This is a genomic window from Teredinibacter franksiae (assembly GCF_014218805.1).
Lineage (GTDB): Bacteria > Pseudomonadota > Gammaproteobacteria > Pseudomonadales > Cellvibrionaceae > Teredinibacter > Teredinibacter franksiae.
Genome location: NZ_JACJUV010000001.1, coordinates 4,042,375 through 4,157,717, shown reverse-complemented (window position 1 = coordinate 4,157,717; position 115,343 = coordinate 4,042,375). Strand labels below are relative to the sequence as shown.

The 115,343-nt window shown below is 47.8% G+C and carries 117 protein-coding genes, 2 tRNA genes, 1 other RNA gene, 2 pseudogenes and 1 riboswitch (1 of these 123 running past the window's edge); of the genes and pseudogenes, 59 read left to right on the top strand and 63 right to left on the bottom strand.

Annotated elements, in window-relative coordinates:
- Nucleotides 1-562 carry the final stretch of a CHAD domain-containing protein gene (locus H5336_RS17490; RefSeq protein WP_185235507.1) on the top strand. It extends 953 nt beyond the left edge of the window, so only the last 562 of its 1,515 coding nucleotides appear in the window; its start codon lies beyond the left edge, outside the window; its stop codon occupies nt 560-562.
- A gap of 86 nt (nt 563-648) precedes the next feature.
- Nucleotides 649-1,113, top strand: coding sequence for a CYTH domain-containing protein (locus tag H5336_RS17485; protein WP_185235506.1), 465 nt, complete (start codon nt 649-651; stop codon nt 1,111-1,113).
- Between the two features lie 21 nt (nt 1,114-1,134).
- Here the strand turns inward: H5336_RS17485 and H5336_RS17480 are convergent, their stop codons facing one another.
- Genes H5336_RS17480 through H5336_RS17450 form a run of 7 tightly spaced genes read right to left on the bottom strand, consistent with a single transcriptional unit; the run spans nt 1,135 to nt 8,528 of the window.
- Nucleotides 1,135-1,551, bottom strand: a complete 417-nt coding sequence (locus H5336_RS17480; RefSeq protein WP_185235505.1) for a type IV pilin protein — start codon at nt 1,549-1,551, stop codon at nt 1,135-1,137.
- 9 nt (nt 1,552-1,560) lie between these two features.
- Nucleotides 1,561-1,866: a hypothetical protein gene (locus tag H5336_RS17475; protein ID WP_185235504.1), complete on the bottom strand. Its 306-nt coding sequence runs from the start codon at nt 1,864-1,866 to the stop codon at nt 1,561-1,563.
- Between the two features lie 5 nt (nt 1,867-1,871).
- Nucleotides 1,872-5,684: a pilus assembly protein gene (locus tag H5336_RS17470; RefSeq protein WP_185235503.1), complete on the bottom strand. Its 3,813-nt coding sequence runs from the start codon at nt 5,682-5,684 to the stop codon at nt 1,872-1,874.
- Nucleotides 5,685-5,731: 47 nt separating this feature from the next.
- The gene (locus tag H5336_RS17465; RefSeq protein WP_246439126.1) at nt 5,732-6,268 is read right to left on the bottom strand and encodes a pilus assembly PilX family protein; all 537 of its coding nucleotides are present in this window, start codon (nt 6,266-6,268) and stop codon (nt 5,732-5,734) included.
- Complete coding sequence (locus H5336_RS17460) at nt 6,268-7,401, bottom strand: PilW family protein (protein ID WP_185235502.1); 1,134 nt, start codon at nt 7,399-7,401, stop codon at nt 6,268-6,270. Before H5336_RS17460 ends, H5336_RS17465 begins: the two co-directional genes overlap by 1 nt.
- Before the next feature lie 18 nt (nt 7,402-7,419).
- The gene (gene pilV, locus H5336_RS17455; protein WP_246439125.1) at nt 7,420-7,941 is read right to left on the bottom strand and encodes a type IV pilus modification protein PilV; all 522 of its coding nucleotides are present in this window, start codon (nt 7,939-7,941) and stop codon (nt 7,420-7,422) included.
- Nucleotides 7,932-8,528, bottom strand: a complete 597-nt coding sequence (locus H5336_RS17450) for a GspH/FimT family pseudopilin (RefSeq protein WP_185235501.1) — start codon at nt 8,526-8,528, stop codon at nt 7,932-7,934. The genes pilV (H5336_RS17455) and H5336_RS17450 overlap by 10 nt, the downstream gene beginning before the upstream one ends.
- An 805-nt stretch (nt 8,529-9,333) precedes the next feature.
- Here H5336_RS17450 and H5336_RS17445 point away from each other — a divergent pair.
- From H5336_RS17445 to H5336_RS17410, 8 genes are all read left to right on the top strand, one after another.
- Nucleotides 9,334-9,861, top strand: coding sequence for a GspH/FimT family pseudopilin (locus tag H5336_RS17445; RefSeq protein WP_313557767.1), 528 nt, complete (start codon nt 9,334-9,336; stop codon nt 9,859-9,861).
- Nucleotides 9,852-10,424 (top strand): type IV pilus modification protein PilV, encoded by a 573-nt coding sequence (gene pilV / locus H5336_RS17440; RefSeq protein WP_185235499.1) that lies wholly within the window; start codon nt 9,852-9,854, stop codon nt 10,422-10,424. Before H5336_RS17445 ends, pilV (H5336_RS17440) begins: the two co-directional genes overlap by 10 nt.
- Before the next feature lies 1 nt (nt 10,425).
- On the top strand, nt 10,426-11,424 hold the full coding sequence (locus H5336_RS17435) for a PilW family protein (RefSeq protein ID WP_185235498.1): 999 nt from the start codon (nt 10,426-10,428) through the stop codon (nt 11,422-11,424).
- 6 nt (nt 11,425-11,430) lie between these two features.
- On the top strand, nt 11,431-11,589 hold the full coding sequence (locus tag H5336_RS17430; protein ID WP_185235497.1) for a pilus assembly PilX family protein: 159 nt from the start codon (nt 11,431-11,433) through the stop codon (nt 11,587-11,589).
- Between the two features lie 159 nt (nt 11,590-11,748).
- Complete coding sequence (locus tag H5336_RS17425; protein ID WP_185235496.1) at nt 11,749-11,967, top strand: hypothetical protein; 219 nt, start codon at nt 11,749-11,751, stop codon at nt 11,965-11,967.
- A gap of 27 nt (nt 11,968-11,994) precedes the next feature.
- Entirely contained in the window at nt 11,995-15,144 is a 3,150-nt protein-coding gene (locus H5336_RS17420) for a pilus assembly protein (RefSeq protein ID WP_185235495.1), read from the top strand.
- A gap of 23 nt (nt 15,145-15,167) precedes the next feature.
- Nucleotides 15,168-15,602: a type IV pilin protein gene (locus tag H5336_RS17415; protein ID WP_185235494.1), complete on the top strand. Its 435-nt coding sequence runs from the start codon at nt 15,168-15,170 to the stop codon at nt 15,600-15,602.
- A 652-nt stretch (nt 15,603-16,254) separates the two neighbouring features.
- A complete protein-coding gene (locus H5336_RS17410; protein WP_185235493.1) occupies nt 16,255-17,466 on the top strand; it encodes an alginate export family protein in 1,212 nt (403 codons plus the stop codon).
- Nucleotides 17,467-17,573: 107 nt separating this feature from the next.
- On the opposite strand, the gene H5336_RS17405 is transcribed toward H5336_RS17410, so the two are convergent.
- The 3 genes from H5336_RS17405 to H5336_RS17395 are packed head-to-tail and all read right to left on the bottom strand — an operon-like array spanning nt 17,574 to nt 21,086.
- Nucleotides 17,574-18,746, bottom strand: coding sequence for an ABC transporter permease (locus H5336_RS17405; protein ID WP_185235492.1), 1,173 nt, complete (start codon nt 18,744-18,746; stop codon nt 17,574-17,576).
- Complete coding sequence (locus H5336_RS17400) at nt 18,743-19,504, bottom strand: ABC transporter ATP-binding protein (RefSeq protein WP_185235491.1); 762 nt, start codon at nt 19,502-19,504, stop codon at nt 18,743-18,745. Before H5336_RS17400 ends, H5336_RS17405 begins: the two co-directional genes overlap by 4 nt.
- Before the next feature lie 31 nt (nt 19,505-19,535).
- Nucleotides 19,536-21,086, bottom strand: coding sequence for an alpha/beta hydrolase (locus H5336_RS17395; protein WP_185235490.1), 1,551 nt, complete (start codon nt 21,084-21,086; stop codon nt 19,536-19,538).
- A gap of 114 nt (nt 21,087-21,200) precedes the next feature.
- Nucleotides 21,201-21,393, top strand: a riboswitch (molybdenum cofactor riboswitch).
- Between H5336_RS17395 and moaA the strand changes: the two genes are divergently transcribed.
- Nucleotides 21,383-22,369 carry a GTP 3',8-cyclase MoaA gene (gene moaA, locus H5336_RS17390; protein ID WP_185235489.1) on the top strand — a complete coding sequence of 329 codons (987 nt, stop codon included), beginning with the start codon at nt 21,383-21,385 and terminating at the stop codon, nt 22,367-22,369. Its footprint overlaps the riboswitch before it by 11 nt.
- 335 nt (nt 22,370-22,704) lie before the next feature.
- Here moaA and H5336_RS17385 read toward each other — a convergent pair whose 3' ends face one another.
- From H5336_RS17385 to pomA, 4 genes are all read right to left on the bottom strand, one after another.
- A complete protein-coding gene (locus H5336_RS17385) occupies nt 22,705-23,277 on the bottom strand; it encodes an HNH endonuclease (protein WP_185235488.1) in 573 nt (190 codons plus the stop codon).
- 1,117 nt (nt 23,278-24,394) lie between these two features.
- The gene (locus H5336_RS17380) at nt 24,395-24,964 is read right to left on the bottom strand and encodes a PilZ domain-containing protein (protein ID WP_185235487.1); all 570 of its coding nucleotides are present in this window, start codon (nt 24,962-24,964) and stop codon (nt 24,395-24,397) included.
- Nucleotides 24,964-25,953: a flagellar motor protein MotB gene (locus H5336_RS17375; protein ID WP_185235486.1), complete on the bottom strand. Its 990-nt coding sequence runs from the start codon at nt 25,951-25,953 to the stop codon at nt 24,964-24,966. Before H5336_RS17375 ends, H5336_RS17380 begins: the two co-directional genes overlap by 1 nt.
- A 23-nt stretch (nt 25,954-25,976) precedes the next feature.
- Nucleotides 25,977-26,741: a flagellar motor protein PomA gene (gene pomA, locus H5336_RS17370; RefSeq protein WP_185235485.1), complete on the bottom strand. Its 765-nt coding sequence runs from the start codon at nt 26,739-26,741 to the stop codon at nt 25,977-25,979.
- A gap of 244 nt (nt 26,742-26,985) precedes the next feature.
- Between pomA and H5336_RS17365 the strand changes: the two genes are divergently transcribed.
- The 7 genes from H5336_RS17365 (at nt 26,986) to tatC (ending at nt 30,543) form a co-directional block, all read left to right on the top strand.
- On the top strand, nt 26,986-27,234 hold the full coding sequence (locus tag H5336_RS17365) for an exodeoxyribonuclease VII small subunit (RefSeq protein ID WP_185235484.1): 249 nt from the start codon (nt 26,986-26,988) through the stop codon (nt 27,232-27,234).
- Nucleotides 27,235-28,134 carry a polyprenyl synthetase family protein gene (locus H5336_RS17360; RefSeq protein WP_185235483.1) on the top strand — a complete coding sequence of 300 codons (900 nt, stop codon included), beginning with the start codon at nt 27,235-27,237 and terminating at the stop codon, nt 28,132-28,134.
- A gap of 67 nt (nt 28,135-28,201) precedes the next feature.
- Nucleotides 28,202-28,594 carry a phosphoribosyl-AMP cyclohydrolase gene (gene hisI / locus H5336_RS17355; RefSeq protein WP_185235482.1) on the top strand — a complete coding sequence of 131 codons (393 nt, stop codon included), beginning with the start codon at nt 28,202-28,204 and terminating at the stop codon, nt 28,592-28,594.
- A complete protein-coding gene (locus H5336_RS17350; protein WP_185235481.1) occupies nt 28,591-28,929 on the top strand; it encodes a phosphoribosyl-ATP diphosphatase in 339 nt (112 codons plus the stop codon). The genes hisI and H5336_RS17350 overlap by 4 nt, the downstream gene beginning before the upstream one ends.
- Nucleotides 28,930-28,962: 33 nt before the next feature.
- Nucleotides 28,963-29,211 carry a Sec-independent protein translocase subunit TatA gene (gene tatA / locus H5336_RS17345; RefSeq protein WP_185235480.1) on the top strand — a complete coding sequence of 83 codons (249 nt, stop codon included), beginning with the start codon at nt 28,963-28,965 and terminating at the stop codon, nt 29,209-29,211.
- Nucleotides 29,212-29,245: 34 nt separating this feature from the next.
- Nucleotides 29,246-29,764 carry a Sec-independent protein translocase protein TatB gene (tatB, locus tag H5336_RS17340; RefSeq protein WP_185235479.1) on the top strand — a complete coding sequence of 173 codons (519 nt, stop codon included), beginning with the start codon at nt 29,246-29,248 and terminating at the stop codon, nt 29,762-29,764.
- Nucleotides 29,761-30,543, top strand: coding sequence for a twin-arginine translocase subunit TatC (gene tatC / locus H5336_RS17335; protein WP_185235478.1), 783 nt, complete (start codon nt 29,761-29,763; stop codon nt 30,541-30,543). Before tatB ends, tatC begins: the two co-directional genes overlap by 4 nt.
- Before the next feature lie 23 nt (nt 30,544-30,566).
- Here tatC and H5336_RS17330 read toward each other — a convergent pair whose 3' ends face one another.
- Nucleotides 30,567-31,151 (bottom strand): DNA-3-methyladenine glycosylase I, encoded by a 585-nt coding sequence (locus tag H5336_RS17330; protein ID WP_185235477.1) that lies wholly within the window; start codon nt 31,149-31,151, stop codon nt 30,567-30,569.
- A gap of 133 nt (nt 31,152-31,284) precedes the next feature.
- Between H5336_RS17330 and pip the strand changes: the two genes are divergently transcribed.
- Nucleotides 31,285-32,256 carry a prolyl aminopeptidase gene (gene pip, locus H5336_RS17325; protein ID WP_185235476.1) on the top strand — a complete coding sequence of 324 codons (972 nt, stop codon included), beginning with the start codon at nt 31,285-31,287 and terminating at the stop codon, nt 32,254-32,256.
- 57 nt (nt 32,257-32,313) lie between these two features.
- On the opposite strand, the gene H5336_RS17320 is transcribed toward pip, so the two are convergent.
- From H5336_RS17320 to H5336_RS17305, 4 genes are all read right to left on the bottom strand, one after another.
- On the bottom strand, nt 32,314-33,603 hold the full coding sequence (locus tag H5336_RS17320; protein WP_185235475.1) for an ATP-binding protein: 1,290 nt from the start codon (nt 33,601-33,603) through the stop codon (nt 32,314-32,316).
- Nucleotides 33,604-33,644: 41 nt separating this feature from the next.
- Entirely contained in the window at nt 33,645-34,337 is a 693-nt protein-coding gene (locus H5336_RS17315; protein WP_185235474.1) for a response regulator, read from the bottom strand.
- Entirely contained in the window at nt 34,337-34,690 is a 354-nt protein-coding gene (locus H5336_RS17310; protein WP_313557764.1) for a DUF3019 domain-containing protein, read from the bottom strand. The genes H5336_RS17315 and H5336_RS17310 overlap by 1 nt, the downstream gene beginning before the upstream one ends.
- A gap of 112 nt (nt 34,691-34,802) precedes the next feature.
- Nucleotides 34,803-35,720, bottom strand: coding sequence for a MipA/OmpV family protein (locus H5336_RS17305; RefSeq protein ID WP_221628084.1), 918 nt, complete (start codon nt 35,718-35,720; stop codon nt 34,803-34,805).
- A gap of 373 nt (nt 35,721-36,093) precedes the next feature.
- Between H5336_RS17305 and dtd the strand changes: the two genes are divergently transcribed.
- The 5 genes from dtd (at nt 36,094) to H5336_RS17280 (ending at nt 39,342) form a co-directional block, all read left to right on the top strand.
- On the top strand, nt 36,094-36,531 hold the full coding sequence (gene dtd, locus H5336_RS17300) for a D-aminoacyl-tRNA deacylase (protein ID WP_185235472.1): 438 nt from the start codon (nt 36,094-36,096) through the stop codon (nt 36,529-36,531).
- A gap of 174 nt (nt 36,532-36,705) precedes the next feature.
- Complete coding sequence (locus tag H5336_RS17295) at nt 36,706-36,930, top strand: hypothetical protein (RefSeq protein WP_185235471.1); 225 nt, start codon at nt 36,706-36,708, stop codon at nt 36,928-36,930.
- Nucleotides 36,931-36,949: 19 nt separating this feature from the next.
- Nucleotides 36,950-37,678: a 5-oxoprolinase subunit PxpA gene (pxpA, locus tag H5336_RS17290; protein WP_185235470.1), complete on the top strand. Its 729-nt coding sequence runs from the start codon at nt 36,950-36,952 to the stop codon at nt 37,676-37,678.
- Between the two features lie 12 nt (nt 37,679-37,690).
- Nucleotides 37,691-38,416 (top strand): 5-oxoprolinase subunit B family protein, encoded by a 726-nt coding sequence (locus tag H5336_RS17285; RefSeq protein ID WP_185235469.1) that lies wholly within the window; start codon nt 37,691-37,693, stop codon nt 38,414-38,416.
- Entirely contained in the window at nt 38,413-39,342 is a 930-nt protein-coding gene (locus H5336_RS17280) for a 5-oxoprolinase subunit C family protein (protein ID WP_185235468.1), read from the top strand. The genes H5336_RS17285 and H5336_RS17280 overlap by 4 nt, the downstream gene beginning before the upstream one ends.
- A 1-nt stretch (nt 39,343) precedes the next feature.
- On the opposite strand, the gene H5336_RS17275 is transcribed toward H5336_RS17280, so the two are convergent.
- Both H5336_RS17275 and H5336_RS17270 read right to left on the bottom strand, forming a co-directional pair.
- Nucleotides 39,344-41,578 carry a bifunctional diguanylate cyclase/phosphodiesterase gene (locus H5336_RS17275; RefSeq protein ID WP_185235467.1) on the bottom strand — a complete coding sequence of 745 codons (2,235 nt, stop codon included), beginning with the start codon at nt 41,576-41,578 and terminating at the stop codon, nt 39,344-39,346.
- Nucleotides 41,571-43,208: a sensor histidine kinase gene (locus H5336_RS17270; RefSeq protein WP_185235466.1), complete on the bottom strand. Its 1,638-nt coding sequence runs from the start codon at nt 43,206-43,208 to the stop codon at nt 41,571-41,573. The genes H5336_RS17275 and H5336_RS17270 overlap by 8 nt, the downstream gene beginning before the upstream one ends.
- Nucleotides 43,209-43,497: 289 nt before the next feature.
- Here H5336_RS17270 and H5336_RS17265 point away from each other — a divergent pair, with 289 nt between their 5' ends.
- Both H5336_RS17265 and H5336_RS17260 read left to right on the top strand, forming a co-directional pair.
- Nucleotides 43,498-44,256, top strand: a complete 759-nt coding sequence (locus H5336_RS17265; protein ID WP_185235465.1) for a GDSL-type esterase/lipase family protein — start codon at nt 43,498-43,500, stop codon at nt 44,254-44,256.
- Between the two features lie 2 nt (nt 44,257-44,258).
- Complete coding sequence (locus H5336_RS17260; RefSeq protein WP_185235464.1) at nt 44,259-45,416, top strand: GDSL-type esterase/lipase family protein; 1,158 nt, start codon at nt 44,259-44,261, stop codon at nt 45,414-45,416.
- A gap of 17 nt (nt 45,417-45,433) precedes the next feature.
- Here H5336_RS17260 and H5336_RS17255 read toward each other — a convergent pair whose 3' ends face one another.
- Nucleotides 45,434-47,617: a beta-glucosidase family protein gene (locus H5336_RS17255; RefSeq protein ID WP_185235463.1), complete on the bottom strand. Its 2,184-nt coding sequence runs from the start codon at nt 47,615-47,617 to the stop codon at nt 45,434-45,436.
- A gap of 93 nt (nt 47,618-47,710) precedes the next feature.
- Here H5336_RS17255 and H5336_RS17250 point away from each other — a divergent pair, with 93 nt between their 5' ends.
- Nucleotides 47,711-47,989 carry a glutaredoxin family protein gene (locus H5336_RS17250; protein ID WP_185235462.1) on the top strand — a complete coding sequence of 93 codons (279 nt, stop codon included), beginning with the start codon at nt 47,711-47,713 and terminating at the stop codon, nt 47,987-47,989.
- 23 nt (nt 47,990-48,012) lie between these two features.
- Here the strand turns inward: H5336_RS17250 and H5336_RS17245 are convergent, their stop codons facing one another.
- Together H5336_RS17245 and H5336_RS17240 are read right to left on the bottom strand one after the other, a co-directional pair.
- Entirely contained in the window at nt 48,013-48,846 is an 834-nt protein-coding gene (locus H5336_RS17245; RefSeq protein WP_246439123.1) for a mechanosensitive ion channel family protein, read from the bottom strand.
- Complete coding sequence (locus tag H5336_RS17240; RefSeq protein ID WP_185235461.1) at nt 48,846-49,541, bottom strand: YceH family protein; 696 nt, start codon at nt 49,539-49,541, stop codon at nt 48,846-48,848. Before H5336_RS17240 ends, H5336_RS17245 begins: the two co-directional genes overlap by 1 nt.
- A gap of 66 nt (nt 49,542-49,607) precedes the next feature.
- Between H5336_RS17240 and H5336_RS17235 the strand changes: the two genes are divergently transcribed.
- Nucleotides 49,608-50,597 carry a Gfo/Idh/MocA family protein gene (locus tag H5336_RS17235; RefSeq protein WP_185235460.1) on the top strand — a complete coding sequence of 330 codons (990 nt, stop codon included), beginning with the start codon at nt 49,608-49,610 and terminating at the stop codon, nt 50,595-50,597.
- Between the two features lie 11 nt (nt 50,598-50,608).
- On the opposite strand, the gene H5336_RS17230 is transcribed toward H5336_RS17235, so the two are convergent.
- The 16 genes from H5336_RS17230 to rlmE form a co-directional block, all read right to left on the bottom strand.
- Nucleotides 50,609-51,400 carry a MipA/OmpV family protein gene (locus H5336_RS17230; RefSeq protein ID WP_185235459.1) on the bottom strand — a complete coding sequence of 264 codons (792 nt, stop codon included), beginning with the start codon at nt 51,398-51,400 and terminating at the stop codon, nt 50,609-50,611.
- A 68-nt stretch (nt 51,401-51,468) separates the two neighbouring features.
- Nucleotides 51,469-53,595: a polyribonucleotide nucleotidyltransferase gene (pnp, locus tag H5336_RS17225; protein ID WP_185235458.1), complete on the bottom strand. Its 2,127-nt coding sequence runs from the start codon at nt 53,593-53,595 to the stop codon at nt 51,469-51,471.
- A 252-nt stretch (nt 53,596-53,847) separates the two neighbouring features.
- Nucleotides 53,848-54,117 carry a 30S ribosomal protein S15 gene (gene rpsO, locus H5336_RS17220; protein ID WP_185235457.1) on the bottom strand — a complete coding sequence of 90 codons (270 nt, stop codon included), beginning with the start codon at nt 54,115-54,117 and terminating at the stop codon, nt 53,848-53,850.
- Between the two features lie 127 nt (nt 54,118-54,244).
- Nucleotides 54,245-55,183: a tRNA pseudouridine(55) synthase TruB gene (truB, locus tag H5336_RS17215; protein ID WP_185235456.1), complete on the bottom strand. Its 939-nt coding sequence runs from the start codon at nt 55,181-55,183 to the stop codon at nt 54,245-54,247.
- 3 nt (nt 55,184-55,186) lie between these two features.
- Nucleotides 55,187-55,585, bottom strand: coding sequence for a 30S ribosome-binding factor RbfA (rbfA, locus tag H5336_RS17210; RefSeq protein ID WP_185235455.1), 399 nt, complete (start codon nt 55,583-55,585; stop codon nt 55,187-55,189).
- Nucleotides 55,586-55,620: 35 nt separating this feature from the next.
- Nucleotides 55,621-58,329, bottom strand: a complete 2,709-nt coding sequence (infB, locus tag H5336_RS17205) for a translation initiation factor IF-2 (protein ID WP_185235454.1) — start codon at nt 58,327-58,329, stop codon at nt 55,621-55,623.
- 58 nt (nt 58,330-58,387) lie between these two features.
- Nucleotides 58,388-59,881, bottom strand: coding sequence for a transcription termination factor NusA (gene nusA, locus H5336_RS17200; RefSeq protein ID WP_185235453.1), 1,494 nt, complete (start codon nt 59,879-59,881; stop codon nt 58,388-58,390).
- Between the two features lie 79 nt (nt 59,882-59,960).
- A complete protein-coding gene (rimP, locus tag H5336_RS17195; RefSeq protein WP_185235452.1) occupies nt 59,961-60,422 on the bottom strand; it encodes a ribosome maturation factor RimP in 462 nt (153 codons plus the stop codon).
- 593 nt (nt 60,423-61,015) lie between these two features.
- A tRNA-Met gene (locus H5336_RS17190) sits at nt 61,016-61,092 on the bottom strand.
- Nucleotides 61,093-61,579: 487 nt separating this feature from the next.
- A tRNA-Leu gene (locus tag H5336_RS17185) sits at nt 61,580-61,664 on the bottom strand.
- 117 nt (nt 61,665-61,781) lie between these two features.
- Nucleotides 61,782-62,204, bottom strand: coding sequence for a preprotein translocase subunit SecG (gene secG, locus H5336_RS17180; protein ID WP_185235451.1), 423 nt, complete (start codon nt 62,202-62,204; stop codon nt 61,782-61,784).
- A gap of 20 nt (nt 62,205-62,224) precedes the next feature.
- Entirely contained in the window at nt 62,225-62,965 is a 741-nt protein-coding gene (gene tpiA, locus H5336_RS17175; RefSeq protein WP_185235450.1) for a triose-phosphate isomerase, read from the bottom strand.
- 133 nt (nt 62,966-63,098) lie between these two features.
- Nucleotides 63,099-64,442 carry a phosphoglucosamine mutase gene (gene glmM / locus H5336_RS17170; protein ID WP_185235449.1) on the bottom strand — a complete coding sequence of 448 codons (1,344 nt, stop codon included), beginning with the start codon at nt 64,440-64,442 and terminating at the stop codon, nt 63,099-63,101.
- A complete protein-coding gene (gene folP, locus H5336_RS17165) occupies nt 64,432-65,313 on the bottom strand; it encodes a dihydropteroate synthase (RefSeq protein ID WP_185235813.1) in 882 nt (293 codons plus the stop codon). Before folP ends, glmM begins: the two co-directional genes overlap by 11 nt.
- A 119-nt stretch (nt 65,314-65,432) precedes the next feature.
- Nucleotides 65,433-67,349 (bottom strand): ATP-dependent zinc metalloprotease FtsH, encoded by a 1,917-nt coding sequence (gene ftsH, locus H5336_RS17160; protein WP_446697312.1) that lies wholly within the window; start codon nt 67,347-67,349, stop codon nt 65,433-65,435.
- A gap of 102 nt (nt 67,350-67,451) precedes the next feature.
- On the bottom strand, nt 67,452-68,072 hold the full coding sequence (gene rlmE, locus H5336_RS17155; protein ID WP_185235448.1) for a 23S rRNA (uridine(2552)-2'-O)-methyltransferase RlmE: 621 nt from the start codon (nt 68,070-68,072) through the stop codon (nt 67,452-67,454).
- 203 nt (nt 68,073-68,275) lie between these two features.
- Between rlmE and H5336_RS17150 the strand changes: the two genes are divergently transcribed.
- From H5336_RS17150 to H5336_RS17135, 4 genes are read left to right on the top strand one after another with little or no spacing between them, the layout of a single operon-like run.
- Nucleotides 68,276-68,575: a YhbY family RNA-binding protein gene (locus H5336_RS17150; RefSeq protein ID WP_185235447.1), complete on the top strand. Its 300-nt coding sequence runs from the start codon at nt 68,276-68,278 to the stop codon at nt 68,573-68,575.
- A gap of 60 nt (nt 68,576-68,635) precedes the next feature.
- On the top strand, nt 68,636-70,063 hold the full coding sequence (locus tag H5336_RS17145) for an ATP-binding protein (RefSeq protein ID WP_246439122.1): 1,428 nt from the start codon (nt 68,636-68,638) through the stop codon (nt 70,061-70,063).
- 10 nt (nt 70,064-70,073) lie between these two features.
- Nucleotides 70,074-70,766, top strand: a complete 693-nt coding sequence (locus H5336_RS17140) for a response regulator (protein ID WP_185235446.1) — start codon at nt 70,074-70,076, stop codon at nt 70,764-70,766.
- Nucleotides 70,763-71,179, top strand: coding sequence for a hypothetical protein (locus H5336_RS17135; protein ID WP_185235445.1), 417 nt, complete (start codon nt 70,763-70,765; stop codon nt 71,177-71,179). Before H5336_RS17140 ends, H5336_RS17135 begins: the two co-directional genes overlap by 4 nt.
- 132 nt (nt 71,180-71,311) lie before the next feature.
- Here H5336_RS17135 and greA read toward each other — a convergent pair whose 3' ends face one another.
- From greA to carA, 3 genes are all read right to left on the bottom strand, one after another.
- A complete protein-coding gene (gene greA / locus H5336_RS17130; protein WP_185235444.1) occupies nt 71,312-71,788 on the bottom strand; it encodes a transcription elongation factor GreA in 477 nt (158 codons plus the stop codon).
- 21 nt (nt 71,789-71,809) lie between these two features.
- A complete protein-coding gene (gene carB / locus H5336_RS17125; protein WP_185235443.1) occupies nt 71,810-75,034 on the bottom strand; it encodes a carbamoyl-phosphate synthase large subunit in 3,225 nt (1,074 codons plus the stop codon).
- A 62-nt stretch (nt 75,035-75,096) separates the two neighbouring features.
- Nucleotides 75,097-76,266, bottom strand: a complete 1,170-nt coding sequence (carA, locus tag H5336_RS17120; RefSeq protein WP_376766552.1) for a glutamine-hydrolyzing carbamoyl-phosphate synthase small subunit — start codon at nt 76,264-76,266, stop codon at nt 75,097-75,099.
- A gap of 578 nt (nt 76,267-76,844) precedes the next feature.
- On the opposite strand from carA, the gene H5336_RS17115 reads away from it, so the two are divergent.
- Genes H5336_RS17115 through H5336_RS17100 form a run of 4 tightly spaced genes read left to right on the top strand, consistent with a single transcriptional unit; the run spans nt 76,845 to nt 79,135 of the window.
- The gene (locus H5336_RS17115; protein ID WP_185235442.1) at nt 76,845-77,819 is read left to right on the top strand and encodes a CsgG/HfaB family protein; all 975 of its coding nucleotides are present in this window, start codon (nt 76,845-76,847) and stop codon (nt 77,817-77,819) included.
- The gene (locus H5336_RS17110) at nt 77,816-78,148 is read left to right on the top strand and encodes a hypothetical protein (RefSeq protein WP_185235441.1); all 333 of its coding nucleotides are present in this window, start codon (nt 77,816-77,818) and stop codon (nt 78,146-78,148) included. The genes H5336_RS17115 and H5336_RS17110 overlap by 4 nt, the downstream gene beginning before the upstream one ends.
- Nucleotides 78,141-78,497, top strand: coding sequence for a DUF4810 domain-containing protein (locus H5336_RS17105; RefSeq protein ID WP_185235440.1), 357 nt, complete (start codon nt 78,141-78,143; stop codon nt 78,495-78,497). The genes H5336_RS17110 and H5336_RS17105 overlap by 8 nt, the downstream gene beginning before the upstream one ends.
- Nucleotides 78,497-79,135 carry a DUF799 domain-containing protein gene (locus tag H5336_RS17100; protein ID WP_185235439.1) on the top strand — a complete coding sequence of 213 codons (639 nt, stop codon included), beginning with the start codon at nt 78,497-78,499 and terminating at the stop codon, nt 79,133-79,135. Before H5336_RS17105 ends, H5336_RS17100 begins: the two co-directional genes overlap by 1 nt.
- 79 nt (nt 79,136-79,214) lie before the next feature.
- On the opposite strand, the gene dapB is transcribed toward H5336_RS17100, so the two are convergent.
- From dapB to grpE, 4 genes are all read right to left on the bottom strand, one after another.
- Nucleotides 79,215-80,021: a 4-hydroxy-tetrahydrodipicolinate reductase gene (gene dapB / locus H5336_RS17095; RefSeq protein ID WP_185235438.1), complete on the bottom strand. Its 807-nt coding sequence runs from the start codon at nt 80,019-80,021 to the stop codon at nt 79,215-79,217.
- A gap of 189 nt (nt 80,022-80,210) precedes the next feature.
- On the bottom strand, nt 80,211-81,341 hold the full coding sequence (gene dnaJ, locus H5336_RS17090; protein ID WP_185235437.1) for a molecular chaperone DnaJ: 1,131 nt from the start codon (nt 81,339-81,341) through the stop codon (nt 80,211-80,213).
- A gap of 84 nt (nt 81,342-81,425) precedes the next feature.
- Nucleotides 81,426-83,348, bottom strand: coding sequence for a molecular chaperone DnaK (gene dnaK / locus H5336_RS17085; protein WP_185235436.1), 1,923 nt, complete (start codon nt 83,346-83,348; stop codon nt 81,426-81,428).
- 146 nt (nt 83,349-83,494) lie between these two features.
- A complete protein-coding gene (gene grpE, locus H5336_RS17080; protein WP_376766551.1) occupies nt 83,495-84,097 on the bottom strand; it encodes a nucleotide exchange factor GrpE in 603 nt (200 codons plus the stop codon).
- 174 nt (nt 84,098-84,271) lie between these two features.
- On the opposite strand from grpE, the gene recN reads away from it, so the two are divergent.
- Complete coding sequence (gene recN / locus H5336_RS17075; protein ID WP_185235434.1) at nt 84,272-85,927, top strand: DNA repair protein RecN; 1,656 nt, start codon at nt 84,272-84,274, stop codon at nt 85,925-85,927.
- Nucleotides 85,928-86,558: 631 nt separating this feature from the next.
- On the opposite strand, the gene fur is transcribed toward recN, so the two are convergent.
- Complete coding sequence (fur, locus tag H5336_RS17070; protein ID WP_185235433.1) at nt 86,559-86,966, bottom strand: ferric iron uptake transcriptional regulator; 408 nt, start codon at nt 86,964-86,966, stop codon at nt 86,559-86,561.
- An 80-nt stretch (nt 86,967-87,046) separates the two neighbouring features.
- On the opposite strand from fur, the gene H5336_RS17065 reads away from it, so the two are divergent.
- On the top strand, nt 87,047-87,481 hold the full coding sequence (locus H5336_RS17065; RefSeq protein ID WP_185235432.1) for an outer membrane protein assembly factor BamE: 435 nt from the start codon (nt 87,047-87,049) through the stop codon (nt 87,479-87,481).
- Between the two features lie 22 nt (nt 87,482-87,503).
- Here the strand turns inward: H5336_RS17065 and H5336_RS17060 are convergent, their stop codons facing one another.
- Genes H5336_RS17060 through H5336_RS17050 form a run of 3 tightly spaced genes read right to left on the bottom strand, consistent with a single transcriptional unit; the run spans nt 87,504 to nt 89,633 of the window.
- A complete protein-coding gene (locus H5336_RS17060) occupies nt 87,504-87,827 on the bottom strand; it encodes an RnfH family protein (protein ID WP_185235431.1) in 324 nt (107 codons plus the stop codon).
- Nucleotides 87,824-88,264: a type II toxin-antitoxin system RatA family toxin gene (locus H5336_RS17055; RefSeq protein WP_185235430.1), complete on the bottom strand. Its 441-nt coding sequence runs from the start codon at nt 88,262-88,264 to the stop codon at nt 87,824-87,826. Before H5336_RS17055 ends, H5336_RS17060 begins: the two co-directional genes overlap by 4 nt.
- A 4-nt stretch (nt 88,265-88,268) precedes the next feature.
- A complete protein-coding gene (locus H5336_RS17050; protein WP_185235429.1) occupies nt 88,269-89,633 on the bottom strand; it encodes a sodium-dependent transporter in 1,365 nt (454 codons plus the stop codon).
- A gap of 150 nt (nt 89,634-89,783) precedes the next feature.
- On the opposite strand from H5336_RS17050, the gene smpB reads away from it, so the two are divergent.
- Both smpB and nrtS read left to right on the top strand, forming a co-directional pair.
- A complete protein-coding gene (gene smpB, locus H5336_RS17045; RefSeq protein WP_185235428.1) occupies nt 89,784-90,260 on the top strand; it encodes an SsrA-binding protein SmpB in 477 nt (158 codons plus the stop codon).
- Nucleotides 90,257-90,466, top strand: coding sequence for a nitrate/nitrite transporter NrtS (gene nrtS, locus H5336_RS17040; protein ID WP_185235427.1), 210 nt, complete (start codon nt 90,257-90,259; stop codon nt 90,464-90,466). The genes smpB and nrtS overlap by 4 nt, the downstream gene beginning before the upstream one ends.
- A 41-nt stretch (nt 90,467-90,507) precedes the next feature.
- Here nrtS and H5336_RS17035 read toward each other — a convergent pair whose 3' ends face one another.
- Nucleotides 90,508-91,185: a DUF2306 domain-containing protein gene (locus H5336_RS17035; RefSeq protein WP_185235426.1), complete on the bottom strand. Its 678-nt coding sequence runs from the start codon at nt 91,183-91,185 to the stop codon at nt 90,508-90,510.
- 131 nt (nt 91,186-91,316) lie between these two features.
- Here H5336_RS17035 and H5336_RS17030 point away from each other — a divergent pair, with 131 nt between their 5' ends.
- From H5336_RS17030 to H5336_RS23890, 6 genes and pseudogenes are all read left to right on the top strand, one after another.
- Nucleotides 91,317-92,507, top strand: a complete 1,191-nt coding sequence (locus H5336_RS17030; RefSeq protein WP_185235425.1) for a helix-turn-helix domain-containing protein — start codon at nt 91,317-91,319, stop codon at nt 92,505-92,507.
- 82 nt (nt 92,508-92,589) lie between these two features.
- Nucleotides 92,590-92,981: a transfer-messenger RNA gene (gene ssrA / locus H5336_RS17025) on the top strand.
- 551 nt (nt 92,982-93,532) lie between these two features.
- Nucleotides 93,533-93,835, top strand: a complete 303-nt coding sequence (locus H5336_RS17020) for a type II toxin-antitoxin system HigB family toxin (RefSeq protein WP_185235424.1) — start codon at nt 93,533-93,535, stop codon at nt 93,833-93,835.
- Nucleotides 93,836-93,852: 17 nt separating this feature from the next.
- Nucleotides 93,853-94,224 (top strand): helix-turn-helix domain-containing protein, encoded by a 372-nt coding sequence (locus H5336_RS17015; RefSeq protein ID WP_185235423.1) that lies wholly within the window; start codon nt 93,853-93,855, stop codon nt 94,222-94,224.
- Nucleotides 94,214-94,753, top strand: a pseudogene (locus H5336_RS23895) (TOTE conflict system archaeo-eukaryotic primase domain-containing protein). Before H5336_RS17015 ends, H5336_RS23895 begins: the two are co-directional and overlap by 11 nt.
- A 31-nt stretch (nt 94,754-94,784) precedes the next feature.
- Nucleotides 94,785-95,168 (top strand): TOTE conflict system archaeo-eukaryotic primase domain-containing protein, encoded by a 384-nt coding sequence (locus H5336_RS23890; protein WP_376766550.1) that lies wholly within the window; start codon nt 94,785-94,787, stop codon nt 95,166-95,168.
- Nucleotides 95,169-95,425: 257 nt separating this feature from the next.
- Here H5336_RS23890 and H5336_RS17005 read toward each other — a convergent pair whose 3' ends face one another.
- The 6 genes from H5336_RS17005 to H5336_RS16980 form a co-directional block, all read right to left on the bottom strand.
- The gene (locus H5336_RS17005; protein WP_185235422.1) at nt 95,426-95,659 is read right to left on the bottom strand and encodes a hypothetical protein; all 234 of its coding nucleotides are present in this window, start codon (nt 95,657-95,659) and stop codon (nt 95,426-95,428) included.
- Nucleotides 95,656-96,033: a Tse2 family ADP-ribosyltransferase toxin gene (locus H5336_RS17000; protein ID WP_185235421.1), complete on the bottom strand. Its 378-nt coding sequence runs from the start codon at nt 96,031-96,033 to the stop codon at nt 95,656-95,658. The genes H5336_RS17005 and H5336_RS17000 overlap by 4 nt, the downstream gene beginning before the upstream one ends.
- A 158-nt stretch (nt 96,034-96,191) precedes the next feature.
- On the bottom strand, nt 96,192-96,764 hold the full coding sequence (locus H5336_RS16995) for a hypothetical protein (protein ID WP_221628081.1): 573 nt from the start codon (nt 96,762-96,764) through the stop codon (nt 96,192-96,194).
- Nucleotides 96,765-96,797: 33 nt separating this feature from the next.
- On the bottom strand, nt 96,798-97,547 hold the full coding sequence (locus H5336_RS16990; protein WP_185235420.1) for a hypothetical protein: 750 nt from the start codon (nt 97,545-97,547) through the stop codon (nt 96,798-96,800).
- On the bottom strand, nt 97,544-98,176 hold the full coding sequence (locus H5336_RS16985; protein ID WP_185235419.1) for a lysozyme family protein: 633 nt from the start codon (nt 98,174-98,176) through the stop codon (nt 97,544-97,546). The genes H5336_RS16990 and H5336_RS16985 overlap by 4 nt, the downstream gene beginning before the upstream one ends.
- A 154-nt stretch (nt 98,177-98,330) precedes the next feature.
- A complete protein-coding gene (locus H5336_RS16980) occupies nt 98,331-99,053 on the bottom strand; it encodes a DUF5655 domain-containing protein (protein WP_185235418.1) in 723 nt (240 codons plus the stop codon).
- 780 nt (nt 99,054-99,833) lie between these two features.
- Here H5336_RS16980 and H5336_RS16975 point away from each other — a divergent pair.
- From H5336_RS16975 to H5336_RS16945, 7 genes and pseudogenes are all read left to right on the top strand, one after another.
- On the top strand, nt 99,834-100,811 hold the full coding sequence (locus tag H5336_RS16975) for a hypothetical protein (RefSeq protein ID WP_185235417.1): 978 nt from the start codon (nt 99,834-99,836) through the stop codon (nt 100,809-100,811).
- 212 nt (nt 100,812-101,023) lie between these two features.
- Complete coding sequence (locus H5336_RS16970; protein ID WP_185235416.1) at nt 101,024-101,383, top strand: helix-turn-helix domain-containing protein; 360 nt, start codon at nt 101,024-101,026, stop codon at nt 101,381-101,383.
- Nucleotides 101,384-101,389: 6 nt separating this feature from the next.
- Complete coding sequence (locus tag H5336_RS16965) at nt 101,390-102,016, top strand: IS30 family transposase (RefSeq protein WP_313557761.1); 627 nt, start codon at nt 101,390-101,392, stop codon at nt 102,014-102,016.
- A 653-nt stretch (nt 102,017-102,669) separates the two neighbouring features.
- The gene (locus tag H5336_RS16960) at nt 102,670-103,725 is read left to right on the top strand and encodes a hypothetical protein (RefSeq protein WP_185235414.1); all 1,056 of its coding nucleotides are present in this window, start codon (nt 102,670-102,672) and stop codon (nt 103,723-103,725) included.
- 914 nt (nt 103,726-104,639) lie between these two features.
- Nucleotides 104,640-104,792 (top strand): annotated as a pseudogene (locus H5336_RS16955) (IS4-like element ISCARN115 family transposase); the annotation flags it as partial.
- Nucleotides 104,791-105,543, top strand: a complete 753-nt coding sequence (locus tag H5336_RS16950; RefSeq protein WP_185235413.1) for a M48 family metallopeptidase — start codon at nt 104,791-104,793, stop codon at nt 105,541-105,543. The pseudogene H5336_RS16955 and the gene H5336_RS16950, both read left to right, overlap by 2 nt.
- A 3-nt stretch (nt 105,544-105,546) precedes the next feature.
- Nucleotides 105,547-106,806 (top strand): PDDEXK-like family protein, encoded by a 1,260-nt coding sequence (locus H5336_RS16945; protein WP_185235412.1) that lies wholly within the window; start codon nt 105,547-105,549, stop codon nt 106,804-106,806.
- A gap of 156 nt (nt 106,807-106,962) precedes the next feature.
- Here the strand turns inward: H5336_RS16945 and H5336_RS16940 are convergent, their stop codons facing one another.
- Together H5336_RS16940 and H5336_RS16935 are read right to left on the bottom strand one after the other, a co-directional pair.
- Entirely contained in the window at nt 106,963-107,139 is a 177-nt protein-coding gene (locus tag H5336_RS16940) for a hypothetical protein (RefSeq protein ID WP_185235411.1), read from the bottom strand.
- Nucleotides 107,140-107,244: 105 nt separating this feature from the next.
- Nucleotides 107,245-107,886, bottom strand: coding sequence for a recombinase family protein (locus H5336_RS16935; RefSeq protein WP_185235410.1), 642 nt, complete (start codon nt 107,884-107,886; stop codon nt 107,245-107,247).
- An 87-nt stretch (nt 107,887-107,973) separates the two neighbouring features.
- Here H5336_RS16935 and H5336_RS16930 point away from each other — a divergent pair, with 87 nt between their 5' ends.
- The 5 genes from H5336_RS16930 to H5336_RS16910 all read left to right on the top strand — a co-directional run bounded on the left by H5336_RS16930 (nt 107,974) and on the right by H5336_RS16910 (nt 110,989).
- Entirely contained in the window at nt 107,974-108,231 is a 258-nt protein-coding gene (locus H5336_RS16930; RefSeq protein ID WP_185235409.1) for a type II toxin-antitoxin system ParD family antitoxin, read from the top strand.
- A 5-nt stretch (nt 108,232-108,236) separates the two neighbouring features.
- Nucleotides 108,237-108,536: a type II toxin-antitoxin system RelE/ParE family toxin gene (locus tag H5336_RS16925; protein WP_185235408.1), complete on the top strand. Its 300-nt coding sequence runs from the start codon at nt 108,237-108,239 to the stop codon at nt 108,534-108,536.
- A gap of 383 nt (nt 108,537-108,919) precedes the next feature.
- On the top strand, nt 108,920-109,378 hold the full coding sequence (locus H5336_RS16920) for a thiol-disulfide oxidoreductase DCC family protein (RefSeq protein ID WP_185235407.1): 459 nt from the start codon (nt 108,920-108,922) through the stop codon (nt 109,376-109,378).
- Nucleotides 109,379-109,829: 451 nt separating this feature from the next.
- Nucleotides 109,830-110,624, top strand: coding sequence for a DUF6402 family protein (locus H5336_RS16915; protein WP_185235406.1), 795 nt, complete (start codon nt 109,830-109,832; stop codon nt 110,622-110,624).
- 8 nt (nt 110,625-110,632) lie between these two features.
- A complete protein-coding gene (locus H5336_RS16910) occupies nt 110,633-110,989 on the top strand; it encodes a hypothetical protein (protein ID WP_185235405.1) in 357 nt (118 codons plus the stop codon).
- 202 nt (nt 110,990-111,191) lie between these two features.
- Here H5336_RS16910 and H5336_RS16905 read toward each other — a convergent pair whose 3' ends face one another.
- On the bottom strand, nt 111,192-112,259 hold the full coding sequence (locus H5336_RS16905) for a GGDEF domain-containing protein (protein ID WP_185235404.1): 1,068 nt from the start codon (nt 112,257-112,259) through the stop codon (nt 111,192-111,194).
- 540 nt (nt 112,260-112,799) lie between these two features.
- Complete coding sequence (locus tag H5336_RS16900) at nt 112,800-113,141, bottom strand: RCC1 domain-containing protein (RefSeq protein ID WP_185235403.1); 342 nt, start codon at nt 113,139-113,141, stop codon at nt 112,800-112,802.
- 226 nt (nt 113,142-113,367) lie between these two features.
- Between H5336_RS16900 and H5336_RS16895 the strand changes: the two genes are divergently transcribed.
- The gene (locus H5336_RS16895) at nt 113,368-113,799 is read left to right on the top strand and encodes an alpha/beta hydrolase (protein ID WP_185235809.1); all 432 of its coding nucleotides are present in this window, start codon (nt 113,368-113,370) and stop codon (nt 113,797-113,799) included.
- A gap of 171 nt (nt 113,800-113,970) precedes the next feature.
- Here the strand turns inward: H5336_RS16895 and H5336_RS16890 are convergent, their stop codons facing one another.
- The gene (locus H5336_RS16890; RefSeq protein WP_185235402.1) at nt 113,971-114,918 is read right to left on the bottom strand and encodes an alpha/beta hydrolase family protein; all 948 of its coding nucleotides are present in this window, start codon (nt 114,916-114,918) and stop codon (nt 113,971-113,973) included.
- Nucleotides 114,919-115,343 lie beyond the last annotated feature (425 nt).

The window sequence follows — 115,343 nt, the reverse complement described above, 5'->3', positions numbered from 1 at the left end:
GGCAAGAGCTTCCGCCTTAAGCACCGTAATTGATTTTTTCCAATCTGATCGCTGCACAACCTCTGTAAACGAGCTAAAAAAGCTATTACAACAGCCCCCGTCATACCAGAGGTCCGCAGCCGTTAAGCCTATAGTCACACTATCAAAGAAACGACTACTTAAACGCTATAAACGCATATGTGAATTGGGTGTAGCTGTCAACAACACCACACCCGATGAAAAAATACATAAACTTCGTATTGAATGCAAAAAACTCCGCTATCTAATGGAGTTTTTTACCGAGCTATTCGAAGAAAAACCCATTGAGCAGCTTAAAAAATCGCTAAAATCGCTACAAACCATTCTTGGGGATTTTAATGATTACTCAGTACAAAAAACTTTCCTCGTTGAACAATTACAGAAGCACGATAACATCAACTCAAATACCCAGGCAGCTATAGACTGCTTATTGTGCGCACTCGACGAAAAACAACGCAATGAAAGAACAAAAATATACTCAGCGTTTGCAAAATTTGGCAGTGCCAATACGGCCAAAAAATTCATCGACCTTTTTGCTACATAAACAGATTAGCCAGTAATAGCAACTTGAAATCATCTATTTTCATTAGGCTCACCACAAAAAAGGCCTACACCGCAGAGAGCATAGACATGAAGGAAATAGAGCGAAAATTTTTAGTGCCGTCCTTCCCCTGTGACGAACTAGCAACACTAACTCCCGAACGTTTGTTTCAGGGCTACTTATCTTTAAACGAAACCAGCGAATTACGCCTGCGGAAAAGAGATGATGCCTTTTACTTAACACGGAAGCAGGGAAGTGGCCTTGAACGAGAAGAAACGGAAGAGCCTATCAGTGAAGCTGTATTTAGCTTGTTGTGGCCATTAACAAAAGGCCAACGCGTCGAAAAGCGGCGTTATGTATTTACCATTCAGCAGTATCGGTATGAGTTGGATATCTACGAAGGAAAACTTACTGGCTTAACAGTATTAGAAGTGGAATTTGAAAGCCGCGATGCCGCTCGCCTATTTACGCCCCCCCACTATTGCAGCCAAGAGGTCACCGAAGACAAGCGCTTTAAAAACGCCTGTCTGGCAACACTCGGCAAACCCGACTAGCTGAGGTAAAAAGGTAAAAGCCTATTGCCAACACTCACCACCAAGAGGAGTGGACCCACGACCGCCAAGGCTATCAATAGTGATAGTTAGGCATTCATCATCGTCGGTCTGGCTTCCCTGCGCTGTAGCGGTAGCAATAAAACAAGAAGCATTTCCACAGGCGCCCTGTGCAACCGATACTACATAATAGCCGTGCTCACTTGTAGTCGTTGCGGCTACCGGCGCAAAGGGCACCGCATTAGTGGAATAGGCATTAGTTTGTGAATAAAGTACTTCCTGATTTTGTGCTACCTGCAGCAATAACTCTAAACCTTCTGCCCGATGGCTTTTCAGTGCGCTATCGCGATAGGCCGGTATCGCGATAGCACTCAAAATTCCGACAACAGCTACCACAATCATTAACTCAATTAAATTAAAACCCTTCTGATTTATTGTCATATCACCCCCTTAATGATTGAGATACTGCGCTGCTTCTTCCTCAGAAATAAGCAACTTAATCGCTCTAATTTTTTTTTGCCCTGTAGCTTGATAATCGAGTGCATACTCAACCGGATGACCTTCACGTAAGGCGTAAACACTTATAAGCTTCCCAGATACGATTATTTTCGTATCTCCTGAAAAACGATATTCTTCACCATCGATGACAATTCTTTGCCCAACAACATAAATATCATCAACTTTCCCAGAGAAAAACTCTTGGGCTATAGCGCTCCCAGATACTATCAAAAGCAAAACAGTAAAAAATAACTTCATAACCTTTACTCCAATTCACGCCAAGATTGACGACCAACATTCTCTGCACCGGTACTTTCTGAGAAGTTTGTAATAACACCAGTAGAACCACTTAGATACTTCACCTCGCGGTTAACATCCCGCAGAATGCCCGGCGTTGTAATAATTCCTTCCTGTGACTGCACTCCCGACGTTGGCACATCAGGAATACCATCCGCAGAATAGGTGTAATCTAATTCACTGAAAATACCATCATTATTCAAATCAAATGGAGCCTCATCTAAACGGCTGCCATCAGCAGCATCCAGCTCCATTAACCAGCTAGTTCCCCCTGGAGTACAAGGTGTATCACTGGGAAGGTTCGTAGGGAAGATTATTCGACCATTGCGTAATATGGCATCAGAAACCTGACGTTCACCGTTGTTATCTACTGGTGACAAATTCCTGTTAACTAAATCAATTTTCCAGCCTTCATGGCTAGACCAGTCCGGATCGTTATCACTTGTAACACGTAATCGGAATGCATTCCCAGAGAAGGTCGCGCTAAACTCGTGATCTATAGTTTGCAAAAGCAATTCGCTAGACAACACAGGTAATCCAGAGGCAGAAGATTCATGTTTATCCCATATACCATAGAAGCTTTGGTCAGGCTCACCAACAGAATTATTGTCACTTTTCTCAATATACTTTCCTGTGCCAAAATAAACCATAACACCATCCCCTTCCTGGTGCAGACCAACAGAGGGGCGGGTAGTAATTGACTGCCCGCTCGCAGCAGTAAACAATGGCTTTTTGTCTGCGCCATTTACCCATGCGACATCCCAGCTTACAGGGTTAGAGCTAGTGACATCGAACTTCCACATATTCCCGTAGAGGTCTCCAGCGTAAACGTAGTCGACAACATAATCGTTGTTTACATCCACCAGAGCCGGTGTCGCCAATCCATTCGGCGTTGCAACCGAACCTACACCTGTGTCAATCTTCTTAATTAATGCACCTGTACCAACATCAACTATATAGAGAACCGCATGACCGGTAGTGCTCGCATTACCGTCTGCTTCAGTATTGTTATAACCATTCCCGAAAATGGCCACCCATCTGCCGTCCTCCATTTTAGCAATTGACGGTTCACTGAACGTGTAGCCTAAATCCGCATCATCCGAGTCGTCAAACTCCCACAGGAACAGGGAGTCTGCATTACTCTCATCAAACTGCGCTGGATTGGTAACATCTAGAGCAAATATTGACTGCCCACCTTGACCAAGGGCACCGGCTAAGACGGTATGCCAACTACCGGAATAAAATGCATCAACAATAGTCGGTGCGCCATTCACAAAAAATTTGTGGCTATAAGCTGGATTTGTAAGTAAGTGTAGGTTTTTAAATACCGCCGAAGGCACGTAAGAAATCAGCTCTTGTCCATTTTCTGCGTTAAACCCATGCAACATTCCACCGTTGGAGCCAACATACACCACAGGAGTACGATTTAGATACGTCGAACGAAATGCTGCGTAGCTCGCGGTTTCCAAAGAGTCAGGATAATAAAAGCTGGGCTTGGCAACATATTTCGGATTAGAGTCGACAATATCGCCTAAAACAGAAGAGCGAGGGCGAAACTCGCCATTAGACACACCCTCATTACTTCTGTCTCCACGAATATAGTTCACCAATGCCTGGCCATACTCCTGGTTTTCCGTAATCTCAGACGTGTCAGCAGTGGTTAAATCATTTGGAGAATCAGCAAGTAATGCTGGAAGCTGGCCACTCGAAATTTCAGATACGGTTGGAGACAAATAGCTCGAAGGAAAACGAAACTTTACTCCACGACGGCCATTATTGGTAATAACGGTTCTCTGAGAGTCAAAATCTTGGCCATCAAGAAGTGCTCCCGCCTGCCAGTTTGGGTTTTCCACATCTACGCTGTCGTCGTCGCTCAAGGCGAATGAGAAAAGCCTACCCGACCAATCACCACTGTTAAATTGAGCTTGATAGACCGCTGTAGCCGCAGAAATTTGTCCGGTACTTGTGGCAACGGAAGCTGATGCCGCATCTCGACTGGATATCTCACTGAGAGCGGATGTCAAACTACTAACCACTTCTTGTGGCGTTTGCGCAGAAACATACTCACCAGCACTATTAAAGGCCGCGTGCCAAAGATCGTCAATTTTACCTTGATCATTGCCAAAGGGGCTATTTCCCCAAGTATCATTAACGTCTAATACCGGGTTTGGCCAACCGTCGCCATCACTGTCTACTAGTGAACCTGAAACACCGAAGGCCACGGGAAAAGTCACCATATGTTGATATTCCGCTGGATCAGCAATATTAGGCACAACGTTATCAGTTAGGTCACTGAGATCATTGTCATAATAGAACCGAGCCACATCCGCTACAGTGATACTGAGACCATCTCCATCTTTATCTAAGACCAAGGTATCCACCCCGCCCTCTGTCTGAATATGATCACCTCCAGTCCACGAAGGTGCATCGTTATTCCAATACCCGTCGGTAAACAAAACGGTGAAATTCTGTTGGCAGCTCTGAATTATAGGGTCGGCTACATCTATAGAATATTCAGCGTTGAGATTCCCCGAAAAATATGAACCGGCCTTGTCCAGCCCTTTCCTCAAAGGCGTACCACGCTGACGCCACTCATGGCTATATAAATCGTTTAAAAGCACCTGATTATAACCACTGTACTTCGTTACTGTGGAAGGTGGAACCTCATCAAATAGAGTACTCGAATCATTAATAAGTGTTTGCCCAAAACGGAAGCCTGGTGAACTACTCACAACTGCACCAACAGCCCCCTTCACCACGAAGGACCGGCGGCGAGCATAAGAGTACCAATTTGCAATATTTTGCTGAATTTCTGCAACTGTTCTCGCAGGCACAACCGTGGTATTCGGGTCGGTCGCGGCTCCACTAAATGAACCAGAGGTAACAACATTCTCTGTAATGGAGCCGGTATCAACATCCTGAACCCATTTAATTTCCTGCCAGTCGACGCTACTTTCATTCACGGTGTATTTATAATAATTGTCCCAATAGTCCACCACCCCATCGCCATCGTCAAACGCTTTCCTGTTAATGTTGCTACCCCTGCGGGGGTAGCTGGCTAAAGTGGTATCAATTCCGTGAGAATCGACCCAAACGTAATAAACGAAACCAGACAAATTTCGGGTTTCATCATAACCGTCTGTCTCCGATTTCGCTGACTGCACAGGCCGCGCTACTTGTAAGTTTGACTCAACCTGAGACGCAACCGCTGAAATTTCGGGCTGGGGGTTACTGCGCGCAGAAGTAAAACTTGCAGACTGCAAACTCGTTCCAGCCCACGCAGAATAACTCGTTCTTGGGTCGAAATAAATAACGTTAAAATCTGACGAACCACCCCGCCAATCGTAGCTAAAAGCATCGTCGATACCACAACTCTGAACATCACTGATCCAGCCAGTACAGTTGGTATCGTATGCGTTATCCGACTCATCATAAATATAGGCAAAGTTGGACCAAATAGCTCTGCCACGGCGGTCATTAGTACCGCTGTAAACACTCCAAAGACCATCGGTATGTTGAGAGTCGTTACAATCCGAATTACCGCTATCCCCCGCAGCATCACGATCATACTGACATGCTAGGTAATAGGGTTTTGTCATAACCTCCCAATCCATAGATCCAGAGTCGTCCATCTGAAAGAACACATTTGGATCTGTGCTAATCCCCAAAAATAAGGGTTCGTCCGCAAGATTCAGCTCTGCTGCCTGGGCTCCGGTCATTGAAAACATCAAAACAACAACGACAAGTTTTCTCGACAAAAATTTAAATACATTTTTCATTACACACCTTCCGCACTAAAAACTCGTGAGCGCTAAATACAAACTGATTAATCGAAGCGTTTAATAAACGTTGAGCGCAAATGCACCCGCGTATTCCCGCCACCACCATACCCTCTGGAGGTTAACTGGTAGTAATACTTGCCCTGCTTGGTTTCGCCAGCGCCAATAATGAGGTTTTCTCCTTTTTGCACAAAGGCGCGCTCTTCTACAATGTAACGTGGAGGCGCATGCTGAAGACTGTTCCCATCAATACCAACGGTATTACCAGCCCACCACGTGACATTATTCGTTCGCCACCACTTATCCGTTCCCGGTGTACCTAACGCCCAAATGCTATCAGCTCCCTGAGCTGTGGGCGTTCTGTATTCCACTAGAGAATCCAGCCAATCTTCACCACTGACTAACGCCGACTCGGCAGCCTCAAAGGCAATGTGTTTATCCCGCTGATTACCGCTCATTTTCTCTTCCACAAGAGAAATACGCACGGCAGAACCACCGACAACCAGAAGTACAAACAAAAAGACCAATGTTACGGCAAGTGTTACACCCTGCTGTTGTTTGTATGTGGGTAAAAAGTTCATCATTAACTTCCTAGAGTTCGGTTGCGCAACGATATAGTGCGAGAAAAAACTCGGCGTAGCCGATTATCTGAGGCACTAGGGTTTCCCTCCAAGCCATTATAAGTAACACCGTTAAATACATAGGGCAGCACGCCTTGCGATAAATTGTCGTTAACACTCTGCATGAGCAGGCTAATGCGTACGCTCACAACATTCTCCCAGACTTGAACGTTATCAGCGGTAACATAAGTATCCGCACTTCGGAAGTTATCGTCGTCAAGATTTTCTCCGTAGAGTATTTGCATGCTCTCAACGCCCTCAACCACCTCCTCCAAATTTCCGACAACAGCGCCAGTCGAATTCAGTTCGGCTCGAAACAGTGAGGGTGGGTTAGTCGCCAAATCGTTATGCTTACTGACCACATAAACCGTTCCGCGGAGTGTTGTGAGAGTGGGCGTTTGCGCAGCGGTTGATTTCAACGAGATACTATTGTTGTTACCCGGGCTGCAAGAATTACCAAGGGAGATACGTTTTTGAGTGCCCGTAACAGTCACATCACATGCCTGAACAATATCAACACTTTGGCAATCGCTCAGCATCAGGATTGCATCGTCATCAACTTCATTAGTGTCATCTACGGTCAAAATATTGGGTGTTCCAGCAATGATAGAATTCACTACCATATCGGTTTCACCTACCCCCCAAATACGTAATATATCGGAATTCGGAATGACTGTGATTTGATCAAGGATATTGCCACCCGTTGTTGCCCAACTACCGTTATCTGACTCAACAACAGCTGTTGTCGATAAAACATTAACAATGGTTTGGCCGGGCCCAGTGGCAGCCGCTTCCCACCCCTGTATACCCACTTCGGGCTGAAAAGAGGCTGGAAACGTGTTAGCTAGAGTATTATTCATTTCTTCATTACTACTAAAACAACCGGTAAACGCAGACATACGTAAATCCTGCTCCAAAATTTCCAGCGCAACCCGACCAGAATCCTGTAAGTGTGCATAGGCCGTCAGCCTGCGGGAACTTTGTAGTTGATCGAGGTAAACCACCACGCAACCACTCAAAATCACACTGCCTATCGCCATAGACACAAGCAGTTCAACAAGGGTTACACCGCGTACTTTTTTAATTGCTGTTTTCATCTTCTAGCGGCTCCAGTGTTACAGACCAAATGGGATAACATATTGTTGATCAACCTCACCATCTTTAGGAATTGCATCCCACCAAATTTTTACCACTAACTGATTACCAATGCCATCACAGGCCGGGTCTGCAGCGTCTTCACCATCATCCGGCGAGGAATCAAGACATACTGTTCCCTGCCCTACAGGTAATACTTGAACCAACTCAGCCTGCCATTCAAAACTGTCGTGACTCGCAAGAGCCGCAGCGCTACAACCATTAGTGCTTTGACACGCTACAGTAAAAGAAGGCTCTGGACGATCGTAATTACCCGCTTGAAAACCCGCCGTATTGGCTCGTACACGGCTGGTCATATCTTGCGCCAGCGACACGGCCTGCGTTCTTATATAGGCAGCGTGGCTATTATCCACACCACGTTTTTGAATATTCATAATGCCCAACAAGCCCGCAGCCAAGACGAGAAACGAAATCAGAATTTCAATCATCGAAAAGCCTGCATTTTTACGTACAGAAGCCAGTGAAAAATAGTTCATGGGCATGATAAGTTCCCCCCGCCTTCACCGCCGTTATGAATACCGTCACTATCGGTATCCCGTGAGTAACGAACAAGACCACCAACATTCACTACAATGGACCGTGCGTATCGCGCATTATCATCATCTGCACTGCAAAACCTAAACTCTGAGACCAAATCTTTTACACCCTTACCACTAAAAGTAACGGCATTATCAAGTGTGAGCACAACGCGCCTACCCAATGATGCACCCATACGAACGACCTCTTCTCCAGCATCCAGCACTGCGTCTTCATCGGTATCATAAAAAACCAACCAACCGTCATCCCAAGAGCCGTTATTGCAAGCACGCGGTGTAATACCTTCATCGCTGGCACACAGCGACACCGATTCACTGCGGGTAACGGCCGCACTTCGTGCATACGCCAAATCAGTTGCTAAGTCCGTAGTGCCGGCTCGTATAGAAGCTTTTGTCGTAGTATCTTCAAACGATGGAGCTGCCATCATCACCAGAAGCGATAGAATAGCGATAACGGCCATTAGCTCTAGCAATGTAAATCCGGCAACTCGAACCCCTTGCACCGGGTTTTGGTGTCTAAATACTTGTTTCATTTTGATGCCTGTTTTCAGCATTTAATTAAATTTTCTTCTTGTTATTACCCTAGCAACTCCTCCGTAAGGTTACTATCGTCAAACAGACAGGCGGGCGATATTCAGCCTGTATGGATTTGGGAATAAAAAGGATTGAAGCGCTACTGAAAAGGGTGCCGTGGTATATAACTTTAAGCAATAACATGGCGACGAGTGGTATATAAAAAGGGAGGATTAGATGACATCACTACACACATAAAACTATTCAATTCGCCATTCACCGGCTGAACCTTCGTCTACATTTTCATCAAATTGGCGCAGCTTTTAGCGCCAACAAAAAACTTTCTCACTCCGCGCCGCATTACAAGAACTTAATTTGCCGTTACGCATAAACATGTCGAATTTCGACCAATAAATTAGATTTTGAGGCCCACGTCTCAATTTAAGCTAATTCCTTGTTAACCTGAACTACACTAATACCCATAACTCATACATTCAGGTTATTAGGCCGGTTAAAAATCAGTCGGATTTAGACTGTATTTTTATTAAGCCGTTCAAGTAATTAGCATTACGGTATAACACCAGTGGTGTGGCAATTAAAACAACGGAAACAATTCCCGCCACGCCTCATTTCAACCCTTTAAACGGCTCAGCACTCACTTGACATACACCCCACAATTTGAGCGGATTTCCGGATGGAATCATTAACGTGTAAATGGACCGTTTTTGTTATAACCACGCTGTTTTTTTTCCATTTATCAACCCAAACACCACCACTCATCCTGCGGTGTGTATCTGCAACCCCGGGCGTGCTAAAAATTAACGTATAAAATCTGAAATTGAAAACGGCTTTACGCTAATTGAAACGCTGATAGTGATGGTGATAATCGGCATTCTTGCCGGTATAGCTTCACCGTCCATGCGAACACTGATTGAACGCAACCGCACCGACGCACAAATACGCGGGCTCTTTGAGTCTATTGTTGCCGCCAGAAGTGAATCCATTACCCGCAACCAAGCAACTACACTCTGTAAAAGCAGTGACCAGGAATCCTGCACAGCGTCGGGTAACTGGGAGCAAGGCTGGCTGGTGTACGTCGACTCAAATGGAAATGCTGCACTAGATAGCACAGAGGACGTAATACGCAGCCATAAAGCGCTGGAAACCAACTATACATTGCGCGCGGTATCTCCCCTTACGAATACGGTCAGTTTTCGCGCAAACGGCACTACTACCGATTCCGGTAGTTTGCGCCTCTGCCCCCCCTCCAATGACACCACTCTCGGCTATACCATTGAGCTCAACATAACAGGCAGAGCCCGCCTCAGTAAGGAGGTATCTGAATGCCCGTAACCATTCGTGCACAGCAAGCCGGTATCGGCCTTATTGAAGTGCTAATTGCCATGCTTATTGTCTCCATTGGCTCCATTGGCCTGTTATCTATGCAGGTATCAGGTAAACGTATTGGCTACGACGCCTTACAGCGCTCTACAGCCACGACACTGATGCGAGACATCGTTGAGCGCATGCGAACCAACCCCGCAGCTGTAGCCAATTATGCTGCCAATGTCGGTGGTTACAGCATTGCCAGCGAACCAAGCCCTAACTGTGTTACCGCTGTTTGTAGCCCCATCCAAATGGCTGCCCACGACCTTTGGGAGTGGGAGCAGGCGCTTGAAGGTGCTGCGGAAATAATCGAAGACAACGCCCAACAGCGTTTTGTTGGTGGCTTGGTATCTCCACGCGCATGCATCACCCATGCGAACGGAATAGTCACCGTCACCATTGCCTGGAGAGGTTATCAATCTACCAGCAACCCCACCGGCCCTACCTGTGGCTCAGGTGCCGATCTTTACGGCGATAACGATGACCAACGTCAAATTGTTTCCATTACGACTTATATTGAGGAAATTTAGAGTGAAAGGGCAACGCCGTCGCTACCGAACATTCCGCAACCAGCAGGGCTTTACGCTTGTCGAATTAATGATTGCTCTGGCACTCGGCCTAGTGATTTCAGGTGTTTCTATAAAAATGTATTTAGAAAGCCGACGCAGCTATATACAAGACGAGGAAATGGCACGCCTTCAGGAAAACGCACGCTTCGCTATAGACTTCCTAAAACGCGAAATCAGCCTGAGTGGTTTTTTGGCCGGTATTAATGATGCCAGTGGTTTAAACGCCGCAACGATAACAACGGACTGTAACGCCGCCGGCACAGACTGGGTGCTAGACCTCAACTCCGCCATCGAGTTAATTAACAACGCACCTAATGGCGGTACGCTAATGACTTTAAACGGCACAGAATTAAGCTGTATTAATGCTGATGAGGTTGTCGATGGAACCGATATTATTTCTCTCAAACGCACATCGGACACAGCAACACTCAATAACGGTGTACTTCAAGCGACGCCATCATTAAATACTTGGTACTTAAAAAAATTCGACTACACCTCGTATTCGTGGAGCTATTTAACAGGCGGCATAACCGCAGCGGAAAGTACACCAAACTCTACCTACGATTACTGGCGCTACTTTACCAATATCTATTACATTCGCGACTACTCAGTATCCGAAGGTGACGAAATTCCAACACTCTGTGTTTCCATGCTGGAAGGCTCAGAAATAATAAATAGATGCCTCATAGAAGGCATTGAAGATATTCAGATTGAAATCGGTATCGATAACGATGGCGATAACGTGGTTGATCAATACAAAAACGCGCCATCAGCCACCGACTTTGATAACGCGCTTTCCGTACGCCTACACATTCTTGCACGAAGCATTTCACCGGTATCGGGCTATACCAACCGAAAGAAATTCAGGCTAGGCGTTAAAAACATCGATGCTTTTAACGATAGCTACCTACGTAAAGTTTTTTCCACAACGATTAAATTACGTAATACCGATCTCGGATAAACAGCCATGAACAACAAATGTATACAACGACTCAACAACAAGCAAACAGGCGCAGTACTTATTTTCGCCATGGCTATTTTACTGCTCACGGGCATTATTGCTTCGGCCGTTATGCGAACCGGTATTCTAGAAGTAAAAATGGTGAGCAATTCCCAATTTAAATAAGAAGCCTTCCAGAAAACAGATGCTGTTATAAATGCGGTTGCTGCGAATCAAAACAATTTTGTTGTCGCCGGCGATATAGGTTTTAAAGTCTGTGCTGCCGGCAGCACAGAGGTTAGCTGCAATGCACGCACTATCGCACTGCCAGCGGAAGTCATTAATGTGCCGACAGGTGTTGATTTAAACTACCACTCCGTTCGCATGGGACCACTTATCAGCCCCCTGCCGGTGCGCTTGTCGGCCGACCAAGCCTCCAGCGCCTCGGGTTTTAACATTGCAATATTCGAAGTGACCGCAGAATTTGATGGAAGAGAAGAAGGCCTTGGTCATCATCAAGTCGTACAGGGCGTAGGAATTAAAGTTGCGTCTTCAGCGCAGTAAACGAGTTATAGAGGTTCAGTTATGAGAATGCCCAGATTTAAAGACTCACGATTTTACAAAGCGCTTGCATTGGCGACTTTTCTCTGTTCACCGATACCCCAGGTACTCGCCGACGATACCGATATATACCTCAACAAAAACGTCGCCGGCGCCGCCCCTTACCTGATGCTAAAACTCGATTACCGACCCGACATGAGCGCCACCTTTTGTGGTTCAGGAACAGGCAACGGTTCTTGCACCGCATCACTTTCCGCTCACGCGGAACTTCTGGCGTCACTACAATCATTTACCGGGGTAAACGGTGCAGCCAACAATATTCATGCAACCCTTGCGGTTTTAAACGTAGTTTTCAATAAATTTGAAGGTATTAACGTTGGTCTAATGGTCCCCAATAATTCTGACGGCGGAACCATATTACGCGGCTACAAGTTGTTTGAAGCCGGTGATGCCAATGGTGCCAATGGTGCCAATGGTGCCAAAGCTGAACTCATTGCCATATTGGATTCAATGCCACTACCTAAAAGTGGTAACCAGTTCCATGACACCGCACCAAAAGAAACCCACTACGAGTGGTACAGCTACGTTAATGGCCTAGCCGTATTAAATGGTGACCAAACGAGCGACAACTTTGACGGCACCGCTTCCCCCAACTACGACCCTAATATTATCGACAACAGTATACCCGGCAAGCCGATGTACAAATCGCCCTTCGCCGGTACCCCGAGTAATTTTGAGTGCACCAATTTATACGAAGTTTACGCCACGTCGGGCAATACCAGCGGTGCCGACAATGATTTGGATACGCAAATCGGTGCAGTGATGAACGGCGCATCCAGTTACGAAGAAATGGTCAGCTACATGACTAACAACGACGTACTCCCCTTCATACCCGGTGATCAAACCCTGAAAACTTGGTACATTCAAATGGGCAGCTCGGCAGCGAAAGCTGACAATTGGGCAATAGCCGCGGACACTAACGACCAATATATGAACATAGGCGGTAAGAGCGCCGATTTGTTTGATGTGCAAACCAAACTGGAATCGGCATTTGTTGAAGCCCTGAGTGTAAGCACCACCTTCGTAGCAGCTTCCATTCCCGTTAACGTATTCAATCGTATACAAATACTCGATGACTTCTATATCGCACTGTTTGAAGCCAATGCAACTGCGCGCTGGAATGGCAACCTTAAAAAACTTCGACTACATGACAGTGACCTAGACGGCATACCCGATCAAATTGTCGACGCTCTGGGTCAAGAAGCGTTCAATAGTACCGATGGCCGCATAAAGTACGAGGCACTCACCTACTGGACAGATGCCAACGCGCTTCCTCCAGCCGACCCTGCCGACAATGAAGTCTCAGAACGCGATGGTCGCGCGGTTAATCGCGGAGGGGCAGGCCAAATGATACCCGGCTTTCTCAGTGGCTCCATAGGCGATACCACAACAACCGGCACCCGCCAGCTTTACCTAGAGCCCACTTCCGGCTCAGCACTAGAAGCCTTCGATGCATCCAACGCTAACGCTAGCAGCTGGCAAGCGGAGCTAGGTGCAGCAAGTACGGCAGAAGCATTGGAGGTGATCAAATGGGCGCGAGGGCAAGATGCCGACGACGAAGACGGTGACAGCGATAAATCCGAAGCGCGCAGCTGGCTGTTAGGCGACGCCATACATTCCCGGCCACTCACCATTAACTATGGCGCAACGGCAGGCTACACAGAAGCGAACCCCAATATCCGATTATTTATGGGCACAAATGATGGCTTTTTCCATGTATTTGAAAACACTACTAGCGGAGGCACACAGTCGGGAAAAGAAGTATTCGGGTTCATTCCTCGAGAGGTAATGGCCAATTTTAAAACCCTTAAAGACAATGTCACTTCGGATCACTTGTACGGAGTGGACGGCGAACCCGTTGCATTAGTAAAAGACCTAGACGCCGACGGCACCATTGAAGCAGGCGATACTGTTAACGTGTATGTCGGTATGCGTCGCGGAGGTAAAAGTATTTACGCCATGGACGCCAGCGATCCAACGGCCGCACCTAGCTACATAGGTAAACTCAGCAACACCATGAGCGATTACGCTGAAATGGGCTATACCTTCTCGACACCTCGTGTCAGCAAAGTGCGCTTTGGCGGCATTACGTACGATACACTCATCTTTGCAGGTGGCTACGACACCAACAAAGATGCGACCGCTACCGATGAAGACGGCAGCCGTGGCGCCGACACCGAAGGCAATGCCATTTTTATCGTTAATGCGCTCGACGGCACACTTATATGGAAAGCCGTCTACGGTGCTAGCACCGCCGCTATCAATAACGGCCGCTACGAACACGCCAGCCTACAGTACAGCATACCCTCTACAGCAACGACTTTGGACAGCAACAGAAACGGCATTGTTGACCGCGTCTATGTGGGCGACACCGGCGGCCAGGTGTGGAGGGTTGACCTTCCAGAGGGAGATTCCGCCGATACCAACCATCGCCTTAACCATTGGGATATTTCCGTATTGGCCGACCTCAGCGACGCAGCAGACAGTGAAGATGTTCGCTTTTTTCACGCACCGGACGTCATCCAAACAAAAGATGACAATGGTTTTTACGATGCCGTAGTCATTGCCTCCGGCGACCGCGCAAACCCACTGGAAAGTACCGACCAGAACTACATGTACATGATTAAAGACCGCTATATTGCTTCAGGTTCGCCAAGTGCTACAACAACCGATGACACCAACTTAACCGACGTTACCAGCTGCGCAACAACCTGTGCAGCTTTCACCTATGATTACGGCTGGAAAATGGAACTTTCGCAATCCGGAGAAAAAGGATTGTCCTCACCGCTAGTAAGCAATGGCACCGTATTTTTCACGAGCTACACCCCCTATTCGGCAGCAGGATCTTCGTGCGCACCACGCGAGGGAAATGGCAACCTTTATCTCATGAATTTATCAGACGGCTCAGCCTCCTTTACGAACTCTCGGCAGATCGATATTGGTCCAGGCATTCCAGCTTCACCTATTGCCCTAAATGGCGACACCATTCTATTACCGGGAACAGGTTTACAAACCATTCCCGCAAATACCAATTTTTCGGGTAGCGATAATTTAATTCAAGTAGGTGGCCGCTCTATGTGGTTGCTTTACTGGCGTGAAACAGGTGTTGACACCCTTTAACTAAATACCAAGAGACAGCGTTCATGATTTCAAACAACCGCGGCTTCACCATGATCGAACTGATGATAGTAATCGTTATTGTGGCAGTCCTTGCCGCCGTCGCGGTACCGTCTTACCAAAGTAGCGTTATTAAAAACAATCGCAGTATTGGTAAAACAGCCTTAATGACACTGGTCTCCCGTCAAGAACAATATTTCGTCAACAACAAAAGTTACACCACCGACCTCACAAAATTGGGGTACCCTGCCGCAACCTTTTATGTGAACAATAACGGTGATTCTTCCGTCAATTCCACAGGAGGGGTTTACCAAATGTCTCTTTCAGGCGCAACAGCCTCTGCATTTACCGTCGTTGCAACCCCTGTAAACAACCAAGTCAGCGACACGACTTGCGCAAACCTCTCCCTTACCCACAGAGGCATTGAGTCGGCATCTGGCGGCGGTGAAAGCTGCTGGTAATAGCCGATCTCGGTTAACCTAATTGCACCATACAAACTTAGCACTATAGGTCACCGCTATTACTCAGCTTTGAAAACGCGCAGTACCCGCCCCCTTTTCGCGCAAACTGTATTCCCAACACCCGCGCCGGATCAAAAATCGAGCACTCGTCTGCACCAGTAAAAAACGCTGTCGCCCCATATTGATCCGCTCCCGATCAAATCACTACTGTACAACCAAACTAAATGATTTACTCGACACTGCAGGTATTACTATTTTTTGCATTAAACATTACACAAAAAAATGAATCAAAACGGCACAAAAAAACATCTCAAAAACTATAAAAATTCCGTTTAAATACAAACAGTTAAGGTCTCAGTCAAGAAAAACAACACGACTGCAGGCACTCACCCCATCGCCCCTGTTTAAGCCTTACCGCCACCAACCGTAAGCCAAAAAAGTTAAATCGGGTACACATTGTGCATTTGTGGAAATCGCCACGAGAACAAAAGCCTCTAGCGAAGCCACATTAAAAACCTGCACTGTTCTCAGCACCACTTATGCGATTTCAGTTCGGCATTAAAAAATCTAGCCAAACCGAATGATTGCCGGGGGAACAAACATTTAATTTCGTCTTTTCAGGCGACCAATAGAAAACATTAAGGAAACGTTAATGAAATCATCGAATAAACTTGTCACTACATCGGCCCTAGCCTCCGCCGTTGTTACCCTATTGGCGCAGCCAGCGTTTGCTAGTGATTCCGCGTTGGATACTTTGATGACTGACGGCACCACAAAAGTCGATTTCCGCTATCGTTACGAGGGGGTAACCCAGGACGGCATCAATGAAAACGCCGCCGCAAATACGCTGCGCTCTCGTGTCACCTTTACCTCTGGCTCTGTTAACGATTTTTCTTTCAAACTGGAGATGGACGACTCCCGCCCGCTTTTCAGCGAAAATTACAACAGCGTCACTAACGGCAAAACCGATTACCCTGCTGTAGCCGATCCCAAGGGCACTGACCTAAACCAAGCCTTTGTGCAATATAAAATTGGGGAATTTAACGCCGTTGCTGGGCGCCAAAGAATTCTGCTCGACGATCAGCGCTTCGTTGGCGGTGTTGGCTGGAGACAGAATGAACAAACCTATGACGGCCTAACATTAAAACTGGGCAGTGGGAACTTTACCGGTAGCTACAGCTACGTAAACAATGTAAATCGAATTTTCGGCCCGAATGGTTCCGCCGCTCAAGCAGCCGACTGGCGAGGCAATGTCCACCTTGCAAACGGAACATTTACCTTAGTAGAAGACCACAAGCTCACCGGTTTTATATACGCCATGGATTTTGATAACGCCGCGGGAGCCTCGAATAATACTTACGGTCTGCGCTACACAGGCAAGCTCGGTCCCGTAAACTTAAAGGCCAGCTATGCCACTCAGAGCGAAGCCGGTGATAACCCAGCGGAGTACACAGCCAATTACATGCTCGCCGATGTAGGCGGAAAAGTCGCGTCTAAGCTGTCGTGGAACTTGGGCTACGAGGTGCTCGGCAGCGACGGAGGAGCAAAAAGCTTTATTACCCCCTTGGCAACATTGCATAAGTGGCAGGGTTGGGCTGATAAATTCCTGAGTACGCCAGCAGCTGGCATTAAAGATATGTACGCAACCGTTGGCACCAAAGCTGGCCCTGTAAAACTAAGCCTAACGTACCATAACTTCACGTCTGACTTTGGCAGTACCGACCTCGGTAGTGAAATCGATGCGGTAGCGGTTTATCCCATCACAAAAAAAGTAAAAACCGTACTCAAATATGCAAACTATAGCGCCGATACCCATGCAAGCGACACGAGCAAAGTATGGTTTATGCTACAGGTATCGCTATAACAATCTACACAAAAAAGCCCCCATTTAAGGGGGCTAGAAAATCCAATAATGCTTACTTCTCGCCAAATCACCACCCAGCCTGTCAACCCACCCTAGGGTTCATAAATCTAATTGGATAGAATTTTTTCCTGCCGATACAGAAAAACAGCAATCGCAAAAAGCAATCCTGCAACAATCAGCGTTCCCCCAACGGAGGACAACACATACACGGGTAAGATTGTTTCGCCTTTTACCATCTTATCAATAAGCGAATACTGACTGTAAAAAGGAACAGCCATAGAATTTGCGCTGGCTTTTATATCGGCGAACTGGCCGATAAACATGGGGACCATCGGCACAACGAACAGTAAACTAATATAGGTTTGCGCTTCCTTAGCGCTCTTTGTAAAAGCGGCTGTCGCCATTAACAAACAAGAAACGAGCAGCGCACACGGCAGAGCCAACAAAAAGGCGCAAGCTAGGACCATGCCGTCTAACTTCAAAAATGTGGCCAACTCTTCAAACGGCAAAAAGGTGAATATAAGATACAAACTGATAGCCGATAAAAAACCCGACAATGTAACAAAGCTTAGTATAGCTAAAAACTTACCAAACACTACCGTAAAACGGGAAATTGGCAAAGCCAGTAAGGGCTCTAATGAATTTCGTTCACGCTCACCCGCGGTTATATCAACAGCCAGATAAAACCCACCGGTCATCATCGTAAAAACGAGAATAAAATAAATAAGAAAACCGAAAACTAATCCACCTACACCTTCGCTCGATAAATCGTGCTCAACCAGCTTTAAAGCCTGTGTAAGCTCATAGTCAAATCCTCGCGCATGCACCCGCCAATAGCCTAAATATCCACTGTAACCATTAACAATTGAGTTTAAATGGCGTGCAGCTTTTTCCGACTTTTTATTAGAACGGTTTACATATAGAAACAGCGGTTCAGGCTCGCCCTTTCGCAATCGATCGCCATACTCGGCGGGTATTTCCAGTACGGCATCCAACTCGCCCTCGCGTATTTTGTGCTTGAAGTTCTCCGGCGCCACTACTGCAACAAGGTTTTTAGTTTTTAAAAATGCCACCAAATTCGGGGCATTTTCCATGCCTTGCACATGTACTTCTGTTGTTGATTCATAGTCAATAAACCCCGTTTTAGCGCCCAGCAACATAGGCCCAACAATCATCAATGGCATAAAGATGGGGCCATACACTATAGCGAAGAAAAACGCGCGCTTATCACGAAGGTTATCTTTAATTTCCTTCAGCGCAACAACTAACCACTGCCTCATGCGTCCTCCTCCAGCTGCTCGCCAATTGCGACAACAAAGGCATCTTCTAGATCCTGTTGACCTGTACGTTCACGTATCCCCTCAATACTATCGGATATGGCAATTGCACCATCGGAAATAATGGCGACATGATCACAGAGCGCTGCAACCTCCTGCATAATATGACTAGAAAACAGAATACAATGCCCTTCATCCCGTAACCGACGAATAATTTTACGTAAACTCCGTGTTGCCATTACGTCCAAGCCATTGGTCGGTTCGTCAAGCATCAAGGTTTTTGGCTCATGTACCAACGCTCTAGCCAATGCCACTTTGGTTTTTTGCCCCTGCGAGAACCCTTCTGCTCGCCTATCGGCAAAATCATCCATGTCCAAGGTTTCAATTAATGCGGAAATTTTCTTTTTTGACTGTTTGCGAGCCAGCCCAACAATATTGGCGTAGTACTGAATATTTTCCCTAGCGGTCATTCTTGGGTATATACCAGAATTGTGAGGTAAAAAACCAATACTTTGGCGTACTTTTTCCGGAGTTTTGTTTACATCAAAACCATCGACAATAGCGCTACCGGTATCCGCCGATATTAGCGTAGCCAATATACGCAAGGTCGTGGATTTACCCGCACCATTTGGGCCCAGTAACCCCGTAATAACGCCATCACCCGCAAAAAAATTCACATTCTCAACCGCCTTAATCAGCGGTTCTTTTCGGCCCGCACCCTTTTTTCGAAAAGATTTACTCAGCCCATTCGCTTCGATCATGTGTCACTCCTCAATTCCTTGTCAAAGCCGATTAGGGCGTAGGTCCATTAAAGTCGATAAAAAATGGGGCTGGTTCTAATCTATCTAGGCACTCTATATCAAGCTCCTTCGAGGAAGCAGCGTCGAGAAATTTCGCCATTTGCGTGGGCATACAACCCTTTGCAGCCAATCCGTGCCCCATACCTTCGGCTATTAAATGCCGGCTATTGGTCAATTTTTCTGCGGCCTTAACCGCATATTCCGGTGGCGTTATCGGGTCAGCAGAGCCCGATAAAAGCAGCACGGGTTTGTTTGATTCAACGGGTAATTTGAAGTTTCGGTCGACAGGGCCCGTGGGCCATATTGCACAAGTGTCGAGCAGAGTATCGAGTAAGTGCTCACCAATATAGGTGCCAGCCAAACGCTGCCTATCTCCGTCTCTTAGCGCAAAGAATGCCATATCTTCGCTGCAAACAACCGAATTGTGCATACCGATACTTAACATATCCCCCATTGTTTTTTCTGTTTTAAAGGCGCTCCGAGCCAACGGGGAAAAATTATTGTTGGCGTAGGCTTCATGTAACAAAAGCGGTAATACCGCCATTACTTCAGGCGCATAGAGCGACATCCGAATCAGCATCAGTAAATGCGTTTTATAGAGCGTGAAGGCTTCAGGTTTACCACTGCCAAAATTTTCAACCTTCAGCTCAATAGGGTTTTCATTGAGTTGTTCAAATAACGATGTAATCCCCTGCTTTAGCTGTGGGAATGCCTGCTTACAGGACTCCACTTTTTCGCAACGCGTAATCATATCGTCCAATGCACGCTGACTTTGAATGGCGATGTCATACCCTAAGTTCAGCTGAGGGTAAGCTACTGCATCGAGAATAACACTGCGTGTCGACTCAGGGTACATACGCAGATAGTGCTGTGCCACACGCGTACCATAAGAAGCGCCGTATAAATTCCACGCACCTAAGCCCAGCGCCAGGCGTACAGCCTCCAAGTCGCGCACCGCTACACTGGTCGTATATTGTGAAGGATCACCCTCCAGCTCCTCCAGGCACTGGCCTACAAGTTGCTTTGTTTTTTCGCGGTTTTGTTCGTGGGCATGCAAATTTTTATCTACATCATCCAAACAGATCAACTTGTTCGATTTGCCGGTACCGCGCTGATCGATGATGTAAATATCACGGTTTAAATTAATTTTATCGAACCCCTGCCCCGGAAACAGGTACCCTTCACTGGCAGCAGAGCCAGGCCCGCCAGAAATGGGAACAAATGCGTCTTCCATTGGCTTTTTACCCTTCGCCTTGATTTTGCCAACAAACAAGGTGATTTTTTTACCACTCGGTTTTGCGTAGTTTTCTGGCACCTCCAGACTGCCGCAGTCTAAGAACCGAAAATGGGACTTTCCCGGATAGCTCACGCGGCATTCGGTAAACTGAATATCACCGATGGTAGACGTATGCTCTGGATCTGTGTAAACCACATTTGGGAAGGCGGGCCACGCCGCAGCTGCTGCGCAGCATAAGCTGGAAAAAAGTAGTGCAGAGGTACACACTAAAATTGAGCGTAGAGAATGCCAATTCCTGACGTCCATTCAATAAGTCCTTTATGGGAGCAGGTTATAACGAGTAGCAAAGTATAGGAGCCTACTCTATAAGCGTCCACAACCAGCATCAGCTTATTGGCAAATGAATAAAATCATCGCAATATAGCGTTTTTTAGCCGAAGCCGTGTTACCTAAAGCCAAGCAGCCCTGTTTGGCCATGGTACCTAGGCCGCGCTGGACCCCATGCCCAACGACCGCATAGCCACATGCTGTCATTAAGCACAGGGCTTGCGCCGGGTTACAGGAGAAACTCTGTAGCCTCCCGAAATTGGAAAGGCCACAACATGATAAACCATACCCCCATAGCGGATACTTACCAGCGCCGCTTTACTTATTTGCGTCTGTCGGTCACCGACCGCTGCAATTTTCGCTGCAACTATTGTTTGCCCGATGGCTATTGTGCCGATAGCCAAGAAGACTACCTATCCCTGGAAGAGATAAAGAAGGTGGTTGAGGCATTTGCCTTAAACGGTACCCGCAAGGTGCGAATCACCGGCGGCGAACCCACACTTCGCAAAGATTTAGTTGAGATTATTCACCTGTGTAAGTCCACTCCCGGTATTGAATCGGTTGCCCTCACATCCAACGGTTACAAAATAACCCGGTTATTACCCAGGCTGGTGGAGGCCGGTTTAGATCAATTGAATTTAAGTGCCGACAGCTTACGGGCAGAAAATTTTAAATTGATTACCGGCCACGATAAATTACAGGAAGTTCTCCACGGGCTAACCCTGGCAACAGAGCTTGGGGTAAAGCGAGTAAAACTTAACGTTGTACTCATGCGCGAACATAATCTGGAGGAGCTAAGTGCATTCGTTCACTTCGTCAAAAACAAGCCCATCACTCTGCGGTTTATTGAGTTAATGCAAACCGGAGACAACCGGGAGTTTTACCAAGCGCAACACGTTGGTGGCTCAGAGATACAAGAGCAATTAGAAAAAACCGGCTGGTCACAGGTGTTACGAGAACCCCACGCAGGGCCGGCCGTTGAATATACCCACACCAACTACCAAGGTAATGTTGGCCTGATTATGCCTTACAGCAAGAATTTCTGTCAGAGCTGTAACCGACTGCGAATTTCAGCGCGGGGCAATCTTCATTTATGTCTCTTTGCGGAGGATCATCACAAACTTCGTCCACACTTACTCAATGAAAGCAGCCGTGAATTGGCAAAACGAATTAAAACCCTTCTCGGTTATAAGGGTGAGGCACACGACTTGCACCAGGGCAACAGTGGTTCAACTAAGCACCTTGCTATGCTTGGAGGTTAATCGGGGTTAGCGGTATGAGTATATTTATCACAAAACCGCTAATACCTCTGACTATTATAGTGTTAACAATTCCTGACGCCCACACAGAGGATTGTGATGCCGGGGACAAACTCTAGAACAGGTGTAAATCACTGCAGGCCAACATCGCGCAGACAAACAATTATGCGGGACGATGCTTACAAAATGCGCGCTATCATCAGCAACTGAATTAAGGGCACCTTGATAATTGTTCTTAAACTTTGTGTGTGACTCATGCACAGCGTCACAATTTTTCGCCGGGCCAGCCATTTTGCCTTACGCATAAACCGCACACAAAGCCATTATTGGAGGTGCCCCTAAGCACAGATTGCAACCGGTGGAATGTAGCGAGAGAATTGCGGCCGTAAATACTCCATTTGATCACCACGAATACGTGCGCTATTAATCAAGGCTAAATATTCTGCTGGGTTAGGACTATACGGAAGAGCGATCAAATCCATGCTTATTTCACTTAATAGCGAGCTGCCTTTACGCTGATTGCAACGCTTGCAAGCCGCGACGACATTCTCCCACTTATCTGCACCACCGCGACTACTCGGGTTAACATGGTCGCGCGACAGACACATAAAATCAAAATACAAACCACAATACATACACTGGTAATTATCTCGCGAAAATAACGCTTTATTGGTCAGTGGTGGGTTTAAACGTATGGGCGCGAACTTCCCGCCTTCACAAGCGATAATAGCCGGCAACGACAATACGGATCTGCGCCCGGTTAAGCGCGAGTATCCACCACGGGCTTTTTTTACCTCGCCACCTAATGTCCAGCCGATTACCCCACGCGAATACAGACACGTTGTTTCCTTCCAGCTAATCCATTCAATCGGCTGGCCTGCCATATTCAATCTAAGAATACGCGCTTCCATTACCTGCTCCGGTTTCAGCTATCTAGCGTGGCCACAATCACATACGGATGGAGGATCCCCAACCACTTTTCAGCATCATTATCTTGCCCTAATAATTATCCGCCGTAGTGAGCGGTACTACTTATCAACTTATCTACTTATCAACCTATTAATCTATCAACCCCATCACACGGTCCTCCACACCTTTGGCTACACCGGTTAATTTACTGGGGCTCTACACGCTCACACCCTGAGACAAATACAGCACGAGCACTTTAAAAATCAGGTTATTCTTTCAAGGTGTTGTCGGCGCTATGACCATTTTCGGTTATGTCGAATAACGCTCGGCTCTGCACGCCCCCCATAACGTAAAAACCCGCCAAGCAATGCCGGGCGGGGTTTTTGAAGTTGGCGCTGCTGTGAATTTCTGGGGTGACAAAGCCGCTGAGTCGTCCAGCGTGATAGCGGGTGGCAACTGGAGTGACGCGAGAGCACCGGGTAAGAACTATAGGTGCCTGTCACATGTCTGCTTAAGTACTTGAAGACGACGCTCCTCTTTCCTTTTATCCACGGGTGGATACTAATTTAATTCGCAGCACATAAAGCGTTAAATACTTTCGACGCTTACATTAGATAGTACGCAAACTAGCGAGACTGTCAAGCCAATAATTCACGGTATCACTTTAAGATTTTATGCGCGACTAAACCCATGTGGTTCAGCGCTCAAATACGTGAACTAACCACAGAGTAATGCCATCTTTTTACGACAGTTTTTCGAAAGGTAATAGAAAAATAAATTTAAACAATCGATGGAAATAAGGAATAACTCTAGTGCGGCATAAAAGCACCAAAAAAATAACGTTAGGCAACGCTAATTTAGGATTGATTTAGTATTTTTGAATATTTAAACCGTAAAACGTAAAACGCCGCGACTGATCCGGTCGCGGCGAGCTCACAGGATGTTACCTGGGTTCCATTCGGTGCTATATGGCAGTGATCCAATCAATTCCTTGCCGCAAATCCTTTGCAGTCGTCCCTGACAAAATCTATTGTACGCATTTCGGGTGAAGGGAACAGAGGCATATTTCGCTTTTACGTGTGAGACATATCCTACAAGGCTGGCCAGTAAATCATCAACTCAGCTTTTATTCTTTAACTGAGAGCTTTGAGTTCGTACTATATGCTGAATTAACGCCTCTTGATTGGACTTATTCATGCCAAAAAAGTCAATTCTCCAGTAATAGCTCTCACCATCAAAATTGGGTTCGCAACTCACCACCCGACCATTGGTCTCAATTTCCAGATCACCGGGCGATAGCTTAAGCTGCAAATTCAGGTTTTCACCCACGCCTATCTGCTCGTTGTTGACAAACCCAATTCCACACGCGGAAAGGTTGGCTTCCTTCACTTTATGAGCGATGCGCGAGATCGTCTTGCTGTCCATTAGCAAATGGTTAACAACGCGCTCAAGCTTTTGATTAAACAACCTAATAATTTCAGTAACTTTTGGGTTCTCGTCCTCAAGCTCAGTGAGTAGGTGTTCTATTTGCTCATCTTGCTGCTCAATCACATCAAGAATATTGGTGAGCTGCTCCCCAGCTTCTCCAGGCTCTTCCATTCCTTGCGTATGGAGGCGGTGATCAAGAGGCTCATAACCAATGCCTATACATTCATCAATGCGAAAATAGCGTCGTCGTTCGTCGTGCATTAGAAAATCTCTTCAGGTTCTAGGTCGAACAAATACTCAGGCTCAAGGTCCAGCTCGCGAAGAATATCTTCACCCTCTTTATTCTCTTTCAACATTTTTAAGTCATCTTCGGAGAGTTCATCTTCAACCCCCTGTTTTACTAGGATTTCAACACGCCTATTTCTAGCTCGATTTTCAGCCGAACTATTGGGGGCAAGGGGCAAAGTATCCGAGAATCCTGCCACTTCAAATCGGCGCTCCGCAACATCCCCACCAACCATTAGTTCATGGGCCACCGAAACCGCCCGAGAGGACGATAGCTCCCAGTTTGAGCGAAATCTGCTGGTGCTAATGGGAATATCATCGGTATGGCCCTGCACCGCTATCTTGCCTTTTTTTAACGCGAGCACTGCGCGCACCTCTCGCATTACATCTTTGTACGATGGCGACATCTCGGCTGAGCCCGAAATAAATGAGCCCTTTTCTCGAATACGAATAATAATCAAGCGGCCACGGGTTTCAACTTCCACCTGCCCCGCCGAGATCTGCTCGTGTAATGCGCCGGCAAGTTCATAGGCGTCTTCTTCAGTTTTCTTTAGCAGATCTTCGATTTGTTGTTTTACCCGCAGTTTAACGCCAGCATCGTAACCCTCATCCCCCTGTTCCATATCGAACTCTTCAGCGCAATCCTGTTCCATCGACATTTCGGTGATATCTTGGGTTTTCTGCCAAATTTCATTCAAAGGAGTGGGTTCCGTACGACCAGGGCTAAACTCCTGCGCTATGATGCTAGTACCTTTTGGTATCTGAGTAACACTCAACTTGGTCTGCACGCCAAACGCCTGAGCCATAGAGCCCGCCAAGCGCTTGAACTTCATCGCATCCATTTCAGAAAACGACAGCAGCAAAACGAAAAAGCACATAAGTAGCGACATCAAATCGGCAAACGTGCCCATCCAAGGCGGAAGCCCTGGAACACAATTACATTTTTTCTCTTCTTCGTCGCTCATTATGACACTCAATCCCCGAGGACTTACTCGGCGGCAGCTTCCACTTCGCGTTTACCCTCAGGTAGGTAATTGCGAAGCATGGAGTCGATAACCCTTGGGTTTTGCCCGCCTTGTATGGCTAGTAGCGCATCAATAACCAGGCTTTTAACCATCGCTTCTTCGCCTGCCCGCAACTTGAGCTTATCGGAAATGGGGCCGCATATAGCATTGGCAATAACGGCGCCATAGAGCGTCGTCAGCAGTGCTACCGCCATTGCCGGGCCAATGGCTTTGGGATCATCCATATTAGCTAGCATCGCAACCAAACCAATTAAGGTACCAATCATCCCCATTGCCGGCGCCATTTCAGCCATGGCACCAAATATAGAAGCCCCCACTTGGTGACGCTCTTCAGCCTTATTTTTGTCAATAGACAACAGACTTTTCACGACATCCGGATCATGGCCATCAACTAACAACTGAATGCCACGCTGAAGAAAGTCACTGCTAACCTCCTTGCCCTCCAAAGACAGCAAGCCGCCTTTTCGAGCTTCGTCCGCTAGAGCAACGATTTCTTCGATAAGATCGTAAGGGTTAGGTAGTTTCGTACTGAAGCTCTTGCCGGCAACCTTTATAGCCCCCAGAAACTGGGACAGGCCGTACTTCGCCATTACAGCAAAGATGGTTCCGCCAACTACGATGACCAACGAAGGGCCATTGACGAACATACCCAGCTCGCCACTCATCAACATGGCGATCACTATTAGCGCAAGCGCGCCAATGATCCCCACAATCGTTGCTAGATCCACAGAGTAACCCTCTTTTCACAGGTAACCGGGCAACCGATGCGCCCGATAGCTTTACTTCTAGTCTAGACACAAATCGCCTAAGGAGTGATTAGATTCTTAATGCTTTGTTATGAGAACCCTGTTTATCAAAAACAGGCCCTGCCACAGTTCTATCGACCAGAAATCTTATTTATGAAGTATCGTCTTTCACATTGACCACCTATGGCACCTCAGGTATGTTTGCGCCACAGACAGGAGGCCCCACGTGGCAACAAAAAAAACACCCAATTTTGAAAAATCACTCGAGCAGCTGGAAAGCCTAGTGGCCCAGCTTGAAAGTGGCGAACTTTCACTCGAAGACTCCCTAAAAACCTTCGAACAAGGCATTAAGCTCACGCGGAGCTGCCAGTCAGCGCTACAAGAGGCCGAACAGAAAGTAGAACTGCTACTTAAAGAGGAAAACGGCAAGCTAATAACCGAACCCTTTGAACTGGACAATAAGGCCGCTGAGTAAATGACCGACCTCAAGGCCTTTCGGGTGGAGTACCAGGCGCGCATTAACCAGTATCTCGACGACGCACTGGCCAGCCAACACTTTTCCTCGGCCATTACGGCTTCAGGCAACGCACTACTGCAGGCAATGCGCTACAGCCTGCTTGATGGCGGCAAACGTATCCGTCCGATATTAGCCTATGCGGCGGCACATGCCGTGAGCGAGCCGAATACAACCACCGACGCTCTAGCCAGTGCCGTAGAGTGTATCCATGCCTACAGCCTCATTCACGACGATTTGCCAGCGATGGACGATGATGACCTACGTCGAGGCAAACCCACCTGTCACATTGCCTTTGATGAGGCGAGCGCAATTCTCGCTGGTGATGCGCTCCAGTGCTTTGCTTTCGAATCCATTATCAATGCCAATATTCCCGCCGATCAGGCATTACAGGCATTAAAAGTGCTGGCGAAGGCTTCCGGTATAAACGGAATGGTACTGGGCCAGGCTATCGACCTGTCTTCCGTCGATAAGGCCCTTCCGCTCGATGAACTACAACAGATGCATGGCTTTAAAACCGGCGCATTAATTCAGGCGTCCGTTGCGCTTGGAGGCATCTCCGTGAGTGCCACGCAAGAACAGCAACAGCAGCTGCGCCACTATGCCGACGCCATTGGTCTGGCTTTCCAGGTGCAGGACGACATTATTGATGTCACATCCGATACGCATACCCTCGGCAAGCAACAAGGCTCCGATGCAATACGTAATAAGCCCACATACGTGTCTCTACTCGGCCTGCAAGGTGCGCGAACAAGGGCTGACGAGCTGGTAACGCATGCGGTTGAATCCCTTGACACATTCGGTGACGGCGCCAATTACTTACGTGAACTTGCGCACTATATTGTGAATAGAGACCATTGAGTGGCTGCTATCGCTTAAAATCCTGTATCCTTGCCGGCCCGATACACTCATATCTTGCAATTGCACCATGACCAACCCTAATGCATTTCTCGATGACATTACCTGGACCAGCGACGGGCTGGTGCCCGCCATCGCCCAAGATCACGAAACCGGTGAACTGTTGATGATGGCATGGATGAACCGCGAATCTCTCGCCCTCACGGCCCAAGAGGGCATTGCGGTATACTGGTCACGCTCCCGGCAGACATTATGGCGTAAAGGCGAAAGCTCCGGCCACAGACAAAACATAAAAGAAATTCAGCTCGACTGCGACGCCGACGTTGTTGTGTTAAAAATTGAACAGCTGGGTGGAATTGCTTGTCATACGGGACGCCGGTCATGCTTTTATCGCACACTCAAAGATGGGCAGTGGGTAGAAAATTCCGGCATTATTAAAGACCCAAAAGAGATATATCAATGAGCGAAGTTTTAGCCGCACTCGACCGCGTTCTCGCCGAGCGCAAATTGCAAGCTGACCCAGCATCATCCTATGTGGCTAAACTTCACCACAAGGGCCTGAATAAAATTCTGGAAAAGGTTGGCGAAGAGTGTACAGAAACACTGATTGCTGCAAAGGATGCTGAAACCGAGCAAACAACACAAAACTTAGTATACGAAACAGCCGACCTCTGGTTCCATTCAATGGTCATGCTTTCACATTTAGGTACAGATTCTTCAGCAGTACTTGAAGAATTGGCTCGCCGATTTGATTTGTCTGGCCTCGAAGAAAAAGCCGGACGCACAGGCGATAAATAAATTACACCATTAAGCGAATAAAAAGGTAACACTATGGGCTTAGGCGGCATTAGTATTTGGCAACTTCTTATTATCTTGGTGATCGTATTGCTATTATTCGGCACTAAGCGATTACGTGGCTTGGGCGGCGACCTCGGTGGAGCAATCAAGGGCTTTAAAAAAGCCATGACCGATGAGGAAGCAAAGGCTAAAGCGGAAGAAGACGCCAAGCAGGTAGAAGCCGAACAATCTGAAACGGCAGACACCACAACCGAATGTAAAGAAAAAACCGAGAGCAAATAAAGCAGCCTCAAATACCTGAGCACAGACATTTATTATGTTCGATATGGGCTTTCTGGAAATACTGGTTATCGTGGTTATTGGCCTTGTTGTCATTGGGCCTGAACGGTTGCCAGGCGCTATAAAAACTTGCGTTATCTGGGTCAACGGTATCCGCCGCAATGTTACGGCCGCACGCACTGAATTCGAAAAACAAATTGGTGCCGACGAAATTCGCCGAGAAATCCATAACGAGGAAATTCTCGCATCTCTACGCGCCGCCAAAAAGAAGCAAGAAGAAATGCGCAAGCAAATAGCTAGCGGCGAGTACACCGGCATTTTCAAAACCGAAGAGCAGGCTCAACCGTCTGAAGCTATCGCTAATTCAGCAAAGAGAGAAGCGGATGACACACTTGCCCCGGAAAATACAGAACACGTAATAAACCCAGAGCAGAATGCCTCCGAGCATATCAACTCTGAACACCATAATTCTGATGCTAATACCCCCGAACCTAATACATCTGAAGCTAATTCTTCTGGGCCCAGCACATCTCAACCCAAGCCAAGCAATCCATGACAACACCAGCAGAAAACCTTCAGGAACAACCTCTGGTGCAACACCTCATAGAGTTACGCTCGAGACTATTGCGTAGTTTTTTGGCGATATTTGTGGTGTTTTTGGGGCTTTTCAGTTTTGCCAACGAAATTTATGAATTCGTAGCACAACCGTTGCAGGTGTTTCTACCCGAAAACAGCCACATGATTGCAACAGAGGTGGCCTCCCCCTTTCTTACACCATTCAAGCTAACACTGTTCGCTTCAATGTTTCTCTGTATCCCTTTTATTTTTTACCAAATCTGGGCATTTGTATCCCCAGCTCTGTACCGCAGAGAAAAAAGGCTAGCCATTCCATTAATTACCTCCAGCGTTCTACTTTTTTATGCCGGCATGGCTTTCGCCTACTACGTGGTTTTCCCACTGGTATTTAGCTTCTTTACTTCTGTTGGGCCAGAAAGCGTTGCGGTTATGACTGATATAAGCAAATATCAGGCATTTGTGATCAAACTGTTTTTTGCCTTCGGCGCGGCCTTCGAAATTCCCATTGCCACGATTCTGTTGATTTCCGCCGGTGTTCTTTCCCCCGCGCAATTAGCCAGTAAAAGGCCTTATGTTCTAGTCGGCTGTTTCGTTGTCGGCATGCTGCTAACACCACCGGACATTATCTCCCAGGCACTGCTGGCAATCCCCATGTGGCTTTTATTCGAAATCGGTATTTTCTTTGGCAGGTTTTTCAAGCCGGCTGAAATCGATACAGAGGATGAAGATACCGACCCAGACGAGCCAGACGACCTCTAGCCCGCACGCTCGTGTGCTAATTATTATGGGCAAGCCAACGCTTTACAGGCCCTGTAACGACAACAAGTTACTAAGTGATCATTGACCATACCTACTGCCTGCATAAAGGCATAGACTATAGTGGGGCCAACAAAGTTAAAGCCCGCTTTTTTTAGTGCCTTACTCATGGCTTCTGCCTGAAGAGTCGTGGTAGGCACATCTGCCATTGTTTGCCAGCGATTCTGCTGTGGAGCGCCATCCACAAACGACCACAAAAAATCGGAGAAAGGCTCTGCTCCCTCCATAATTGAAAGGAAAGCGCGCGCATTTTGCCTTGCACTGGCAATTTTTAAGCGATTGCGCACTATTTCGGAGTTCTGCATCAAACGCTCAAGCTTTTTATCCGTATAACGCGCCATTTTTTCGGGGTTAAATTGATCAAAAGCTTTTCTGTATCCCTCACGCTTACGCAATATCGTTATCCACGACAGACCCGCCTGAGCCCCGTCGAGAATAAGTTTTTCGAACAGCTCCCGGCTATCCCAAATCGGCACCCCCCACTCACTGTCATGATAATCAACATAAAGTGGGTCGTTACCACACCAATTACAGCGTGCTTTTTCTGTCATTTACGCACCTCATCGTCATTATCGGTCTCTGCCTGCACAATCCTCTCATCATTAGCCCATGGGCATCCACGTTTTAAGCTAGAATTAACCAGAAGTGTCTTTAATAATTGGAAGCCAGATAACAGGGGCTGTTATGCAAAATCTTTTCCCGGAGATTAAACCCTACGCACGCCATGACCTTGCAGTGGATAAACTCCACACGCTCTACATCGAGGAGTGCGGTGTGCCAGATGGCATTCCGGTATTGTTTGTTCACGGCGGTCCCGGTGCGGGCTGCAGTAAACACGACCGCCGGTTTTTCGACCCGGAAAAATACCGCATTATCTTGTTTGACCAAAGAGGCTCGGGGCGCTCTCGGCCCCACGCCGAACTGGAAAACAACACAACCCAACACCTCATCGACGATATTGAAGCTATTCGCCAGCTTCTCGACGTTGATCGCTGGGTGCTGTTTGGCGGCTCTTGGGGCTCAACACTCAGCCTGCTGTATGCTCAAGCACACCCCGACAATGTGCTTGGAATGGTTTTACGCGGTATATTCCTGGCTCGAGAACAGGACCTAAGCTGGTTTTATCAAGCTGGAGCAGATCGAATCTTCCCCGATTACTGGAAAGATTTTCTACACCCAATTCCCGCCAGTGAGCGACATGATCTAATGAATGCTTATTACCGCATTCTAACCAGTAGCAACGAGATTGCGCGTATGTCTGCTGCAAAGGCTTGGTCTATGTGGGAAGGTCGTTGCGCCACCCTAAGGCCCAACCCTGAAGTCGTTAACAGCTTTACCGACCCCCACCTAGCCGTATCCCTCGCGCGCATAGAAGCCCATTACTTTGTAAACCAAGCCTTTATCGCCAGCAATCAAGTATTGGAAAATATGGCGCAAATAGAAAAAACACCCGGCATTATTATTCATGGCCGCTACGATATGGTGTGTCCGTTGGATAACGCGATTGCGTTGTATGAGCACTGGGGCGAATCTGAGTTACACATAATTCGCGACGCCGGTCACGCATCTCGCGAGCCAAGCATTACCGACGCGCTAATAAAAGCCACAAACGAAATGGCCGAACGGCTATCGGGTAACGGTGATCAAAGTAGCTAACAGGTTATGCAGTATCAAAAGCTATGGGACAACCCGGTATAATGGTAGCGGTCTACGCTAGTCCAGCTTAAAGGTCTGCGGCCAACGCAATACAAACTTAGCCCCGCCCCACTCGGATTCTGCCACATCGGCGCTGCCACCATGCCATTCCATAATGCGGCTAACAATTGAAAGCCCGAGCCCAAAACCACTTTTATCAAAATTAGTGTTCTGCCGTAGTCGAACAAATGAATTGAATACTCTTGACCGATCTGCCGGCGGAATTCCCGGCCCATCATCCTCAACGAGTACCATGTAATCTTTTTCATCTGCATCCAACGTAATGCGAATCCTACTTCCTGCGTAGCGCTGGGCATTGGAAATGACATTGTGCAGCGCTCGTTCGATTAAGTACCACTCACAAAATACTTGCTGATCACCCAAACGATTTCTTAGCTCGTGCTTCAACGAAACCATTTCACTGGAGCAGTTTTTAACCACATCACGGACAAGCGCCTTGAGATCACCGGGTTTTAAATTTAGCTTAGTAACCCCTTGCTCAAAACCAGCGTAGGTCAGCAGCTCGTTAATAAGGCTTTCCATTTCCCCAACATCTTCACGGATACTGGCGAGCTTTCGCCCCTGAATTTTGCGATCTTCTATATCTGCCGCCATCTCCAGCGCAAATTTCATTCGGGCAAGCGGTGTACGCAACTCGTGAGAAACCGCGTATGTCATTTCTTTGTGGGTTCCAATCAACTCGCGGATACGCTCCGACATTCGGTTAAACGACTGAGCCAATTCAAACACCGTAGACCGCGGACCAATATTTACAGCAGAGGGCACACCGTCTTGACCAAGTTTAAGCGTTTGCTTCTGTAAAATCCGTAAATCTCGGGACAGAGGCCAAACCCAAAAGAATATCACTAGGGCAATGGACAAATAAAACCCTACCAGTAGCACCTGATAAAAATAGCCCGCATCGGGATCGTCAATAACTTGATGAATACTAAGAATATAGTCACTTTCGGCAAGACGCTTATAGCTCACCAATTCAGTTGGCGAAGCATTGAGCGAAACAATATCGCCGAGTAAAATTTGCTGGCCCAAACCGGAGTCTGCCAACTCATCGAGCCGATATAGCTCCATCTGTAGCTCGGCTGTTTTCGAGAAGGATTGAACGCGTTGAGGGTAAAGGTCTACTGGCTGGGCATTTAGATCGTTTTCGAGAAGACGAAACAAGCTTCCAACATAACTGTTGAGCTCTGGCGCGGAATTATAAGCCTGCCAAAGCTTATCGACTCCCCAGCCTATACCAACAACAGAAAATACGATTAGCAGGTAAAGTGATGCAAAAGCACGATTCATAGATGAGCTCGCTTAATGTAACGCGACTTTATTCATCCGCGTTACTCCCAGGCTTCAGCCACAAATAGATAACCCCGCCCCCACACTGTTTTCAGGCGGGTAGGCTCATCGGAGCAATCACCGAGTTTTTTACGTAACTGCGATACACGCACATCAATCGTTCTATCCATACCATCGTAGGGGCGACCGTAAATAATATTGAATAAGTACTCACGGCTCAACACCTTGCCGGGCTGTTTGGCAAAGGTTAACAACATGTCGAACTCGTGGCTGGAAAGCGCAACAACTTCCTTACGTAAACGCACTTCACGTGAAGAAACAAAAAGGCTTAGCGCGCCAAAATGGATCTCTGTTTGCTCTTTTTCTTCCGGTTGCTGATATCGCCTAAGCAATGCTCGGATTCTCGCCAGCAGTACTCTAGGCTCCGCAGGCTTAATAACATAGTCATCGGCGCCATACTCTAAGCCCGATACTTGGTCTACATCCGAGTCTCGCGCGGTCAACATTAAAATAGGGCCATCGTAACGCGGCCTAATTTCCTTACAGATGGTTAAACCGTCCTTGCCCGGCAACATTACATCCAGAATCACTATATCCGGGTTAAGCGATTGCACGGCTCGAGGCACAGTATGACCAACATCCTCGACCACAACCTGAAAGTCATGACTTTCAAGGTAATCCTTAACAAGTTCAGCCAGCCGCTTATCGTCTTCAGCGAGTAATACCAGGCTCATTAGAAAAAGCTCCAGGGGTTTCGTCGACCACGACGGTATTTTTTAACATCTCGCATCACTTTAAACTCTGTCTGTGCCAATACGAGCAAATCAGTATCAAGATCACGCAGCTCAAATATAATGGATTCACCCGCCTCAATACCAATTTCCAATTCACCTTCCGAGACCTGCTGCCAACATTTGATCATTTCGTTGTCCGATAGCCGATACAAGCACACAGATCGTAGCTTATCTGTTTTCCAAGTAAAGCGAACAGTCTCTCGACACTCTGCCATTTGTTCCGCCAGTACGCAAATACGCGGCGCCAAATGCAATTCAGAAGACAGGCGAGCGCTCTCTTCAGCAGCAAACACGGAAGTCAAACCACTTACTAACCACAAAAACAGCACGCCAGCTGCCGAACACGAGTCATTCAACAGTGCTGAATAGCCCAAACCGGAGTGACAAACGCTATTTAAGCGTAATTTAGAAATGGTACACCCCTCCAATGTAGGCGGTTAGCACTGTGCTCTCATCCAATAAGGGACTGCGGGTGATTTCAGAAGAGAGCCAGCGATGATGAATAGTGGCCTGCCAAGACCAATTACCCCAAAGACGGCGGCGCCAGTCGACCTTAACGAAAGGCGAATAACCAGCATCCATGTGGTAAGCCAGTTCGGGGGAATCGACTTCGTGCTCTTCTACCCCGTAGTAATACTGCAACAACTGATCACTCTGCCAGGAAAAACCAGCCGAAAACTCGAGAGCCTCGTTAACCACTATAAAATTACGCGAAACAGCGGCACGAATTTCCTGCCCGTCATGCACAGACGAAACATCCTGTAACAACTGAATGCTCGCATCCCAGGAATTTTTAAAGTAGCCATATTCAAAGCCCACTAGGCCCGCTGTACTGCGTTTGTGGAGGTCGTCAATATCGATTGCAGCTTCAATCTCTGAAGCTGTTAGGTTTTCCGGATTATTCACATCATCGGTATCGAGTCGATAATCCAAATCTTCTAACGCATTGCTTGACGAGCCTGATATCGGACCCGATTCAATGACAAAGTTCCCGATATTACGTGAAGAAAAATATATTTGGTCAAAGCCGATTGTGCCAACCAAGTTCAGCTGGTGATACTCACTATCGAAAAATGTAAAACCACCCGTGTAGGTATCAAAAAAGAAGCGCTCGCCGTAATATCGAATCTCAGGCAAGATAAAAAGCGGTAGATCACTGCCGTCAATGAGGGGATTGCTACGTAAACCCACCCCCACACCAATACTGATATCCCACTCACCGACAGCAACGCAACCTGCTTGGGCGGAATCACAACCCGGCGGTGGTGTTGCCGCCTGTACAGGAGAAAAACCAGAGACAACCACAAAGCCGAGCGCCGCCATACAGACGAGAGCTGCACGGTATCGCTGGTGAATAGCTACCCATAAACTGTTTTGACAGGCTAAATACTTCAAGTAGACATTTCCAAAAGAAAATACACGAACAATCGTGAAGCAACGGTAACCTGGACAGCGTTTACGACACGACAGACGCAATTTAACAAAATTACAGCGGTAAAGAAAAATCAGGAAGGAATTACAATTCATTTGAGGGGGCAAGGCCTCTATAGCGCTTACAGTTGCGTGAAATACGCAGCTTTCATAGCATGACGCCGTTATTATAAGATGCGTGACGTGCCTAGAATGCAATGAATTGTAACCTGCACCGGCAATACTCTAAACCACTTATCCCTGCCACTCTACTCTATTTTTGCGTATGAAAATTTTAATACAACGTGTAACCCAGGCCTCTGTCAGCGTTGACGGAAGCACCTTAGGTAAGATCGACCACGGCGTGTTGGCGCTGATCGGCATACAAAAGCATGATACTGACGCCATTTTGGTGCGTATGGCCGATAAGCTTCTTGCCTACCGCATTTTCCCTGATGCAGACGGTAAGATGAACCTTAGCCTTACAGAGGTCAATGGCGGGCTGCTGGCGATCTCGCAGTTCACGCTAGCCGCCGATACGCGCAAAGGCCTACGGCCCAGTTTCTCGAGCGCATGCGCCCCACAGGAAGCGGAAATACTATTCCACCGATTTCTAGAGCTGTTACGCACCCGCCACAAGCAGGTTGAAACGGGCAGATTCGCGGCCGATATGAAAGTATCACTGCTAAATGACGGGCCAGTCACTTTCCTTTTAGAGATGTAATACAACACACCTAGACAAGGCCTATTACATCCGCCACCGGAGCGCGTAAGCTAAAATGAAATCGGCATACCTACACCTTGCTAAATGACTGTTAAGTGCGGGACACTACACCGAATTCGACCCTATTCGAAACCCATCAATAGCGAACAACTGCTTGGAGCAGGAGACCACAATATGGATTCCATATCCGCCGTTTATCTTATGTTTGGATTGATACTGCTACTTGCGAGCTGGATCCAATTACTTTTCGTTTCTTTCCGCGACGACTTTTCCTGGGGCCTAACCAGTCTGTTTGCTCCCCCTCTTTCTTATCTCTACGCATTTTTCTGCTGGGAAAAAGCACAATCTTCCATCCTCATGGCTGCCGGCGGATGGCTGCTCATACTGTTTAGTCTGTAGCGAACGAGAACATACTGAAATGAAGCTGAATTGCGACCTGGGCGAAGGTCTCGACCAAGTAGATGCCTTAGTTATGCCCCATATCCATATGGCCAACATCGCCTGTGGCGGCCATGCAGGAAGCACCGATATTATGAAGCGTTGCGTCTCTCTGGCGCTGAATTATGGTGTAAAAGTAGGCGCACACCCAGGTTATGCCGACAGGGAGAATATGGGCCGAGTATCGCTGAAACTGGAGCCCGCCCAACTGCAAGCCAGCTTCCTCGAACAGGTGAACCTATTGCAAGAGGTTTGCCAAGAAGCCGGAACTCAGCTCAGTTATATCAAACCCCACGGCGCGCTATACAATGACATGATGCGCGATCCAGAACTTCTGCAAAACATAGTCGCTATTTGCGCTGAAGCCTACCCTGCGTTACCTCTGGTTATCCAATCGTCTCTTAATAACGATGCCAATGCTGAAATCGCCCAACAATACTCACACTACTTGATGTACGAAGGTTTCGCTGATCGACGCTACAGCGATGAGGGCTTTCTTATTCCACGCAGTGAAAAATCAGCCTTGCTCGACTCACTCGAAGACATATTGGGCCAAGCAGAAAGCCTAAGCTTCAAGAACGGCCTCTACTCAGAAAATGGCTGCTGGTTACCGTTGCAGGTAGACACCCTTTGCGTGCACGGCGATACCCGCCAGGCCGCTGACGCACTGTATTCGATCAGTCAACGCCTTTACCAGGCTCAGAGTTAAGCGCTATTCAGAATGAAAGAACATACGCCTTTCGCGCTGGAAAGATTAAACGAAAACACCCTTATTATTCAGTTTACCGGCGACGATGCATCACCACCAACCGAAGCCGTGGCTCGACTCTGGGCCGTTATCGACCAACAAATAGGCCATCAGCTACGCAATGCCGTACCCGCCTCATGCTCACTGCTTCTTGAGTTTGAGCTGGAGGGCGCGCATTTAAATCAAATACTGCAACAAATTCAAGGGATTCTCGCGGGCTTCGAAAGCACCCCCCAAGAAGGGTACTTTCCCGCTAACCAGCACGTTATCCCCGTTTATTACCACCGGAGTGTCGCACCAGATCTCCACTACGTTGCCGAAAGCCATAATCTATCAATTGAAGCCGTTATCGATCTGCATACCAGCACCACCTATACCGTAGAGGCTGTTGGCTTTGTCCCCGGCTTCGCATATATGGGCAGCGTACCGCCGACCATCGCCACCCCCAGACAGGCAACACCGCGTACGCGGGTTGAAACCGGTAGCGTGGGAATCGCCGAAAACCAAACAGGTATTTACCCGCGACCCTCCCCGGGGGGCTGGAACATTATCGGTTTAACCCCCACACAGGTACTTCACCCCCTTAACCAATGTATAAACCCCGCTGACGCCTGCGTTTTTAAAACCGGTGACCGCGTGCAGTTTCGCTCTATTTCCTGCGCGGAGTTCGAGCACCTGCATGAGGAATCAGGTCAATGACACCCTCTCAGCTATCCACCACAAAAACGACAGAGGGTCGTGCACACCTCAACAAAGCCGGACCACTTACGCTTTTACAAGATCGCGGTCGGCAAGGCTCTCAAATATTGGGAATTTGTACTTCGGGCGCTGCCGACGCCTATGCCTTTGCTTGGTCGAATACTTTACTGGGTAACCAAGAAAATGCTGCGGCCCTGGAAATCAGTCTGGGGCCTTTTGAGGTAAGTTTCGACAGCTCCACAAGAATTGCTCTTTGTGGTGCAGAATGTGGGGCGACCCTAAACGGGAAAAAAATAATTCCGTGGAGTAGCCATAAGGTAAAACCGGGCGATACCCTGCGCCTGTCAATGGCCAGTTCTGGCTTGCGAATTTACTTAGCCATTGCCGGGGGGTTTTTGTGCAACCACATTTTTTCCAGCTGCGCCCAATTAAGTAACGACGGAAAAAATCTCTCGCTGCAAAACGCCGATCAACTCCACTACCAGCCTGTAGAAAACATCACCCCTTGTAGAAATGTACACTGGCAAGCTATTCCAGACTACACTACTACGCTGGAGTTAAACCTCTACCCGTGTTATCAGTTTTTACACTTTGAGAAGAACGAAATACTCAAACTACTGAGTGATGACTACCGAATCGGTGTCGACAGTAATCGTATGGGTTATAGACTAGAAGGACAAAACGTAAATTGGCACAGGAAAGGAATAGTTTCTGAAGGCATCGCTTTTGGTAGCGTACAGATCCCACCAAATGGTCAGCCGATCGTTTTACTTAACGACCGGCAAACAATTGGCGGTTATCCCAAAGTGGGGTGTATAGCTGCAGCAGATTGTTATCAGTTAGCGCAGCGCCGGCCAGGTCAAAAGGTGACCTTTAAACGCGCTAGCTTGCCCTCCGTTACGCTAACTGAAGGAAATCGGCTGTAAGTTAATGGTCATGCTCTTTAAGCCAAGCCACCAATTTTTCTGCTGGCATTGGTCGAGCAAAATAAAAGCCCTGCACCTCATCGCAATTCAATGATTTAAGAAAGCTAACCTGAGACTCTGTTTCAACGCCTTCTGCAATCACCTTCTTATTCAGTTGGCGCCCAAGGTGAACGATCAATTCTACAATTTCTCGCCCCTTGCCATCATCCAACTGTTGAACAAAAGACTGATCGATTTTCAATCGGTCTATCGGCATGCTCTGTAAGTAATGAAGCGAAGAGAAGCCTGTACCAAAGTCATCAAGTGAAATTTGAACACCCAAACTCTTTATTTCATGGAGTAAACTGCTGTTCTTGTTTACATCATCCATTGCAACCGATTCGGTCACTTCGAGATCAACTAAACGGGGGTCTACATCGGTCTCAATCAATACCCGTTTCAGCGTTTTCATCATCGCCGGGTGCTGTAATTGCGCCACAGATAAGTTCACACTCATATGAAGCTCATTCCACCCCTGTCGATTAAGCGACTGAAGCTCATTGAGGGCGGTACGTAATATCCACTCACCCAGCCGAACAATAAGTCCAGACTGCTCCGCTAGCGGAATAAATTGCCCCGGAGGCACAAACTCACCGGATTCAGCCGGCCAACGCAACAAAGCTTCTACACCTAAAACCTTACCTGATTTCAAACACAACTTAGGCTGGTAGTTGAGCGCCAGCCGCTCCATATCGAATGCTGCACGCAGTTCTTTTAACAACTCAAGACGATCTTTGGCGGTTTCTATCATGCTGCTGTCAAACAGCATGACCTGTCCACGATTTCGATTCTTGGCCATTTTAAGCACAATACTCGCATCTTTAACCGCTTCAGCCGCACCACCGTCCACGTCTTCCATACTCACCAAACCGGCGGTAACGGAAATCATTTGTTCTTCACCGGAAATATCAAACGGCGTAGTAAAAGGTACCAAAACGTTTTCGGTTTTAATGTAGGTGTTCGGGCCAAAGACGGCAAAGGTATCACCCGCTACACGGGCAACAATACAAGGCTTGGGGAAACGGTTAACCAAACGTTTTGCCACCGCTTGCAGCAAGCGGTCACCGTATTTTTGCCCCAGCGAGGCATTAATTTCAGCAAAATTATCGATATCAGCAACAGCCAACTGATAGCCTACCGAAGACTTCTGCTCCAGTGTTTGGTTCATGCGTTCGATAAGCGCATTTCGATTGGGAAGCTGCACAAGCTCATCAATATACGCGAACTGACTTAGCTGCTCTAAAAGCGTTAGATTGTCCGCACAAATAGAAATATTCGTACAAAACAGCTCGATTAAGCTCTGATCAATTTCGTCGAACTGCGTTGCACTGGCAACATAGCAACTCATGTCACCTCGAGCATCACTCCCCAAGTATAGCGCTAAGCCATTTTCGTCAAACACATTCGATTGCGTATTCAAACTGGATTCCAACAAATCCCGTGCATTAGTTTCCGTAAGATCAGACAACGGTTTATCTATCAACGAACAATACTGCCCTGCTGCCGCAATAATTTCCGGCTGACCTTCTCGGCGATTGTCATGCCTGCGTACGCATATCAAACCTTCTGGTGGCACACTGAGCAAACCGGAAAGATGTACAATCACCCCTTGGGCAAATGCATTCAAACCATTTTTACTCAGCAACTCTGCGCTGGAACGCACAATCATATCCAGGCCTTTTTTTCCGGCCTCTATCATGCGTATTTGTTTATAGGAGCGCACTGCGGTAGTCAGTGCAGCATACAGTTTGCTCTGCGTCAGTTCAGATTTGAGTTTGTAGTCGTTAATATCATAATCACGAATAACTTCAATTTCAGGCGCTTGATTTGGCTGGCCCGTACGTAAAATAATACGTGAATCCGTTACCTTCAGCTCTTCGCGTATAACCGCCACCAAATCCAGGCCAGCATTCGGTGTTTCCATAACCACATCAAGCATAATGACAGCAATATCAGAATAACTTTTTAGGATATCAATCGTCTCGCGCGCTGAATTAGCATGCAGGAATTCGATCGGGCGCCCAAGTATCCGTGTATTACGTAAAGCAAATGTGGTTGCTGTATGCACATCTTGCTCGTCGTCGGTAATCAAGATACGCCATACATTATGCTTTTTTCGCGTGGCGTCCGAATCTTTCCCCTGAGAATCATCAAGGAATTCCATCATCTCGTTGGTTTTACCCGTATCATTAGCCATGCAGTAATTTACCCTGTTCTATTTCGTCGAGTTCAACAATTGACGTTGGAGCAGTCAGTGGTATCGTTATGGTAAAACTGGTTCCTCGATTAATCTTCGACTCAACCTGAATATTTCCACCAAGCACACCCGTCACAATATTGTGCACAATATGCATACCCAACCCGTTGCCGCCTTCACCGAGTTTAGTTGTAAAAAACGGATCGAAAATTTTGGTGAGGTTTTCTTCCCTGATTCCGCAGCCATCGTCGATAACTTGGATTCGGACAGCCTGCTCTTCGCGAACCATTACAGGCTCTCCAACAATATCGATTGCACCGTATTCTCGCCCATCGAAAGCGTGAATTAATGCGTTATTCATTAAATTGGTAACAACCTGGCCGAGCGGCCCAGGGTAGCTATCCATCATTACACTACCGGGAACATCGATATGAATTTGATAAGGGGTATGCTTGAACAATGGAGACATTGTCATTTTAGTTTCAGCCAGCATATCAGCCAGCTTAAACTCACGTCGCTGGGCACTGGTGCGGTCTACCGCCACCTGCTTAAACCCACTGACCAACTCCGATGCTCGCTCGAGACTAGCAACCACAAGATGTGAACCTTCGTTCATATCATTCAGGTAATTCTCCAAATCTGTACGTGTAATCCCATCTTCAAATTGACGACGAATGTGTCGCGTCGAATCGTAGAGTGAAGAGGCAACCGTCAACCCGTTTCCTAAAGGCGTATTCAGCTCATGCGCAACACCCGCCACCAACGCACCCAGAGCGGCGAGTTTTTCCGATTGAACCAAATTACCCTGAGCTTGCTGAAGTTTATCGAGCGTGCCTTTTAACTCTTTATTCAAATCAATTAATTCAGCCGTACGCTCTTTCACACGCTCCTCCAAATTGGTGAACGACTGTTCAAGAGACCCACGCATAATTTCAAGCTGACGAGATAAACGCCCAAATTCATCATTTTTCAGGAGAGGGATGGCGGTTTTTAAGTCACCTCCGGCTATGCCCACAGCCGCCTTTTCTAGAGAAATCAAAGGCTGTACTACGCGTCGCCTCAGAAAGAAGCTCAACACACCCAGAGAAAAAATCAATTGGAATATAATGATTGTCAGTAGCAACTGCGAGTCGGCCGCGGCCCGCTGGCGAGCGGCCTTGAGACTATAAAGAAGCGCAACCGAGCCCAACCGTTCGCCTTCAAAAGAGATATCGCGGATTATCTCGAGGCTTTCTTCAGCATTGAACAACTCATCTTTTTCGTATTCGAGAAATATTTCACCGTCGACACCCTGTACAACGATACGCAGAACAGATGGGTCAATCTTAACGGTATCGAGTAGGGGTTTGCCCAGCGACGGGGCCACATTCCATAGCGGCATGGTCATGCCCGCCTGTAGTAGGTCGGCGTAACTACCGGCCGCCTCTTGGCTTTCTAGTTCAATGGTGCGCTGGTAATTCTCGTAAATAAGAAAACCACCGGTAATAACGGCTGGCGCAGCGATAGAAAGGAACACCACGACAACGAGAAACGCCTGCAAACTCGCCCTGCGGCGAGCAGCCTGTGATACCGGGGAGGTGTCTTCGATCGGAATCGAGTTTTGTTGACTTGTTATTGCCTCGTTATCCATCGGATTTCATTTTTTTCTAGTGTTGAGACCAAGCTGGGCACATAGCCCCAGATGCAATTTTTACTGCCATCACATCCAGTAACTATAGTCTATCTTGATGATGGTGGCGGCCGGTTCGATTAGCTGCAATTAAAGTGTAGCGGGGTTATGATCGCTATTACAGCTATAAATGCTAACCCGTTTACACCTTAGCGCTTTTGCCAATATCATCAACATCACAATTGTCGTCAAAAACAACAGAAAGACTCCCTAATTTGGATCTGCACAAATTTTCATTCCGAGAGACGCCATGAAGCTTAACTTGCCCTCCAACATTCGTCTGCTACTTACCTTGATTGTAACGTTACTAATTAACAGTGTCGCAATAATCGCCTACGCTGCTGAATATGCGCATACCCCCTCACCAAGAGCGGTGGAGTACGACTGGATGTCAATTGCTGACTGGAACAAACAGCACGCTGCCAATATCGCCCGAGCCAAGCAAGGTAATGTCGATCTGCTTTTCCTTGGTGACTCCATTACCCAAGGCTGGACCTGGGGCGACAACAGTAAAATCTTCGCCCAGGCTTTCGGTGCCTATACAACAGCCAATTTTGGTATAGGTGGTGACCAGACCCAGCACCTGCTTTGGCGATTACACAATGGTAAAACTGAAAAAGTCGACCCGAAAGTAACAGTGCTGATGATTGGTGTAAACAATTTCGGTCATAGCCAACATTCACCGGAAGAAGTCAGCAACGGCGTAAAAGCCAACGTCGACACAATAAAGACGTTATTCCCAAACAGTAAGATCTTATTGCTGGCGATATTCCCCTACGACGAAAAACCTACCAGCTGGAATCGGGTTGCTGTAGCCTCAGCCAACCAGCTAATCGCGCAGTTGGCCGATGATAAACACGTTTACTATTATGACCTTGGGCACCTATTCGTGAACGAACGGGGTGTGATCCCAAATAGTCTTATGGCCGATTTCCTTCACCCCACCACCGAAGGCTATAAAAAAATTGCACAAGTACTCAAACCGGCTATCGAAGAATTGATGAAATAACCATGAAAAAATTCACTTTCCGAAACGGGACAACGTACGCAGCACAAATACTGAACTATTGCCTGACCTGCTCACTAATGGCCATCACAATACCCGCGCTGTCAGATACTATGATAAATCCCTCCTCTTCCGGCACCGTTAAAACAATTTTCCCGTCAAGCGAAGGCGTTTTAACGATAGGCCGCGTACAGTCTCAAACCGATGGGGCCGTGACTTTTGGCTATCCCGGCGCAGGGGTTATATTTAAGACCAACAGCAAGCAGGTCTTTGTTCACGCACAAAGCAGCGGCGATAGCAGCTTTTTGGGTATTCGTATCGATAAGGGTAAAACACACAAAATAAAACTAGACACAAAGCTGAATAAGTACCTTATTTTTGAGCAACTCGATAATACCCCTCATAATATCGAAATCATCCACCACTCGGAAACTTGGCACGGCCTTGTTACCCTAAAAGCTTTTGTCCTGTATCAGGGAGCGTTACTCACGCAAGTCGTACCAAAGAAACGAATTCTGGTTATTGGCGATTCCGTCACCTGCGGAGAAGGAGCGGACATTATTCGTGACCAAGAGGACAATAAAAATACAAGCTGGTGGAATGCGTTTAATTCCTACGGATGGAGAACTGCCGAAGCGCTAAATGCACAAGTGCAATTGGTTTGCCACGGCGGGCGTGGCTTGATACGCAGCTGGAACGGAAAAACCGATGAGCAAAACGCACCCGACTACTATCAGCTAACCTACGGACTGCCCGACGCCCCAAAATGGAATCAAGCGCAGTACTCAGCTGATTTAATTGTTGTGTCTATCGGCACAAATGATTTCAGCCTGGGTATTGGTCCGTTGCCAACAGAACAGGCCTATGTTCCACCCTATGTGGCTTTTACTCAAACGCTGTTATCCGATCACCCAGGCGCGCATATCGTGCTGACCGATGGTGCCATAGTGAACGATTTCGACGACCCAGCGCGGCCTCAACGCTCAGTACTGCGCAACTACCTAAACAAAACCAAGACGCAAGTTGGCAGTAATCGTGTTCACGTTTTTCACGCCGGCCACTTCCCTGGTGACAGTAAAGATGCCCACCCGACAGGTCCACAACATCAACTCATGAGTGAAGAGCTTGTAGCCTTCGTGCGCAAAAATATTGCTGGCTGGTAATAGTGCTGACGGGTAGTTCAGACAATAGTAAGCGCGAGCATTTGCAGGTCTTCGCGCTTACTGCTTTTGCCCACCATCAGCTCTACCTTTCCTTGGTAGCGCCATTTTTTGAGCGCTCTGTTCAACACAATAAAATCCTCACAGATCAAATGAAATACCACTTGCGAGGATTCACCCGCAGCAACGCAAATCCGCTCAAACTTCAATAACTGCTTTGCGGGCCCGGTAACACCCGGAATCCAAAGCTGACAATAGAGCTGTACTATTTCAATCGCATCGCAATCACTGTTGTTGGTTAGTGATAGCGAAAGTTCAACAGCCTTTTCCGGTGCCGATAGGTGCTTACAGGAAAGTCGAGCCTCGCCGTATTCAATATTGCTGTAACTGATACCTTCACCGAAGGCCAGCAGTGGCGACGAGGGCAAATCAACATAGGCATCTTGGCCACCGTAGTGTGCCGATAGCCGCGCATGCCAACCGGGCGACTGATTGTAATACACCGGTAATTGACCAACATGGCGAGGAAAACTTATAGGTAAGCGACCACAAGGGTTAAAGCTACCAAACAAGCAGTCTGCAATGGCCACCCCACCCTTGGCACCAGGGTTGAAAACAACCAGTGCTGCGTCAGATTTGTCTAATACCCGGCTTACGCAATGGGGCTTACTCATTAATAAGACACTCACCAGCGGTTTACCCGAGCCCTGCAGTATTTCAAATGCCGGGTTCTGGTTACCGGGCAAATTTAAATCGGCGCGATCGTGAAACTCGCCATATTGTTTTAACGCATCCCCCGCACAGAATAGAATAACATCCGCCTCGGCCGCCTGTTGCTGTATATATTGATAATCACTTTGCTCTCTCTCGGGCCCCACAAAATCAGCACCCAGATATACAAGCTCGATACCATCGCGCTTACAGTAATCCAGAAGTGCGCGGTACAAAGTAACGGTATCGGCCCGGTGTGATGTTGTATCCTCATAGGCCGCCATACCAGGGATAAATGACCAGTCACCCAACTGATTACGCAAGCAATCTGCATTTTCACCTACCAGCAAGATGCGCCGAGTAGCACTACTCAGCGGTAACACCCCGGTATTTTTTACCAGCGTCACAGATTCCTGGGCTGCCTGCAGCGCAAGATCCCAGCGATTTTTATCGGCAAGCAGGGTTTTTCGATCGGGCGCCTTTAATTCGTCGAAAAGACCCAGCTCAAACTTCAATTTCAATATGCGCCGAACACTCTCATCAATGCGGGATTCAGCGATACGCCCTTCAGCGATTAGCTCTTTGGCTAGGTCAAAGAAGTCCGGAGTTGCCATAAAAACATCATTGCTAGCCTGCAAACATTGAAATACGGCCTCTTTTAAATCAACGGCCGCATTTTGCAAGGTAGCCATCTGCCCACAATTATTCCAATCGGTGACTACCACCCCTTGGTAACCCCACTCCTTGCGTAACACATCGTTCATTAACCAAATATTGCTAGAGCAAGGCTCGCCATTAAGGGACTGATAGCCCGCCATAAAGGTTTTACAGCCACTTTGCGCCAAGTGTTCAAAAGGTGGCAGCAGCAGGTTCCTCAGCACTCTCTCAGACACGTGTACGTCGGCGGAATCTCTGCCACCACTGGCCTCACCATAAGCGGCATAGTGCTTGGCACAAGCCGCAAGGGGGTACTCCGCCGTTTGGTAGCCCTCGCAAAGTGCCGCAGCAAAGGTGGACACCAGTAACGTGTCCTCTCCAAAGGTCTCACTTGTGCGCCCCCAGCGCGGATCGCGGCCCATGCAGAGTACCGGTGAGAACGTCCAGTGCAGATTGCTCGCACGGGCTTCGTTAGCGGTGACCTGTCCCATTTGCTTGATTAAATCGGTATTCCAGGTGCAGGCCATCGCCAACTGCACAGGAAACACCGTGGTTTGATCCTCAAGGCAGTGACCGTGAATAGCATCAATACCAAAAATCAGTGGGATTTTAAGCCGAGATCGATCTTGATTCAGGTTCTGTAGGCGCACAACCTCATCACCCACGGCATGTAAGTACGAACCTAGGTGATAACGTTCTATGTAGCTATCAAAATCACCGTCACGGGCCGCCAATTGCATCATTTGCCCCAGCTTTTCTTCCAGCGTCATTTGCGCAAGCAGCGCTTCAACTCGCACGGAAAAAGGCTCAGAGCTATCAAGGTTTTGGACTTTCATAGTTTTTTATTATCAGCTCACTAGATAGAAGGGAGTTTATTGCTCTCGGCAGTGTCGTTATAATGCTTTTAGCGCCATCCAACAGGAGTTTTTATGACCGCCCCAAACGCCGCAATGACCCTGGACAACGTTGTCCTTTACCACCGCCCCACCTGCGGCTTCTGTCGACGTGTATACCACGCGCTAGATAACATGAATTTGAAAATCAGCGGCGTCAACGTATCGCAAGATTACGACGCGCGCCTAAAACTCAGCAAAGAAGGCGGTAAATCTCAGGTGCCAGCGTTACACATTACCCATAGCAATGGTCGAGGCGAATGGCTGTACGAATCACTCGATATCATCGACTACCTCCAGCAACAGCTCAGCTAGCAAATGCCTAAAGCCCAAAGGGGTTAGAGCATTTTTACTTCTCGTTGTGGGAAAGGTATTTCAATATTTGCCTGCTGTAAGGCGGTATATATATTTTTATTAACGGCAAATTTCAGTGCAAAAAATTGTGTTGTAGGTACGCGATAGCGTATGCCAATATTTACACTGCTATCACCAAAATTATCGATGCCCACTTGAGCAATAGCATCTTCTCCTATGCCCTCTGTCTGCAATATTGCTTCCCTTATTGCGCTAACGGTGCGATCCATGTCGCTGGCATAAGCAACACCCACCTCAGCTTCAACCAACGTGTCACCACTAGAGTTATGTAAAATCTCACCCAAGACATGCTTATTGGGGATAGTAATGATCACATTGTCTTCATTTATCAGTCGGGTATAACCAAGGGTAACTTCGGTAACCACCCCACCCACATCACAGACCGAAATGGTATCACCCACCACAAACGGGCGACCGATAATAATATTGACCCCCGCACCGTAATTCGAAATTAATCCCTGAGCAGCCAAGCTTATACCAAAGGTTAAAGCTCCTATGGCAGCCACGAAGGGTGTAACGCTAATACCAAGCTTGCCCAGCGCGATAATGGTAACCATCATCACCATAATGATGCGCATGGCACTGCCAATAAATCGGCTCAGCGTCACATCTATATCACGAGATTCACACAGGCGCTGAATACCACTACCAATTTTACCGGAGATAATAAAACCAATGAAAAAAATCAGAACCGCGCCCACCAATTGAAAGCTGTAGGTCACCAAAAACTCGGTCATCAGCGTATAAATTTCATTTATTTGTTGTAATTCCTGCTCCATCGGGTTCTCCATATTCATCAGCTTAATGTATCCAGTTGTGTTTTAAGGTCGGCGACTGTATTTTGTAACTCTTCTACGATCAGCTCAAGTAACTCAACACGCTCGTTCAACTCGGCATCAACAGTCGCACCAACGGGTTCAGTCATTTGTGGTTCATTAATCGTACCGCTAGCGCCACTATTGCTCACGGACACAAGCGATTTAATCGCTGCTTCATCGCAAAAAAGGTGAGCATAGCGCGACTCTCTGCGCCCAGGCTCTCGTTCCAAGCGCACAACAAAAGGCCCACCCGATATATCCATCAGGCCACTCAGAGCGGCTTCGGTTTCCTGAACATCTTTAAACTCACAAATGCGGTTGGCGCGCGTTCGTAATTCTCCCGGTGTTTGCGGCCCCCTTAGGAACAGTAAAGATAAAATACCCGCTTGCTGCGCATTAAATTTAAAAGCGCTGAATTCTGTACCGCTAAATCGGTGTTGATACTTGGCAACCCTGCCACCAAATCTTACTTCGCTTACTAGGCTTTTTTCGGTGAGCGAGTCAATTGCTGCCTGCACGTCTGCTTCGCTCAAACTCAGCACTGGCTCTCGGTTAGTTTTTTGATTGCAACCCGTGGTTAGCCCATTTAATGAAAGCGGATACTGATCCGGTGTGGTTATCCCCTTCTCCATTAACACGCCCAAAACGCGTGTTTCGTGAATGGACAATTTCATATGCGTTACCCTTATCTATCGTATACTTGTTCAAACACCAACCATTCATTGTATCCGAACAAAAAAATGACGAAACCCATTTTCGCAAAACAACCTGTTCGCTGGGGCATCATCGGTTGCGGCGATGTGACCGAAGTAAAGAGCGGCCCCGCCTACCAATATACCAACGATTTTATTCTACAGGCAGTGATGCGTAGAAATCGTGATAAAGCCGAAGATTACGCAAAACGCCACAAAGTTGCAGACGTTTATGATTCCGCCGAGGCGCTTATCACCGCAGACAACATAGACGCGGTGTACATTGCAACCCCACCCGACAGCCATCAAGCCTATGCATTACAAGTAGCCCAGGCCGGCAAGCCCTGCTGTATCGAAAAGCCAATGGCGCCGAGCTACCAGGCCTGCGTTACAATTCAACAAGCCTTCGAGCAGCGAAACCTACCCTTGTTTGTAGCCTATTACCGCCGCACCCTACCCAGATTCCAGCAAATACATACCTGGCTAACGGACAATGCTATAGGCTCCCTCCGCCAAGTACACTGGAACCTAACCAAACCCCCGAGCCTTCAGGATGAAACGGCGCAGCCTAACTGGCGAACCGATGCCAAAGTGGCTCCCGGCGGCTACTTTGATGACCTTGCCAGCCACGGGCTGGACTTGCTCTGCTATTTGCTCGGTGACATAACGCAAATTTTTGGGCTCTCTGCCAACCAACAATCGTTGTATTCAGCTAAAGACGCCATCGTCGCCTGTTGGCGCCATAATAACGGTGTAATGGGAAGCGGTTGCTGGAACTTCGGCTGCCATGACCAGCAAGACCACGTAACAATTGAAGGCAGCGAAGGTAAAATTCGCTTCGCCGTATTTGATGACACACCCGTAATACTAGAAAACAGCGAAGGTCGCACCGAGTCATTAATTGAACACCCGCACCATGTGCAGCTTCCTCATGTGCAGGCGATGCGAGACACGCTGATTGAAGGCGCCCCTCATCCCGCTAGCGCGCGCAGTGCCGTGCATACCAGCTGGATTATGGAACAAATACTTCACCCTTAACCGTAATTTAGTTACTGGCTGCGCCAGAAAAAATAACTAACGGCAAAGGTCGTCGAAAAATAGTGGTCAGTTTCCATAAGCGGACTGTCTTGAAACACCGTTGCACCTAAATAGTCATAACGTAAATTCCAGCCCAGCCAAAATTTACCCACGCGCTTCTTCATCGACGTTTTCAAATAGGTGCCACTAAAACCAGATTCTGCAGCATAAAAGTTACGCTCAGGCGTTACATGTACGTCATCGACACCATAATAGTATTGGTGATACGCCTGCGTGGCCCATAAAGCACCCAAGTCTACTTTACCATTCCAACCACGCCACACATCGGGCTTACGGAAAGTAAACTTGGGGTTGGCGTTGTAACCAATATGCTCAATACTAGACGTATCAACCGCTAACACAGCCCGAACCGGAAAGCGGAAAACCCAGCCTTCATCCACACTCTCACCACTTAAGTTTATATTCAAAGAAGGTCCAATTTCACCCGCGGAATTCAGTTCAGGCATGCCAGCACGCGCGCTATTCCCTCCACTGCCACCATTTAGTGCGCCTTCGGCACTGAGGTTTAACTCCCAGTTATCACCTTCCAAAAAACGCCCCTTAATAGCGTCTTTATCGGCTTGAAACCTCTCCCCCCGATAGATTAAAAATGGAAATGGTAAGCTCTGAGTTTGTGCTTCGGTTGAGCCTCGATAATCTCTTAAGTGCTGAGTAGCAAAGCCAACGCCAAGCTCAATCTTAGGTAATTTTTCGGCCGATACTGTGGCCGCAGTCAATATTAATAAAAACAGTAAATAACGCATTTAATTTCCTGCGTACAGAAAAAAGCCCGCATGTGCGGGCTTTAATTTAATTAAGTAACATGCTTAGCTTACTCGGCGTCGTCAGAACCACCTTGTTCAGCAGCGTCTGGAACCGGCAACAACTCTTTAATAGAGAGCTTGATTCGCCCACGCTGGTCTATATCCAGACATTTCACATCTACTTCCTGACCTTCGCTCAGGTAGTCAGTAACATTCTGCACGCGCTCATGGGCGATTTGAGAAATGTGTACCAAACCGTCTTTACCCGGCAAGAAGTTAATAAATGCGCCGAAGTCGACAATACGTACAACTTTACCCGGATACGTCTGACCGATTTCTGCTTCCGCTGTAATTTCTTCGATACGGGTAACAGCACCGCTGAGGCTGTCGCCATCACCACCGAAGATTTTCACTGTACCATCATCGTCGATATCAATCGTCGCACCGGTTTCTTCGGTAATGGAGCGAATGGTTGCACCGCCCTTACCAATGATGTCGCGGATCTTGTCTGGATCAACTTTCATGGTGTGATACTGAGGAGCATTCTCAGACAACTTCTCACGAGGAGCAGCAATTACCGCGTTCATTTCGGTGAGGATATGCAATCGAGCATGCAAAGCTTGCTCCAGCGCTTTTTCCATAATCTCTTCAGTAATGCCTTCGATTTTGATGTCCATCTGCAAAGCAGTTACACCATTGGCAGTACCGGCCACTTTAAAGTCCATATCACCAAGATGATCTTCATCACCCAAGATATCGGTTAAAATAGCAAAGCCGTTTTCCTCTTTAACAAGGCCCATGGCAATACCCGCCACTGGCGCTTTAAGTGGAACACCCGCATCCATCAACGCCAAACTAGAACCACACACAGAGGCCATAGAACTAGAGCCATTGGATTCTGTGATTTCACTAACAACACGCATGGTGTAAGGGAAATCCTCTGCCTTTGGCAGCATTGCGCCAATACCACGTCGAGCCAAACGGCCGTGACCAATTTCACGACGATTAGTAGCCCCCATACGACCGCACTCACCTACAGAGTAGGGAGGGAAGTTGTAATGCAGCATAAAGTTGTCTTTACGCTCACCTTCCAATGCATCAATAATTTGTGCATCACGTGCAGAACCAAGGGTAGAAACGACCAAAGCCTGGGTTTCTCCACGGGTAAACAGCGCAGAGCCGTGAACCTTAGGCAGAACACCTACTTCAATATGTAACGGACGTACAGTTTTGCTGTCGCGGCCGTCAATTCGCGGCTCACCGGCAACAACACGGGTACGTACGATGTGCTTTTCAAGCTTGGCGAACAGCTTTTTAACATCGTCTGCGTCGATACCAGCATCTTCACTGACCAATTCCTGAATGGCTTGAGACCGCAACTCGGACAAACGATCGTAACGCTTGGTCTTATCAGTAATACGGTAAGCAACGCCAATAGAATCTTCAAATCCACTAGCAACGGCAGCCTGTAATTCTTCGTTAATAGCTGGCGCTTCCCACACCCACTTTTCTTTACCCGCGTCACGAACCAACTCTTCAACAGCCTGAACAACAGCCTGCATTTCCTGGTGGGCGTAAAGTACGGCACCCAACATAATATCTTCTGGCAGTTCATTCGCTTCAGATTCAACCATCAGCACAGCATCTTTGGTGCCGGCGACAACCATATTCAATTCAGATTCGGCCAACGCAGAGTATGTTGGGTTAAGGATATAACCTTCAGTCTGGCTGTAGCCAACACGTGCGGCGCCAATTGGGCCACTGAATGGAATTCCGGAAATCGACAACGCGGCGGAAGTACCAATCATCGCAACAATATCAGGGTCTACATTTTTTTCAGCAGACACAACGGTACAGACAACCTGCACCTCATTCAGAAAACCATTCGGGAATAATGGACGGATCGGTCGATCAGTCAGTCGTGAAGTTAGGGTTTCTTTTTCGGAAGGGCGAGCTTCACGCTTGAAGAAGCCACCGGGAATTTTACCCGCAGAATAGGCTTTCTCTTGGTAGTGAACAGACAAAGGGAAAAAGTCTTGTCCTGGCTTAGCTTGTTTGGCGCCAACTACCGTACACAACACACTGGTGTCGCCCATACTGACCAATACTGCACCCGTCGCCTGGCGAGCAACACGGCCCGTTTCCAGAGTGATGGTATCTTTACCATATTGGAATTTTTTAATAATCGGATTCATTGCTTATCCTTAGTGTTTGAAGCGCCCCATTGCGCTTTCGTTTTCAATTACTCATTTACCTTCAAATACGGAAAACAAACCATACGGTGCTTTCCGATTCCTGCTGTCCACCGAATACAATCGGCACACAGCGAAATACTTTTAGGAAACGTTCTATTTTGGAACCGCGAGGCCCCCTTGAGAATGAGCCAAATTAGACTGGCAGTACAATAAAAAGTGCCCGCACACGGCGGGCACTTTTTAACTTAACGCTTAGCGGCGCAGACCCAGCTTTTGGATCAAGGCAGCGTAACGATTAACATCCTTGCCTTTGAGGTAGTCCAGCAGCTTACGACGCTGGTTTACCATACGGATCAATCCGCGGCGAGAGTGGTGATCCTGCTTGTGACCGGCAAAATGGCCCTGCAGCTTGTTAATGTTAGCGGTAAGCAGAGCAACCTGAACTTCTGGCGAACCGGTATCGGTTGCAGAGGTTTGATGATCTTTAACGATTGCGTCTTTTTCTTGAGCACTGAGTGCCATAATATTTTCCTCATTACTATGAATATGCTAAAACAACCCAGCTAGGGCTGCCGTTATCCGGCCCACCCGTGCATATTTACAGGAGGGTCAGTTGTACCCGAAAGTACAATCCTTTTTCAATATTCAGTTATTGCGCGACAAGGCGACTTGGGGTGATCCGACTATCATCGGTAATTTCACCAACGCCTAAAAATTCACCAGAATGCTGAAAAACGCGCACTTTATCACCTTCGTCACCCAACTGATAGACCTGATTGTTGGTCACCGCCTGACCACGAAGGAAATAAAAGCCACTGTGCTCATCCAGCGTCAACCGAGGCATATCCGCTACTGGCGCATCAGTACTTAAAAGGTGGTGGTCCAACACTTCCGCCAAACCTTCCCCGCGTTCGGCTTCAAGTTCGTCGAGCGTTACCATTTGCTCTTCGCGAAAAGGGCCGGCGACTATACGGCGCAGCGTAGCTACATGCCCACCCACCTCTAAGTCGCGGCCAATATCTTCAGCAAGACTGCGAATATAGGTGCCTTTACTGCACTCGACTCGGACATCCGCTTCAGCAAACTCTCCGGCGCGAAATTCAAGTAATTCAAAGCTATAGATGGTGAGAGGCCGGGCTTCGCGCTCCACCTCTATACCTTGCCTCGCCAACTCATATAGAGGGCGTCCATCACGCTTAAGCGCAGAATACATAGGAGGGATCTGTTCGATATCACCGCGGTAGCGATCGATCGCTTTTTCTAAAGCTCGCTCAGTTAGCTTACTGGCATCCGATTGGAAAACAACCTCTCCATCCGCATCCGCGGTTGCAGTTTGGAGGCCAAAACGAAATGTCGCCAAATAGGCTTTATCTGAATCAAGAAGATACTGAGAAAATTTGGTTGCTTCGCCAAAGCACAAAGGTAGAACCCCCGTAGCTAATGGGTCCAAGGCACCCGTATGCCCCGCTTTATTAGCAAAAAACAGGCGCTTTGCGCGCTGCACAACATCATTAGAGGTAACACCAGCTGGTTTATCTACAACAAGAACGCCACTGACTGGGCGCCCAAACTTTCGCCTGCGTCCCAACGATCAACCCTCTTCGCTGTTGTTTTCTTCGGAATGGTGAGAGAGGTCTTCAGCAACCGCTCGATCGATAAGACTAGAAAGTACCTGCCCACGAATGGCCGTTGCATCATAGTAGAACAAGATTTTGGGCGTAGCGCGCAACGTCAAGTCTTTGGATACGAGTGTTCGCAGATAGCCAGCCGCTTTATTTAAGATGGCAACAGAGGCTTCGGCTTCAGCATCAGACTCCGCACCAACAACAGTCACGTAAACCTTGGCAATTGCCAAGTCTCGGGTCACGACCACCGAGTTAATATTAACCATACCCACACGAGGGTCGCCAATTTCTGTACGAATGAAATTGGCCAAGCTACGCTGCATTGCATCCGCAACCCGGTCTGAACGTTTAAATTCTCTAGGCATTAGTGTTTTTCGCCCTTACCAGTAACACCGGGTGCTTATAGCTCCCGGGCTACTTCTTTAACGTCGAAGACCTCAATCTGATCACCGACTTTTACATCATAGTTTTTAACACCGATACCGCACTCGGTACCGTTGCGCACGTCATTCACATCATCCTTAAAACGACGTAACGACTCCAGCTCACCTTCGTAGATAACAACGTTTTCACGTAGTACACGTATGGGCTTGCTACGATACACAGTACCTTCCACAACCATACAGCCAGCTACCTGGCCGAACTTTGGCGAGCGGAAAACATCGCGGACTTCGGCGATACCTATAATCTCTTCTACACGCTCCGGATCAAGCATGCCAGACAGTGCGGATTTCACTTCATCAATTAATTGATAAATAATACTGTAGTAGCGAATTTCGGCAGATTCAGCTTCGGCCAATCGCCGAGCAGTAGTATCGGCACGCACGTTAAAACCAATAACAATCGCTCCAGACGTAAGCGCGAGGTTCACGTCATTTTCGGTAATTCCGCCAACACCGCCACCAATAAGGTTCACTTGAACCTCTTCATTACCCATATCAAGTAATGCTGCCTGAATGGCCTCAAGCGAACCACGCACATCGGTTTTAAGCACAATAGGAAGAACTTTCTTCTCATTTGCACCCATACCAGAGAACATATTCTCCAGTTTCGCAGCCTGCTGACGCTGTAGCTTTTCGCTACGTTCTTTTTCGGAGCGGAATTCAGAAACTTCACGCGCTTTGCGTTCGTCTGGAACCACCAAGAATTCATCACCCGCTTCAGGTGGCGAATCCAATCCTAAAAGCTCGACCGGCGTAGAAGGGCCGGCGGTTTTAATGGACGCTCCAAATTCGTCGGTCATCGCTCGTACGCGACCAAAACTTTGGCCAGCCAATAGAATATCACCACCCTTTAATTCACCGGCCTGAACTAGAACAGTAGCAACAACACCGCGACCTTTGTCCATACGAGATTCAATAACAACACCGCGAGCAGGTACATCGGAGGGTGCCTTCAATTCCAACAGCTCCGCCTGCAAGGCTACAGCCTCAAGCAGGGCTTCTATACCTTCACCCGTGTGAGCGGAAACAGGAATAAACTGCGTATCACCACCCCAGTCTTCAGGAATAACATCCTTAGCGGACAACTCGTTCTTTACTCGATCAGGGTCGGCCGCCTCTTTATCCATCTTATTGATTGCCACAACAATCGGAACGCCAGCGGCACGTGCGTGCTGAACGGCTTCTTCCGTTTGCGGCATGACACCGTCGTCAGCTGCCACAACGAGAATAACAACGTCTGTACACTGAGCTCCACGAGCACGCATGGCGGTAAACGCGGCGTGGCCTGGAGTATCTAAAAATGCAAGTTCGCCATGGCTGGTACCCACTCGGTAAGCACCGATATGTTGGGTAATACCACCGGCTTCGCCTGAGGCAACTTTAGATTTGCGAATATAATCAAGTAGCGATGTTTTACCGTGGTCAACGTGACCCATTACAGTAACAACAGGCGCACGGCTAACCAGAACTGCACCTTCGTCAGACGTGACTTCGTTGCGCAGCTTTACTTCAACTTCGTTGCCGCTAACCAAAATTGCGTTGTGCCCAAGCTCCTCAACAACCAACTGCGCGGTTTCTTGCTCGAGTGGCTGATTTATTGTTGCCATAGTTCCCAGCTTCATCAGCTGCTTAACAACTTCACCCGCTTTCACATTCATACGCTGAGCGAGGCCTGAAACAGTAATGTCTTCAGGTATCTCAACGTCATAGGTCAATTTACCCGTGGGCCGCTTAAAGCCATGACGGTTTTGAACTTTAATAACAGGGCGAATAGATGCTCGAGCCGACGAACCTCCACGAGATTTTTTCGGCTTGGCGGAGTGGATAACTTCTTCAATTTCTTCTTTATCTTCAACGTAATCAAGAACCGACGACGCTTTTTTAGGTGCGGCCACTTTTTTGACTGCTTTACCCGCTTTTTTGTTGTGTTTGGACTTTGCGTCTTCGTCAAATCCAGCTTCGGTCTCTTTAGCCTTCGGCTTTTTACCGTGGCCATGTTTACGCTCATCAGCGGAGGTATTATCTTCGCCGGCTACCGGAGGAGTCACCTTAGCTTGAGCCTGTGCTTCAGCTTCAGCTTTGCGCTTATCGCCGGCATCTTTACGCGCCAAGTCTTCAGCTTCGGTAGCTTTGCGACGGGCTTGAGTGGCCTTTTGACGCAGCATTTCAGCATCGTCCACAAAGGAAGGTGTTGCCGCTTCCTCTACAACGGCTGATGCGCTCTCTACATCGACAGATGCCTCAACGGGCGCAGCTTCTGCTACGGGTGCAATGTCAGGTGTTTCAACTTCTGGCGCGGCGACAAGTTCTTCAACGGGTTCCACGACCTCTTCAACTGCCTCTACAACTTCTTCAGCATCGTCCAAAACATCACGTTTTACGTAAGTACGCTTCTTGCGCACCTCTACATTTACGGTTTTCTTAGAGCTACCGGAGCCCGTTTTGAGGGTACTCGTAGTTTTACGCTTTAAGGTGATCTTTTTCGGTGCCGCAGCCGACTCTCCATGACTGGATTTTAGAAAAGCCAGAAGTGTCTGCTTTTCTTCATCAGACACCATGTCGTCTGAATTCTGGTGTGAAAGCCCAGCCTGTTTCATCTGGCTTAAGATGCGATCAACAGAAGCCCCTACAGACTTGGCGAGTTCACTTACAGTTACTTCAGCCATAGATTTGTCTCAGTCCCGTATTAAATTTGACTCAATTTTTCAGTAGCGCGACAGCGATTTACTCACTGTCTTCTGCGAACCATGGTTCACGCGCTTTCATAATCAATGTTGCTGCACGACCTTCGTCCATTCCAGCAATCTCGATAAGCTCGTCAACTGACTGCTCAGCAAGATCCTCCATGGAAATAACGCCTCGGGCCGCTAAGGTTGAAGCCAGTTCTTTGTCCATACCTTCCATCGACACTAGGTCTTCAGCAGGTTCCTGACCAGCCGTCTCTTCTTCGCTGGCAAGAGCCTGCGTAAGCAGTGCATCTTTCGCGCGACTGCGAAGCTCGTTGGCAATCTCTTCATCAAAACCGTCGATAGCGAGAAACTCTTCGAGCGGAACATACGCCACTTCTTCCAATGTAGTGAAGCCTTCATCTACCAAAATATCGGCAACGTCCTCTTCTACATCGAGCGCTTCCATGAACACCTCTTTCGAGCTGCCCGCTTCCTGCTCCTGCTTTTCGTTCCACTGCTCAACGCTCATGACGTTGATATCCCAACCACTAAGTTCAGATGCCAGGCGAACGTTCTGACCGCCACGGCCAATCGCCTGTGCAAGGTTATCTTCATTAACGGCAAGGTCCATTGCGTTTGTTTCTTCATCAACAACAATGGATTCAATTTCGGCTGGCGCCATAGCATTAACGACAAACTGAGCGGGGTTATCATCCCACAGGATGATATCAATTCTTTCATTCCCCAGTTCAGTGGATACCGCCTGCACTCGGGAGCCTCGCATACCTACACATGCACCAACCGGATCGATACGTCCATCATTGGTAGATACGGCGATCTTGGCGCGTGAGCCAGGGTCGCGCGCAGCGGCTTTCAGAGAAATAACTTCCTCTGCAATCTCAGGCACTTCAATCTTAAACAGCTCTACTAGCATTTCCGAACAGGCTCGGCTTAAAAACAACTGCGGACCACGAGCTTCTGGGCGAACATCCACTAACATTGCACGAATACGATCATTCATACGAAAAACTTCGCGGCCAACAAGCTCTTCTCGAGGTAAAAGCCCTTCCGCATTGCTACCCAAATCAATAATAATATTGTCGCGGGTAACTTTTTTAACTGTTCCAGAGATCAACTCACCCACTCGACCGCGGTATTGATCTACAATTTGCGCTCGCTCGGCTTCGCGTACTTTTTGCACAATAACCTGTTTGGCGGTCTGTGCGGCAATACGGCCGAACTCTACGTTGTCGACCACTTCTTGGTACACATCACCAGGGGTGAGATTAGCATCCTTTTCAAGCGCTTCCTCAGTAGTGAACTGTGTACCCAATTCGGCCAAAGTGTCATCGTCTACAACCAACCAGCGACGAACAGTTTCGTAATCACCGGTTTTACGGTCGATGGTCACTAGAATGTCAGAGTCTTCGTCGTAACGCTTTTTGCTGGCTGTAGCCAAAGCCATTTCGATAGCCTGAAAAATAACATCCTGATCAACGCCTTTTTCGTTAGAAACTGCGTCTGCGACCAACAAAATTTCTTTTTTCATCGAATTGCCTCTGAATCCTTAAATTCGAAAAAATTACCCAACATTTATAAACTATTTGCCACAGGCAATCTGAGATAAGCTAACTAAAGCGAGGAATAACGCTCGCTTTATCTATTAATTCATAAGGAAGCAAATACTCTTCGGCATCCACCTCCAAAATAACTTCGTCGTTTTCTATGCCCTTCAGCAGACCGGTAAACTTCTTCCTGCCATCAAAACCTACCCGCAGTTTGATTGCGATGGTTTCTCCGACATACTCGCCAAATTGTTTCAGTTTAAATAACGGCCGATCCATTCCGGGGGAAGACACTTCAAGCGTGTACTCACCAGTAATGGGGTCCTCGACATCCAATACGCTACTAATCTGACGGCTTATGCTCTCGCAGTCTTCGACCAAAACACCATCCGGCTTTTTATCAATATAAATACGCAACATAGACTTTCTGCCCTGGGCAAAATATTCAAGCCCCCAGAGCTCACACCCCATTGATTCAACAACAGGTTCCAACAACTCTTCCAATTGCGATTGCTTACCAGCCAAATTTATCCAGCCTCTACAAATAGGCTCAGCGCCTTACCTGCAAATCTAAAAACAAAAAATGGGCATAAAGCCCACTTCTACGACAACACGCATGCAGCCAACATGCCGAGCATATTTTAAGTCTGCGCTAAAACAAAGTGACCATCAACAAACCACGCTGCTCCAGATACGAAAAAACCCCAAATTGGGGCCTCTCGAAAGCAGAACACTACTGCCTGTTTCAACGCACTAAGTCGTGAAACCTTTAAATGGTGTAGTAGAGGCTGACCTTTAAATAACGGCCTTCACCCGACTGCTACCGGCAAGAGGTTAAAAGCGAGCCCTGTTCGGGCGTAACATTTCAAACATCTCACCTTGCTATAAGTTGGTAGCGGGGGCTGGATTTGAACCAACGATCTTCGCCCGGTTGCTACCGGCAAGAGGTTAAAAGCGAGCCCTGTTCGGGCGTAACATTTCAAACATCTCACCTTACTATAAGTTGGTAGCGGGGGCTGGATTTGAACCAACGATCTTCGCCCGGTTGCTACCGGCAAGAGGTTAAAAGCGAGCCCTGTTCGGGCGTAACATTTCAAACATCTCACCTTGCTATAAGTTGGTAGCGGGGGCTGGATTTGAACCAACGACCTTCGGGTTATGAGCCCGACGAGCTACCAGACTGCTCCACCCCGCACCAGTACTGCCGAGGGCTAAATGCTTCTAGCTCTACAGCAGAGGGGGCGCATTATAGGGGCAGGTATTTGGTGCGTCAAGGACAATTAATGGCGTTTAAACTTAAAACCTATAATAGTATTCCACGCCCGCGAAATTCGGATTAGTAGGGCCCAAATACAGCGGAGTAGCTCTCGTGGGCGCACGCAGTTTTACTACGCCACTCACTCAATTCATTTCAACCCCAAACAACAGAACGCCCAGGAAAGAGCACACGCCCAAAGCGCACCAACCGCAACTGCCGCCGCCAAGAAAACACTCAAGGAAATATTATAAGATAACACCAAGAATCACTTACCCCGCGCACCCCAAGCCCTCAACTTAAGGCGCCCGCAAATACCGCCAACCGAAACAAACTGCTGACCCACAACCCCGACAGAACGCCAATCAACTTCAGTAGGCACACCCCCGAAAAAAAAGGCCCTCCAAACTGGAGAGCCTTTTCAATATGGTGCCCAAGGCCGGACTTGAACCGGCACGGCTTACGCCACTACCCCCTCAAGATAGCGTGTCTACCAATTCCACCACTTGGGCAATTAATCTCATTTCGATACTTCCACTACTAAACCCGTCCAAAGTGATTTCTTGACACGCTTCGCGTCATTAACACAAACCGGTGCGTCACCCACCTGAACAGCTTTGGAAACTTTCTTACTCAACAGGCACTTTAGGCATGTCGCTCACATCAGGCTCTTCATTCGAAGCATCAAGACTAGGGATATCACTATCCACCGCCGCATCAGCCCCTTCAAGCACAGGAATATCACCAACAGACTCGTCTAGAACAGGGATTTCAGCTTGCTGCTCCAGCTCAGGTAAAGACAAACTGTCATCCACCATTGTTTTCTGTTTGGCTATAAGCGCAAGTGAAAAACTGGTTATAAAAAACACCGTGGCTAATATCGCGGTCATTCGAGAAAAAAAGTTGCTCGAACCACCAGAGCCAAACAGCGTCTGCGAGGCGCCAGCGCCAAAAGATGCACCCATTTCAGCGCCTTTACCTTGCTGCAGTAAAATTAAACCAATAACGGCCAACGCAGTCAGCAGGTGAACCAAAAGTATTAAGTTTTCCATTGTAGTGTCTCTATATTCGCTTATTCAGCCGCTCGGCAAATAGCGACGAAATCTTCGGCCTTTAATGAAGCACCGCCCACCAAAGCACCGTCTATATCTTTCTGCCCAAACAGACCTTCTGCCGAGTCAGGCTTAACGCTGCCACCGTAAAGAATACGCATTTGATCGCCTTCTGGCCCTAACACTTCACGAATGTATGAATGTACATCCTGAGCCATTTCCGGAGTAGCTGTTTTTCCAGTGCCAATTGCCCAAACAGGCTCATAGGCAATAATACCTTTTGCAACACCTGGCAAACCACAATGCTCAACGACAGCTAATAACTGCTGACCGATAACATCGAAGGTTTTACCATTTTCACGCTCTGCCAGAGTTTCACCAACACAAAGCACGGGAGTTAATCCTTTATCAAGAGCTGCCTGAAATTTCTCAGCAACAAGCTCTGATGTTTCGCCGTGGTACTCGCGGCGCTCAGAATGGCCTACCAACACATAACGGCAGCCAACGTCAGTCAACATATCGCCGGAAATTTCTCCGGTGTATGCACCACTCGACTGGGTACTGATATCTTGAGCTCCAAGCCCAACATTGGAATTATCCAATTGCACGGCGGCAGCTGCAAGATAAGGATACGGAGGGCACACAGCAACTTCTGCCTGATGTACTCCGGTCCACTGATCTAAGATTTCTGCCAGCAACTCCGAATTTGCAGTAACACTGCCATTCATTTTCCAATTGCCGATTACTATCTGTCGACGCATAAGGCTCTACCTTTTTTGTTTGCTCTAGCTTAGCTTGATGGAAAATTCTGGAGCCCCGGCAAAACGGGCGCAAATAGTAGCGAAGAACGCCGCCGGATACAACGCCAGAATTAAGGTTTTCTACATACAGCGGTCATGCTACCGCTTTTCCCACGATTTCTGCGAGCTCGTGAGCTAACTCAGACACCATACTGTGCTGCTGCCCTTCTACCATTACGCGAATAACAGGCTCAGTTCCTGAAGCGCGGAGTAATACTCGACCATTGCCCTCCATTCGCTTTTCTGCGCCGGCGATGGCCGCCTGAACCGCACTGTCGGCATCAAGATCGATGCGATTCTTAACCGGCACATTAACCATTACCTGCGGCATATTTTGCATACGCTGCTTTAAGTCGTACAAACTCTGCTGCTCGGCCATTAACGCCTTAAGTACCTGTAGAGCCGCAATAATGCCGTCTCCGGTTGTAGTCGCATCCGCACATACAATATGCCCAGAGGACTCCCCCCCTAACAACCAACCGTTCTTTTTCATCGCCCCAATAACATAACGATCGCCCACTTTCGCGCGCTCAAACGGAATATCCAACGCCTCTAAACCCTTCTCGAAACCAAAGTTACTCATAAGAGTACCAACAACGCCATTGCAACCTTCGCCGCGCAACTTGCGGTACGCCGCTATGATGTAGAGCAGCTGATCGCCATCAATAACTTCGCCTCGGTCATCTACAAACATTACCCGGTCACCATCGCCGTCGAATGCAATGCCCAAATCAGCATGAGACTCCAGCACCTGCTTCTGCAGCTGATTCATCTTTGTTGAGCCGCAATTCAAGTTGATATTAAGGCCGTCAGGCTGATCACATATAGAAATTACCGTCGCACCCAACTCGGAGAGCACCAGCGGCGCAATGTTATAGGTCGCGCCATTAGCGCAGTCCACAACGATGGTTAAACCGGCGAGACTGAAACCCCAGGGAAGCGTGCCCTTACAAAACTCAATGTAACGGCCCTCTGCATCACCAATTCTGCGCGCCTTACCCAGCTTGCTGGCCGTTGTCATCGGCTTGTCAATTTGGGCTTCAATAGCAAGCTCCACATCGTCTGCCAACTTGGTACCCAAGGTGTTAAACAGCTTGATACCGTTATCGCCATAGGGATTATGAGAAGCGCTAATGACGATGCCGGCGCTAGCGTGAAATGTACGTGTTAAGTATGCGATCGCGGGTGTCGGCATTGGCCCCAACAGCCCCACATCCACGCCTGCAGCAATAAGCCCTGCCTCCAAGGCGGATTCAAACATGTACCCAGAAATACGGGTATCTTTACCAATTAACACAGTTCCATTACCGGTACGATTTTTCTGCTCGGCCAACACTTTACCAACAGCCCAACCCAACTGAAGGAAAAACTGCGGGGTAATTGCACCCTCACCAACCTTCCCCCGAATCCCATCCGTACCGAAATATTTACGCGCCATTCACCTGCTCTCCAATAAGTGTAAGTTCGAGAATTTTTATAACGTCCAGCGTTTCTGCTACATCATGCACACGCACAATCCGGGCGCCATTTTGCACTGCCAACATTGCCAGCGCCAGACTTCCCGGCAAACGATTCTCCACATTCCGCCCCAACAGACGCCCTATCATCGATTTTCGCGACAAACCTACAAGCAAGGGTACACCCGGTTTCAGAAGTAATGGCAAGCCCCTAAGTAGCGCGAGGTTATGCTCATCCGTTTTGCCAAAACCAAACCCGGGGTCCAATATAATCTGAGGTGCCGGCTTGCCCAACCCCGCAGCGGCTTTCTGTACACAAGCTATTCGCTGAGACAGGTACACTTTTACATCATCGACCACTTGGTCGTAGGCGGGATTGTCCTGCATTGACCGCGGGCTGCCCTGCATATGCATCAAACAAATCGGCAATTCTGTTGAAATTGCCGCGCTTAACGCGCCCTCTCGCTCTAACGCCCGAACATCATTAATCAGCCCAGCACCCAACTTGCTCGATTCCACCATCACCAAAGGCGTGGAAGTATCAACCGAGATAACAGCATCAACTCGCGCAGCCAAAGCCTCCACGACAGGTAAAACACGGTCGCATTCCTGCTGAACTGAAACGGGCGATGCCCCAGGGCGAGTAGACTCCCCTCCTACATCCACAAAGGCCGCACCCTGGGCAACCATCTGCTCGGCTGAGCGTATAGCGCTATCTAACGTTAGGCTTTGCTGGGCGGAGGACTGGTAGTGTTTACCACCATCAAAAAAGGAATCCGGCGTTACATTCAGCACCCCCATAATTTTGGGGCCGGATAAGTCAACGGTTCGCGATCCGCAGGTTATTTTCATGCTGAGAGGTATTGAGCTGAGAGTGTTGAAAGGTTTATCGGATGATGAAAGCTTCGCTGAACTTAAAATTTTCGTTGGCATGTAAAAAAGCCCGGTCAGTCGACCGGGCTTAATACCACTTAATGCTGGTTAGCTGGCCCACCTACAGTAGGGCCGTCTTCTTTAGGCTCGGAGGTTTCACCGGTAGAGCCACCACCATCACCACCCAGATCTGAGTTATTCCAATCTTTAGGTGGCCTTACTTTCTTTCTAGCCATTAGATCGTCAACCTGATCGGCGTCGATGGTTTCGTATTCCATCAACGCATCTTTCATGGCCTCAAGAATATCTTTGTTTTCAGACAGGACTGTTGTCGCCCGCTCATAACAGCTATTGATAATACGGCGAACCTCCTCATCAATAACTTTTGACGTAGCACCGGAATATGAAGGCGTGCCTGTGCCAGGGTATGCACCTTCGTCCTCACCATAGTGGAGAGGCCCAAGCTTTTCAGACAGCCCCCACTTTGTCACCATGTTGCGGGCAAGCTCTGTTGCACGCTCAATATCGTTCGATGCTCCGGTGGTTACACCGTCTAACCCAAGCGTCATTTCTTCTGCAATTCGACCACCAAACAGAGAACACAAGCGAGACTCCAAGCCTCTTTTACTTTGACTGTATTTGTCTTCCTCTGGGAGATACACCGTAACCCCCAAAGCTCTACCTCGAGGGATAATGCTGACTTTATGCACGGGGTCATGCTCGGGTACCAGTCGCCCAACAATCGCATGCCCGGCCTCGTGGTAAGCCGTATTCTCTTTTTCTTTTTCACTCATTACCATGGTTTTGCGCTCGGCACCCATAATGATTTTATCGCGCGCCTTTTCAAAATCCTCCATCGTAACCAGTCGTTTATTAGCCCGCGCTGCAAAAAGAGCCGCTTCGTTAACAACGTTGGCCAAGTCTGCGCCAGAAAAACCAGGCGTTCCGCGGGCAATAATAGATGCCTGCACTTGATCATCCATTGGCACCTTACGCATGTGCACCTTAAGAATTTGCTCACGACCACGAATATCGGGCAACCCTACAAATACCTGTCGATCAAATCGACCAGGGCGAAGTAATGCACGGTCTAGTACGTCAGGACGGTTGGTGGCAGCAATAACAATTACGCCTTCGTTGCCCTCAAAACCGTCCATTTCTACCAACAGCTGGTTCAGTGTTTGCTCTCGCTCATCGTGACCGCCACCATGACCGCCGCCGCGGTGACGACCGACGGCGTCGATTTCATCGATAAAGATAATACACGGCGCCTGCTTCTTGGCTTGCTCAAACATATCACGTACGCGAGAAGCACCTACACCAACAAACATTTCAACAAAGTCGGAGCCCGAAATAGAGAAGAAAGGTACTTTGGCCTCACCGGCAATGGCTTTAGCCAACAGCGTTTTACCGGTACCGGGAGGGCCCGCCATAAGCACGCCACGAGGGATACGCCCACCAAGACGCTGGAAACGGGACGGATCGCGCAGGAACTCAACCAGTTCTTGCACATCTTCTTTAGCCTCATCTACGCCAGCCACATCCGCAAAAGTGGTTTTGACTTGGTCTTCGCCCAACAGCCGAGCCTTGCTTTTTGCAAAGCTCATCGGACCGCCACGGCCACCGCCGCCGCCCTGCATCTGCCGCATAAAAAACACAAAAACCGCAATAAATAACAATATAGGGAAGCTGGCTACCAACAATTGCTCCCAAAGGCTGGATTTCTCCGGCATTGCACCTTTAACCTCTACTCGATGATCGAGCAGGGTATCCATTAATTTCAGGTCGATAACCTCTGGCATCACAACCATAAACTGGGTGTTATCCAAGCGTATGCCAGTAATGATTTGACCCTGAATAATAACTTCACGCACGCGGTCGTCCTGCACCTCTACCATAAACTCGGAATAGGTCATTTCGTCCTGCGGGCTGGACTGATTAAAATTTTGAAAAACGGTAAACAATACTGCGGCAATCACCAGCCACAGCACTAAATTTTTAGCCATATCATTCAAGGCTGCTTCTCCTGATTATGACGTTTTTGCTGCATCACAACAAAAACAAATACGTATGCTGCCAGAGGCTACGAGTTACCTCGCAGTATAGTCCTCATTCCATTAGCCCTTAAAGCCTTTCGCCACCACATAAACTTCACGTGAACGGGGCCGCGATGCACCGGGTTTGCGTGTAACAACTTTCTGAAAACAGTCTCGACAGTTTTGAAGAAACTCATCAAACCCCTCCCCCTGAAACACTTTACAAACAAAAGCGCCACCGGGTCGAAGAGTCTGTGTTGCCATATCGAGCGCTAACTCAACCAAATACATTGACTGAGGCTGATCGACAGCGGCTATACCACTCATGTTTGGGGCCATATCTGAAATTACAAGATCTGCCTTAGCCCCACCTATAGCGCTCAACAACTCAGTTAACACGCTTTCTTCGGTGAAATCACCCTGCACAAAGGTAACACCCGCTATGGAGTCCATAGGTAAAATATCGGACGCCAATACCGTACCTTTGTCGCCGACTGCCGCAACCGCCACCTGAGACCAACCACCTGGCGCAGCTCCCAGATCAACAACCGTCATCGCCGGGCGGATTAACCTATCTTTTTCGTTCAGCTCGACCAGCTTATAACTGGCGCGCGAGCGATAACCATCCCTTTGGGCAGCCTTTACATACTGGTCATTAAAGTGTTCTTCCAGCCAGCCGCGGCTGGTTTTGGATCTAGACATATCTTTAGCCGATTGGCGATTACGGGTGTGCCCGGTACGATTCGGGCTGGCATTCTATGAGTTTAGAGTTCTACAGTCGAATAGCGAAGTACAAATTTGGCCAAAAATGCGCGAAATCGGCTCAGCGACTGGAATATAGGGCTTAAAAGCCTGTGAATCCTGTACAATACTGGCCCAATTTAAGTACCACAGAGAATGAATACATGAGCCTCTCCACGAACAAAATCAAGCAGTATCGCACCATAGGCCATGGTCTGAACCCAGTCGTTACGGTCGCAGGAAAAGGCCTTACCGAAAATGTAATCGCCGAACTCAATCGCGCACTGGACGACCACGAACTCATTAAGATAAAAGTCGCGGTCACCGACAGAGACGCTCGCAAGGCACTGATCTCAGAACTCTGCAATAACTGCCGCGCGCAACTCATTCAAGAAATTGGCAAGGTGGCACTGATCTTCCGTGAAGTTCAAAAACCTGATCCGAAAAAATCAAACATTCGGTAATCGTGAAAAAAATTAGGAAGCGCCTCCAGCGGGCTTTTCTCACCACAGGGGCTTGGTAATATGCCATCCCCCATGATTAAAAGTATTAAATTTAAACTTTGGCTAACCTTCCTGGTTACACTGCTGCTCAGCATTACTGCAATGCTGCTGTTTACCCACGCCAGCGTGCGCCAGGGTTTTCTCAATTACGCAACCGGGCAAGCCATTGATCGGCTGCAATACCTCGAATCTGCCATCTCCCAAATCTACGCACGAGAACTGTCACTGGCCCCACTCGAAAACGACAAACGCCTCTGGCGTCGGCTTAAATACCAAACATTCCGGGAATTTATAGAACAGCAGCAGCGCAAAGCCGTCAGCCGCAACGAACCGCCTATTCACCCCAGCGTAAAAGCACAAGAACGCGCTTTTATTGATCGGCTTATTTTAACCGACGAGAGCAAAACACTTATCGTCGGCGATCAATTCGCAAACGCCGAGTATTCATGGCGAGCACTCTATTTTGAATCAAACATTATTGGCTATATCGGCTACATTAAACCCACAGACTTTATGCGTTCAGTCGACCGACTTTTTGTTAGTCAGCAGCTAAAGGCTTTTGCTCTGCTCAGTATGGCCATATTCCTTGCGTCCTTTTTCGTTTCACTGATTGTTTCGCGCTGGCTAATCAAACCTTTGGGGGCACTGTCTCGCGGGGCCCGCAAAATAACCTCGGGCGACTACAGTATTCGACTACAGCATCAAAGCCCAGATGAGCTAGGCCAACTGTGCCAAAATTTTAATGAGCTGGCACGCACTCTTGAGGCCAATGAATCGGCACGAAAGCAGTGGGTTGCTGACATTTCCCATGAAATGCGCACGCCACTTGCGGTTATCAAGGCGCAAATAGAAGCCATGCTTGATGGCATACGCCCAACATCGGAAGACAACCTGAATTTACTCAACAGTAAAATTAATGCACTCAGCTCAATCATCAATGACCTCTACGAGCTTTCGCTAACGGATCTCGGCGCCCTTAGTTACAACAAAGAACAGCTCGACATACGCCAATTTATCGACAACATTGCACTGGATTTCGAGCAAAAACTGAGTACCGACGGACTTCAATTAACGGTAATAAACCAGCTACCAGAGAAATTACGCGTGCTCGCCGACAGTAAGCGCCTACAGCAACTCATAAACAACCTGCTGGAAAACAGTGCGCGCTACACCGATGCCCCAGGGAAAATTCGACTTTCAGCAAGCGTAGAAAGCAGCACCGTAAAAATAGTGCTTGAAGATAGCGCGCCCTCGGTGCCTCAATCGCAACTAAATAAAATTTTTGAACGACTCTTCCGCCTCGACAAATCGCGTAACCGGGAGTTGGGAGGTGCTGGCCTCGGGCTTAGTATCTGTAAAAATATTGTTGAGGCTCACCAGGGCACCATTCTCGCGCACCAGTCCAATCTCGGCGGGTTAACCATAATTGTGACGCTCCCACTTCACTGAGGACATATTCATGGCAGAAACTATTCTTATAGTGGAAGACGAACCAGACTTAGCTCAACTAGTAGAAGAATACCTTTGCGCCGAAGGCTATAACTGCCACCAACTTCACAGAGGAGATGAAGTAAAACCGTGGCTCGACGAGTACCAGGCCGATCTAATATTGCTCGACCTCATGCTACCCGGAAAAGACGGTGTGGAGATTTGCCGCGATATACGCACAAGCAACAGCCTACCCCAGACACCTATCATTATGGTAACCGCCAGAGTAGAGGAAGTTGATCGCCTACTTGGCCTAGACGTTGGCGCCGATGACTACATCTGCAAACCTTTCAGCCCCAAGGAGGTGGTGGCCCGGGTTAAAGCGGTACTGCGCCGCACAGGCACTAGCAGCCTAGACGCTCCAGCCCACGGCATGGAATTGCATGAAGACAGCCAGCGCGTTACCATCAAGGGCAGTGTTGCGGATTTAACAACCATTGAGTTCAGCCTGCTAAAACTGCTGCATTCAGAACCGGGGAAAATATTTTCCCGACAGTTCATAATGGAAAACATCTACAGTGACTACCGCATCGTCAGCAACCGCACCGTTGACAGCCACATAAAAAAGCTGCGCAAAAAACTGCAGGAATTAGAGCCAGAACTGGAACTGATACATTCTGTGTATGGCGCAGGCTACAAATACGAACCGACAACAGACATATGAAATTTATTACCTTTGGCCTGACACTTGCCCTGCTTACGAGCTGCAGTAATACACATAAAATCCCAGACCAGCTTTCTCCCGAATTCAAAACACGTATCACTAACACCGGGCTAAAGCATTTCCAATTGCGGCTGGTACCTAACGCTACTCAGGTGGTAGAGGTGCCCCTACAGCGCTCTAGGCGAGCCCGACAGCAACCCCCGGTTAACGCCGACAAACAGGCAAGAAAAAACGAAAAGCTTCTAGTTACTCAAGCCGAAATTGAAATTGCCTCGGTAGGGTACTGCGGCAATGGATTTTGGTTACTCGATAAAAATCTTTACGGCAATGCGCCCTACATTCGCGGCGAATGCCACGACACCGCCACCACCGAAGACCGCAAAAAATTCCCAGACACCTTACTTAGGTGGTAACTCAAACTTAGGTGGTAACTCAAACTTAGGTGGTAACTCAAACTTAGGTGGTAACTCAAACTTAGGTGGTAACTCAAACTCCAAACATTAAAAAGCGGGCTTATAGCCCGCTTTTTAATGTAAACGCATTATCTAGATGTACTGTACACCATCGATCTCAAACTCAATTTCACCACCGGGAGCTTTCACCACAGCCACATCACCAACTTGCTTACCCACCAACGCTCGGGCAATGGGTGAGGTAACCGATATTTTGTTAGCCTTAATACTCGCCTCGTCTTCACCAACGATTTGGTAACTGATCTCATCGTCCGTTTCAACATTAATCAGTTTAACCGTGGTACCGAATATCACCTTATCGCTAGGCGCAATAGTCGAAATGTCGATAACTTGCGAATTGGAAAGCTTACCTTCAATATCTTGAACGCGAGCTTCACAAAAGCCCTGCTGTTCACGTGCGGCATGGTATTCAGCGTTTTCTTTTAGGTCACCGTGTTCACGCGCTTCCGCTATTGAGGCTGTAATGCGCGGGCGATCAATTTTTTTCAGCTGATCCAGTTCATCTCGCAGAGCCTTCTCGCCTGCAACTGTCATAGGGTATTTTTGCATTGAAATAACTTACCTTATTTTTTATCGGCTACGAATACGTTCGTGCAAATCTTGCAATCGACGCACCTGCGGCTGCTGACCAAAACGAATAGCCATGCAGAGCGCATTCCCTGCCGCCAGTGTGGTTGTGTAATAAACGTGATTACTTTCCGCGCTTCGACGAATAGAAGCGGAATCCTTAGTCGCCTTTTTACCTTCTGTGGTATTTACAATCAATTGAATTTCGCGGTTTTTGATCATGTCTACAATATGCGGGCGCCCTTCGTTAACTTTGTTCACACGCTTAACTTTCAGCCCAGCCGCTTCCAACGTTTTAGCTGTACCCTGGGTGGCAACAATGACAAAGCCCATATCGACAAGCTCTTTAGCGATAATTACCGAGCCAGGTTTGTCGACATCACGCACACTGATAAACACAGTGCCCGACGTTGGCAATGCCGCACCACTGCCCTCCTGTGCTTTAGCAAAGGCTTCGGCGAAAGTGTCGCCAACGCCCATCACTTCACCAGTAGATTTCATTTCCGGACCCAGAATGGGGTCAACAGCTGGAAATTTATTAAACGGAAACACGGCTTCCTTCACACTGTAGTAATCGGGTATCACTTCCTCGGTAAATCCCTGTTCTTTCAACGATTTACCGGTTTGACATAAAGCCGCAATTTTTGCCAACGAGGTGCCGATACACTTAGATACAAAAGGTACCGTACGCGAACCACGTGGGTTCACTTCAATAACGTAAATTTTGCCGTCTTGGTACGCCAACTGAACATTCATTAGCCCAATAACACCTAACTCACGAGCCATTTTTCGTACCTGCTCGCGCATTTCATCCTGAACGTCGTCCGCAAGCGAATACGGCGGCAGAGAGCAGGCCGAGTCACCCGAGTGAACACCGCACTGCTCTATGTGTTGCATGATGGCGCCAATCACAACGGTTTCACCGTCCGACACCGCGTCAATATCCACTTCGATAGCATTATTGAGGAAGTGGTCCAAAAGCACTGGCGCATCATCAGAAGCTTGAACCGCCTCCTTCATGTAGAGGGCCAGCTCATTTTTGGTGTACACAATTTCCATTGCACGGCCGCCCAGTACATAGGAGGGGCGAACAACCAAGGGGTAACCAACCTGACCGGCTGCCGCCAGCGCTTCTTCAGTAGAGCGCACAATCGCGTTATCCGGCTGTAACAAGCCCAAGCGGTGGATCATCTGCTGAAAACGCTCGCGATCTTCCGCTCGGTCAATCGCTTCTGGGCTGGTACCAATAATGGGTACACCCTCTGCGGCAAGGGCATTGGCTATTTTTAGCGGTGTTTGCCCGCCAAACTGCACAATCACACCTTTGGGTTTTTCTTTATGCACAATTTCGAGCACATCTTCCAAGGTTACAGGCTCGAAATAGAGCCGATCGGAGGTGTCGTAATCGGTAGAGACGGTTTCTGGGTTACAGTTCACCATAATGGTTTCATAGCCATCGTCGCGCGCAGCAAGAGCAGCATGTACACAACAATAGTCAAATTCAATTCCCTGACCAATTCGGTTGGGTCCGCCACCCAGCACCATTATTTTTTCACGGTCGCTCGGTTCAGCTTCACACTGCTCTTCGTAGGTGGAGTACATATAAGCTGTAGAGGTAGAAAATTCCGCCGCACAGGTATCAACACGCTTATATACCGGATGCACGCCTTGCTTATGCCGATGATCGCGTACCGTTTTTTCTGTAACCGCCAGCAACGCACCCAAGCGCTGGTCTGAAAAACCTTTGCGCTTTAACGCCATCATAATACTGGCATCAATTTCCGAAAGCGGAATAGAAGCGAGCGCCAATTCGGTATCAATAATGTCTTTTATTTGCGCGAGGAACCAACGGTCGATACTGGACTGCTCGTATACCTCGTCAATACTCATTCCAGCGCGGAAGGCATCGCCCACATACCAGATACGCTCGGCACCTGGAGTGGCTAGATCCCGGCGAATTGTCGCCAGCGCGTCATCGGCATTAAGGTCCACCTTTGGCTCAAAGCCAGAGGAACCCACCTCTAAGCCACGCAACGCTTTTTGTATCGACTCCTGAAAAGTACGGCCAATGGCCATAACTTCGCCTACCGACTTCATCTGCGTGGTAAGGCGCGCGTCGGCATCGCCAAATTTTTCGAAGGTAAAGCGCGGCACCTTGGTAACCACATAATCTATGGAAGGCTCAAAAGACGCTGGCGTGGCACCGCCAGTAATGTCGTTTTGCAATTCGTCCAGCGTATAACCGACAGCAAGCTTCGCAGCCACTTTAGCAATAGGGAAACCCGTTGCTTTAGAAGCCAGAGCCGAAGAGCGAGAAACCCGAGGGTTCATTTCAATAACAACCAAACGACCGTCTTCCGGGTTCACCGCAAACTGTACATTCGAACCACCGGTTTCAACACCAATTTCACGCAACACCGCAATAGAGGCGTTACGCATAATCTGGTATTCCTTGTCGGTTAGGGTTTGCGCAGGCGCAACGGTAATGGAATCACCGGTATGCACACCCATAGGGTCGAAGTTTTCGATAGAACATATGATGATGCAGTTGTCGTTTTTATCGCGCACAACTTCCATTTCATACTCTTTCCAACCCAGCAGCGATTCGTCGATCAGCAGCTCATTTGTAGGTGAAAGATCGAGCCCGCGCGTACAAATCTCTTCAAATTCTTCCCAGTTGTAGGCAATACCACCGCCGGAGCCACCCATCGTAAATGAAGGCCGAATAATCACCGGAAAACCAAACATCTTTGGCACCGTGTTGGCTTCTTCCATGGTATGTACAATTTTCGCGCGAGCGCATTCGAGGCCAATTTTTTTCATGGCTTTGTCGAAACGGTTGCGATCTTCGGCTTTATCGATAGCGTCTTGATTTGCGCCAATCAACTCTACGCCGTATTTGTCGAGCACACCTTCCTTGTGTAATTCCAACGCACAATTCAGCGCAGTTTGGCCACCCATGGTGGGCAATATCGCGTCGGGGCGTTCTTTCTCTATAATGTTGGCCACCGTCTGCCAGGTAATAGGCTCAATATATGTCGCATCGGCCATGGAGGGGTCGGTCATAATGGTGGCGGGGTTGGAGTTCACCAGTATCACCCGGTAACCCTCCTCACGCAGAGCCTTGCAGGCCTGTGCGCCCGAGTAGTCAAATTCGCAGGCTTGACCGATAACAATTGGTCCAGCGCCAATAATAAGGATGCTTTCTAAGTCTGTACGTTTTGGCATGATGTTTCGCTTCGCAAGTCGTTAAGGGGAGGATGTGTATGGATCTCCGTCAAGCCAAGGCTTTAACGGCGCTCCTCCATCAACTCAATAAAGTGATCAAACAAGTCGGCCGCATCGTGTGGTCCTGGGCTGGCTTCCGGGTGACCCTGAAAACTAAAGGCGGGCTTATCGGTACGACGAATACCCTGAAGGGAACCGTCAAACAGCGACTTATGCGTTGCTTCAAGACATTCAGGTAACGACCCTTCGTCGGCAGCAAAGCCGTGGTTCTGGCTGGTAATCAGTACTCGCCCGGTTTTCAGGTTTTGAACAGGGTGGTTCGCACCATGATGGCCAAACTTCATTTTTGCTGTTTTAGCGCCACTGGCCAGCGCCAATAACTGATGCCCTAGACATATACCAAACAGGGGCAGGTTTTTATCCAGAATAGTTTTAATGGCCTCAATAGCATAGTCACATGGCTCGGGGTCGCCAGGGCCATTAGAGAGAAAAACACCATCGGGGTTCATCGCCAACACGTCAGTGGCAGGTGTTGTTGCCGGCACTACGGTCAGGTCACAACCGCGATCAACCAACATCCGCAGGATATTACGCTTGGCGCCAAAATCGTAGGCCACAACCTTGAAGCGCTTATTGTCGGGCTTAGAGTGCCCTTCGCCCAGCGTCCAAGAGCCTTCATCCCATTTAAAGGTTTCTGCCGTTGTGACCTCTTTGGCCAAATCCATGCCCTGCAAACCGGCGAAATCTTTCGCGGCAAGCAACGCTTCAGCCTCGTCAATATCACCGGCCATAATGCAGCCATTCTGAGCGCCCTTGTCACGTAAGATTCGGGTCAGTCGACGGGTATCAATATTAGCTATGCCGAGAATGTTCTTGGCCTTCAAGTATTCGTCAAGAGTACTCTCGCAACGAAAATTACTGGCAACAAAAGGCAGGTCGCGTATGACTAGGCCAGTAGCCCAAATTTGAGAGGCCTCTTCATCTTCCTGGTTCGTACCGGTGTTACCAATGTGCGGGTAGGTAAGCGTAATAATTTGCTTTGCGTAGGAAGGGTCTGTGAGAATTTCCTGATAGCCTGTCATCGAGGTATTAAACACCACCTCACCAACAGATTTACCTTCAGCACCTATCGATACCCCCTTAAAAACGCTGCCATCTTCCAGCACCAAAATAGCTGGCCGGCGGCCAACGCCAATCAATTGCCCAAGATCGAGAGCTTCAGTCGATTGCACCGATGCCAAAAGAATATCCTCCACCAATAGTCACGTCGGCTTTAGGCCGACAAAAGGCCGCACGAAAGAGCATATTCAAGCGAGACACTGGAATATGTTGCTAAACCATAGCAGAAGTTTTCGAACGGCTTGTGCAAAAAAGCGAGGTTGAGGCATGTGCCAGCCAACCTCGCTTTTAGTTATTCTGGATCTCAGATCAGCCAAAACGAGCGGCTAATCGAGGCGAGCGGTCACCGCTCAATATGAGGCCGGATTCTACTGGATAATGGGTGTCAGTGTCCATGGGAAAGATGCGACTTGCCCTCCGTTAGAACGTCAGCGACAATCATTCCACACTCGCTACCCCTTGGGCGAAAGAAATATAGCGGCTAACCTCTAAAGCAAACCGCTCGCTTGGCCGGTATTCACACCTAACACCAATATTCGGCCTTGGTTCATCGCGCACGAGAAGCTTGTAACAGCACCCTAACGGGAACAAAAGTATGATGATGTCATCAAACACCAAACTCAGAGAACGGGCTTATGCCAAAACCCGTTTATACCCCGCTTCAAGGACGACCCAAAAAGGATCTTTTAGCATGAAACTGACCTTTCTAACGGCAGGGGCGCTAAGCCTTTTGCTCGGAGGCTGCGCAACCCACCCCACCAACGTTCAAGATGTGGAGCCGGCAATATCGGAAGAAGCCCAACGACAGGCGCAAACCGCACTTATTGAGAGCGAGAAAGACCAATCGCTGGCACTCAAGCGCAAAATTGCTGTAGGCAAGCTCACCAACGAAACCACCTACGGAAAGAGCTTAATTGGCTACAACAGCGGCGACGAACTCGGCAAAAAAGTCTCCGACATGTTCGTACAATCACTGAACAACAGCGGCCACTACCTGATTTTTGAACGCCCCGGCTTAGACCTTATCGAAAATGAGGCAAAATTAACCGGCGCCACCACCAACCTTATTGGTGTCGATACCCTGGTTATGGGCTCATTAACACAATTTGGCCGCGCCACCACGGGCGAATCTGGCTTTCTCTCTTCCTCTAAAAAGCAAGAAGCTACCGCAACCGTAAACCTTCGCCTAGTAGACACTAGAACGGCACAAGTGTTTGCGACGGTAACAGGAACCGGATCCTCCGCTACCGAGTCCGCTAGCACCATGGGCTTTGGGTCTGTTGCTAGCTACGATGGAAGCCTTAATGACCGGGCGATTGGTGCCGCTGTTAATGCCGCGGTAGAGAAACTCAGTAAAATTGTACTTTCAAAGCTCTGGAGCGCTGACGTTATCGCAGTCGAAAACGAACAGGTTTTTATTAGCGGCGGCAAACATCAAGGTATTCGGCCTGGTATGTCATTTGATATTTTCACCAAAGGTAAGCTTGTTAAATCAACGACAACCGGCGGTAACATTCGCTTGCCTGGCAAAAAAATCGCCGTACTCACCATTAACGGTAGCTTTGGCGATACAGAATTCGAGGAAGGCTCCTTTGGCTTAATAACTGAAGGCAGTATCGACGGTGCTGAGTTAAGTAATCTAGAAGCTAGGGAGCAGCAACAATGAAAATTTATATTTTTGTTTTAACCCTGTTTTTTTTGTCAGGATGCGTCGATACACCCACCCACAGTACTACTGTTGTTGACGACAGGCCACGCATCGCATTCGAATCTAGCCAAATTGAAAACGCAAATCAATATCAAGTATACGTAGATGGCATTAACTATGGAGCCCTGACCAAATACCCGTTCAGCGAAAAAAACAAGTCCGCTTTAAGGGTAATAGCCGGAAAGCACAAGGTAGAGATCAAGCTCGGCCAAACATTAATCGCAACCTTTGATGTTGTACTCGGTGACCACGAAACAAGGGTTTTGAAGATTCCTGCCAATGAATAAAAAGTTTTGGATTGCAGTTTTTACCGCGGTGTACCTCACCGGCTGCACTACGTCTAGCCAGTACTACTGGCTAGACTACGAAGAAAAGCTATACGATTACTACCACAAACCCGCTAAAAAAACTAAAGTGGTCAATAGCTATATCGACGCCCTAGAGAGGGCTGACAAGTCTGGGAAAAAGCTAGCGCCCGGACTTTATGCCGAAGCGGGTTCTTTTATGCTTGAGCGAGGAGACAGAGCCCGAGCCCTGACGTTTTTTAAATTAGAACGTGATGCCTGGCCAGAAAGCTCTTCGTTAATGGATGCGCTTATTACCCACATCGATCAAGATTTGGAGGCTAAAAACTAATGCCGACCCAATTCAAACTTGCATGGATTAGCCTACTGGCGATACTTTGTTGTTCGTGCGCAAACCAACAACAATTCAGTAACAGCAAACTCAGTGAAGCCAAACCGAGATCGATACTCATTGTGCCGGTGGTCAACAATTCCGTTGATGTATACGCCCCTACCTCCATGCTCACCACCCTCCCCTCAATACTCGCCGAAAAAGGCTATTACGTTTTTCCCGTTAATACCGTAAAAATGATACTGGACCACGAAGGCCTGTACGAACCGGCAGAAGTTCATGCACTACCACCGCAAGAGCTAGCCAAAATGTTCGGCGCCGACTGTATTTTATATGTCACGATTAACCAGTGGGCATCGCAATACGTTTTAATCTCAACCACTACCGTAGTTAACTTTAGCTACAAAATTGTCAGTAAAGATGGCGAAGAACTTTGGGCCGCAAATAAACAGCTCACCCATACACCGCAAAACGATAGCTCCGGCAATATCTTCGCTGATTTAATAATTGCCGCAGGTTCCGCCGCCTTTGAGCGTGCCCTACCCAACTATTTACCGTTAGCGCATCAGGCAAACCAACAGGTTTTCTCCACAGGGACAACAGCCATCCCGCCCGGGCCTTACGCTACGCCCAAATAAATACCATCAACCATTCCTACAACCATAAAAAAAGGGATTCGAAAGAATCCCTTTTTTTATGGTTCAGCAAAAGTGAACACTAGTTCAAGCCCAAAACATCCTGCATATCGTAGCGACCGCTTGGCTGAGTTGCCAGCCAGATAGCCGCTCGAACAGCACCGCGAGCAAAAGACATTCGGCTGGAAGCTTTATGCGTAATTTCTACGCGCTCACCATCGGCCAAAAACGAAACCGTATGATCGCCAACCACATCGCCGCCGCGCACGGTAGCGAAACCAATAGTGTCACGCTCACGTGCACCGGTTTGGCCTTCACGACCATAAACAGCAACCTTTTTTAAATCTCGACCAAGGGCATTAGCAACCACTTCGCCCATACTCAACGCGGTACCAGAAGGTGCATCAACTTTATGACGGTGATGCGCTTCGTACACTTCAATGTCCGCATCATCACCCATAACCTTCGCCGCCATGTCCAATAATTTAAAACACAGGTTTACACCCGTACTGAAGTTGGACGCCAAGCATATGGGAGAATCCTTTATAGCCTCATCAAAGACCCCTTTCTGTTCATCGGAAAAGCCCGTAGTACCCACAACCATTCCCTTGCCTGCAGCACCACACACCTGTGCATTCACTACCGTAGCCACAGGAGCGGTGAAATCGATTAGCACATCGAACTGCCCGACAACCTGCTCAATATCACCCACCACTGCAATGCCTATTTTACCAACCCCTGCAAGCTCTCCAGCGTCGGCACCAATCAGCGAACTGTCTGGGCGCTCAATCGCCGCAGCGAGTTCGGCGCCCTCGGCCAAAGCCACAGCTTCGATCAGCGTTTTGCCCATACGCCCAGCGGCGCCGGTAACGGCTATTTTTATGGTCATAGTGTTTTCTTCTTGATTCGGTTCTCTTAAACGGGGGTTTAACCCGCGCTAAGTTAGAAATAGATATGGAGCGCTTCGCAACTGGCTTTTTTACCCAGAAGGGCGAAACCCGCTCCAAATTCCAGCGGGGCAAAGCCCCGGTCTAGCAGGTGCGAAGCACCCGCTCGCCCAAAGCCGAAGGCTTTGGGCTTACATTTTCATATCACCAAAGAAACTTTTCATTCCATCAAACCAGCTGTGTTGCTTAGGAGAGTGTTTTTTTCCTTGGAAAGACGCTCGCAATTCTTCAAGCAGGTCTTTTTGTCTAGCCGTCAGGTTAACCGGCGTTTCTAGGATAACCCTGCACAACAAATCCCCTGCAGACCCTCCTCGAACCGGCGTTACACCTTTATTTCGCAAACGAAACAACTTGCCGGTCTGAGTCTCGCCGGGCACTTTCAACTTTACTCGACCATCGAGGGTGGGCACTTCAATTTCACCACCGAGGCAAGCATCAAAAATACTAATAGGTACTTCGCAGTACAGGTTTTTGCCGTCGCGCTGGAAAAACTCGTGATCTTTAACCGACACCTGCACATACAGGTCGCCTGACGGCCCACCATCAGCACCGGCTTCACCTTCACCGGCAAGGCGAATACGGTCACCGGTATCAACGCCCGGAGGGACTTTTACAGAAAGTGTTTTGGTTTCTTCAACTCGACCGCGCCCATGACAACCATTACAAGGGTCTGAAATAGACTGGCCTTTACCACGGCATGTTGGGCAAGTTTGCTGTACAGAGAAAAAACCCTGCTGCATACGCACCTGACCATGACCACCACAGGTATTACACGTGGTAGGGCTAGTACCAGGCTTTGCACCGTTTCCGCCACAGGTACTACAACCAACCAAAGTGGGCACTTTAATTTTTACTGTAGCGCCGCGCACAGCGTCTTCTAAAGTTAAATCCAACGTGTACCGAAGGTCCGCACCACGAGATGGACCACCACGCCCGCCGCGACCACCACCACTACCGCCAAAAATATCGCCAAATACATCACCGAAAATATCGGAGAAACCGCCAAAGCCTTCTCCGCCACCCATTCCGGCTTGGCCTTCAACACCCGCGTGCCCATATTGATCATAGGCGCCACGCTTCTGGTCGTCCGAAAGAATCTCGTAGGCTTCGCTGGCTTCTTTAAACTTCTCTTCAGAGGCTTTATCACCTTCGTTTCGGTCGGGGTGATGCTTCATTGCCACTTTACGGTAGGCTTTTTTCAATTCCTGTGCAGAGCAGTCTTTGGAAACCCCGAGTACTTCGTAATAATCACGCTTGGACATAAATAAATTTTCGGCAGTTAGAAAACACAACAAGCGCGAGAAGAAATCCCGCGCTTGGTAAAGAGCAAAAACTTACAGCACTGCTTACTTACTGTTTTCGTCTTTCACTTCTTCGAACTCGGCGTCTACAACGCCTTCTTCAGCGGGTTGTTCCGCACCCTCATCGGCTGCGCCCGGCTGTTCAGCAGCTTGCTCAGCATAGAGTTTTTGCGCAAGGCTACCGGAAGCATCGCTTAGCTTTTTGGTAGCAGCTTCCATTGCTTCTTTGTCTTCACCTTTTGCAGCCTCTTCGGCTTCCTTAATAGCGGCTTCGATGGCAGACTTTTCGTCAGCCGTCGCCTTATCACCCGCTTCTTCAAGAGTCTTCTTCGTTGCATGAGCAAGCCCCTCCAAGGTGTTGCGTGCAGTCACAACTTCTTCAAACTTGCGATCTGCTTCGGCGTTAGCCTCTGCATCCTTCACCATGTTATCAATTTCGTCATCACTCAAACCAGAAGACGCCTTAATAACAATGGACTGCTCTTTACCGGTCGCCTTGTCTTTGGCCGACACATTCAGAATACCGTTTGCATCAATATCGAAAGTTACTTCAACCTGAGGCATTCCACGAGGAGCGGGAGGAATGTCGGCGAGGTCGAAACGTCCTAAGGACTTATTGCCGGTAGCCTGCTTTCGCTCACCCTGAACCACGTGAATGGTTACAGCCGTTTGATTGTCTTCGGCGGTAGAGAACACCTGTGACTTTTTCGTCGGGATAGTGGTGTTTTTCTCGATCAGCGGCGTAGCAACACCACCCATGGTTTCAATACCAAGCGTTAATGGCGATACATCGAGAAGTAACACGTCTTTTACATCGCCAGAAAGAACGGCGCCCTGAATAGCGGCACCCATAGCGACGGCTTCATCGGGGTTTACATCTTTACGAGGCTCTTTGCCAAAGAACTCAGCGACTTTTTGCTGAACCATAGGCATACGTGTTTGACCACCAACCAAAATCACATCGTCGATTTCACTAACCGAAAGATCAGCATCTTTAATGGCGATTTTTAATGGCTCAAGTGAACGATTAACCAGCTCTTCAACCAAGGATTCTAATTTGGCACGAGACAACTTAACAACCAAGTGCTTAGGGCCAGTAGCATCTGCCGTTATATAAGGCAGGTTAACTTCCGTTTGCTGGCTGGAAGATAGCTCAATCTTGGCCTTTTCTGCCGCTTCTTTTAAACGCTGTAAAGCCAAAGGATCGCTGTGCAGGTCAATGCCATTAGTAGCTTTGAACTCTGACGCTAGGTGCTCGATCAAACGCAAATCGAAATCTTCACCCCCAAGAAAGGTGTCTCCGTTAGTAGACAACACTTCAAACTGGTGCTCGCCGTCTACATCGGCAATTTCAATAATGGAAATATCGAAAGTACCACCACCCAAGTCGTATACCGCAATTGTGCGGTCGCCAGGGGTTTTATCCATACCGTAAGCCAGTGCCGCGGCCGTTGGCTCGTTAATAATACGCTTAACTTCTAGGCCCGCAATTTTACCTGCGTCTTTGGTGGCCTGGCGCTGAGAGTCGTTAAAGTACGCCGGTACGGTAATAACCGCCTCGGTAACTGATTCGCCCAGGTAATCCTCGGCGGTCTTCTTCATTTTTTTCAATACTTCAGCGGAAATCTGAGGTGGCGCCTTTTTGTCGCCCTTCACTTCTACCCAAGCATCGCCATTGTCGGCAGCGGCAATGGTGTATGGCACCATTTTGATATCTTTCTGAACAACGTCGTCCTGAAACTTACGGCCAATCAGTCGCTTAACCGCAAAAAGCGTATTCTGCGGATTAGTCACCGCCTGACGCTTAGCACTCTGACCAACAAGAATTTCGTCATCGTCGGTGTAGGCCACGATGGATGGTGTAGTACGATCGCCCTCAGCGTTCTCAATTACCTTCGGTTTATTACCTTCCAACACCGCAACACACGAGTTGGTAGTACCTAGGTCAATACCAATAATTTTGCCCATTGATCATCTCCAGTCTTCAATATATTCAGGCCCGCTTTGGCTTGCCTGCTAAATTCTCTCGCTAACAATGTCAGCGTCTTGCTCTTCAATATTGGTTCAGTCGCCCGTTATTCAAGTGGCTAAACCGATTGTTTTTTACTCAACGGCTATTCCGGAGCCTTAGACACCACTACCATAGCCGGTCGAACTAGGCGCCCATTCAGGGTATAACCACACTGGTAAACGTTAATAACGGTGTTGGGTTCTACATCCGGTTGCGGCACCGCCGTCATGGCTTGGTGCAACTCGGGATTAAAGGGCTCCCCTTCAGGGTTTACCTGCTCCACCTTGTGGCGCTGTAGTGCATCCATTAGCGATTTCAAGGTCAGCTCTACACCCTCAGTTACCGAAGCCAAATCGGCAGCCTCTGCTGCGGATGCTTCTACTGCTCGCACCAAATTATCGGCCACCGGCAGCATGTCACTCACAAATTTTTCCACTCCAAATTTGTGCGCTTTTTCAACATCTTGCTCCGCCCTGCGACGCACATTCTGTGCTTCAGCAGCTGCGCGCATGGCCTGCTCCTTGGCTTCGTTAAGCTCCGATTGCAGCTTTTCGATTTCAGCCTCTAATTCAGCGACAACCCCAGCGGCTGCCTCTGATTGCGGCTCCTCTTCAATGGCTACCTGCTCTGCTGCCACTTGCTCTTCAACTTTTTCTTCATTGATGTCGTTTTCAGGTTGATCGTGGTTACTCACGCGCATCTCCAGCTCAGTTTTTTACTGAGGGCAATATGGGGCCTTTGGTTACACATTCAAGCCTGTGAAGCCCCGCACAAAAAACTATTGCATAAAGTGAGGCAAATACTGTATAAATAGCCACCAATAAATACTGTATAAATAGCCACCCCACTAACATAATCACAGGCAATCGAGGAGCTAGGCGTGCTAACACATCTGCATATCACCGATTTCACACTGGTAGACGAACTGGATCTGGAGCTGGATAAAGGGTTAACCACCATTACCGGGGAAACGGGCGCGGGTAAATCGATTACCCTCGACGCCCTAGGCCTTGCACTGGGAGACCGCACCGATGCCGACAAAATTCGCAACGGCTGCGATAAAGCCGATATTCATGCCAGCTTCGACATCAGCCACTTGAGTTACGCCAAAAAGTGGCTAGCCGAACACGAGCTAGCCGACGGAGACGACTGCATATTGCGTAGGGTTGTCACTGCAGAAGGTCGGTCTCGCGCCTACATCAACGGACAAACAGCCACCCTCAACCAAATCCGTACCCTAGGCGAAATGCTGATAAACATTCACAGCCAGCACGAACATCAAACGCTGCTGAATACCCGCAGCCACCAGCGCCTACTTGATGCTTTTGGTGGGCTAAAGCCCCTAGCAAAACAAGTAAAAGATGCCTACAACAAATGGCACTGTATCCACTACCAGCTAGAAACTATTCGCAACCAAAACGATGACCTTAACGCCCGCTTTCAATTGCTCAGCTATCAGGTAGAAGAGCTAGAACAACTGGGGCTTGAGCCCGGAGAATTGGACCAACTGGAACTGCAACAAAAAACACTCGCCAACGCCGAAACCATTAATACACACTGCGGCCATGTGGTAAGCCTGTGCGGCGACGACGAAGGCCTGCAAGACCGACTAAACCAAGCACTGCACCTGCTCTCATCACTTCAAACAAAACCAGAGGCACTTGTTGAGGCAGAATCTATGCTCAACAACGCTTTCATCCATGTTCAGGAAGCGCAAGCCGAACTGGAACGCTACCTCGACGGCCAAGATCAGGACGAAAACCGCCTTGTCGAAGTGGAACAGCGGCTAAATGCCATATACGAAATCGCGCGAAAGCACAGAATGGCCCCCGAAGACCTAGTGGAAACGCACCAAAAACTCGTAGCCGAATTACGCAGCATGCAAAGCGGCGATGAACAAATTGAAAAACTGGAGCAACAAAGCGAAGACGCGCTCTACCTATACCAGCAACTGGCATCGGAATTGAGCGATCAGCGCCAATTTGCCAGCGCTAGGCTGGCAAAAGCCGTAAACGAAAAACTAACTCAACTCGCTATGGGCCAATCCAATTTTAGTATTGCGCTCAACGCCGAAGCCAAACCCGCCGCGAACGGCAACGAAATTGTAGAATTTTTGATTAGCACCAATCACGGCCAGCCAGCCAAACCCCTCGCAAAGGTTGCCTCTGGTGGAGAGCTATCACGTATTAGCCTCGCCATTCAGGTGGTTACAGCACAAACCTCTACCACCCCCACACTGGTGTTCGACGAAGTTGACGTAGGCATTGGTGGCACCACAGGTGATGAAGTAGGCAAACTCCTGCGTGAACTTGGTGAAAATGCACAAGTGCTTTGCGTAACCCACTTAGCCCAAGTGGCGAGCAAAGGCCACCAACACCTACTGGTAAGCAAAACGGGTAACAAAAAAACAGGCGCGCTCTCTGCCCTAAAAACGCTTACTCAACAGGAGCGTATCGCCGAAATCGCCAGAATGATGGGCGGCAACGTGGAATCGAAAAACTCACTAGCGCATGCGAAAGAGATGATGACGGCGTAATACCGCCGTCTAGGTCGAGCGCTGCGCTTTATATGCCTCACGGCGGGCAACTGACGTAAGCTGATGCAGGGTGTTAGGCAACCATCTAAATCGACCCTGCGACCTTCTAGGGACGCCAGGTTGGCTTTACGGAAGGTGATATGCAGAAGGTTATATGTATAGGGTTGCATGCATATAACCGATACCCTGGTAGCGCCTACTCTGCACTCCCCCCTTTTAGGCCCACGGCTATCCGAATAATTTCGGTATATTTTCCAACGACTTCACTCCCTATTTTATTCCCGCGACCCCGCTAGAGCAGCGAAGCCCACCCTAGGCTGGCTGAGACGGAATTGCGTGAGAGTTTTAACATTTTTCCGGGCGCTGGTACGCAAACATGGCGGTCGGGCACAAAGGGAAACTTAAGGCTTGGGAAGCTAAATACGCTCGCACGTATTCAACGGCACATACCCGAGAAAAAGAATTCAAAGAGATTCAACGCAAGAAACCAACAGAGCCATGTGCACAAGGCCAGAAGGGCGCCTTCCGGCTATGCCCGCAAGTCAACTGGCTAGCGGCGCAATAAAAACGAAGCGCCCGAGGGCAGCGCTCCGCTAACCATTGGCGAGAATGCCAATGGTTATCATTGTTACTATTTAAGCGGCTTTACATACAGCACTAGGCTGTGGCCAGTAATCTCGTAACCATGGTCTGCCGCAATATCACGCTGTAATTGCTCAATTTTTTCGTTATGAAACTCAATAACCTTACCACTTGACACGCAAACCATATGGTCGTGATGGTCTCCACGGTCTAATTCGAATACGGAATGCCCACCATCAAAATTATGACGCTCGACTAAACTCGCACTCTCAAACTGGGTCAATACCCTGTAAACTGTGGCCAAGCCAACGTCTTCACCTGCCTCCAAGAGCAACTTGTAAACGTCTTCCGCGCTTAAATGGCGTTCTGTGGAATTTTCCAGGATTTGCAGGATCTTAACCCTTGGCAGCGTTACCTTAAGGCCAGCTTTGCGTAATTCCTGATTTTCAACTGCCATTTAGATGCTCCTATGGACTTCTCATATTATTAATAGATCAGGTATTATCCCCGGCCTAACGAATTTCGGAAACCCCCGGTATGCATTTAGTTATAAAAACCATTCTCATTACTGTAGCACTACTCGCCGCTACCGGTTGTTCCCGCCTGCAATTCCCCTGGGTGTATCGTATCTACGTACAGCAGGGGAATTTCATTGAAAAAGATATGATCGACCAGCTTGAAGTAGGCATGACACCGGAGCAAGTGCGCTATGTAATGGGCAACCCGCTGATTTCAGACACCTTTCATCCAGACCGCTGGGACTACTACTTCACCCTCAAGCGCGGTGAAGAACAGTTCAAGGAATACCACTTCAAAGTCTATTTCGAGAACAATACTCTCGCCCGCTGGGACGGCGACTTCGACCCTAAAGACGCTAAAAATGACGACCCCGACAAAGCCGAAGACGAAACACCTAAAGATTTAGACACCGAAGGTGCTAAAGAAACCAAAGAAGTTACACCGGCAACCTAGATACTCAGCTACCGAAACAAAGCTATTCTGCTACCAGTTTGGCTTTTTCCGCACGTTTTCGCCGAACTTCTTTAGGGTCGGCGATAAGCGGGCGGTATATTTCCACTCGGTCTCCAGCTTGAAGTATATGCTCTTTAGCAGGCTTTGAGCCTTTCGTACCCAGAGTTTGGCCAAACAAGCCCATCTTTGCACCCTCAATGTCCAGCCCTGGAAAGTAATCGGCAATTTTTGACTTTTGCACCGCAATATAAGCTGTAGTGCCAGGTTCAACCAACAATTCCACTATTTTTTGCTTGTCTGGAAGTGCATAGGCCACTTCGACCTGAATGGGTTCAATATCGCTCATGTTGAAGAGTAAACCTGCTTGGCCCGGCTACAGAGGGCGTTGACCTGATCAGAGGCGACATGCTCAAAAAGCTTGCCCACCGCGAGGGCGACGAGTTTATTGGAAAACTCAAACTCAATCCAGAAGCTCACCTTGCAGGCACCCGCCGACAACGGCTGAAAATGCCACTCGCCTTCCATAGATTTAAACGGCCCTTCCACCAGTCGCAAGTGCATACGCTGCGGTTTATCCCAAGTATTGTGGGTAACAAACGATTGGCGAATACCCGCTTTTTGAAGATGTAGCCTAGCTTCCAGCCAAGTATCTTCTTTGGCCAACAGCTCGGCACCCACGCAGCCATTTAAAAACTGAGGGTAGCTTTCAAAATCGCTAACAAGGTCAAACATCTGTTCCGCGCTAAACATCACCAGTGCGGAACGCTCTATACGATTAGCCATTTAATTACGCAACAAACTTATTGTACAAACTGAGGATCATCACAATCGCAATCAAAATAGGCGATACATAGCGCACCACAAATAACCAGATGTCAAACAGTGGATGCCCCTCCGCATCCATTTCTGAACACACAATGGCACGGCGCATAAGCCAACCCACAAAAATTGCAATAAACAAGCCGCCCAACGGCAACATGATTTGAGACGTGAGGAAATCGAGCGATTCAAAAACATACACACCCGCAGGCTTATCTTCCAACCAGTTATTCGACCAAATACACCCCATGCCCCCCAACCAAGCCAGAAGCGTAAGCGCAGTTGTTGCCGTAATACGGTTAAACTTTTTCGACTCCACCAGCCAGGCGACCCCAGGCTCAATTAACGATACAGCCGAACTCCAAGCAGCAACCGCAACCAACACAAAGAACAAAGTGCCAAACAACTGTCCTGCCGCCATATTGCCAAAAGCAACGGGCAAGCTAACAAACATCAACCCCGGCCCGGCACCGGCCTCTAAGCCTGGGGTACCAAACACAATGGGGAAAATAGCCATACCGGCAATTAACGCCACTAGCGTATCCAGCAGCCCTACCGTAATAATCGTGCGCCCCAAACTGGCATGACCTGGCATATACGCGCCGTAAGCCATTATCGCGCCCATACCTAAGCTCAAGGTGAAAAAGGCGTGGCCAAGTGCAACCAGCACTCCACCCCAAGTCAGTTTGTCGAATTTAAAATCAAATAAGAAATTAAATGCCGCGCCGAAATCGCCATTTTTGAAGCCATAAGCAAGAAGCAAAATTAGCACCACAAACAGAAACGGCATAAGTACCCGCGCAACCATGCCCAAGCCCCGCGTCACACCAGCCGCCACCACGACCAAAGTCATAACCGAAAACAAAGAATGCCAAAGGGTAAGCTTGCTCTTATCCTGCAAAAATTCACCAAATGCACCGCCAGCAATCTCGCCTGAAGTACCGTTAAAAGCGCCTGAACCAGCCTCCACCACATAATTCAGTGCCCAGCCGGCTACCACGCTGTAAAACGCCATAATCATCAAGCCCGCCAGCACGCCCATCCAGCCAATACTGGTCCAGCCACTGTGCAACCCGGCCTCGCGGGTAACGTAGCGCATAGCGTTAATAGGGCTCATGCGCCCCCGACGGCCAATCAACACCTCGGCCATCATCACCGGAATACCCACAAGCGCGATACAAACCAGATACACCAGCACAAACGCACCACCACCGTTTTCGCCAGCAATATACGGAAATTTCCAAATATTACCCAAGCCCACAGCAGAACCCGTGGCCGCCAGAATAAAGGTCCAGCGGCTGCCCCACATGCCGTGCATCTTTCGTTGATCCATTACTCCCCCCAGGAGATTTTCTTATTCGGATAAAGATCTGAGCCGATTGTAGCGGTAAACCGGGCCAAACTTAAGGCCGGAACAAGTTGAAGAGCTCTACCACGCTAATTTACTAGCCCCAACACCCCGCACCCCCTATAATCCGCCGCCATGGCTAAGAAGAAAAAACCCGGAAGCAACACCATCGCGCAAAACCGTAAAGCGCGACACGACTTTTTTATTACCGACCGTTTTGAAGCGGGCGTTGCGCTCGCCGGCTGGGAAGTAAAAGCGCTGCGCGCAGGCAGGGGCCAGCTCACCGAAAGCTACGTTATTTTTAACAAAAACGAAGCCTGGCTGCTGGGGGCACAAATCAGCCCACTACCACAGGCCTCTACCCACTTCGTAACGGAGCCCACCCGCACCCGAAAACTGCTAATGCACAGGCGCGAGCTAGACAAACTGCTCGAAGCAACCACTCAAAAAGGGCACACCATTGTCGCCACCGCCCTGTATTGGAAAAACCACTTAGTTAAATGTGAAGTAGCCATTGCCAAGGGTAAGCAGCAGCACGACAAGCGGCAGACCGAAAAAGAGAAAGATTGGAACAAGCAGAAGCAGCGCATTATGTCGGCCGATAACCGATGACAAAAAGCCCCATCTGGCTGCTTCATCGCCGCTCAATCAAAATAGCCTTAATCGTTGGCACCCTACTCGCAATAATCAATTACGGCGACAAAATGCTAACCGGCGCCATGCTCTCCACCGACTGGTTAAAACTGGCGCTTACCTATTTCGTGCCCTACGCAGTAGCAACCTACAGCGCTTGGTCGGCCCTTAAAGCCAAACAATAAACACTCAAGCCAACAATTAAAGCCTGTACAAACCCAACAACCTAAGACAATTCGGCGGGTATCGCGCCACGGCAAGGCCGTTGTTCAGAACCGCCAGAGCGAAATAACAAGTATTCAACAAAAGCCAAATTCACAATTAAACCAAACCAAATTACCCCGCCGATAACCACATCGGTAACAATACTTTCACCAAACACCATCACCGCAGGCACAAAAAACAAACGCTGGGTGGCGGGGCTTAAGGCTGCGGCTGTCATTCGCATCATCCAAACCTTGTGCCGTTCTACCTGCTTCTTTCGAATAGCCATAACAGCTAGCACCAGTGAACCTATAAGCACACAACAATGGGCCAAAATACCCCAGTACTTGGCCGAACCGCCATACTGCGGGTAAACACTGTTCATCCACAAAGCACTCAAACCAAACGCTAGCGCGCACACCACTAGGCAGCGGCCAAGACAACGATGAAAACGCGGCAACCGCTCTCGCAATAGCGAAACGAACTGCAAAGGCATCAGCAAATTGAACAAACTGCCCGCAATAATGTGCACAACAATAGGAAAAGGCATAGAGAGATAATGGGCGCTCGCCATCGCGCTTTGGGTTCCAACATCCCCCTGCTGCAGCAAGCGCATTTGCAACGCGCCAAACGCAACTGTAATGGTGCCAAGCAAGAAGAGCAGTGCAGGTGATATATAAGCTTTAAGGTGGAATCGCATACAAGGTTCCTCATGCGGGGTTGTTACGTGAAACAAGAATACACACCCAGTTTCCACACAATACCCGCCACTATCGTCCGCGCCTGCTAGCTCGGACACGCCAGCCTTGCTGAAGTACGTATAATTTACCCATGGAAATGGAATACGCTCACAGCCTAACAACGTTCACCCTACTCATAGCCGCTCTCGGCGTGCTATCCCTTAGCGTGCCCTTGCTGCTATTTAACAATCACAACTCGCCTGCCCACCTCCCCTTAGTGGTCTTTCTAATCTGCAGCGGCATTGCCAACGGCTTGCCAGCATTTATTGAGTTTTACCCAACGCTGGAACTCTACGGCCTCGCCATATGGCTGCCCTGCTACCTGCTGATGCCCGCAAGCTTGTGGCTCTATACCAAAGCCGTTACCTCACCTACCCCCTGGTATCTCCGCCAACAAACCCGCTGGCACTTACTACCCGCAGGCTTAGCGCTATTAGCGTCAGTGCTACTGGCAACACTACCAAAAGAAACCCTGGAACAAATATTCAACAGCGATGCCGCCCCTCCCGCCGGTTGGCCGCAGCTTGTGGTGATAGGTGCTTTTGCACTCATGGTGTTGTGGCTGTTTCTCTCTGGCGTATATGTTGTCCGTATTCTTATTACACTTATTCGCTATAGAGCCAGCCTAAAAAACCTGTTCGCCAACAACGAAAAACGCGAGCTGCACTGGCTAAGCTGGGCTGTAGCGGTACTCGCTGGCACCTGGGTACTTTCAATGTTTTTTAGCATTCCATTGCTTTCAAACCAATCACTACCACTGCCGATAGACCTTATGGCCGTCATGCACTTTGTCTTGCTTTGGAGCCTCTCCCTATTTGGCTTACACCAAAAGCCGGGCTTTGAAGGCCGTTACCTAGTACCAACAGAAAGCCACCCGGAAACCAATGGCAACAACAGCATTAGTGAAAAATACCAAAAATCGGGCTTACAAGAGCAACAACTAGAACGCATTGCGGAAAAAGTGGAACACGCCATGGGCGGTCAAAAACTTTACCTAGACTCCACTCTCTCGCTACAAAAATTGGCATTAGAAATACAGGTATCCCCCAACTACCTCTCCCAAACCCTTAACGAAACCCTCGATAAATCCTTCTACGACTATGTAAACGGCTGGCGAATTCAACACGCCATACCCGAGGTATTGCAAGCCCAGAAGACCGTGCTAGACATTGCCATGGACGTAGGCTTCAACGCCCGCTCCTCGTTTTACAAAGCCTTTAAAAGTGAAACCGGACACACCCCCAGCGAATACCGCAAACGCAACACTTCCAACACCCATTAATGCCCCAATTAACAGGAAAAACCACAGAACCTTTCCATATTGCGGTATACTGAAAAGCTCCCCAGTTAAAACTGGAGAGTACGGGGGCGATTAGGATTCGACGCCGGTATCAAAGCCCAAGGTGCATGTCGTGATGGTAGCCAATCACGTTAATCCAAAGCTGCAAACTAACAGTTGCCAATGATGACAACTACGGTGCCCAACTAGCTGCGTAAGTAGCCTGTGAAGCACCTTCTAGTGGTTCGCCGCTAGCGGTCTTTAGCAAGGTGCCAGTACCGCGCTAACGACTGTCATATAGAACTGGATAGCTGTGTCATTCTGATCGTGATGACATTGCAAAACCTAAAGCGAACTCGCTCACTACGTCCTGCCCGTCGGGCTGTAGAGGAGTTAAATTAATTGACGGAAACTAAGCATGTAGAGCCGCGGAGAGAGAACTGACGGACGGGGGTTCAAATCCCCCCGCCTCCACCAATACAAAACCCTACCATCGCAAGATGGTGGGGTTTTTTATTGGCCGAGATCTGGGGTTTTTGAACTCAATTCGCGGGGTTCACTAAATTGCCGGGAGCAATTTTGGTCGACCGTCAGGTCGCCACGCAGCGGTCGAGCACAGGGATGTGCTAGAACCAATCCCCCCGCCTCCACCAATTATTTAAGCCCTAATGAGCCTTCACCGGCCATTAGGGCTTTTTATTAACCCGCTATTTGACTATCAGAAAATGCGGGCTAGTGAGGGTCCTCCACTACGGGCACTTAAACAACCTCAAACGTACTTTTTCGCAAGCAACTGGTCTCATACTCCTGCACATCTTCGCGCCTGTACCTGACCTGACCTGACCTGACCGCCCAACTTTACGTAAATTGGCCCAATACCTCGGACCGCCTTCACTCAAGCGTCGCTTCGCTTACCTGCCAACGATTACAAAGCTCCCTTTGCGTCATAAGTGATTGATATTCATTCATATTGATTCTCCAGTATATTTTAGTTGATCAAGTCCCAAATTGGGACTACCATTAATCGTATGAGAATCATTGCCCTATCGACACTGAAAGCTTTCTGGGAAGAGAAGCCAGAATATATGGATGCTAAAGAGTCAACACTCGCTTGGTATCGACATGCATTAGTGGCTGACTGGAGCGCGCCTACTGACGTTAAGCAGGACTTCAGAAATGCCAGCATCCTCAAAGACGGGCGTGTAGTTTTCAATATTGCAGGGAACAATTATCGACTAGTCGTATGGATCAATTACTCCTACCGTGTGATCTATATACGATTCATCGGCACTCATGCTCAGTATGACAAGATTGATGTACAAACTATTTAATGGCCGGAGGAATAACTATGGACATCAAACCAATCAAAACCGATGCCGACTATCGAGCGGCATTAGTAGAAATTGAAAGCCTAATGATGGCAGGCCCTGACACACCTGAAGGTGAAAAGCTGGATGTAATGGTCACGCTTATCGAAGCTTATGAGGCTAGGCATTTCCCTATGGAACTGCCTGATCCTGTTGAAGCCATCAAGTTCGAAATGGAGCGAAAAGGTCTAACGATAAAAGATCTTGAACCCATGATTGGTAAGAGTAATCGTGTGTATGAGATTCTCAACCATAAACGCTCACTCACACTGAAAATGATTTGGAAGCTGCATGAGGGATTAGGCATTCCAGCGGAATCCCTGATCAAGCCGCCGCAAGCACATGCCTTATAGCGCAAAGCCTCAAAGCATTATTGGGATTAATGCGAGACTCTCTGAGCTTGAAGAGGAGAAAAACCAGCTTCTAGCTCTCAGAGAGCAACTTCAACAGCCCTCGCCAATTTCGCCCGACTCAAACTCTTATACGCCAGAACAGATGATCACCATTTTCAGAGGTTTGTTTCGTGGGCGAACGGATATATTTGCCAACCGCTGGCAAAACAAACAAGGTCGCAGTGGTTACTCTGTCGCCTGCAATAACGACAAAACCGCAGGAAAGCCGTTTTGCACAGCTTTAGCTGCCTGAAAGGTGAGCGCCATGGACGGCGCGAATGAATGGGTACAGGGTATCTGCAACAAACCTCGCATCAAATGCCAGGACTGCAATCACCGACAATTCACAGAATTAAATGACCAGGTCATTTATAGTCATTTAGCTGGGCAACAAGTGGCGGGGCTCTACCCTTTAATGCGCGACAACACTTATTATTTCCTCGCCGCCGATTTTGATAAAGGCCAATGGCGAGAAGAAGTGAACGTTTGATTCCTATGATCGACTTTTTCCCAATCAAGATATTTTACCAGAGGGAGGCTTTGGTAATTTAATCGCTCTACCACTTCAGAAAGAAGCACGCTTATCGGGCAACAGCTCCTTTGTTGATAACGATCTAAAAGTCATCCCAGACCAATGGCAACACTTGGCTAAACTTGATTCTATTTCTCACAATACACTAACAAAACTACTGACACAGATATCGCCGAATTCAGCCCTGTTTAAAGAACAAAAAGTTATTGAGAACCGACCACCATGGGAGGTGACCGCCAAGGCAAAACCGATCAAATTCGAAAACCCTCCGAAAGCGGTATCGATCACGCTCGCAAATCATGTCTATTTCGATTTGAGTGGAATACCAAGTGCATTAGCCGCAAGGTTAAGGCGACTCGAACGGTCAATATAGGACACCCACACTAACACTTTAAGGTTCACAAGAAAGAAGACTAATTCAAAGGCCGGTTCACTCCGGCCTTTTTGCATTTTCACACCCGAAAATAAAATCGTCCTACATGGATCGAAAAAACTGGGCTCCGGCTCCTCCCCCCCTAATGACAAGAATGCCGCCCCCTGCGGCTATTACCATGCTCCGTAATGTCAAGTTATTGGATGTCCTTAAATTGCTCTTTTATTTTTCACGCTAGCCGTTACATCATTGGTTATTCACAGAGATTCGCGCGAAAAATTAACAATATTGTCGCCATACTGATCAACAGCCTTTTCTTTTAGCGATTTCAATAGCAGGCGTAGCTCTATCAGGTCATTGCCAATATCGGCAATTTCATCTTCGTCATCGGAGGTTGCACACACCGTTGCCATACGGCTTTCCATCTCCGTTAGTGATTCCAGCACAATTTTCAATTCGGATTCGACGAACTCCAATTTAAAAGCGCTCATACGGCTTTACCTTCCTTTTTGAAGACTCGTGAGGCTCTTAGCGCCATTTCCTCTAGCAAGCCCTTGTACTTGTCTACCGGCATATTTTGCGTAGGGGCTATACAAAAATGATGGGGTTTGTCCTGCACCAACTTTAATCCCACCGGGGGCTTTGTATTCGGAGGGAATCGCCAAACCCAGCCCGTCATAGGCGACTCATTAATGCCTGCTTTATCAAATACGCTAATGCCTTTTCCGTTGGCTCTAATAACTGTAATGCCGTTGATTTCAAGGGTATCGACGTCTCTAGAACGAACATTCGAAAGTTTCGAATGATGAGAATTGCCTAAGCGAAACAACTCTTCGGGTAAAATATAAAACTCTTTTGGAAACATGGCATATTCCTTACGTCATTTAATGGATCAAATATAGTTTTGGGGATTTCTAACTTTTTTCATGTCTTCTAGGCTTACCGCTACTCGCCCCAAAAAAACAGATATAGCGGCTATTCAGCATTTTTCATAGTATTTCATACCCAATCGTAATGTACTGTTTAACCCAAATCCGCCACGTAAATTTGCTTTAACGGCAGCAACGTTCGGTATTTGGGTGAAAGCTTACTGTAGTGTTCCAACACCAAATCAATACGCCAACTTTTCGCTTTTGCGCCCGTTTCCTGTAAGTGGGCATCACTCGCCCACGGGCTATAAACCAGCTCTGGTACCACGCGCAAGCGATTCTGTTGGTAGCGGGCGAGTGTATCGGGGTTTAGGTCGTGCTCCGGCTTAAATTGACAAAGGCTAAAGCGCGTACCTCGGTCTCGAATTTCGTGGCGCAACACGCCCAATGTGCCGAAGGTACGCATTTCCCTATTGGCGGCATTGGGGTCGGCGTTATTAAGTTGTGTGGCAACGCGCTGTAAAAACTTATGCTGGGCATTGTTCGGGTAAAGGGCACAATACTTTTGCCATTGCGCGTATTGGGAGTCTTTTACAAAACCCAGTACATCTTCTTCATACAGGGCCAGCTCGCGGTTGTAGCCTTCGCCATTACCTAACAGCCAACCCTTGTTGACTAGCTGCTGAATCATGTCATTTTGAAACGTCAGTTCGCTGGCCTTGCTCATGGCACCTTCCTTATTTACAAAACACGGATTAGATTACTTGCGCCATGCAATTTTGGGCTGTGTATCCGTTGGGGTCTGGCTCAGCATAATAAGATCGAAGCCTTTGCCAAACGCCGTGTTTATATACCAGTCCAGCCGCAGTAAAAGGTCTTCGTGGCCATCTTTATCGAAATCACCACGTGCCATAATCAGGTAGTTCACAATCAAATCACCCGCCAGTGCCAGCTCGGCTGCATTTCCGCTTAAGTTAAGCAGTTGCAGAGTAGGTTCCGCCTCTGCAAGCGTGCCTTCTCTATTCTCCATTGACTCGCCACCCAAGTTTGGAACAGCAAGGCCCGGCAGGCTTTTTACAAAGCTTTCCGTGAATGCGGCGGGGAATGCGCTGAGTGCATCACCATTACTTAAGGCAGCAAAGTAATATTCCGCTGCTGTGCAGTTCACTTTCATCAACTGAAGTAAATGAAATTGGGATGGGTCTATAGCACTCTCTTTCGTCGCAGTAACCGCTGTGCAGGAAGTAAATGTCAGTTCTTCACCATTGAAGGAATCTAGCGCGTAGTTCAACTGGATGCTTCCTAGGTTATCTCCCAAGCTTTGCAAACCGGTAAATTCTTCCTCGTTGAGGATTGGTGCATGTTTTATTTTTGTCGACTCGGGTGCAGAGGTGCATGCCCCTACTGCGAACAAACAAAGAGCCGCAGCGAATAAAGCTTTAACAACTTGCGCTAGCTCCCAAACTACCGCGCGGGAGCGAAAATATGATTGTTTATTCACGCTTTTCATGGCTTTGGCACCTGTGTTGTGGATTTTGGGCTGGCCTTATGGGCTTCGTTAAACAAGCCCTTTACATAATTATTGCGTGCGGCATTCACGTCTGGCCGGTTACATTGCTTGGCGGCCTCATCCCATTTTTCTTTCTTGACGGCCTCATTAAACTTGGTAAAGGTGGTGCGTAGTTTGGTTTGCCCCAGGTTAAATATCATATCAAACAGGGCTTTCTGTACGCTCTCTGGCATATCATCAAAGCCGGAGGCAAAGCCTTTGGCTTTTGTATACATACCCGAAAGCTCGCTATAAAAAGTGGTAACGTGCTTGTTACGCTGGGTATTAATATCGGTATCTTTCATTACCAGGCTGGTGTGCTGCTTATACCAACTGGCCTTGTAGTTTTTCTTCTGCTTGGCAATCGCGTCGTACTCATCCTGTTTTTGTTTAAGCGAAGCAAGTGTGGACGGCAGCTTATTTTTTACGGTATACATCGTAATAGTGCCCACAGCATTCCTATTGGCAATTAAATGCCCAACACCGACAGTAACCTTACTTTTACTATCCAGGTACATGTGATCGTAACGCCCTTCGTACTCTTCCAACTTCTTTTCTACAACGGCTTTTACTTTGCTATTGAGTGGCATAAATAGTCCCTTTTTGTTTATTAACCGATATATTCGTAGTGATTTTTTACAGAGATATTCGTCAAGCTGTTGATTAAAGGCTCTGGCGCTAACCACGAAAACATGTCATTTTGAAAGGTGATTTGGTTGGCCTTACCCATGATTTTTTTCCTTTTTATATGCCCCAGTAACTTATTTCAAAAAGCGACTTGGCTTTTTCTAAATCCTCGGCAGAGCGTATTGAGACTTCCAGGTCACCCGTACCCCAATGGCCCTTGTTGCTGGCATCGCTGGTAAAGCCCTCTTTTAGCTCCACATCACTCGGAGAAAGTTTAAGGTAAACCAAAATTTTGGGGTCACGCTGAGGTGACCATACCATCACGCTGGCAAAGTTTTTTTTACGCTTAAACGCCGTGTAGAGCATAAGTTCCTTGCGTTGCACATCATCACCCAAGCCATCCACTAAATCGCATACACTCTCGTAGAGTGCGAGTAATTCCTCGCTTGCTTGAGCTTTCCGGCTTTCGTGATCATCTTTTCTTTTTGCTGTTACAGGTCTAGGCGTGTCTTCGAGTATGGATTCCGCGGCAGTTACCACTACTTTTTTAGGGGCGGACTGGCTTGCGGTTTGCGCATTCACCAACTCCAGCAATAACAACTCGTCACCAAAGTAGCGATAACGCATTAACTCAATATTGCGGTCTATTTGTTGTACTGCATGTTCATCGTACTTATTAAAATCCGCTGCGATACAAATTAGACGAGAACCACCCCACTCAATATTGTCGGCCACCTCTTCACCAAACGCTTTCATCACCAAATCGCCGCGCAGCAGGTCGGCAAGTTGCCAAATGTAGGCGGCGGTTTGGGAAAAGTTGGTGTTAGGTGTGCTTGTCATGTACTTCGGTAACCTTGGCAGCGGAAAGCCTAAACGGCTTTCCAAGCGTATTATTTTGATTACCAACAAAAGTACCAAATATGGCTTGGCTTTACTATTAATGTTGTTGAACGCATGGGAATATAGCCATGTAAGTCAAAGGTTTAGACGTTCGCTGAGTGGCACGTAGCTTTTTGCGCCAGCAACTTGTTTAGGTCTGCATGTTCGTTTTTTGATCGCCACTTTTGAGACACAAAAAACGGCTTCTGCATCTGGCTTACTATTTGTGGCAACAAACTCGCCCTCCAACTCGACCCAATCGCCAGCGCTGCATTCCGAGAGTTGATCTGCGGCAATGCACCGTGCAGGAGGAATGAGGTAAGGACATACAGATAGCTATATCAACAGGCTAAAATTTGATCATTGTTCCGGCGCATTCACTACAGGCCCATCACCTGGCTGATTCTTCTGTTTAGTAGTGCTGAAAGTAGTACTGCTAGGGAGAGGATAAAAATAAAACCTTATAAATCAATGCCATAGAAACCAGAAGGGTCAAGCTTTACATTTGACATTTCCACGGCTAACGGACCCAATAATCAGATGCGTCATATTTCAATGGGCTCATAGTTACTGCACTAGCCATTGGTCTAAAAGTCGCACTTGTTTACCCCGCCATTTGGGGTGCCGCAATAGTTATGCGCTTTTGGAAGTTATGCGCTTTTGGACACCCACATTAACACTTGAATCCCGCCGCAAACTACTGTACATTACAACAGCATAAAGCAACTCAAGGAACGAGCAATGCCCCGCCCAAGGAAGCAACAAATCTCCCTAGATGCTACCCCCTACTACCACTGCACCTCTCGCTGTGTACGCAGAGCCTTTCTCTGTGGACTGGATTCGTTAACGGGCAAGGATTACGAGCATCGTCGGCAATGGGTTGAAGACCGTATTCTATTTTTGGGTGAGATTTTCTGCATTGACGTGTGTGCCTACGCCGTAATGAGTAACCACCACCATGTAGTGTTACACATTAATAATGCTGAAGCCCAAAGCCTGACGGACCTAGAAGTATGCGAACGCTGGCACAAGCTTTACAAGGGCACCCTCTTAACACAGAAATTTTTAAAGGGTGAGCTACTCGACGAAGCCCAATGGCTTGCCGTTAAAGAAAAACTGGACCACTGGCGCCTTGAGCTGGCCAATATCAGCCGCTGGATGTGGGCCTTAAACGAACCCATTGCCCGTATGGCCAACGCCGAAGATCAATGTACAGGACGCTTCTGGGAAAGCCGATTTAAGTCACAAGCCTTACTCGATGAAAAAGCCTTAGCCGCCTGTATGGCCTATGTGGATTTGAACCCCATTCGAGCCAGAATGGCCAAGACACCAGAAAGCTCTGACCACACCTCAATAAAACGCCGTATTGAAAACCAAGAGACTAATAACCCACAACCGTTAAAGCTCGCCGAATTTGTGGGTAACCCAAGAGAACCCATGCCCCAAGGCCTACCCTTTCATCTACAAGATTACGTGCAGCTTGTAGATATTACCGGAAGGGCTATTCGTGAAGACAAGCGTGGCTTTATCGACAATAACTTACCCCCCATTCTAGAGCGACTCAACATCTCCAGCCGTGAATGGCTTGTACTGACCACCCAGTTTGAATCCAAATTCAAAAGTTTGGTTGGCTGTAAGGAGAAGCTAATGCTTGCAGCAAAAACATTAGGACTGCAAAGAAGACCGGCTTACGCCAATTGTGAAGCGATACTCCACTAAAATCCCCAACCGATATTAAGCCCCGCCTCACTTTCTCTCTGAGAAAGGAATAGTCTCGTTTTAAATTTTAATAAATTCTGTTTTTCACGTCAGAATAGATCTTGCACTCAGCGGGGAGCAAGAACAACGCCTTAATTGAAAAATCCTGCAAGCCTTATTCAAATTCGAAGTGCACCACCTAAACTCTAAGTATCTGATAACTGGAGATAAATATGGGACTTCTTTATTCACATTTGTCACTTCACGAACGGCAATTAATGTTTAATTGGCATCACTACCACAGCATACCCATTCGAGAGATTGCTCGCAGACTCGGTCGTTCTCACTCTACAATTTCACGAGAACTGAAACGCAATATCTCAAGCTACTATGTACCAACCTGGTACCCACACCTTGCCCAATCGATGTATGAGCGGAAAATGAGGGTTAGAGCGCAACGGGAAAACCTGAAAAGTAGCAACACTCAAGGCTACGTCATTGAAAAACTCAAGATAGGATGGACACCAGAGCTAATCTCAGGCCGTTTAAAGCACCATGAAACTCTACCCTATATTTGCCATGAAACAATCTAACAATACATTTACAAAGAAGCACCTGAACTAATTTCCTGTTTGGCACGAAAACACAAAAAACGTAAAAAGAAATATCCTGCTAGAAAATACAAGCAAGCAATCAACAACAAAACATCCATCCTAGAGCGCCCCGAAATAATCAATGACCGACTTGAATTTGGTCACTGGGAAAGTGACTCCATCATCTCTGCAGGTCAAAAACCTGGCTGTAACGTTGTTATTGAGCGCTGTACTCGCATGGTTCATATCACTAAGTTGAATGCAAAAACGGCAGAAGAAACGGAAAAGGCCCTTGTAAACAAGCTTATTCACCACCCATGCGATTTCGTAAAATCCATTACTTATGACAACGGAACCGAAAACTCTAACCACTTAAAAACTAATGATCAGCTAAAATGCGACTCGTTTTTTTGTCAGGCTTACCACTCACGGGAAAAAGGTGCTGTCGAACAAGTGAATGGCTTAATTCGTCGTTTCTTACCCAAAAAGACCGATATCACTCAAATTTCAGATAAGAAAATATTAGAGATTGAACATATTCTAAACTCTCGCCCAAGAAAATGCCTTAATTACCGAACACCACTCGAAGTATACGAACAGTATCGCAAAGATCTTCCAATAAGCTCAGCCTAGAATGAAAAAGGCCGACTAGAAATTAATTTCTGTCGGCCTCAACTTGTCACGGCCATCGGCTCCTCAGCCTGTACCGCTAATTTAGCGTAGTACAGCAGGATTAACTTGTCCAAAAATACCTGCGGGGTTTGGGGCGGCAAGCCCCAAGAGCTAAAACACAAAACAACTATCTCTTAGTGTCGATTGGTATAAGCAAACCATTGATCCAGAAACTAAAAAGTAGTTAACTTGTGCTGCCGGTGCACTTTAATCTTGAAGCTGGCCAATATAGTTCGATTCCCTTAATATGGCTGTCCGATAATTTTTCATTGTCCACGGATATTATGAATACGTTTTTAAAGTTCTGTTTCATGTGTAAAACGTTATGCACATTTAGGCTTGCATCCTTGGCGTACGTTTACTCTTTGCCTAAGAAGAATGGCATGGCTTATGGCTTATGGCTTATGGCTTGCACAGCTTGATTGATATTAAACGGCAAAGCCGTTAAATAACACGTTCACTTTATATCGGATTGGGCACTGTGTTTTTTGGTAAAGTTGTGGTATTTTCGTCTTCGAGCAAGCCCAATCGAATGACATTTTTGCTTATAAGGGTAGCCGAAACCGATGATTGTAAGGTTTCCACTTTAAATCTATTAAGGAGAATTATTTTTCATGATAAATTACATTAAGGATAATGCATTACCACAGTCAATCTTGCTATTTTTAACTATTTTATCTTCAAGCGTAGTTTCAGCTTATGAAGCCAAAGGGTATATAGAGATCCCCTACAATGGAACTATTCAGCAGTATTGTGAAACCAACCCCGATTTCAATTTAATAACTGAATCGGCCTTTAACGCTCGAAGTGAAATTCGTTCACAGGTGAATAGTCGATTACAAGAAAAATTACTGGATGCTCTACCGGGCTATGTAAGCCTCACCAAACTTGATGTGCAGCTAGATGGCGAAATTACCATTGAGCTAGATGGCCTTAATAATGGGTCTGTAGCTGTTCGAACCGGAGGGATGGGAGTCGATATATCCATACATGTTAAGATGGAAAACACTCTCGGTCTTGTCTCTGGTGAAGTGCATGCCAATACGACCCCAATATGGATGACTGGTGATTACGATATATTTAGTGGGCGAATCGAAAACCTGGAAATGAGTTCTCCGCCACAAGTAAGCATAAGCGCTGAATTGAATGGGATTTTTAACTTTATTCCGATAATTAAAAATTATATGGAAGGGTATGCAGAGGATGAAATGCGCGAAGGGGTGGTTTCTGGTATGGAGAGCATCAACGATCAATTAGGCAGTACTGATATAATGCTGTTTGGCCTCAATCAGAAATTACCCGATGATCTATATGTTTACAATAACATCGATTACGGCGTAAAGATTAAAGATGAATTGGCGAATATCACAAATGGTGAAAAAATTAGGTTTTCGATTGTCAATAACACGGTGAGCTTGAATATAACGGACGACTTCAAAATAAAGTTTGTACACGATACGGTTCGCCCTTATTGCGACCCTCATCGAAGCTGTTCAGTGAACGGTCCTTACGGCTCTATCTGGCTTCCTGGCGGATATGACCACGACCTTGATGGATTCTGCAGTGGTGCGCCGTCGAATCCCGAACCCACACCAGAACCCACACCAAAACCAACACCGACTAATTGCTATGTTCAGGGGCCGTATGGACCGATTAATATATGTAAGTAGTTTTTATGGAGATCCCTTCAGCCGGAATTAGCGGTTTTGAATTTATGAAGGCAGTGAAGAGGACATATTCCAAGCTAGTGGAGTCAGCGTCATTGGTATTGCGCGTCAAGCCTTAGGGCCGCATAAACTCGTAAAGCAGGGTAGACACTGTCGGCCCTGCTCAATTGCGGAGCATTAGATCGCACTCCCATGCTAGCTCCACGCTCACAGTGCACCCCTTTACGCCAAAGCACCCACTTGCTTTCTGGCTTTTTAAAACCTCCCCCGTAAATACCCCTTCAGCGATGCTGTAACCTCCTTGTTAGCATTTTGTTTGTGATGCCAAAAAAGCGCAAAATAATACATGACCTCGTCTTCCGAAAGCTCTGCTGCACAATCACGCTTGGGTCGTAGCAGTGGGATGGGACACCCACACATACACTTGAACCCAACAAAATACTACTACACGGTATAGATGCCTCGGAATATGGCACACACCCCCTAAGACGCACTAAAGTAACTTGTATCTACAAGCGCACAAAGAACTTACGCGCCATACAAATACTGCTGGGACACACTATGCTCGAGAGCACCGTACGCTACCTTGGAATTGAAGTAGACGATCCTTTAGAAATGGCCGAGAACACGGGAGTGTAGTAACTACTGACTGGCAAGTGGCTTTCAATGGACACTTACCAGCCAAAAGTGGACATTAAAAATAGCGCGTCAAATGTAAGGCCTGACCCGAATGACACTTACTTAACTTATAACCTATTGATTTAAAATTAATAAAGCTGGTCCAATGGCGGGGTTCCACCTCGTAAAAGACTTCGCCACCACCAAAGGGCCAGCTTTTCATGAATGCTAAACATAACCGACGACAGCATCAACAAAAAATTATTCAGAAGCAGGTGTTTAAGCAAGATTCCATCAGCTTTTTTAACGTGCTAACGGCACCGAAATTGTTAGACACCGTCGAGAGTTTACTACCCGATCATAGAGAAAGGTTATTTCCCCCGACGGAAACGTTATCAATGCTTTTAGCGCAAGCCATGCAGGCAGATCGCTCTTGTCAACGGGCTGTTAATGCTAGACGAAGCCTCTCACGATGAGATTATTGCCACAACCAAGGCGCTAGTGGATATGCTGGACAAGGCCACTCGTATTGTCGACTTCTTTGATAAGCATGACGAGATCAAAACCGCGACCATTCTGGTTGAGAATGGCCTTACGTCGGTCATCATCCCCGAAGGCACGACACAAGAAAAACTTGAGCACCTCATTACCAAGCGCACTAAGTGGATTAAAGAAAAACTCTATATCCAAAGCCAGTATTCACCGGTTACACCCAAAGAGTATGTTTCGGGAGAGTCATTTTCGTATATGGGCAAAAACTACCGCCTTAAAGTTGTTCGCGCTAAAAACAAAAGCGTTAAATTGCTTAACGGGCGGCTTACAGTTGCACTACCAGAGCACCAATCAACATCCCAGCACATTCAACTGGCACTTATAGACTGGTATCGCACACTTTCAGAAAAACGCCTGCAAGAGAAGACGCAGCGTTACGCCAAGTTAATGGGCGTCACCCCCAGTTCAGTAGGCATTAAATCGTTTAAATCCCGTTGGGGAAGTTGCCATGTGAATGGGGATATTGTTTTTAACTGGAAAATCGTGATGGCACCTAACCGCATTGTTGATTATGTGGTTGTTCATGAACTTTGCCATCTAAAACATCACGACCATTCACCGAAGTTTTGGAAGGCTGTTGAGAAGGTGATTCCTGATTACAAAGATTGCAAACGTTGGCTGAAAGACAATGCCACACGACTGAGTGTATAAACCATGCGAAATGTTTACGACCAATATAGTCAACCCGAAAACAAGCTAACTCATTCTTTGGCTTCTACGCTGCAAGAGGATAAAGGCCTATTGAAAAGTTTTTTGAAGCATGTTGGGTGCGCAGACCCAGGCCAATCAGCAAAGCTACACATTATTGAACAAAGTATTGCGGGTGATCTAGAACCGCCAGAAGACGAAGCTGAACGCCGTGGACTGCCCGATGCATGGATTTATAACGATGATGGCTGGTGCTTATTAATTGAAAGCAAGGTGGAAAGCCGTTTAACTACGGATCAGCTTGTACGGCACTATAGAACAGCAGAACGTTGTGGTTTTGACGACATTACGGTGTTATCGATTGAAGCGTTTAAAACCACGATAAAACCGAAAGAATGGCTATTATCGACAACATGGGCCGAGATTTACGAATGGTTGATTGGGCAAAAGGCAAGCTCACGGTGGGCACGTTCCACAGCGGATTATTTTGAGGTTGCTGAACGAAAGTTTACAGATGCGGGTTATTTGAAAGAAGGCAATATCACGGTATTTGCGGGCATCCCTTTTTGTAAAGAAATACCGTATAACTATGCGGAAGCAAAACGTTTAATTAAGCTGGCACTGGAAGAGATTCGAAAAGATACGGCATTCTGTCGGGATGCAAAAATTAACCCCAACGTTGGTGGCCGTGGCGCGATTACCGGTACAAAGTCTAAGTACGTGTGGGACTTCCTCCGGTTAGATAAATCCAGCGGAGAGGACAGCCATACCGCGTTCCCGCATTTTACCTTCTCTATTAGTGACTTTTGGGTTCATACCTCAATTACCATCCCGAATAGTATTCAAAATCAGTTTCGAAAGAATTTAACGTCGCTAGGATATGAACGCTTTCGGGTTTTGATTGCAGAAGTTGTCGAAAATTTGGAGCCTCTCATTGATCGGGAACCACGCCTCTCACCATGGTGTACCAGCGTGCAACGCCGGTACCCTAGTCAGCGCTCAGTACCAATTGTTGATGCGACACTTGAATTTGACTTGCGAACCGCCATTGAATCTACCGAGCCGAAAGTGAAGCCACAGGAGGCGTGGTTAATAGCTGCTTATGACACCTTGTGCAACAAAAAATCGAATTATCAAATACAGATAGGCGCCGTTATCCCGTTTGAAGATGCGCGCTGTGTTCCCTCAAAAGAGTTACTAAGCCTGGTTAAAGGGATATGGCTAGCGTGTCGCCCGCTTCTTGATGTCGTTGTTGAGGATAGGTAGAGCGCCTTAGCTATAAGATGATGACCCAACTGTTGCAACCCATACAGACAATGCATTATCCAATAATCTTTCTCGACCAAAGCTGGCTCAATGGAAAGGTCGTCGCCGACAATACGGATCAGTTCGCCAAATTCTGAATGATTGTGCAGGAAGTCCCTACCCATAACTCAACTGACTTTCAGGCAGAACATCAGCAAAGAATTTTTTAGTACCAACCTTACCGTAATAGCGCACCGCCCTTTCAAGCGCATCCAGATCAAATGAATACACTTTGCTCTTCACGCGCGCTTTCACCATTGAGCTATTTTCAGCCAACCGATCAAGGTTATTCACCAAATTATTGGATGTCCTAAAATTGTTATGGAGAAAGGTTTGTATGCAGCATTGCTAAGCGTGGGTGCAACCTACCGAAACAGCGAGTAAAAAATAATATGGAAATCAAAGTCCATGACTTCTAGCTGACGAATACAGCTGCCGATACATCCTCACCAAGTCTGGCCGATCTGCCAGCAATTCAAGAATCAGATCCATCAAGCCTTCGATACTGAAATCAATGTCGAGCCGGTCTGCATACACCGTAACTCTATCGATTAACTTCATAACTAGCTGCATCTGATGAACCGTAAACAATTCCTCTGAAAGCCCCGCAAGATTCATTAATCGTTTCACAACCAGCTTTGTCGCTAAACGCCCAACATGATGTGACAGATCAATTTGCTGAGCAACAGAAACAAGCGGTACTCTGTGAGCGTTTAGCTCCGCCATGATTTGCTGAAAATCGGCCAGATTTCTTTTAAGACGACCCAGCCGATGAACAACTACAATATCAACCAAACCAAGCTTGATATCGTTGAGTAGACACCGAAAACCTGCACGCCGCCTATGACTGCTGGATAAACCTCTGTCCTCATAGATTGTATCTACCAGCCGCCAACCCTGGCCCACATGAGAACCTATAAAGTCGGCGCAGGCCATAAATTGGGCACTGACGGAGTCGAAAAGATCGCGATTATTTTTCTCTACAGACGAACGCGAGTAGATAGCACATCGCTTTAGTGTCTGCTGCTCATCAATACTCATACTGCTCGCAGCCACAATACAAACATTGACAATCTTTGTATTCGAACCTAGCATGATCTGTATAAATGTCTACCCTTGGAGGTCATCATGCATGTGTCCCTGACTACCGAACTAGAGTCTCGCATTAAGGCCAAAGTTGAAAGCGGCTTATACAACAATGCCAGCGAAGTGATTCGCGAAGCGCTCCGGTTTATGGATACACACGAAGACTGGATCCACGAAGTGAAATTGGCCCGCTTACGCGAACAACTGAAAGTTGGTACTGATCAGCTAGATCGCGGTGAAGGTATCGCCATTGAATCAAAAGCCGCACTGGACTCTTTGTTTGACGACATTAAGGCCTGAGCCTTATGCCAGCACACCAGCTCGTTATTGCGCCTGTCGCCAAAACTGATCTTAAAGACATCTACCAGTACGGGCTTCGGCAATGGGGCCAAACCCAATCCGAAAGCTACCTTGAGAATATAAAAGAACAGTTCTGGACGCTTACCGAACAACCCCTGATAGGCGTTGATCGCTCTGACCTCCTATCAGGAGCCAGGAGCCTAGTTATTGAAAGCCATACCCTGTTTTACAGGGTTACGCCTGATACGTTAGAAATTATCCGCGTATTACATGGCCGCCAAAACCCTCAGCGACACTTAAAATAGCCCAACAACCATCAATACCTAGCAGAAACTGAGCGAGTTTCGAACGGCTTTTCATATTGATAATTCCAAAACCAGAGGGGTTCAAACCAAAAGGGTCTAAAACCAGAGGAGTCAGACCTTACACTTGACATTTCCAAGGCTAACGGACCCAATAATCAGATGCGTCATATTTCAATGGGCTCATAGTTACTGCACTAGCCATTGGTCTAAAAGTCGCACTTGTTTACCCCGCCATTTGGGGTGCCGCAATAGTTACCACCCTTAACCCATCTAAATCTTTAATCTGAACGTAAACAACTACAGGGGCGCATATGCAAGTTTGCACTTGGCCTAACTCTCCATTTACAAAACACGAATGAGCCCAAATGGCAGGCCTGCAGCCTATGAAATTTACGGTATTTTACGACGGCAATTGCCCGCTCTGTGCTGCGGAGATGACGCTACTGGCAAACTATGACCATCATTCCCGGCTTTGCTTGGAAGATATTCACGCCCGGGACTTTTCCCAGCGCTACCCCAACATCGATTTACAAGCAGCCGACCAAATACTGCATGGCCAAACCCCTGATGGAACGCTCGTTTACGGTTTGGATGTAACCGCAACGGCCTGGGGCCTGGTGGGCAAAAAGCCCTGGCTCAAGGTACTGCGCTGGCCTTTGGTGCGTTGGTTTGCCGATAAGGCTTACTTGTTTTTTGCCAAGCACCGCATGGGCTTCGCATTTTTTCTCACTGGACGTCGGTGTATAAATAATGACGTGTGTTTAAATAGCGCTGAGGCATCTCAAAGGCGTACTACACCCCCCCACTGCGCTAAAAATATGGACGAAGACGCAGATTTTTAATACGCATTAAAGACAGTGGTTTTTAACTACCCGACCACGATCAACACGTTTATTAAAGGCTATTCATGTTATTTATGTAACTTGTTGCCTGGTGCGTTAATAAAGATATCAACGACGCTACGCCCCTTAATCGGCACTATGCTTACAGTAGACAGCGCACTATGTGCAGTAGTCTGTGCGCTATGTGAATCAGTTACTTCGCTCTGGCCAATAGTTTCTCTAGAATACCCCGTTAGATAGTTAAAGAAGTAACAAATGGCCGCTAGGTTCAATATGAAACCGCAGCGAAAGGCCTTACTATTACCCGAATACAGTATTGGGGCGGGTATTTTGTTCACCAACCGGGGCACCCCTATTCAGGTGTTAACGTGCGTGCCCACCAGGGAACCTCTCTACCACTAAACCGTTAGCCGATACCTTCAAAACTTTCCTACCCGACAGAGAAGAAACAATGGCCGACTTCGACATAACCACAATTCCCTCCATTATGCGCGCCAACAACTGGCCGGTAGGCGCCAGCCTAATGGACAACTGGTTTAGCGGCGCGGCGAATTCCAACCCGGAAAGGGGCGTAGCCTCTACCACACAGGTAACCATGGCTTGGGTTCTTGGCTATCCGCGAGCTCTGCAAGTATACAATCAACTGGTTCGGGAAAAGGTATGGATAAACCCCGCTGCACAAGCCGAGATCATTAAACTACTTAAGCGTAAAGACCTACTTAAAGAGAAGGCAAAGTCATTTGGCATGCCGAAAACACCGCTACCGGTTGCCGACAACGATTCGATTCAATTTCGTGTGGTAGGCGGCAATTGGGATATCGCCTTTGGCCCAATGGATGACCTTAAAGCAGCGCTCGCAAGGTTCACCTTTAACATGTTAGTTGTTGGAAACGTTGAACCGTTGTTTGAGGAGGTTCCGGTTGCACCCGGTGCACCCGGCGCACCCAGTCATTTAAAAGTGACCAGAGCAACAGGTGAATATACGGTCACGATTACCGAAGTTGGCATTTACATTAAAGACTCATACGACTTTAATGACCCACCTGAAGAGGACCAAAGCCTGGGCAACTGGGATGCGGAAGATAACTCGGTTGGAAAAACAATGTTTAACGGTGGCGATGCTGTTCACAATTCAGATTTCCGCAAATGGCGACAACAGAATAATCTAGGTGGCGATTTTTTGGTATATTCAGACATACGCTACCTGACACAAACCACCCACAATACTTTTACATTCAAAAAATAGGCCTGCCCGTGACAAAACCCCTCGTTAAATGGCTCGCGTTTGCCATAATCGGACTGGCTATTGCTATTGCTACTGCGCTAAATTTTCCCCCGATAAAACGCGCCTGCTGCGCCTTGGAATTTCAAACGCTCCACAGCCCTGTATCCGATCACTATCTGGTTGTGTATCGATATACCACGCTGCTACCACTCACACCGGGAAACTCTGGTGACTTACCCGGTTACGTGCAGTTATACAATGGCCAAGGTGAGCGGCTAAGAGAACAAGACGTGGAAATGCTTCAATTGATTCGAGATGTACACTGGACAGACAATAGTGTCGCAATTAAATTTGTTTTGGACTGGCCATTAAGCGACGTAAAATAATTGAAGAGTCAATTTCGGTGGGTGACCCTTCTTACATTCTCGGTAATTTGCCAAAGGTGATACGCTAAACCAAGGCCAATGGCTATCCCTTCAAGAAAAGGTTGCTCAATGGCCGTTGGAGCTGGAAAATAACAGTCGCTTCATGTGATGTTTGACCGAACCCATAGCACTCATGACCAGTTACTGAGGCTACCCAACCGGATCAAGAATAGACTTTAATACAATTTCGGCCCGATTTTTTTGCCAAATAGAGTGCTTTGTCTGCATGCTCAATTAGCTGAATAGATTTATCATCAGCCGTAGGCGATATATGTGCAATGCCAAAACTCGCGGTTAAACGTATCTTATGCTCTCCATTTTCCACTACATTTTCTTCAATTCTGTATTTTATTTTTTCAGCAACTTTCTTTGCATCGCTTAGAGGCGTCTGAGCAAGTAATATAGCGAACTCCTCACCGCCATAACGACAACTAATATCCGTTTTACGGCTTAAAGCACTTTTCAAAACGTTCGCAATGACTTTTAAACATTTATCACCGCTGGTATGCCCAAAACTGTCATTAACCTTTTTGAAGTGGTCAACATCCAACAACACAAAAGTAAGGTCTGTCTTGTTCCGCACACAGGAATCCCAAACCATATTATACAAAGCGTTGAAATAGCCTCTGTTATGAAGCCCCGTAAGCGCGTCTGTTCGGCTAAGAATTTCCAGCTCTTTCTTCTGAAGTTTTAACTCTCCTTCTATATCAAATGTACGCAAGTACTCTTTGTTTGTACGAACTGCCAGCAATATGAGATATGTCAAATATGCCGCCATAAGGACGCTCATCGACTTCATGTTTTCACTGAATAAATTTGCTACGATTGCAGGTAATAACAAAATTAGCGGAAAGCTTATCGCCATAAATAACTTCGGCGATAATGACGATATCGCCGCACTAGCCATTCCCGCACAAACAACTAGGCTAACGCTATAAACAAGCTCTAACTCGGGGTCAAAGGAAACCACCACCAGGAGAATACTTAACACTAAAGCGTGCGAAAGAGAGAGAACGGTAAACGTATTCATCCAAGTAATGGGAAAGCGATCATATAAAACCTTGGTCAGTTGAATATGAACCACCCTAATGCCACTAAGAGCAAATGCCGCACTCGTCAGCCCCCAAGCGACCAATGGCTTACTGGCATATAACCCATAGGGATAAAAAACTACAGGATATATGATGCAATGAACGGCGATGGCGAAGCTACTGCGAGAGATTATATCCATGTCAATTCGTTTTCGAATTTCATGATAATCGTTGAGCTTTCCCCCCCTGCCTCTAACAGTGTCGATAGTCTTGGCCTATTCGGTTAATGATGTACCATCAATAGTAGCCACTTTGCCACTTAAATGAAGTGAAAAATGTACGTAAGAATGTAAATAACCATAGGAATGTGACGAAGCAATACAGATCTCCCGCTGCCTGCGGGCGCGCTCTAGATGACAATCCACCTTAGAGAGGTTTAGTACACCCTCCTAATACTTGAGTTTTTATTTGCTGCATGCCCTAAGTTTTTAATCTGTACGCCTATATATACGGTTGCCCCATACGCTCGCCATTTTTTTGACTGCCACTCTGCGATTTCCTTTGTTCTGGAAGGCTCGGGTGAACTCGGCCTACTCCTCCGAAACCCTTACGTTCTTCAGTGCGCTGCAGGTTCAGTTGTGGGCTTTTACTTTTCAAAGCGAATAGTAAAATCGCCCTCTATGGTATAGAGGGCGATTTTGTTAGCAACACCAATAATGTCAATTACATCAAGACTTTACCTATTGCAAAAGCAGAGCGCCTTTTCCGCCGCAATGGAGAAAACTTTCATTTCTCACGCAGATATGTGCATAACGGCCCTCTACTTGTGTAATGCTGCCAATATTGTGATTACTCACGTATTCAGGGATAGCACTGTCTCCCCAGCAAAAAAGGAGGCCGTCTGATTGCAGGGCACAGGAGATATTCCAGCCTGCATAGGCATCGATAACATCGTTTAATCCTGATGGCACACTGAGCACACCATCCGCAGACGATCCCCAACAACTCACCCCATACTCGTAAGCTGCGCAGGTATGCCCGCTGTCAGCACTATTGGGATAGAGTGCAATTAAAGGGGGCAAATTGTTTTTTTAGCTCTTAACTGAAAAGGTATAGGGCGTCACCCTTTCGGGTCTTGTCAACTAAAGCAAAAAACATTATCCCGTGCCAGATTCAATCAGTAAGTTCACCACCAGCTTGCCTCTTCTGCAGATCAGGCTTAAAAAAGAAAACAACAATTATTTTGAATCCAAGCTTTGTGGTGTTACTCCTCATAAGTGAAGAAGGAACCCGTAGGCGTGGGGCAACATAGATAAGGATAAAATAGGCACAATTGGCTTCTCTACGGGTGCCCACCTTTCGGCGAAATTGGCCATTAATCACGATGAACGTGAGAACACAGACAAAATCGATGGCGCCTCTGCCAAACCAAAATTCTGGATTCCCGTTTACGGTGGGTTTTGGCAAATATTCGGGCTACCGGGGAAATGTCTATCACTCAACGAAATTCCACCAACATTTATTGTTCACGCAAGCAACGATTCAAAAGCATCGGTTTCGTCGAGCATTAAGCTTTTTTCTCGTCTACATGGACAAAACGTACCGGTCGAAATGCACATCTATGCCCAAGGGGAACATGGCTTCGCTCTCGAACAAGGTAGAGGGGAGACTACAACGAGCACGGTCGACAATTGGTCTCAGCGTTGCCTTGAGTGGTTGCGTCTTATCAATATGTTATAACCACTCGTTAACGTGTTAACCCACACGACAACCAAAAAGGGGCAGCTTTGCTCTGGTATTCAGAGCTATTCTCGACCAGCAAGCGCCCCAATAACCGCTTTGCACTAGAGGAAAATATTCAATAAACGTTTAATGCCCTAAACAAAAACCTGTGCGAGAAAGGCATGTTATTCATTGACGGGTAATCATCTCTATCGCGCTCTCAATAATCCCAAGATCGAGCGCTTGGGGGTTAATAAGGTCGAAGTGGCCAGCATCCTCCAATACGATGTGGTCACTGCTATCGCCCTCTGCCAACGCCGACACAAAATAGGCCTCCGATAATCGAGGAGGCACTATGCCATCTCGCTCTCCACTAATTAACACCGTTGGCTTGTGAATGGGCAGCATGTGAATGGGCGAAGAACTCTCCAGCCGTGCCATTAAGCTCGGTTCAGTCAACGTTGTACTGTCTATAATGGCGCTGGCGGCGCCACCGCAAGCAGGGGATTGCAGGTCGCTGATTCCGCCCAAGGTAATGGCACCTTTAATGGCAACGAACGCTTCAAGGTACAGCTCGCTCTCCTCCGCAATTTTCTCGCGCCCGGCCAGCCAGAGGGCAAGGTGCCCTCCCGCACTGTGGCCAATGGCCACAATTGCATCCATATTTATGGGGTAAATCGCTTCAAGCTGCTCCAGGTAATCTGTTGCAGCGGCCACATCTTGAAACATGACGGGCCAGTTACCGCCGGAGCCAAGGCTGCGGTATTCAATATTCCACACTGCGTAGCCTCGCTCGGCCAGCGCCTGCGAAAGTGCAGCCTGCAGTTCTAGTGTGTAGCTCGACTGCCAGCAGCCGCCGTGAATCATCACTACGGCTGGCCATGGCTCTTGAGTATTGGGGGGTAAATAAAGTTCGCCCCATTGGAGGGAATGCTCGCCCCACTGAAATGCGATGCTGTCCGCCATGATTTGCGGCGGTTCGGGGTGTAACGGAGCAGGTGTAATAGTAACCGGTTGCGTTGGCAGCGGTGTAGGCGAGAGCGGCAGTTGGGTGCTGGCCATTTCGTTCCTGCTGCTGCCACCGCAAGCAGCCAGGGCACTTGCCAGTATCACCGCCATAAACATTGAATGCTTCATACAAGGCTTTACGATGGATATAGGGCCGTGGATCACTCCCCCCCCTAATTAACTCACAGATCTAGGGGAGTCAGCGCCGTTGATATTAATAAAAGCAAATCGCGTTTATATCGTCTAAAACCAAAAATGGGGCACTAAACAAAACGTCTAGTATTAGCCGTATTCAGGGAGATTGCGCTTAATTATTAATATTTCCGTGTAGCACAACCTTTACACTGTCTCCTGGGTTTACATTCAATCCCTGAACGGCGTAGTCATAGGTGGTGGCGCCAGCATAATAAACCAGGCGTTGACTAAAATGAGATGATCGCGATTATCTTTTTCTACGAATGAGCGCGAGTAAATGGAGCAGCGTTTTACCAGAGGTTAATCACGCCACGAAGATCCGACATAGCAACAATTTATGCGTGAAGCAGGCGTTGCTG

Coding starts and splice junctions, on each gene's coding strand:
- H5336_RS17295 (WP_185235471.1), top strand. CDS start 36,706: ATGGATTCCATATCCGCCGTTTATCTTATGTTTGGATTGATACTGCTA.
- H5336_RS16915 (WP_185235406.1), top strand. CDS start 109,830: ATGGCCGACTTCGACATAACCACAATTCCCTCCATTATGCGCGCCAAC.
- pip (WP_185235476.1), top strand. CDS start 31,285: ATGCAAAATCTTTTCCCGGAGATTAAACCCTACGCACGCCATGACCTT.
- H5336_RS17305 (WP_221628084.1), bottom strand. CDS start 35,720: ATGGCGGCGCTCGGCTTTGTGGTTGTCTCTGGTTTTTCTCCTGTACAG.
- folP (WP_185235813.1), bottom strand. CDS start 65,313: ATGAAAATAACCTGCGGATCGCGAACCGTTGACTTATCCGGCCCCAAA.
- H5336_RS17235 (WP_185235460.1), top strand. CDS start 49,608: ATGACGAAACCCATTTTCGCAAAACAACCTGTTCGCTGGGGCATCATC.
- H5336_RS17060 (WP_185235431.1), bottom strand. CDS start 87,827: ATGAGCGATATTGAACCCATTCAGGTCGAAGTGGCCTATGCACTTCCA.
- fur (WP_185235433.1), bottom strand. CDS start 86,966: ATGGCAGTTGAAAATCAGGAATTACGCAAAGCTGGCCTTAAGGTAACG.
- nusA (WP_185235453.1), bottom strand. CDS start 59,881: ATGAAAAAAGAAATTTTGTTGGTCGCAGACGCAGTTTCTAACGAAAAA.
- H5336_RS17420 (WP_185235495.1), top strand. CDS start 11,995: ATGCCCAGATTTAAAGACTCACGATTTTACAAAGCGCTTGCATTGGCG.
- H5336_RS16980 (WP_185235418.1), bottom strand. CDS start 99,053: ATGACAAGCACACCTAACACCAACTTTTCCCAAACCGCCGCCTACATT.
- H5336_RS16945 (WP_185235412.1), top strand. CDS start 105,547: ATGCGAAATGTTTACGACCAATATAGTCAACCCGAAAACAAGCTAACT.
- H5336_RS17255 (WP_185235463.1), bottom strand. CDS start 47,617: ATGAAAGTCCAAAACCTTGATAGCTCTGAGCCTTTTTCCGTGCGAGTT.
- nrtS (WP_185235427.1), top strand. CDS start 90,257: ATGACAAAAAGCCCCATCTGGCTGCTTCATCGCCGCTCAATCAAAATA.
- H5336_RS17055 (WP_185235430.1), bottom strand. CDS start 88,264: ATGGCTAATCGTATAGAGCGTTCCGCACTGGTGATGTTTAGCGCGGAA.
- H5336_RS17385 (WP_185235488.1), bottom strand. CDS start 23,277: ATGGAAGCGCGTATTCTTAGATTGAATATGGCAGGCCAGCCGATTGAA.
- H5336_RS17150 (WP_185235447.1), top strand. CDS start 68,276: ATGAGCCTCTCCACGAACAAAATCAAGCAGTATCGCACCATAGGCCAT.
- glmM (WP_185235449.1), bottom strand. CDS start 64,442: ATGGCGCGTAAATATTTCGGTACGGATGGGATTCGGGGGAAGGTTGGT.
- H5336_RS16975 (WP_185235417.1), top strand. CDS start 99,834: ATGCCCCGCCCAAGGAAGCAACAAATCTCCCTAGATGCTACCCCCTAC.
- H5336_RS17410 (WP_185235493.1), top strand. CDS start 16,255: ATGAAATCATCGAATAAACTTGTCACTACATCGGCCCTAGCCTCCGCC.
- H5336_RS16930 (WP_185235409.1), top strand. CDS start 107,974: ATGCATGTGTCCCTGACTACCGAACTAGAGTCTCGCATTAAGGCCAAA.
- pilV (WP_185235499.1), top strand. CDS start 9,852: ATGCCCGTAACCATTCGTGCACAGCAAGCCGGTATCGGCCTTATTGAA.
- H5336_RS17140 (WP_185235446.1), top strand. CDS start 70,074: ATGGCAGAAACTATTCTTATAGTGGAAGACGAACCAGACTTAGCTCAA.
- H5336_RS17450 (WP_185235501.1), bottom strand. CDS start 8,528: ATGAAACAAGTATTTAGACACCAAAACCCGGTGCAAGGGGTTCGAGTT.
- H5336_RS17480 (WP_185235505.1), bottom strand. CDS start 1,551: ATGACAATAAATCAGAAGGGTTTTAATTTAATTGAGTTAATGATTGTG.
- hisI (WP_185235482.1), top strand. CDS start 28,202: ATGACCAACCCTAATGCATTTCTCGATGACATTACCTGGACCAGCGAC.
- H5336_RS17110 (WP_185235441.1), top strand. CDS start 77,816: ATGAAAATTTATATTTTTGTTTTAACCCTGTTTTTTTTGTCAGGATGC.
- H5336_RS17020 (WP_185235424.1), top strand. CDS start 93,533: ATGAGAATCATTGCCCTATCGACACTGAAAGCTTTCTGGGAAGAGAAG.
- H5336_RS16995 (WP_221628081.1), bottom strand. CDS start 96,764: ATGAGCAAGGCCAGCGAACTGACGTTTCAAAATGACATGATTCAGCAG.
- H5336_RS17275 (WP_185235467.1), bottom strand. CDS start 41,578: ATGGCTAATGATACGGGTAAAACCAACGAGATGATGGAATTCCTTGAT.
- H5336_RS16950 (WP_185235413.1), top strand. CDS start 104,791: ATGCTAGACGAAGCCTCTCACGATGAGATTATTGCCACAACCAAGGCG.
- H5336_RS17360 (WP_185235483.1), top strand. CDS start 27,235: ATGACCGACCTCAAGGCCTTTCGGGTGGAGTACCAGGCGCGCATTAAC.
- moaA (WP_185235489.1), top strand. CDS start 21,383: ATGATAAACCATACCCCCATAGCGGATACTTACCAGCGCCGCTTTACT.
- H5336_RS17105 (WP_185235440.1), top strand. CDS start 78,141: ATGAATAAAAAGTTTTGGATTGCAGTTTTTACCGCGGTGTACCTCACC.
- H5336_RS17265 (WP_185235465.1), top strand. CDS start 43,498: ATGAAGCTTAACTTGCCCTCCAACATTCGTCTGCTACTTACCTTGATT.
- rlmE (WP_185235448.1), bottom strand. CDS start 68,072: ATGTCTAGATCCAAAACCAGCCGCGGCTGGCTGGAAGAACACTTTAAT.
- smpB (WP_185235428.1), top strand. CDS start 89,784: ATGGCTAAGAAGAAAAAACCCGGAAGCAACACCATCGCGCAAAACCGT.
- H5336_RS16960 (WP_185235414.1), top strand. CDS start 102,670: ATGATAAATTACATTAAGGATAATGCATTACCACAGTCAATCTTGCTA.
- H5336_RS17405 (WP_185235492.1), bottom strand. CDS start 18,746: ATGAGGCAGTGGTTAGTTGTTGCGCTGAAGGAAATTAAAGATAACCTT.
- H5336_RS17245 (WP_246439123.1), bottom strand. CDS start 48,846: ATGAATATGGAGAACCCGATGGAGCAGGAATTACAACAAATAAATGAA.
- H5336_RS16935 (WP_185235410.1), bottom strand. CDS start 107,886: ATGAGTATTGATGAGCAGCAGACACTAAAGCGATGTGCTATCTACTCG.
- H5336_RS17030 (WP_185235425.1), top strand. CDS start 91,317: ATGGAAATGGAATACGCTCACAGCCTAACAACGTTCACCCTACTCATA.
- H5336_RS17145 (WP_246439122.1), top strand. CDS start 68,636: ATGCCATCCCCCATGATTAAAAGTATTAAATTTAAACTTTGGCTAACC.
- tatB (WP_185235479.1), top strand. CDS start 29,246: ATGTTCGATATGGGCTTTCTGGAAATACTGGTTATCGTGGTTATTGGC.
- dnaJ (WP_185235437.1), bottom strand. CDS start 81,341: ATGTCCAAGCGTGATTATTACGAAGTACTCGGGGTTTCCAAAGACTGC.
- secG (WP_185235451.1), bottom strand. CDS start 62,204: ATGGAAAACTTAATACTTTTGGTTCACCTGCTGACTGCGTTGGCCGTT.
- carB (WP_185235443.1), bottom strand. CDS start 75,034: ATGCCAAAACGTACAGACTTAGAAAGCATCCTTATTATTGGCGCTGGA.
- tatA (WP_185235480.1), top strand. CDS start 28,963: ATGGGCTTAGGCGGCATTAGTATTTGGCAACTTCTTATTATCTTGGTG.
- H5336_RS17400 (WP_185235491.1), bottom strand. CDS start 19,504: ATGATCGAAGCGAATGGGCTGAGTAAATCTTTTCGAAAAAAGGGTGCG.
- H5336_RS17315 (WP_185235474.1), bottom strand. CDS start 34,337: ATGAGCCTGGTATTACTCGCTGAAGACGATAAGCGGCTGGCTGAACTT.
- H5336_RS17240 (WP_185235461.1), bottom strand. CDS start 49,541: ATGAAATTGTCCATTCACGAAACACGCGTTTTGGGCGTGTTAATGGAG.
- H5336_RS17350 (WP_185235481.1), top strand. CDS start 28,591: ATGAGCGAAGTTTTAGCCGCACTCGACCGCGTTCTCGCCGAGCGCAAA.
- H5336_RS17135 (WP_185235445.1), top strand. CDS start 70,763: ATGAAATTTATTACCTTTGGCCTGACACTTGCCCTGCTTACGAGCTGC.
- H5336_RS17380 (WP_185235487.1), bottom strand. CDS start 24,964: ATGCACGACGAACGACGACGCTATTTTCGCATTGATGAATGTATAGGC.
- H5336_RS16905 (WP_185235404.1), bottom strand. CDS start 112,259: ATGGATATAATCTCTCGCAGTAGCTTCGCCATCGCCGTTCATTGCATC.
- H5336_RS16925 (WP_185235408.1), top strand. CDS start 108,237: ATGCCAGCACACCAGCTCGTTATTGCGCCTGTCGCCAAAACTGATCTT.
- H5336_RS17015 (WP_185235423.1), top strand. CDS start 93,853: ATGGACATCAAACCAATCAAAACCGATGCCGACTATCGAGCGGCATTA.
- H5336_RS16990 (WP_185235420.1), bottom strand. CDS start 97,547: ATGAAAAGCGTGAATAAACAATCATATTTTCGCTCCCGCGCGGTAGTT.
- H5336_RS17035 (WP_185235426.1), bottom strand. CDS start 91,185: ATGCGATTCCACCTTAAAGCTTATATATCACCTGCACTGCTCTTCTTG.
- pilV (WP_246439125.1), bottom strand. CDS start 7,941: ATGCCCATGAACTATTTTTCACTGGCTTCTGTACGTAAAAATGCAGGC.
- H5336_RS17230 (WP_185235459.1), bottom strand. CDS start 51,400: ATGCGTTATTTACTGTTTTTATTAATATTGACTGCGGCCACAGTATCG.
- rbfA (WP_185235455.1), bottom strand. CDS start 55,585: ATGCCTAGAGAATTTAAACGTTCAGACCGGGTTGCGGATGCAATGCAG.
- H5336_RS17395 (WP_185235490.1), bottom strand. CDS start 21,086: ATGGACGTCAGGAATTGGCATTCTCTACGCTCAATTTTAGTGTGTACC.
- H5336_RS17285 (WP_185235469.1), top strand. CDS start 37,691: ATGAAAGAACATACGCCTTTCGCGCTGGAAAGATTAAACGAAAACACC.
- tpiA (WP_185235450.1), bottom strand. CDS start 62,965: ATGCGTCGACAGATAGTAATCGGCAATTGGAAAATGAATGGCAGTGTT.
- H5336_RS16985 (WP_185235419.1), bottom strand. CDS start 98,176: ATGCCACTCAATAGCAAAGTAAAAGCCGTTGTAGAAAAGAAGTTGGAA.
- H5336_RS16890 (WP_185235402.1), bottom strand. CDS start 114,918: ATGAAGCATTCAATGTTTATGGCGGTGATACTGGCAAGTGCCCTGGCT.
- H5336_RS17430 (WP_185235497.1), top strand. CDS start 11,431: ATGAACAACAAATGTATACAACGACTCAACAACAAGCAAACAGGCGCA.
- tatC (WP_185235478.1), top strand. CDS start 29,761: ATGACAACACCAGCAGAAAACCTTCAGGAACAACCTCTGGTGCAACAC.
- H5336_RS17330 (WP_185235477.1), bottom strand. CDS start 31,151: ATGACAGAAAAAGCACGCTGTAATTGGTGTGGTAACGACCCACTTTAT.
- H5336_RS17000 (WP_185235421.1), bottom strand. CDS start 96,033: ATGTTTCCAAAAGAGTTTTATATTTTACCCGAAGAGTTGTTTCGCTTA.
- dapB (WP_185235438.1), bottom strand. CDS start 80,021: ATGACCATAAAAATAGCCGTTACCGGCGCCGCTGGGCGTATGGGCAAA.
- H5336_RS17115 (WP_185235442.1), top strand. CDS start 76,845: ATGAAACTGACCTTTCTAACGGCAGGGGCGCTAAGCCTTTTGCTCGGA.
- H5336_RS17270 (WP_185235466.1), bottom strand. CDS start 43,208: ATGGATAACGAGGCAATAACAAGTCAACAAAACTCGATTCCGATCGAA.
- pnp (WP_185235458.1), bottom strand. CDS start 53,595: ATGAATCCGATTATTAAAAAATTCCAATATGGTAAAGATACCATCACT.
- pxpA (WP_185235470.1), top strand. CDS start 36,950: ATGAAGCTGAATTGCGACCTGGGCGAAGGTCTCGACCAAGTAGATGCC.
- dtd (WP_185235472.1), top strand. CDS start 36,094: ATGAAAATTTTAATACAACGTGTAACCCAGGCCTCTGTCAGCGTTGAC.
- H5336_RS17475 (WP_185235504.1), bottom strand. CDS start 1,866: ATGAAGTTATTTTTTACTGTTTTGCTTTTGATAGTATCTGGGAGCGCT.
- H5336_RS17460 (WP_185235502.1), bottom strand. CDS start 7,401: ATGAAAACAGCAATTAAAAAAGTACGCGGTGTAACCCTTGTTGAACTG.
- H5336_RS17470 (WP_185235503.1), bottom strand. CDS start 5,684: ATGAAAAATGTATTTAAATTTTTGTCGAGAAAACTTGTCGTTGTTGTT.
- infB (WP_185235454.1), bottom strand. CDS start 58,329: ATGGCTGAAGTAACTGTAAGTGAACTCGCCAAGTCTGTAGGGGCTTCT.
- H5336_RS16970 (WP_185235416.1), top strand. CDS start 101,024: ATGGGACTTCTTTATTCACATTTGTCACTTCACGAACGGCAATTAATG.
- H5336_RS17250 (WP_185235462.1), top strand. CDS start 47,711: ATGACCGCCCCAAACGCCGCAATGACCCTGGACAACGTTGTCCTTTAC.
- H5336_RS17485 (WP_185235506.1), top strand. CDS start 649: ATGAAGGAAATAGAGCGAAAATTTTTAGTGCCGTCCTTCCCCTGTGAC.
- H5336_RS17465 (WP_246439126.1), bottom strand. CDS start 6,268: ATGATGAACTTTTTACCCACATACAAACAACAGCAGGGTGTAACACTT.
- H5336_RS17005 (WP_185235422.1), bottom strand. CDS start 95,659: ATGAGCGCTTTTAAATTGGAGTTCGTCGAATCCGAATTGAAAATTGTG.
- H5336_RS17415 (WP_185235494.1), top strand. CDS start 15,168: ATGATTTCAAACAACCGCGGCTTCACCATGATCGAACTGATGATAGTA.
- H5336_RS17065 (WP_185235432.1), top strand. CDS start 87,047: ATGCATTTAGTTATAAAAACCATTCTCATTACTGTAGCACTACTCGCC.
- dnaK (WP_185235436.1), bottom strand. CDS start 83,348: ATGGGCAAAATTATTGGTATTGACCTAGGTACTACCAACTCGTGTGTT.
- H5336_RS16920 (WP_185235407.1), top strand. CDS start 108,920: ATGAAATTTACGGTATTTTACGACGGCAATTGCCCGCTCTGTGCTGCG.
- H5336_RS17280 (WP_185235468.1), top strand. CDS start 38,413: ATGACACCCTCTCAGCTATCCACCACAAAAACGACAGAGGGTCGTGCA.
- rpsO (WP_185235457.1), bottom strand. CDS start 54,117: ATGGCACTCAGTGCTCAAGAAAAAGACGCAATCGTTAAAGATCATCAA.
- H5336_RS17050 (WP_185235429.1), bottom strand. CDS start 89,633: ATGGATCAACGAAAGATGCACGGCATGTGGGGCAGCCGCTGGACCTTT.
- H5336_RS17320 (WP_185235475.1), bottom strand. CDS start 33,603: ATGAATCGTGCTTTTGCATCACTTTACCTGCTAATCGTATTTTCTGTT.
- H5336_RS17375 (WP_185235486.1), bottom strand. CDS start 25,953: ATGAGCGACGAAGAAGAGAAAAAATGTAATTGTGTTCCAGGGCTTCCG.
- H5336_RS17260 (WP_185235464.1), top strand. CDS start 44,259: ATGAAAAAATTCACTTTCCGAAACGGGACAACGTACGCAGCACAAATA.
- H5336_RS17100 (WP_185235439.1), top strand. CDS start 78,497: ATGCCGACCCAATTCAAACTTGCATGGATTAGCCTACTGGCGATACTT.
- greA (WP_185235444.1), bottom strand. CDS start 71,788: ATGCAAAAATACCCTATGACAGTTGCAGGCGAGAAGGCTCTGCGAGAT.